The following is a 115,343-nucleotide window of genomic DNA, read 5'->3' on the forward strand; positions in this document are numbered from 1 at the left end:
TGCCGCTTAAGCAGACCTATACCCGACTTGGCGAACATGAATATGAATACCGTTCCGTCAGCGGGTATACTGCCCGGTTATCGACGGATGCTGAGGGCATTGTGCGGGAATATGAAGGCGAATGGACAGAGGGGAAGTAAAGGATAAAAAAAGGCTGGTAAGAATGAGTAAGAGGCGGTATGATATTGGAAATGAAATCCTCATATATCCAATTAAAATACTGTGAATTAATGGAGAAGCCTTGTTATGAACAAAAAAAAGCTTATTATACCGTTCATACTGCTTATCGTTTTACTGATACCTTTTGGCATGAGCTATTTCTCTTTTCAATCCCAGCAGATCAGCAACCAGGGGGAGAAGGAATTTACTACGCGACTGGAAAAGGCCATTTCCCAAGGATCTGCATTCAAATTATCCGAGATAACCCCATTCGATTGGGACAGGGTTTATGTGTTCAAGCCGTATACCACGAAAAGCGACATGGAGAAGATCACTGCAGTGTCGTGGAACACAAGACATACCTATGTTGGATACCTGCTTGACCGGACCTTTCTGGGGGAGTATCCACTGGATGATGATTCCCTGAATAAGCTTGTGTTCATGAAAGACGGGAAGGTCGTACTTGATGTGACTTTTAACCGTGCGACAGCCGATTTTACGGGAATGAAGGAAACATGGTATGACAAAGACATTTGGCTGGGTTCCGAAGAGGGGAATCATGTTGTCATCTTCAGACCTTGAGCGCGAAATGGGGTCGGGAAAAGCTCTCTTGGCGAGTATATTCGCGGAAAATCAAATATGATTTATAATTGAATGGTCAGTAAAGTACAACCGAGGAGTGAATCAAATGACACAGACAGCATCAGCACCGGCCATAGAAGTTGCGTTATATACCATGTGTCTCGTCCAGGATGGGGACAAGGTGCTGCTCCTGAACAGGCCTAGCAAGCGCGGCTTTCCCGGTTATATCGGACCAGGAGGCAAAGTGGATTTTCCGGAAAGCTTAACCGAAGGCGCCATCCGTGAAGTGCGTGAAGAGACAGGCTTAATCGTTAAGGACTTAATCTATAAAGGGCTGGATGAATTCGTGGATTCGTCCGCGAACTACAGATATATGGTATTCAATTATCTGGCGACTTCGTTTGAAGGAGAACTGCTGGAGAATCCGCCAGAAGGAGAGCTGCTGTGGGTTCCGATCAGCGAAGCTACTTCGCTTCCGATGCAGGATTGGTTCAAACGCCGTTTTCCTCTCTTTTTTGAAGATGGGACCTTCGAAATCCATGAAGCGTATGATATGGAGAGCAAAATAACGCTTAAGGAAAGTGTGAAGAAGCTTTAGCCCTCTATAATAAGGCCAACTAACCGTGCTGGATTATATTTTCTGATTATTATGCGGTCTGTCTTCTGTGAAAGTTCGTCAATATACGTTTTTCTTATTGTTTTCATATACTTTTCACACGACTTTACGATTTCTCTCACATGATTGGTCTGTAGTATTAAGACATACCCAATCGAGAGGAGTTTTACGAAATGAACAAAACATGGTCCAAAAAATTGATGATTTCTGGTCTCACATCCGTACTTTTGCTTGCCAGCGCAGGAACAGCTGTCTTTGCCGATTCCGCCAAGCCTACCACTTCCGCTGCCAAAACACCTGCAAAAGTTGAACAGAAGGTTGAGAAAAATGCCGTCAAAGCACCAGTAAAGGCTGAAAAGAAAGCCGTTCAAACATCGGCAGCTGCCAAAACAACGGCAAATACCAAAACTACTGCAAAAGCCAAAACAACTGCAAATTCCCAAACAACCGCTAAAGCCAAAAAGACATCTGCTCCAGCCAAAGCCGTTAAAACAACAAAATCAACAAAACCTGTGAAAACAACAAAAGCAGCAAAGACAACAAAATCGGCAAAACCTGCGAAACATGAAAAAGTAACCAAAAAGGCAGTGAATGCCAAACACTCCAAACATAAAGTCAAAAAACATCATGTAAAAAAACATCATGTGAAAACACATCACGTGAAAGCAACCCATGTGAAAACACATAAAACGACTGCTAAAAAAGCAGCTCAAAAACCGGCTCAACCAGTGGTGAAAAAGAATAAATAAGTTGTGAAAAATGAGAAAGGCGGGGAGACATTAGGTCTTCTCGTCTTTTTGCTTCGCGAAGGGTAAAATAAAGAAAAAAACGGGAGGGATGGAGATGGCCCATATTTTTGTCGTGGATGACGATTCCAATATACTGGAGCTCATTACGGAATACTTGCGTAAGGACGGATTTACCGTTTCGGCCTTCTCCGACGGCAGCAATCTGGTGGAGAATGTTCGAGCTGAGAAACCAGACTGTCTAATCCTAGATATTATGATGCCCGGCGTAAACGGACTTACCCTGCTGACATCCATCCGGACGTTTACGGAAATGCCCATTATCATGATTTCGGCGCGTGGTGAGGAGATGGACCGGATCATTGGCCTGGAGCTGGGCTGTAATGATTTTTTGCGTAAACCGTTTCATCCAAGAGAGCTGATCGGACGGGTCAAGGGAATGCTGCGGCTTGTGCAGATGTACCGCTCGTCAGAAGGAGAAGGCCAGGAAGCAGGCAAAGGTGTAAGCATCGGCAATATGACGCTGAATGAGGAATTCAGACTGGTACAGGTTGAAGGCCGGGAGGTGTCGTTCACTTCTCGTGAGTACGAACTGCTTGTGTTTCTGGCTAAACATCTGGAGCGGCCTTTCAGCAGGGAACAGCTCATCCAGCAAGTATGGAAATATGATTTTATGGGGGAACCGCGGGTAGTGGATGATCTGGTGAAAAGGCTGCGCAAAAAGCTGAGTGATGCGGGCGCCGGGCTGCATATCGAAACCTTGTGGGGCTTTGGCTACAAAGTGACGGTGAAGGGCTGATGCACACCATCCGGGGCAGAATTTTTACATCCCTAATCATCGTAATGATTTTCTCAGTACTTACCACCGTCTTTCTTTTCAGCCGTCTTATTGACGGGATGCTGATGGATCAGGCGAAAAATCAGCTGCGGCTGCAAATGACCAAAGCCATCGATATTATCGAAGGAGGCAATGTAGGGGATTTGAGCACGGAGGATCTGGAACTACGGTTTCGGGACCGGATGTTCTATGCGGATTTTTTTGTCGTTGACTCTTCGGATAAAATCATCGCTGCCGGTGATGACGCTATGGAAGGTAAGACCTTACAAGTTTCGATGAGCCCAAAGGATCATTTTTTTACTTTAAATGGTCAAAAGATGATGTATACCCATCAAAAGCTGGATAAAGGCCTTCGGATTATTGTATATACGCCTATGGATATTTTGAAGGAGATTTCGGGCCGCGTCCTTCGCGTGTCTCTCATTTCCATCATTATCAGCTTCTGTGTCATTTTTGTCGTAGGGCTTTGGTTCGTCTGGAAGACGACCCGCCCGCTGCAACAGCTGAAGGAAGCGGTGAGCAGGTTCAATCCCAGCTACCGGAGCAAGGGGTTACCGGAAGGGGACACCTCGGAAATCGGCCAGTTGATCAATACCTTTTCCAGCATGTCCGGACGTATTCAGAAGCAGCATCAGCAGCAAATTGAATTTCTGCAGAACGTGTCCCATGAGCTGCGGACTCCACTGATGTCCATCCAAGGATATGCCTCAGCTGTTAAGGATCAGGTCGTGTCGGTAGAACATGGACTAAACGTTGTAACGGTGGAGTCGGAGCGGTTGATCCAGATGGTTGACCGGCTGCTGCAGCTGACACGGATGGAAACGGTTCAAGAGGAATGGAAGCTAACGGAAGTGGATTTGCAGGAGATGATGGAGTATGTTTATCAGCTGATGGCACCGGCCGTGGCAGAGCGGAATATCCAGATTTCCTTGGACGCCGTTTCACTGGAAATGGCTGTGCCTGCCGAGCAAATCTTCCAGGTCGCGATGAATTTTATGCAAAATGCCATGCGGTATGCTTCACATGAAGTCAGGCTCACGCTGGAGGAGGTTCCGGACGGATTCTGCATCAGAGTTGATGACGACGGGCCCGGGGTACCTATACAGGAGAGAGACTCCGTATTTGACAGGTATTATACCGGACAGGCGGGCATAACGGGCATAGGGCTTGCGATTTGCAAACAGATTGCGGATCGGCTGGGAGCCGTGATTACCTGTACGGAATCAGTTATGGGCGGAGCTAGATTCAGTTTTGAATACAAGAAAACCTTATAAAGCCATGCCTCTAAATGACAGGAATATGATCTCTTGATTTTTATGCCGGAGATCACTATAGTCAAACATAATACATTGACGATGGTTCGAAAATACGATTAGGGAAGAGGCTGAGAGTATGGAGAAATGGATCGTCAGGAAGGCGGAAGAGAAGGATATCCATAGTTTGGCGAAGGTTCATATGGAGAGCTGGCTGACAACGTATCGCGGCATCGTACCGGATTCCTATCTCGACAATATGAAGCTGGAATCACGGATCGAATTATGGACTCGGGTGCTTAACCCTTCGAATGAGACAGTGACCTTTGTGCTCGAGAATCCGGAAGGAGTGGTGAACGGCTTCATCAATGGAGGTAAAAGCCGGGAAACGGAACTGGATATTGAGGCCGAGGTTTATTCGTTATACCTTTTGGAAGAAGCCCAAGGGAAAGGGCATGGACGTAATCTCATGAAACGGTTGATCGGATATTTTCAGAAAGAAGGCTACCGTTCCATGCTGGTGTGGGTGCTTGAAGACAATCCGGCCGTGCAATTTTACAAAAAAATGGGCGGAAAGTTTCTAAAGCGCGGTAAGGTGGAAATTGCCGGAGAGCCGCTGCAGGAGCTGTGCTTCGAATGGAGAAGTCTAGAGGGATTTGAATGAGAAATACAAAGTCGCGCTTGATAATCATCTTATTGGAGAGAGCGGTGATGAGCAGTGGATATCGGCAATCTGGTTATAGGAGTGATTGTAGGTCTGATATATTTCACAGTCGGGCTAGCGATGAAGATCAAACCTTCCCATGATATAAGCAGCCTGAACCGCCGATACGGAATATCTCGGCCAGCGGAGAGCGAGCATTTCTGGAGGGTGGCGGGCGGATATAGCGCCAATCTGATGATGCTGATCGGTGCGATCTTGATTGTTATCAGTGTTGTCTGCAGCTTATGGGTTCAGGGGACTGCCGGATTTGTTGTTATACTGGCGGCAGCGGTCGCATTGGCTGTTCTAATGATTGTTCTGGTTGAGCGCCGGTTGAGAAAAACCGCGAGAAAATAGGTGAAAATGGTAATCCGAGATCACTGCGGGCAAAAGGCGAAAGGAGCAGACTTTGGACGATTCACTGCAAAAGGAACGGGAAATTATGAAGGTTTGTCTGCTCGCAGGGCAGATTATGCTGCAAAGTGGGGCAGAAACCTACCGAGTGGAGGATACGATGATGCGTATCGCTTCATCATACGGTATTGATCATACGCACAGCTATATGACGCCTACCGGGATTATTTTCTCTCTAGAGGATCCGCAGCCGATGACAAGGCTCAACCGGATTACGGAAAGGACAACCAATTTATATAAAATCGATCGGGTGAACAGTCTTTCCCGCCGTATCAGCGAGGGGGCACTGAGCATCGCTGAAGCGTACCGCGAGCTTCGGGAAATTGACCGTACCAAGGCCATTTATCCGCTGTGGCTGAACGTGCTTATGGCTGCGGTATCCAGTGGATGCTTCCTGATCATGTTTCGCGGCACATGGCATGATTTTATACCGGCTATGCTGGCAGGGGGGATCGGCTACTACTGCTCAGTGCTGCTTCACCGCCTGGTGCCGGTGAAGTTTTTTGCTGAATTTTCCGGAGCGCTCATGATTGGATTAAGCACCATATTCTTTGTCAAATACGGTTTTGGACAGGCGCGCGACATCATCATTATCAGCTCTGTCATGCCGCTCGTTCCCGGACTCCTCATTACGAACGCAATCCGGGATTTGATGGCGGGCCATCTGGTTTCTGGTTTGTCTAAAGGAGCGGAAGCTTTTATTACATCCTTTGCCATTGGCGCGGGAATCGCGTTTATGCTGTCGGTTTAATAGGGGGTTCATGATGTACATCGAACAAATGATAACCAGCTTTATCGCTTCCGCTGCGTTTGGCATGATCTTTAATGCCCCGAAAAAAGCGCTGATCCAGTGCGGATTTGCAGGTATGGTTGGATGGCTGCTGTATATCTGGCTCCAGGACATCGGATTCCTGAGATTAACGGCAACAGTCTTAGCCTCCTATTGCGTGACGATGATCAGCTTGATTTTTGCCAAAATCTACCGTACGCCAATCATCGTCTTCAGCGTCTCGGGGATTATTCCGCTCGTTCCTGGAGGACTAGCCTATGACGCGATGCGTAATGCCGTGGAAAACCAATATGATCAGGCGGTGCAATCAGGGGCAGAAGCGTTCATGATGTCGGGAGCGATTGCGCTTGGGCTGCTGCTATCCGAGGTGACGAATCAGGTCATTCGAAAAATCCGAACCCCGAGAATCTAAGGTGGAAAACGGGCAGGAGGGATAACGTGATGGATAAACAGATAACGATCGTACTTGCGCCGGATTCCTTTAAGGAAAGCATGACCGCAAAACAGGCCTGTGAAGCCATGGAACGGGCAATACTTAAGGTGAACCCAACTGCACGGTGCATTCATGTCCCGATGGCGGATGGCGGAGAAGGAACAACGCAGTCTCTGGTGGATGCGACCGGAGGAACTATTCATTCAATCCGGGTTCAGGGTCCCATGGGCAAGGAAGTGGAAGCTGCTTACGGGATTATGGGAGACAGCAAAACAGCGGTTCTTGAAATGGCGAGTGCGAGCGGCATTGGTATTGTACCTGCGGCAGAACGGAATCCGATGGTAGCGACAACCTATGGCACAGGCCAGTTAATCCGTGCTGCCTTGGACCATGGCGTAGAGAAGCTACTGATCGGAATTGGCGGCAGTGCAACCAATGACGGCGGCGCGGGGGCTTTTCAGGCCTTGGGAGGAAGGCTGCTGGACGCGGAAGGCAAGGAGCTCGGTCCTGGCGGTGGTGAGCTCGGACGATTGGCGAGCATTGACATGAGCGGTTTTGATTCAAGAATCCAGGGTGTCCGGATTGAGGTGGCATGCGATGTTACTAACCCTCTTTGTGGACCTGAGGGAGCATCACGGGTCTTTGGGCCGCAAAAAGGAGCAACACCCGAGATGATTTCCTTGCTGGACGCTAATTTACAGCATTTTGCCGATGTGATAAAGCTGCAGCTGAACAGGGATATTGCGGACACTCCCGGAGCGGGTGCTGCAGGCGGCCTTGGTGCGGGGCTCATGGTATTTTTAAATGGAGTGCTCAAAAAGGGGATTGAACTGGTCATCGATTATACCGGTCTTGAGGAAAAAGTGATGCAGGCGGATATGGTTTGGACGGGGGAAGGCAGCATCGACTTTCAAACTCAGTTCGGCAAGACGCCTCTTGGAGTTGCAAAGGTTGCACACAAGCATCATAAGCCAGTTGTCGCGTTTGCAGGCAGGATTGGCGAGGATATCGATAGACTCTATGAACAGGGATTGGATGCAATCTTCGGTATTTTGCCAGGGGCGTGTTCGCTGGAAGAGGCACTTATGCAAGGCGAGAAAAACATGGAGCGTGCCGCAGAGAATGTGATGCGCTTGATGATGTCGCTCCAATCGAGATAAGCGTTTTTCTAATAGGAAAAGCAGGAGAGACGGCCAATTCCCTGTCCAATGGGAGACCGTCTCTTTTTTGTGAATCGTATTCTTGGTCATACTTGATCGCTTGATCCTGTTGTTTTTGGCGTTCCTCTATAGCGGTCGCCCTCTGGAATACTGTTATGCGCCGCGCTGCTCGAAGCGTTGAACGATTTCCACGATGACTTGAACGGCCTTCAGCATGTTGTCTACCGAAACGTATTCGAATTTGCCGTGGTAATTCTCGCCTCCGGTGAAGATGTTAGGAGTCGGGAGTCCCATGTATGACAGCTGGGAACCGTCGGTGCCGCCACGGATCGGTTTCACGATCGGCTTAATGCCCAGGCTTTCCATGGCCGTATAAGCGATATCCACGATTTCTATTACGGGTTCGATTTTTTCTTTCATATTGTAATACTGGTCGCGCATTTCGAGCACGATGCGCTCTTCTCCGTATTTGGCCTGCAGCTCCTTCACGATGCGCTTCAGGTTTTCTTTCTTGTTTTCAAACTCTGGTCTATCAAAATCACGAATAATATATTCCATGCGGGTGCGTTCGGTATCGCCGTTTTGGCTGAGCAGGTGGTAAAAGCCTTCATAGCCGTCCGTATGCTCAGGGGCTTGTTCAGCTGGCAGCATGCCGTTAAGCTCCATCGCAATTTTGATGGAATTGACCATTTTGTTTTTAGCCGTCCCCGGATGAACGTTGGTGCCGTGAATGGTAATGCTGGCCTTGGCAGCGTTGAAGCTCTCGTATTCTAGTTCGCCAAGCGGTCCGCCATCCATCGTGTATGCGAAAGTGGCGTCGAATGCTTTCACGTCGAACTTCTCCGGTCCCCGGCCGATTTCTTCGTCCGGCGTGAAGGCGACTCTGATTCTGCCGTGCTTGATTTCCGGATGTGTGATCAGATAAGCCATGGCGGTCATAATCTCGGCGATTCCGGCTTTGTCGTCCGCACCAAGCAGTGTGGTTCCGTCAGTAGTGATCAGCGTATGGCCTTTATATCCGGACAGTTCCGGGAATTGCTTTGGAGACAATACGATGTTCAGCCCTGAATTCAGGACGATGTCTCCGCCGTCATAATTTTCAACGATTTGCGGGTTCACGCCTGCTCCGGTGAAATCAGTTGCCGTATCCACATGGGAAAGAAAGCCGATCGTCGGCACATCCTTGTCGGTATTGGAAGGCAGCGTTCCCATGACATAACCATTCTCATCCATGGTCACATCTTGCAAGCCAATCGTTTTCATCTCTTCAACCAGCTTGCGGGCAAGGGTCAGCTGACCTGGCGTGGAAGGACAAGTAGGGCTGTCCTCGTTCGATTGTGTTTCAACTTTGGCATAGGAAATAAAGCGTTCCATGATTTCCTGTTTCAAATCGTTCAGCTCCCTTGATAAATTGTGATTTTCATATGTAGATTGCATTTATTTTCTATGATATCACGGACGGCATATAAAATCACAGGGAGGCCGGAATCCGGGAGAGAGAATGGTATAATCAAGGGAACTTCCAAGTAACCTCAAAGCCATATAGAACGTTAAGTACATATAGTTATTTTCGAAATAGATGCATTGTCCCAAAAAATTTAACTGGAGGTGCTTCGAATGAACCGAAGAGGAGTTGGATCCGTATTTCTTGTCACAGCAGCTTTCCTGTTTGCGATAAGGTATATACTGGCTGCGCTGCTTATGCCGTCGAATTCCGGGTGGAATTCGAATTATTTTGATATGGTTTTGGAGGAATCCGGTGCTCCATTACTGACATTATGCGTTTTGTTTTTGATTGCCGGGCTGATTTATTTTATTGTGGGGGATTTCCCCAAAGTAGTCCGCTGGTATACAAGCCAGGTCAAAGAAAACCGGAATGAGGAGTAGGCATGAGGATAAGTGACTTGAAAAAAATCAAAAATGCCTGTTGACTCTCACGTTACGTTATTCTCTATAGTGAAGGTGAAGGGAGGATAACATCCATGATGGTTAAGGAAGTCGCGGAGCTGGCCGGAATCAGCGTGCGTACGCTTCATCACTATGATGAAATCGGCCTGCTGCACCCTAGCGGTACGACAGAGGCGGGGTACCGGGTCTATTCGGATGAGGATCTGGCGCTGCTGCAGCAGATTTTATTTTTCCGTGAGCTCGGATTCCCACTGAAGCAAATCCGGGATATCGTCAGCCGGCCGGATTTCGACCGCAGGGAAGCGATGGAGCTTCACCACAAGCTGCTGCTGGAAAAGCGCGCCCGGCTGGAGCGGATGATCGATACCTTGGAGAAAACGATGAAGCATGAAAAAGGAGAGATCAGGATGACGAATCAGGATAAATTTGCAGGCTTTGATTTCAGCAGCAACCCTTATGAACAGGAAGCAAGAGAACGCTGGGGTGACAAGGCGGTAGACGAATCCAATGAACGATTGAATAAGATGTCCAAGGAAGAACAAACGCAGATGGGAGAAGAGATGAACGCCATTTACCGGAAGCTGGCTGAGCTACGGCATGAATCGCCTGCCACCGATGAAGCACAGCAAGCTATTGGCGAGTGGTACCAGCTGTTGAACCGGATGGGGTATTATTCGCCCGAAGCCTTTAAAGGGCTTGGACAAATGTATGTTGATGATGAACGTTTTACCCGCAATATTGATAAGTTTGGTGAAGGATTAGCCGTATTCATGCGAGATGCCATGGCTGAGTATGCGGACAGACGGAGCCAATAATGTGTAAGAACAGTTAGAGCCCTATAGCGGGCTTTAGCTGTTCTTTTTGGTATTCAACACATTCTTGGCGTTTCCAAGAAAGCTATCTACAATGGTGGAAAACTCAATCGCTGAAATTAGGGACAGCATTCAGGGATTCACCCATGAAGCTGAGTCACAGGTGTGTGGATCAGCTTTTTTTTGTTTTTAATATTTATTGAAGATTTATTTAACAATATTAACGAGATTAACCATCCGTTTACATTGTATTAATATTCGGCGAACACATCCTTTTTACAATAGATATGTGAAGATTTAATCCAATGTAAAACTGTAAAGGAGTTGTAAGCAGCATTGAATAGGAAAAAAAGAATCAAACGGAGTGTCTCCATCATTATGCTGAGCAGCATGATGTTAACTGCAGGAACTCCCTCCTTTCTCATCAATCCAGTTAATGCGGATTCATCTCCTGCAGAAGCTGTGGTGAACAACGGACAAGAAGCTTCAGGCGGTGAACAGGAGGGGATCCGGCTTCAGCATACGCCAGCCGCATGGATTCCCGAGCAGCAGAATTATACGGTTACAGCCGGCGTGTACGGTAATGGTGTGACGTGGACCGGCCAAATCCGTTACACAGTGGATGGACAGGAACAGCCGCCTGTCACGTTAATGCCTGAAGGACAGCAGCAGGATACATATACGGGAGTCATTCCGGGTGAGGCACTAAGCGGCCGTAATCTGGAATATGCAATCGAGATTTTAGATACCAAAGGAAAAGTCATTCAATCCCAGTCCTACTCGACAATATTTCAGGGAGATGCTCCCAAGTCATTATCCTCCGTTACGACAGTACCAGCCCTGCTGATTACCGAGATGGCTCCGGATACAACGGACCTTCCGGGGACGAATACGGACGCTTATGAATTTGTTGAGGTATACAATAATACCGATCTGGACGTGAATTTTAAGGACTACACCTTCTTTTACAATAATAAGGATACGTGGGCGCCTGAAGCAGGAGCGGACATCATCATACCAGCCCACCAGTCGGTCGTATTCTGGATTATGAACGGCAAGAACGATCTGGAGACTGCTGCACAGTTTAACCAAAACTATGGAACCAATCTGACGGAAGGCGTCAACCTTTTTCGCATCAAGGGTGGAGGCGGTATGGCCAACGCCAGCGCTAGAACACTAATGATTAAAGCAAAGAGCGGGGAGCCGGTCGTATCGGCATCCTATGAAGCGGCCCATGTCAAACCGAATATGGGTGTTTTCTTTAAACATCCGATTGCTGGAAGCAACTTGATGAGCGTTATGGATTCATCCGGGAAGCTGCCGGCAACACCGGGAGCCATTGATCCTGACCAGATCGTGCCACCGGTTGTGGATGGAGGAAAACAAACTGAAATCAGTCATACTCCAGCAACTGTAGTGGATGTGAAGGATCTTGAGATCAAAGCGCATGTGCTCAATCCCGGCACGAATCCAGACGGTTCTAAAGCTGCTATTAGGTTGCTTTACAAGACCCCATCACAAGCGAGATACACGGTAACCACTATGACAGACTCTGGCAATACAGGAGATTACACAGCAACGATACCGGCAGCAGCTCTTGCAGAGCCTACACTGGACTACCGGATTCAAGCAGGCCTATTGGACAAGCCATACACGTTTCAGGTCAATATGGCCCCTTTTGATTCGTCAAAAGCGCCTGCGCTGTTCGTAACCGAATTGGTTCCCAATACAACGAATGTTCAGGGAACTTCAACGGACGCATACGAATTTATCGAGGTATACAACAATTCCGATATGCCGGTAAATTTCAAAAATTACAAGATTTATTACCGTTATCCGGACAAAGGTCCTTCGGCGGACGTTGAATGGCCATCTACACAAAAGGATTTTATCATTCCATCCAAAGGGTCCGTTGTTTTCTGGATCAAGAACAGCGCCAACACGGCTTATACAGAAAGTGATTTTAACAGTTTTTATAAAACGAGCCTTGTTCCCGGACAAACCCTGCAGACGATTCAAAGCGACGGTATGGCTAACTCCGGCAGGCGGTCAGTCTTGATCAAAACGAATACAGGCCGGGAAATTTCCAGTGCCTATTATGATGCGGATCTGATGTATGAGGGCAGCTCGAAAAGCGACGAAACGAACGAAGACAAAGCTATTCTCTACAGATATCCGGTTAATGGCGGCAATGTAATGATCAAAGCCAGCTCGGGAACCGAAACACCAACCCCGGGTTCTGTATCTTCCACTCAGGTGCCTAAGGACCTGGTCCATATAAATGCAGATACCGTGCCTCCTACCATTAAAGACATGACGGGCATCATGGAAGTGGATCAATCCAAAGGGCTTGAGCTGAAAGTAGACGCGAGGGATGATCATGAGGTTACCTCTGTCGAGGTGTATGTTCGTTCAGACAAACAGACGGAATACACAAGGCATAGCCTGAAAGAAGATTTTAACGATATGATGTATCATTACAAGTTGTCTTCAGCGGATCTGATCGGGCGCAAATATATTGAATACTACTTTGTGGTTTCGGACGGCATGAACGATAAGGTATCCGATCCTGTGAAGATTTCCGTGACGGGGGGCCCAAGTGAAGCTCCGCTGCGTCTGAATGTCAAGGACGAAGATATTCTGAAGGGCACCCATATCATCAAGGGAACCTCGCAATCATCCGGGTTAACCGGGGTGAGCTTAAGTGTTGACGGGAAAAAGCTGCAGGACAGCGATATGAAGGCAGGTCTTGAACATGATGCTTACTTTGTTTTTGATGCCGTCAACGTGGATTACTATTTCAAAAATGCGGTAACGATGGGACCTCCGGAGCTGGAGGACAAAACGATTTTGTATACGTTTATGGATCCGATCGAGACGTATACAACATTGTCTTTCCCGATCAGTGCGGAACGACTGGCAGAAGGCGATAATGTCATCTATATCCGGGCCGGTTCAAAGACTTCTCCATTCGATAAACGTCCGGAAGAAAACAAGGATGATTTCGAAGTTAAAAATGTAAGACTTTTGCTCGCTGACGGAACTGAAATCTGGGATCCGGCGTATGCCGAAAAGGAAAAGCAAATCAAGATAGGTGATTCTGAAGGCAAAAGCGAATTCATTGGTTTTCATTTCGACCTGAAGCCGGAGTATCTGAAGGCCAAAACCTATTCCTGGGACACCACTTCCGTTGCGGATGGTCCTCATCAAGTTAAGGTATCGGATGGTAACCAGGAAGTGACCTCGAGTGTCATCGTTGATAATACGGCACCGGTGATTAAGCCAACCCTAGAGGAAGGCAAAGAATACCGGGGCGAGTTCGTTATTGATGCAGACGTCAAGGATGCCTATGCAGGTGTAGATAAAATCATAGTGAAGCTGGATGACAAGCCGATTGAGCTTCCGTTTACAACCTCATCCGGCCAAATGGCTGGAGGAGCGCATAAGCTGTATATCCAAGCCGTGGATAAAGCCGGAAACATTTCCGAGAAGACTGTTAACTTCAATGTGCCTGACGAGAATCCGCTTGCTCCGCAATTGATCAGTCCAAAGCAAGGACAAACCGATGTCGGCACGGATGCTAGTCTAACCGTCAAGGTGCAGGATCCGAATCAGGATCCAATGAAGGTTACATTCTATAAGGGATACAAGTATGATGGAAATCGCGCGGAAGGATTTAAGGGCTATACCAACACGTCACCGACCGAACCTCCAAAGGAGATGGATCCTGCAGGGGAAAAGGCTTTAAGCCGTGAGGATTACGAGAACATCAGCGCAGTAGACGGGAAATATCTCGTGAACGATTCCGTGGAGCAGTTCCCTTACCAGCGCTTTGAGGTCAAGCTAGACCCTTCGGTGAAAAGCACAGACCGTGTAGAAATCAACTGGAAAGGTAAATCGCTGGAAGGCCGTAAAGTGAGCCTGTATGCCTGGAGTCCGGCGCAGCAGAAATGGGTGCAGCTGGATCAAGTCATAGCGGGAGCGGATGACTTCGAGCTAAACGCTGTGGTGCATGCGGGCGAGTATGCCAATGGTCAAGTCATTGATGTCATGGTTCAGGATGAGATCGCGGTTCAGGGGGCACCTGCAGTAAACAAGTCTACTCCTGAATCGCAGGATCCGTATGATTTCTCTTTTGTCTGGATGTCGGATACCCAGTATTACTCTCAAAGTTATCCTATGATCTACCAAAATGTCGTCAATTGGATCGTGGATCAGAAGGAGAAAATGAACATCAAATACGTAATCCATACGGGTGACGTCGTCGATAAATCCTACGAGGAATATCAGTGGCAGGAAGCCGACAAGGACATGAAGGTTCTGGAGGATGCCAATATTCCATACGGCGTGCTGGCAGGCAATCATGATGTCGATCACCAGAATAACGATTACACCAAGTTCAAGGAGTATTTCGGTGAGGACCGCTTCAAAAGCAATCAGGTGTATGGCGGATCGTATGACGACAACCGTGGACATTATGATCTGGTTTCATCGAACGGGAATGATTTTATTATCGTCTATATGGGCTGGGGACTCGGCGAGAAGGAAATCGACTGGATGAACGAGATTGTGTCTAAATATCCTGAGCGCAAAGCCATTCTTTGTTTGCATGAATATTTACTAGTATCGAACAACCGGGCTCCGATCGCCGATCAGATTTTTGAGAAGGTCATCAAACCGAATAAGAACGTCATCGCCGCATTGTCTGGCCACTATCATGATGCGGAGCTGAAGGTCGATCAGCTAGACGATAACGGTGACGGCATTCCAGACCGTAACGTATATCAAATGCTGGCCGATTATCAAGGTGCTCCTGAAGGCGGGCTTGGATACATCCGTCTCATGCAGTTCGACATGAAAAATAACAAGCTGCATATCAAAACGTATTCTCCTTATTTGGATGATTACAACTACTATGATCCGCAAACGGAAGCAGGCAAAGACGAATTCAGCCTGGATCTCGGACTCGCACCAACAACCAAACGGGTGGCAACGGATTATATTGCAGTAAAAGTCTATACCGATCAGCAGATCGGAACTCAGTCCAATGTGAAGAGCGGTACGGAAGCCACTGTGGTATGGAAAGGGCTGGCTTCAAACAGCTATGATCAGTGGTATGTCCAAGCCGAGGATGGGCACAGCGGCAGCGTATTATCAGATATTTGGGGCTTTTATACAGGCAAGGAAACAGGTGAGGTGAGCCCTCCGGAAGGCGGAGGAAGCACAGGTGGAGGAGATCCATCGACGAATCCGGGCAAACCGGGAGTGCCGCCGACACCAGATCCTGAACCCGCCAACGGACAAATCACTCTAGAGCCGTCCGCAGACGGTGCATATCATGCCGATGCCAAGACACTGGAAAAAGCCATCACCAGCACAAACAATGGCAAAGTGGTCGTGGAATTAACCGGGAAAGAAGAGCAGGCGGGAGCTTCCGCTGTGTATCTACCTGCCGCGGCGTTGAAAAAGGCGAAAGACAGTCAGCTGTCGCTGATTATCTCCGCACCTGGATTGACAGTTACGCTGCCGCCAGCTTCCTTGCCGGATCATCTGGAGGATGCCGATCAGCTTCTTTTGCGGATCGATACCACCATGAACGAGACTGTTAAGCGAACGTTCAACAGCAGCATCGGTTCTTCGAAGGAGTATAATCATGTGGGCATGGTATATTCGCTGTACATGGCTAAGATCAAAGGGCAAATCGAAACGAGAGTGACTGCCTTCGGCGGACCTGTGAGTGTGCAAAGAAGTCTTACGGCGGACCAGCAAAAACAGCTCAAAAATGGATATGCGGGCGTATATCTGCTGCAAGACATGAAGCCGGTATACAAGGGCGGAAAATGGAGCGACGGCATTCTGACCTTCTCGGCAGATCAGCCGGGCATCTATGCTGTGCTGGAGTACCACAAACAGTTCAAGGATGTTAAGGGATCCTGGGCAGAGGAGTATATCGGGAAGCTTACGGCAATGCATCTCATCCAGGGCATGGACGAAGATCATTACGGACCAAGTCAAAATGTAACACGTGCCGATTTCGTAACCCTAGCAATGAGGGCAGCTGGTGTGGATCTGACCGCTGCAAGTCAGATCTTTAAAGATGTTCCTGCGGACGCTTATTACTCCGCTGCGGTTGCAGAGGCGTCTAAACTTGGCTTCATTCAAGGCAGTGAAGGGAAGTTCCGTCCTCAGGACACCATCAGCCGCGAGGAAGCAGCCGTTATTTTGATGAAGATCAGTGATTATATGTATGGTAAGGAACGTACAGGTTCAGTGAGTACAGAGTTCAAGGATATGAAGCAAGTATCTCCTTGGGCCAAAGAAGCTGTAGACCATGTGAACAAGCTCGGTCTCATGAACGGCAAAGGCAATTCCATGTTCGATCCACAGGGGGAAGTAACCCGGGTGGAACTTGCAAAAATGATCTACAACTTGATCAATCCATAACTAACCAAGCAAAAGCCGGGTGATATGACATCCGGCTTTTTGCGCGTACAGGAACTGTTTATCCATGATATACTATGACTTGTAAATGATTCCTTGGTGGAATGCTGATATGCTTATGAAATGAGCGGAGGACAACGATCACGCTATCCATGAAAATCGTGATGTATGCTCAGCTTTATATGGATATTTGACGGAGGGAATGCTTCACACTTCCCGCATAGGATGGTCGATAGAGGAGCGTTCTGCAAAATAAACTTGGATTAGGTTTAATTAATAACCTTAAGGCCAGACGAGGAGGCGCTCTGATGAAGGGTTGGTTTGAATATAATTGGCAGGTTCGTGACGAATGGTTCGAGGTATGCCGCCGTCTGCCACTTAAAGAGCTTATCGAGGAAAGAACGGGTGGCGTCGGTTCCATCCTGAAGACCCTTTTTCATATTGTGGATGTTGAGTTCAGCTGGATCAGGGCTATTGAAGGAATGGAAGATTGGGAACCCCTTTTTGAAGATTATGAAGACCTCGATGCCGTAAAAGAACTATCGGATATGTGCCGTAAACAGCTGGAAGAGATTCTTTCGAACGCTGATGCTGATAAAGAATACTCGGTAGTACACGTATCCTGGCATTCGGAGCCGCTGGTTTATGGAGAGGTCCTCCGGCATGTAATTGCCCATGAAATACATCATATCGGACAGCTGTCGGTATGGGCCAAGGAGCTTGGCATTAAGCGGGTATCTGCGAATTATATCGACCGTGGACTGGGGCAGCGAATGCTCTCAGGCAACGAAAGCCGGGTAATATTTTAACAAGGAAGAGGTGTGCAGCAGCGATGGAACGATTAAAGAGCATGAACCTTGAAGATGCGGCTGCGATCGCGTCGTGGAAGTATCCGCACCCTTATGACTTATACAGCATGGATGGAAGTGAAGAGGATATCTCCGATCTGATGAACGGGGACTATGTTTCCGTCAGGTCCGAAGAAGGGGAGATCATCGGTTTTTATTGTACGGGGAATTCGGCGCGTGTTCCAGGCGGCTATGATGCGGGAATCTATCATGATGAATCGTTGGTCGATTTTGGTCTAGGAATGAATCCGGAGCTTACCGGACAGGGACGAGGAACACGATTTGTGGAGGAAGGCATAGCATATGTAAAGCGTTCCTATCCCGAAAAAGGAATACGGCTCGTTGTTGCGACTTTTAACGGGCGCGCGATGAGGACATATGAGAAGGCCGGCTTCAAGCATTTTGGCGTATTTACTTCGCCCGTACATCATCGGCCCACCGAATTTGCTTGCATGATCAAACGTGATATTTGAATGGTTCAGAGCGTATGCCTGCATGGATTGATTTGAATCGCTGCAGCAGGTGTATTATTTTCCCATCACCGATTTCCTTGACTTTTGGCAAAAATTTGGTTTTCATCATATAGGGGAATAAAGAATATTGATGTATTGAATCTATGAAAAATCAGGTGAACAACATGCGAATTGCGCTTTTTGATTCAGGGTTAGGCGGATTAACCGTACTTTCTGAAGCTGTAAAGCAGCTGCCCGAAGAGAACTTTTTATTTTTTGCCGACAAGCTTCATGCACCTTACGGCACGAAAACGAAGGAGCAGGTGCAGGACGCTGTGCGTGAGTCGCTGGATCAAATTTTACAAGAGGATATCAAAGCACTCGTGATCGCTTGCAATACTGCAACCAGTGCCGCGGCGGAGGAGCTCCGGAGGGAATACAACTTTCCGATTATCGGAATGGAGCCTGCGGTGAAGCCGGCCGTTGAGATGAACCGTGATACTGGAAAAAGAGTTCTAGTGGCCGCAACGCCGCTGACGCTTCATCAATCGAAATATACCCAGCTGGTAGCTCGTGTGGACGACCACCGTATCGTGGACTCGCTCCCCCTGCCTGAACTGGTGACATACTGTGAAGCAATGCAGTTTGATCCTGAAGTGGTGACGGCTTATTTTAACGAAAAATTGGCCTCATACAATCTGAATGACTATGGCACGTTGGTCTTGGGCTGCACCCATTTTCCATTCTATAGGCCACTGCTCAGCCGAATTCTGCCGGAGCATATTGAGATTATTGACGGGAGCCGCGGAACCATCTGCAGACTCCGTCACGTGCTTGCTGAGAAGGGACTCCTCGGAAAACAGGGCAAAGCGGACATCCGATTTATATCCTCTAGCCAGGACCCTGCGTATACACAGAAAATGAAGCAGGCTTTCGAATGGTTTCAAGAACATGAGCATGCCAATGAAGCGATTGAAGTCAAAGTGAACGGATAAAGGAAAAGAAGCTAGATGTGTGCAAGCTCCTGCAAAGCTTGAGAGACGTTATCCTGAAATAATCCGCCATGGTAGCAGATGACGGACTGAACTTCATAGCTGGCCAGCTTTTTGACGGACTCCATCGCCTGTGGCATATTCAGGGTTTGTTCGGGCGATGGTCCGTACAGCCGGCCGTCAACGACGCGGAGAGCATCTGCTGCTATGAGTGTTTTGCTTGGAATATGATACAGACTGATATGACCCGGCGTATGTCCGGGCGTAGCAATAACTTCGATACCGCCGCACAGGGGCAGTACTTCTCCGTCTTGGATCACTCGGTTAACGGGTGATTTGGGCGGATTTTTTAATGTGGAGAGAAAAGCCTGTTTCCACTGCTCGGGAACGTTGGCCGGAATCATAGCTTCCGCTGCGGCGAGCGCTTCGGGCGTGATTTTGAGGATCATCTGGTCCCCTTCAATAAAAGGCTTCTCCTTTTCGCTTGCCAGCACCTCGATTAGATGTTCGGTTTGTTCAAGCATGGCCGGGAGGCTGCCGATATGATCGATATCCTGATGCGTCAGAATGACGTGGGACAAATCATGAATTCGAATGCCATGGGATTCCATCGCCTGTGTAAACAAAGGGGTTTGCCCGGGAAATCCTGTGTCCACCAGAATGGCATGTTTATCGTCATGAATCAGAGTGGGATGAATGGTATCGACTTTACCCATTATCATTGCGGAAATATCCAGCATGTGAATCTGACTTGCACGATCTGTTTGGTTCATATAGCACCCTCCAAAATATATTTAATGTCTCGTTGAGCAGGTACTATCATAGCGCCACACTTAGTCTATGTCAAACAAAATATTTTATTATATCATATAATTATTGAATTGTCAAGTTAAATGTTTGTGGAGGGGCAAATTGGATGGTTTAGTTCTGAAATATTTAAAAAAGAGCCGGATTTCTCAGCGTGAGAATCCGGCTTTGATATGGAAGATGAAACTGGATAGATAGATAAAACTCATCAAGAATAGATATAACCCGATAGAACGAATCGTATTATTCCGGTTTAACCAGAATTTTGACTTGATCTTTTTCCTTCATCAGCGACTCGAAGCCTTCAGACAGAACATCCTTCAGCTGGATGCGCTTGGTCACAAGCTTCTCGGCAGGGAAGTAGCCTTTATCCATTAGGCTGATGACTGCAGGGAATACGTCGCAATATCCGATAATGCCTTTGATGGTACGTTCCTGCATAACCACGTTGTTCGGATGAATTGGAGCTTCCTTTTCAAAAATGCTGACGATCATAAGCTCGCCACCCATCTTCGTAGACATGAGTGCTTGAGTTAGGACTGGCGGAACGCCGGTTACTTCATAGGCTACGTCAACGCCGCCATTAGTGAGCTTATGAATTTCCTTCACAGCGTCAAATTCCTTCGGATCGATGACAATCGCACCGAGCTCAGCTGCTTTTTGCTTGCGTTCAGGCGATAGCTCTACGGCATAAATTTCGGATGCACCGGAAGCTTTTAACGCCTCGATCACCAGCAGGCCGATTGGGCCGGCACCGAATACAGCGGCTTTATCGCCGACTTTCAGTTTGCTCTTCCGTACAGCATGAAGTGCTACTGCAGATGGTTCCACAAGCGCGCCTTGCTCGTAAGAAACGGAATCGGGAATTTTATGGACCATGATTTCATCGGCAGCCACGAAGCTGGAGAATCCGCCACCACCGCCAGAGAGGCCGAGGAAGCCCATTTTTTCGCAAAGATTATATTTACCTTGCTGGCAGGCTTCACATTCTCCGCAAGCATAGATTGGTTCCACGACAACTCGGTCGCCTACACTAACTTTGGTTACGCCTTCGCCGATTTCCACGACTTGACCGGAGAATTCATGCCCCATTACGATTGGAGCTTTTTCACCTGTGAGGGGGTGAGGAGCGTCCTGGGGAACGAAGATCGGTCCCGCAGTATATTCATGCAGATCGCTGCCGCAAATACCGCACCATTCTACTCTGATTTTTACTTTGCCTTTTGTAGCTGTTGGCTCTTCAATGTTGTCCAGACGCAAATCCTTTTGGTCATGCCATCTGAGTGCTTTCATGTCAAACGTCATCTCCAGTTCGTAAATGAAATGTAATTATGATTAGATGAGCTGTTTGAGCTCGTAATGGGAAACGTTTCCGGAAACTAATATGTCACATATACTTCTGATTGTCAAATTTAAATTTTTATCTTTTAGCCTGTGAAAAGTGAAGATTTTAAAGGATAGTAACACCTGCTTTGTTATCAAGCCCAGGTGCTGATTTATATAAAAAATCTTTAATGTTATAATATAACTATAGAGTTTGCAAATCCTAATCAACTGGAAACGATTCCATGAAAAAGGGGATTAAGTTGGGTTGTCGAATAAAGCAAAAGTAACGATAGAAGATGTGGCGGAAAAAGCCGGCGTAGGGATTGCGACGGTATCCAGAGCCATTAACAATTCAAGCGGCATCAGCGGGAAAACTAAAGCCAAAGTGCTGCAGGCGATTGAGGAGCTTGGATTCATCCCGAGTATTGCAGCGCAAAGCCTGAAAATCCGGAAAACAAACCAAATTGCACTGGCTGTTCCGGATATCCGTAACGCTTTCGTGCCGGAAATTGCCTGGTCCGTGGAGCAGGCAGCCAAGCAGCATGGATACCGCGTGGTGAATATTAATACTTCAGGCATTGGACGCATCGAAATTGAAACCATTCGTGACGTTAAAAAGCTGCATGTGGACGGGCTGATTATTCTGCCGCTGGCCTATCCGCAGAACTTTGTGGAACTGGTGAACAAATCTCCGGTGCCCATCTCGGTAATCAACTATGGCAAAAAGCTCACGCCTGACATTAAGGCTGATGTCGTCTGTTTGTCCCAGCAGGAAGGGCGCATGGCTATGGAGCATCTGATCAGCATTGGCCGGACGCGGATTGCATACGCCGGAGCACCAAGGGATATTATCGAAGAACGTTACAATGCCTATGTAAACTCATTAAGCCATGTGGATGTTTCGCTGGTGTATTTCGGCGAGGATTTTTCCCTGAACACGGGTGCTAAGGCTGCGGATTATTTCAAAAGCCTGAAAAACATGCCTGATGCGGTGTACGCCGGCAACGATATGGTGGCGATTGGCTTAATCAACCGATTCAAAGAGATTGGCGTCCGGGTTCCGGAGGATGTCGCTGTGTGCGGCATCGACAACAACATTTATACGACAATCACATCGCCGCAGATCAGCTCGGTATCCATTATGGGGGTAGAGGTATCCCGCCTGGCTACGGAACTGCTGCTCAAGCGGATTCGCGATAATGCCACCGGCGTGTATGAACGGGTACAGTTTGAACCTCGTTTGATTGTCCGGGAGTCCAGCGTGAAGATGAAACGGAGTACGACATATTTGGAGTAACGACGGCCACCAATTTGAGTTTCATACCGGGGATCTGCAGGCTCGTATGGACTATTACAGAACCGAAAAAGGCCACATGACGTTTTATTCATAATCATTTTACAGGGGGAAAGATATGACAACGATTGGCTGGGTTAGACATGGGATTACAGACTGGAATGTGGTGAGAAGGGCGCAGGGACAGACCGATGTGGCGCTGAACGATACGGGGCGTGCACAGGCTCGTGCGCTGGCTGAACGTTTTAAACACGAGGTGTGGGATTGGGTTTATACAAGTGATTTGTCGCGGGCCAAGGAAACAGCTGAAACCATTGCACAGGCGCTGAATATCCCGATATATGTGGATGAGAGCTTGCGGGAAAGGGCATTCGGAAAAGTGGAAGGGACAACGGAAGACGATAGAATTCGGATGTGGGGCGAGGACTGGCAGGAGATAGAACTTGGAATCGAGTCCGATGAATCCATGATCCGGCGCGGAACCGATTTCGTTCAAGACATTTGTAGTCAGTATCCGGGAAAAAGGGTATTGGTCGTGAGCCATGGCGCATTCATCTCGACGCTGCTGCCCATATTGGTGCCGAATATGCATGAGAGGGAGCATTTGCATAACACCTCTGTGACGCTGGTCCGTCAGGTGGAAGAAACATGGGTCTGTGATTTGTATAACTGCCGACGGCATTTAGAGGCTGTTAATTTATGATGCAAGCGATAAAGTTTTAAGAGTGGAAAGAGGATGGATATTCGCGAATAATACTCGAAGGCCAGTAAAACCAATACACGAGCAAAGGGGAAAATGCTGTGAAAATTGTCGTTATCGGCGAGCTCAACGTGGATGTGATTTTGTCAGGAACAGATTTGATACCGGAATGGAACCGGGAGAAGCTGATTGATTCCTTCGATATTGTTCTCGGCTCATCCTCGGCTATTACGGCATGTGCACTTGCAGGGATCGGTGCGGAAGTTCATTTTGTCAGCATCGTGGGAGAAGATGATTTTGGCCGGTTTTGTGTAAAAGAGCTTGAGCGTATGCAAGTAAACACCATGCATGTGATCCGGGATCCGGAAGTTAAAACCGGCGTTACACTTTCTTTTTCAACGCCAAGTGATCGCGGACTGCTCACTTATCCTGGCAGCATTCCGCTGCTAAAGCCGGAGAAAATTCCTGCAAAAGTGTTTGAAGATGCGGATCATGTGCATTTCGGCTCTTACTTCTTGCAGGACGGCATGCGTCCACATTGGGAAGATTTATTTGCCCGGCTGCGCAGCCAAGGAATCACGACTTCATTCGATACAGGCTGGGATGTTCACGGCATGTGGCACCGCGATGGAATTGACCGGCTGCTGCCGCATACGGATCTGTTTATTCCGAGTGAAGAGGAAATCATACATATTTATCAGACGGACAGTGTAGAAGAAGCGGGCCGCAGACTCCCTGTGGGTGCAAATACGGTAGCGGTCAAATGCGGCAGCAAGGGCGCGATGCTGCTAACCCCTGGTAAAGATCCGGAAATGATCCCTTCATTCAAGGTGACTCCGGTTGACACGACGGGAGCTGGGGATGCTTTTAACGCAGGTCTGATCTATGCTTTCCGTAGCGGACTACGTGGTCATGATATGGTGAGGTTCGCCAACGCGAGCGGGGCGATTTCTACGCAGGGCGTAGGTGGAACGGGCTCACTTCCGACGACCCAGAAAATAGAATCATTTTTGAAATTGGTTTAGGTATACTCTAACTTGTGATTATGCCAAAGTATGCGGCTTAGCGGCTAAAGGAAAGAACCGTTGTGCAATCCGTATAGTGCAGGTATACTTTGGGTATTGCCGGTGTGTCCATATGCCTGAGGGAGGTTCTGCCGGAGATCAGGATCGGATTTAGGGGGCATCGAGAAGACATAGCAGCTGGTGAGCACGATGAAATGAGGCCTTCCCCGGGTCACAAGCGTTAGTTGCACGCTCACTTGACAGGCTAGGGAATGGATGACAGGAGACTTATGATTACTACCGTAACATTGAATGCAGCGATTGATAAGACATACTATCTTCCATCGTTTCCGATGGGAAAGGTTTCGCGAGTTCAGCGTTTTCATGCCGCGCCGGGCGGCAAGGGGATCAATGTAGCCAAAGTGGTTGCTCAATTGGGAGTGCCTGTAACGGCAACGGGTTTTGTCGGTGGCATGAATGGGGAAATCATCAAGCAGATGCTGACCCAAATGGAGATTGCTCATGATTTTATTTCTGTTGAAGGAGAATCGAGAATTTGCCTGAACATTCTGGATGAGGCGAATGGAACTTCGACGGAGCTTCTGGAGCCAGGCCCTACCGTCAACGATGCCGCCCTGAAGGAAATGGAAGTTAGAATTGGTGAACTCGCCTCACGTTCAAAAATCGTATGCTTCAGCGGCAGCCTTCCCGCCGGCGTTCCGAAGGATTTCTATGTGAAGCTGGTCTCGATTGCGAAAGAAGCCGGAGCTTACGTCATTTTGGATGCAAGCGGAGATGCCTTGCGTTTCGGTCTGGAAGCGAAGCCCGACATGATTAAGCCAAATGAAGATGAAGTGGCAGCCCTTCTCGGCATTGAAGTAACCGACGAAGATGCACTTCAAAAAGCGGTAGAGACGCTGCTGCAAAAATATGAGATGGATCGGATCAGTGTATCATTGGGCGGAGCGGGCTCTTTGACGGCTTCGAAGGGAAGCAGTTATCGTGTGACAACACCGAAGGTGGAGGTTGTAAGCACCGTAGGATGCGGCGATTCCTTTGTCGCTGGCATGGCCGTGTCGCTAGCGAGGAACCTACCTCTCGAAGAGGGGCTTGCCATGGCATCCGCTGCAGGAACCTCCAACGCCATGACGGATCAGGCTGGACTCATTGAACTTGAAGAGTTTGAGCAGCTGCGCAAGCAGGTGCAGATCGACCGTCTGTAGTTTATACCATCATATTGATTATTGTCTGTCCGGGCGCCCAGCGTCCGGTTTTTCTTTACTTAAGCAGTACTTCAAAAGCAGGAGTCCGGCTTGGTATGGAGAATTTTTTCAAGATGTAAGAAGGTATATCTTAACAAATAACAACGATGAAAAGGTGAGCAAATTGATAAAGGCAGTGGTTTTTGATTTTGACGGGTTGATGGTGGATACGGAAACGCCTGCATATCATGCTTTTTGCAAGGTATACCGTGAATATGGTAAGGAATTGCCGCTCGAAAAGTACGCGCAGTGCGTGGGAACCTCCTTTGATGTTTTTAACCCATATACATATCTCACAGAAATCTTACAGCATTCCGTAGATCCAGAAGTAATTCGCAAACAGGTGGACGTCCAGTACAAAGAGCTGCTTCAGCATATTCAGCCGAGACCCGGCGTAGTGGGATATTTGACAGAAGCCAGAGAACTTGGGCTTAAAATAGGCCTCGCATCAAGCTCTTTTTTGGGCTGGATTGAGCCCTACCTGACAAAATTTAATTTGCACGGTTACTTTGATTCGATCAACACAGCGGACTTGGTGAAGCAAGTGAAACCGGATCCCGAGCTGTACCTATTATCCCTGCAAAAGCTTGAAGTCCAGCCGGAAGAAGCCATATCGTTTGAGGACTCTCTGAATGGCTTTACAGCGGCGAAAAGAGCTGGAATGCATACGGTGATCGTACCTAACGAGATGACAAGTACGTTTCAGTTCGAACATTACGATTTGAAAATTCCAAGCATGGATTCCATGTCCTTGAAAGAGGTTATTCAGCGGCTGGAGCAGCAAAACCGGGTAGAGGTATTGGATTAATTTCCATTAGATTACAGATAAAAAGTTTCATATTTTTTGTCGTATACCGATTGACGGATGCGGGAGTGCCCATATATTATTATGAATAACCATTTGGTGGGATGAGTTCCATTCAATGTAGTAAGTGGCACTTCTTTTTTTTACCCAAATGCTTTAGCGCTTTCGAACACAAAAGCAATATAGAGGAAAATTATGGAGGGGTCTTTTATGTTCAAGAAAAAAATGTTGTTATCGGTCGTCATGTCGGCGCTCCTGGTTACGGCGGCAGCGGGCTGCGGCAATCAGGGCGACAAGAAGTCGGAAGTAGAAGGTACGGGCGGAAGTCAAACGGAGAAGAAAACGTACAAAATCGCCATCTCTCAAATCGTGGAGCATCCTTCCTTGGATGCGACGCGTGAAGGGTTCTTGGCGGCACTCAAGGATGCGGGTATAACAGAGGGCGATAATCTGACAGTAAATTACAAAAACGCTCAGGGCGATTCTGCCAATAACCTGTCCATTGCACAGACGATTGCTTCAGAAAAAGAGGATCTGGTGCTCGCTATTGCTACTCCATCGGCTCAGGCTATTGTCCAGCAGGTTAAAGATAAGCCGGTACTGTTCGCAGCAGTTACCGATCCGCTTGATGCCAAAATTGTATCCAACCTGGATAAACCAGGCGGCAACGTGTCCGGGGTTTCCGATACGAACCCTGCGGCCGTGCAGAAGCTGATGGATTTCGTAGCCAAGAACTTCCCGAATATTAAAACGGTAGGACTTGTCATCAATGAAGGCGAACCGAATGCGGTGGTTATGGCCAAAAATGCAGAGGATGCCCTAAGCAAGCATAACATCAAGCTGGTAAAGGCGGCTGTGACCAACACCTCCGAAGTGAAGCAGGCCGCGCAATCCCTGGTTGGACGTGCCGACGCCATTTTCATTACGCTAGATAACATGGTGGTGAGCGGTGCAGATACGATTATCCAAGTGGCCAACGAAAATCACATTCCGTTCTTCTCTAGTGACCGGGATACCGTTGAGAAAGGCGCGTTTGCAACCGTAGGCTTCAAATACTACGATCACGGATATCAGGTGGGGCAAATGGCCGTCGATATTCTGAAAAATGGTAAGAATCCGGGAGATATGAAAGTAACGATGCAGGATAAGCTTGATCTGATTCTGAATTTGAAAGCCGCTGCGGCCCAAGGCATTACGGTTACGGATGAAATGAAGAACGAAGTGGAAGACAAAGAGAAAAATATTATTCAGTAGCAGTAGGGAATTGTTATAGGGAGTGGCGATATCCTTCGTCCACTCCCTTCATGTCATAAGGAGGGAATCAACATGTTAAGTTCAATCTTGGGTGCCATTGAACTCGGTATGCTCTACGCACTAATGGCGCTTGGGGTATACATTACGTTTCGGATTCTGGACTTTCCGGATTTGACTGTTGACGGCAGCTTCACAACAGGGGGCGGAATCGCAGCGGTGATGATTTCCCATGGCTATAATCCATGGCTGGCCAGCGTTGTAGCGCTTGCCGGAGGACTCACCGCCGGAGCATGTACGGGTCTTCTGCATACTAAAGGTAAAATTAACGGGCTGTTGTCCGGTATATTGATGATGATCGCCCTGTACTCCATTAACATGCGGATTATGCTCGGTAAGCCGAACATCGCCTTGATAGGTGTGGATACGGTTTTTACCTCCGTGAATCCTTGGATCCTGATTCCGGTGATCGTCATTATTGTCTTGCTGCTCATGAACTGGTTCCTTCATACCGATCTGGGGCTGGCTCTCCGGGCAACGGGTGATAACGACCGGATGATCCGCAGTTTTGGATCCAACACAGATACCACCAAAATCATCGGCGTCAGTCTGTCTAACGGTTTGGTTGCCCTGGCTGGTGCCCTTATTGCACAGATATCCGGTTTTGGAGATCTTAACATGGGGATCGGTATGATCGTCATCGGTCTGGCTTCCGTCATTATTGGCGAAGCGATCTTCGGAGCCCGAAATGTCATTCATGCTACGATTGCCGTTGTGCTTGGCTCGATCGTTTACCGTATCGTGATAGCGCTTGCCCTTCGAGTCGGATGGTTGGAAGCGTCTGATTTGAAAATCATCACAGCCGTGATTGTTATCGTAGCGCTTGTCTTCCCGACCACCAGCCGGGCGATCAAACAGAAGAAGCTGGCTAAGAAGCGTACGGCAGAGCTGACGGGATCACTCCAAAAAGGTGTCGTAGGAGGTGATCTCCATGCTTGAAATGTCACAAGTATCCAAGCTATTCAATCCGGGATCACCGGATGAGAAAATTGCCTTGAACAACATTCAACTGAACTTGAACCCCGGGGATTTCATCACCTTGATCGGGAGCAACGGAGCGGGCAAATCGACCTTGATGAATATCATTTCCGGCGTGATGAAGCCGGATGCGGGCGATGTCCTGATTGACGGGCAAATCATCAGCCATCTTCCCGAATACCGGCGCAGCAAGTGGATCGGCCGTGTATTTCAGGATCCTATGGCAGGGACCGCACCTCACATGACGATTGAAGAAAATCTGGCTATGGCCTATGCAAGAGGCAAACGCCGGGGACTCAAGATGAGCATCAAAGCGAATCGCAGACAATTTTTTCGAGAGTCGCTTGAGCGGCTCGGCATTGGTTTGGAGAGCCGTCTGCGTGCCAAAGTCGGCCTTTTGTCCGGTGGAGAACGCCAAGCGCTCAGTCTGCTCATGGCGACGTTTACGGAGCCGGAAATCCTGCTTCTTGACGAACATACGGCGGCACTCGATCCTGCCCGCGCCGAGCTGATCACACGCCTGACGGAAACGATCGTCCGCGAGATGAAGCTGACGACTCTGATGGTTACGCACAACATGGAACAGGCGATACGACTTGGCAACCGGCTGATTATGATGGATAAGGGACAGATTATTCTGGACATCGACGAGAAGCGGAAGAAAAACCTGACGGTAGATGAGCTGCTGGGTGAATTTGAACGGATCAGCGGACATAAGCTGTCAGATGATCGTATGGTACTTGCTTAACAATACAATATCGATAGAAGTATAACCTGTTCACTCCTGAACAGGTTTTTTTCTATGCTATAATGAAAGAATCCAATCAAGAAAAATATGGAATTGGGGGGCCGATATGAAGTCTATTGCCAATCTTTCATTTGAAGATGTGCTTCAGCATACAGATATGACCTTCAGTGGATGGGATTTCTCCCTATTGGAGAAAACGGGCAGGATGCAGGAATTCCCGCTGCGCTGGAATTATTATAATATCGTTGAACAAGCTTTGCGGAAGTCTACCAGCATACTGGATATGGGCACAGGCGGAGGTGAGTTCCTGTCGAGATTGTCCAATCTTCCGGCGCATACCTGTGCGACGGAAGGCTATGAACCGAACGTGGAGGTTGCCCGCCAGCGGCTTGAGCCCCTTGGAGTCGCGGTATCATTCATCACTGACGATAAACGGCTTCCGTACGCAGATCGTGAGTTTGATTTGATTATTAATCGGCATGAATCTTACAGCCCGCAGGAGGTACACCGGATTCTGAAGCCGGGAGGATGGTTTATTACCCAGCAGGTAGGTGACCACAACGATCAGGAGTTTAATGAGCTTCTGCAGGCGCCTAACGACGAATTCGCCCACTGGAATTTGGAATATGCGGTTCAGGAGCTTGAACCATTTTTTGAAATTGCGGAAAAAGATGAGGAAATCACTCGTTCGAGATTTTTTGACTTGGGAGCGATTGTATTCTATTTAAGCGTCATTCCATGGCAAATCCCGGATTTCTCCGTTAACAAATACGAAACTAAACTCCGTTTGCTTTATCAGATGTTGGAACAAAAGGGTTTCATGGATACCAGCTGCCACCGTTTTATCATTGCTGCGCGAAAAAAGATCTGACCAGAACGTTTTGACCTTTTAGTCAAGTATGACTATACTAGAAGTAGCAATAGAACCAAAGGAGTCATAGATATGGATGAACGTGAACTGCTTGTTTTGGGACTGCTTATGACTCAAAGCCAGCATGGGTATCAAATTAACGATTTTATTGAACGGAATTTAGGACAGGTTTCCGATATGAAAAAAGCGACCGCCTATTCCATTTTGAAGCGGCTGGATAAGCAAGGATGCGTGGATGTGACGGTCGAACAGGAAGGGAATCGTCCGCCCCGGCAAATTTATTCGATAACTGATAAGGGGAAGCTGCTTTTCTTCGAACTACTGCGGTCCTCATTGGCGCATGCGGAAAATGTTACGCCTCCAGGTGATATCGGGCTGATGTTTATCGATCATCTCGACCGGAAGGATGCGAAGGAGCTGCTGAAGATCAAGCTTGAAAAGGTGAATCAGCTCATAGAAGAATGTTCTTCGATTCCACCACATGAAGAGGGGATTGGCGTAAACTTGGCTTTCCGGCATCGGCTTGTTCTGCTGGAATGCAATAGGAAGTTTTTGATGGAGACCATACAGGAACTGGAGAGCCATTCCATTTCATAGATATGACAGAAAAACCGCGGAGCAGCCGCGGTTTTTTTAGTTCAATGAATCAGCTTACTCTCTTTGGCCTTCTTAACCATTCCTGCCGCAAGCTGATTAATAGTACCTTTTAAAGCGAGTCCGATAACCAGAGTGACGGCTGAGAAAATACACATGATGAGCAGATCGTTTCTGACGGTGCTCCATATGATACCGCCCACAGATTCCCGCATCAGGCTGATGCCATATGTGAACGGCAGGAAGGGGTGAATGGCTTGGAAAAAAGCTGGCGTTGTCTGTATTGGGAACGTGCCGCCCGCACCGGCAAGCTGCAGTACGAGCAGGACGATAGCCAGTGCCTTGCCGACATTTCCGAACACCGATACTAGGGTATACACAATTAGCATAAACACCGCGCTGTTAACGAGTCCGAATACGACAAACCAGGGCTTATCGACGACATAAGTTCCTAGGAGAAACATATCTCCGGTGGTTACGCAGACGGACTGGAGCAATGCAAGAGTTAAAAAGGTGAAGAATCTGCCGAAATAAACCTCGTAGTTTTTATACGGATGATCACCGTGGACTTCCGTCGTCACCAGTGATACCAATAAAGTTGCTCCAACCCAAAGGGCCAGTGTGGAAAAAAACGGCGACATGGCGGACCCGTAATTCGGAATGGGATACAGCTTATTTTCCTTTAAGACAACCGGCTCGGCAAAGAACTGGCTCTCCAGTGAAAAATTATTTTTAAGTAGGCTGATGAGTTCCTGCAGGCTGCCCTCGGTCTCAAACTCCCGCATCCGCTGTGCCAGATCGGAAATTGTGGCTTCGGCAGTGGGCAGTTCCTTTTGAATGGCGCTTACGCCTTGCGTTCCGAGAGTTAGCCCTTTAGAGGCATCATTCAAAATTTTCTTCACATCCGGTATGCTTTTTAACGCACTGTTCATAACGCTGCTTGTTTTTTTCGCGGTCTGCTGCGCTTTATTAAGTCCGCTTAGAATCGCAGGCTGGATCTCGCTATCATACCGGTTAAGGAGATCCCCGAGAATTTTCGATGTATCCCCGGAAATTTGGTTCAAGCGGTCGACCATATCGGATGCGGGCTTCTCGCCTTTTTTCACGGCGCTGCTGATGCTGCTGACCAATGCTTGCTGCTGCTTCATTTTATCCTGAACCTGCCTCAGCTTGGTACTGACGAAGCCGATTTGGTTGCCTGTCACCTTGTTCAACTGGTCAAACCAGTTGATAAGCTGAGATTGAACCTTTAATCCGCTCGTGAGCATGGACGAAATATGATCCAGTGTATCCGTCACGACGGACGGATCGATATTTGGGTCTTTCAGAACAGAAGTGAGCTGCTGAGTCGAAAGGGCCGTCTGCTGAAGCAGCAGCAGATCCTGCTTCACATTCGGTCCAATGTCTTTGGCAGCATCCGATGCAGTGGACAGAAAGGTATCGAGACCGCTAGCAAATTCTTGTCCGTACTTCGCAATATCCGCTACTAAAGCAATATTCTTCTGCGCTTCAGCAACAAGCTGATCGGTTTTGTGTATATCATCCGCAGCAACTTTAACTGCATTGTTGATGTCCGGGAAGCTTTTCTCCAGCCTGAACACTAGCGATCGTATCTTTTCAATCGTTGGCAGATGCTCCTGCAGCTGGATGCCTAGCTCGTTGAAAACTTTAAAAATGGTGCCGTTTGCGGTTTTCACAAAGTTTTTGCTAACCTCTTGGACGATGGCGCTTGCTCCAGAAGATGTAATCTTGGGGGCAACGGCGTTAATCTTTTCATTGACATAATATAAGATTTCAGCTTTGGTGGGATTGTTGGTTAGAAAAGTGGCGATGGTTGCCGAGAAGCTGTCGGGAATAATGATGCTTGCATAATAATCCCCGTGCTGTACGCCTTTGATAGCCTCCTCCTCACTGACGAAACGCCATCCCAGGTTATGGTTGTCTTTCAAAGAATTGATGATCTCATTACCCAGGTTGACGGCGTTGCCTTTCAAGGTCGTTCCTTTGTCATTGTTGGCTACGGCGATCGGAATGCCGCCTGTGTTGCTGTAGGGGTCCCAGGATCCCTTGATGTTGAACCAAGCATACAAAGAAGGCAGCAAAACCAGTCCCAGAATGAGGACCAGCGCCGCCCAATTGGTGACAATATTTCGGACGTCTTTGCCAAAAATAAGTGCAATATTCTTCATCGTTATCGCTACCTCGCTGTGAAACGGTTTTTGTTAGTATTTCATGAGGGAGTAGGGAACATACCCATTTAGGAGTATTTCCCCCGGATACCCGCATGTTAACCATTTCAGACGGTAGCGATAGCTTATTACCAATCCATCCGGCGGCTGAGCGAGGTGATGTGCGCCAGATGGTGGCGTCCATGCCAGGCGTACAGTCCAAGATGACGGTCAAGGGTTGTTTTTCCGTTTACCGGATGCACGTAGGCACGCTTCCAGTCTTCTTCCTTCAAGTTTCTCAGGAGCAGCGCCATGCGCGAATGGATGCCATCCAGCATCTTGAGAGATACCTCCGGCGTCGGAGACGTGGAATCGACGAGCTCAGCCCACAATGCCTCTTCATACGGCTTGATTACGGGTTCACTTTCTGTTAATGCTAGCTTGATGCGCAGCAGTGCATTCATATGGCTGTCAGCGAGATGATGCACCACCTGTCGCACGGTCCAGCCGCCGGGGCGGTAAGGCGTATCCAGCTGTTCATCCGATAAATTGTGTACGGCCTCCCTGATCTGACCCGGTAGAGCGCGGAGCTGATCGATCCAGTAGCTGCGGTCGGCAGGACTGATCGCTTCGCCCGCTGTGAATTCTCCGATCGGGTAACGCAAATCTGAAGTCATCATATGTACCTCCTCAATATATGAAAAATTCCATACCTAAAAAGCCTTTGTTACTACTGTATGATTGATCCCTGCATAAAACGATATTTTTCACAACTTTAACATGTGAATGGCTGGAGGCTGCAGATTTTTTCCAAGACAACCGAAAGGATAATGGATCCATAAAAATCTATACCCAGATATCCCCTGCTCCGCTATAATAATAGCACTATGGAATGAACGGAGCGCGTCATACATGAGATGGAACCGGTCGTATTGGGTATTCAGCACTTTTTTCTTTGTTCATTTTTTCGGTTTTTCTTCGGTCCTGTCGTTATTCGGCATTTGGCTGGGACAGGCGGTCGGACTGGATGGCACGGAAAAGGGAATCGTGTTTGCGATCAACTCATTGGGTACACTTTGTTTCCATCTGCTGTATGGCTATATTTCCGATAAAATCGGTCTGCGGAAGTATTTGTTGTCCGTCATCATCGGACTTCTGCTGCTTGCCGGTCCATTTTTCCAGTTTATATACGGCCCTCTGCTGCACAGCAATATTTGGATCGGTGCCATTACGGGCAGCTTATATATGGGAGCAGCGTTCAGCTCCGGCAATGCGGCGATCGAATCTTTTATCGAAAAAATCAGCAGGCTGAGATCTTTTGAATATGGCAAGGCCCGAATGTTCGGATCGCTGGGGTGGGCTGTGGCGACGTTCTTCGCGGGTCAGACGTTCAACGTCAATCCGAATTTGAATTTCTGGGTGTGCACGGGTACGGCTATGCTGCTGTCGGTACTGCTGCTGACGACCAAGCTCCCAGCCGCTGCTCCAGGGGATGGGGACAATCCCGAGGCGTCCAATACAACTGAGCCTATCCGGCTCTCGGATATTCAAAAGCTCGGTCGAAATCCTAGATTCTGGGCTTTTGTCATGTATATATTCGGGGTGATGTGTCTAGTGCCGGTTTATGACCAGCAGTTTCCTGTATATTTCTCCTCCTTGTTTGAGTCAAAGGAAACGGGCAACCGGATGTATGGCTATCTGAACAGCGTGCAGGTGTTTGCTGAAGCGCTGTGTATGTTTCTTGCTCCGGCCTTAATCAATAAAATAGGCCCCAAAAGGGGCCTGTTGCTGGGTGGGCTGCTGATGTTCATCCGGATATCCGTCTCCGGGATTGCTGATGGGCCGCTAGAGGTGGGTGCAACTAAACTGATCCAGGCTTTTGAGCTGCCAGTCATGCTCATTTCAATTTTCAAATATATCCGCATGCATTTTGAGATGCGTGTATCCTCTACCATGTACCTTGTCGGTTATCAGTTCACAGGAGCACTCGGGGGCTCTGTGATGTCACCGCTTGCAGGCAAGTTGTACGACCAAATCGGCTTCCCACAAACTTATTTGTGGATGGCTGGTTTCGTGTGCCTGTTCACGCTTATTGCGGTGTTTACGTTATCGGGCAATACACGGGAGGCCGTTCAAGGAATGTTGTACTGTATCAGATCGGAAACCGTAACGAAACGATAACCCCTTTTTTTCAGCTCCGGCAATATTTCTTTTAATGCATCAATCGTTTGAGATTTTCCTTCAACGTGATCATGCATCAGCACGATATCGCCGTTTCTGGCATTTCCCAGTACCTTTTTAACGATTTTCCCGACCCCCGGCCGATTCCAATCCCAGGTATCCTGGTGCCAAGACCACATGACTACCAGATACCCCTCTTTTTTACAGGTGTCTATCATCCGGTCGCTGTAATAGCCCCCTGGCGGACGGAATAGATAAGACTTTTTTCCCGTTGCTTTGAAAATGGCGTCCTGCGTCCGGTTAAGCTGGCTTGAGATGCTCTCCACGGAACTTCTGCGATTGAAGTAGGCATGATCATAAGTGTGGTTCCCCAGCTCATGACCCTCGGCTACGACCCTGCGCGCAAGATCCGGGTTTTTATCGACTTGTTTTCCGACAACAAAAAAGGTTGCCTTCGCGTCATATTGTTTGAGCAAATCCAGAATATATGTCGTTTCATCCGGGTCGGGACCATCATCGAAGGTCAATGCAATAACCTTTTCCTTATTTGGTATTTCCCAAATAACGTCGCCGCGCTGCTCATAATATTCCCGCCCTTGATTCCCGGAAGGGGCTGCTGCGACAGCGGGAGGGAGGACCTCCAATGACAGCATGACAGCACATAAGGCCAACAGAGCACGCCGTATGTAAATATGCATGTTTAAAGACCCCTCCTTTATAAATTGAATGCATAGGCCCGTCCGTAAAGTCCGTAGGTAGTATGTGACAGGATAGGTGAAAACATACATGGGCGCATAAGTAGCAGGCATTTTTCCCTGCTTCATGCTACAATTATCTGGAACGAAGGCCATTTTGGGAGGTCGCCCATGTCTTATAAACAGATCAAATGGATGATTTTAATTGTACCGACATTAACGGTCGGGCTATGGGAATATTTACGTCACACGTTGTTAATGCCTTATATAACGATGGAAGCAGGCAACTTTCTGACGCCGGTGTTTGTGTTTTTGATCAGCATGACGCTGCTTAACCAGCTGTTTAAACGGCTGGAGCAAGTTCAGGAGGAGCTGAACAAAGAACGTGCGGAAAATGCGGCGTTAGCCGCTAGAGACTTACTTGCGCGAGAGCTGCATGACGGAATTGCACAGTCATTGTTTCTCCTATCGGTGAAGATGGACCGGGCCGAGGCTCGGGGCAAAAATACGCAGGAGGCGTCAGATTTTGAAGAGATGCGCAAGCTGGTTCATGAGGTGAACCGGTATGTACGACAAGCGATTGCCAACCTGAGGTTCCCAGCACAAACGGACGAAAAGGAATATGAGGATTCCATCAAATCAAGGATTGAGCATACGGCCAAAGAAACGTTTATCCATCCGGACATTGCCTGGACCATCCCTGATCAATCTTTCACCGCCAAGGAGAAGGTTGAACTGCTTGCCTGCATAAGGGAAGCCCTGCTTAACATTCAAAAGCATGCACATGCGGATCGTGTATCGGTAACAGGGAGCGGCAACGAAAAGAGCTGGCTGATCCGGATCGATGATAATGGAAGAGGAACAGAGCTGGATCCATTTCAAGTGAAGGATAGATATGGAATGCGGATTATGAAGGAACGCGCACAGGAACTGAAATGGCGGGTTGATTTTATTTCCTTGCCCCAAGGGAGCCGGGTCGAAATACGAAAAGGGGAGGATAACACATGAGCCTATTCCGGGTATTAATTGCAGATGATTCTGCGCATGCGCGTGAAGCGATAAACGAAATCTTGGCCGCCGATGATTCCTTCGAGGTTGTTGGGCAGGCAGCTAGCGGAGAAGAAGCCGTTGAGATGACGGAAAATCTTATGCCTGATCTGATCTTGATGGATATTCAAATGCAGGGGATCGGCGGACTGGAAGCAACGAGACAGATTAAGCTGCAGTATCCCTACGTGAAGATTGTGATTATCACCGTTTCCGATGATGCATCGCATTTATTTGAAGCGCTCAAGCAAGGAGCGCAAGGATATTTGCTCAAAAATTTATCGCCAAGCACCTGGATCGAGTACCTTCGTGCCATTATGAGTGATGAAGCCCCTCTTAGCCGAGAGCTGGCCACACAGATTCTCAGGGAATTTCCACTTGCGGTCAAAAGCCCGGAGCATCATGAGACGTTGACCAACAGGGAACGCGAAATTTTGAACTGGGTCGCTTCGGGACTGACGAATAAAGAGATTGCCGCCGAGCTGCATATTTCAGATCAGACCGTAAAAAACCATCTCAAAAATATTCTCCAAAAGCTTCATCTTGAGAATCGGGTGCAGCTGACGCGATATGCCTTGGAGAAAGGTCTCGTCAGCCGTAAGCAGGGCTTGTTCACCAAGCTCTGGAAAGAATAACCCATTTTATGAGCCTATTGTCTTGGCTGAAGAACGAATGATGAGCTCGGAAGGTAAAATGACTTTTCTGGCTTCGGGCAAAGCGCTGCCCTGAATCCGTTCGACCAGCAGCTGAATGCCCATAGCGCCGAATTGGTATGCGGGCTGGGCAGCAACCGTCAGGAAAGGATCAAGCGCAGAGGACAGGTCCAGATCATCGAAGCAGACAACCGACATGTCCTCAGGTACGCGGATCCCGCGTTTTCTGAGAGCATTGATGACACCAACGGCCAAAAAGTTGTTTGCAGCGAAAATGGCGGTTGGTGGTGAAGGCTGCTCAAGCAAACGGCTGAGCTGGTCTTCATCATTATATTCACGATAGCTTTTATGAAGGACAAGCTCATCGTCCAGCTCAATGCCGTGAAGGCGAAGCGCTTCGGCGTACCCTTCGTAACGCAGACGGGCGGTGGATACGTCCAGCGAGCCGTTTACAAGCGCAATCCGCCTATGCCCAAGGTTTATCAGATAATCGACGAGATTTCGAGCGCCCTGCTTGCTGTCTCCAGAGACAATATCGGAATCGATACCGGGAACAGCCCGGTCCATGATCACAAACGGAATATTATGGGCACGCAGCTTCTCGAGATGCTTAAGAGAATGGTCGCCGGCAGGAGCAAATAACACGCCGTCCACACGCGTGGAGAGAATCATATCTACATAATCCTGCTCCTTGTTATAATCCTCATCGCTATTTCCAAAGAGGAGACGGTAGCCTAGCTTTTTGGCGCTATCTTCGGCTCCGCGGGCCAGACTTGTGTAGAATGGGTTGGTGATATCCGTAATCAGAAGAGATAAAATCTGGGTTTGCTGCAGCACCAGACTGCGCGCGTTGGAATTGGGGATGTAATTAAGTTCTTCCATCACCTTTTTGACTCGTTTGCGTGTTTGTTCACTAATCCTGCCTGTATTATTAATAACCTTGGAGACGGTCATAGCGGACACGTTGGCTTTTTTTGCTATATCGTAAATGGTAACCATTTAAAACCCCTTCTTGTATCTATACTGGTCTAATCTTAAAGAATATATGGATTGACAGCAACCGTTTTCATTGCTATTTTAAAGTTATCGATAACTCCATTATACAACAATCACGACAAATTAAACTACAGCAACGATGCAGCTCTCCTTTTGTGTAAACTTTGAAAAATGATCTGAACGGTTTTTTTCTTAAGCAAAATGACGACTGCTATTTTTTTAATGATAGGGTTATCGATAACCCTAAATGTAAACCATCATTCCAATCAACTTTATTTATGAGGAGGAAGAAACAGTGAAGACAGCAAATGACGCAAGATGGAAGCAGGATTTCCCTAAAATCGGTATCCGCCCGACGATCGACGGAAGAAGAAAGGGCGTTCGTGAATCACTTGAAGATATGACTATGAATTTGGCTAAGGCGGTTTCTTCACTTCTGAGTGAAAACCTCCGCTATCCGGATGGTTCGAAAGTGGAATGCGTGATCGCTGATACTTGTATCGGCGGCGTGGCTGAAGCGGCTGCATGTGCTGATAAATTCGCAAAAGCGGGAGTAGGCGTTTCGATTACAGTGACACCGTGCTGGTGTTACGGGACGGAAACGATGGATATGGACCCGTCCATTCCGAAAGCGGTATGGGGCTTTAACGGTACGGAAAGACCAGGAGCCGTATATTTGGCCGCCGTATTGTCCGCACATGCTCAAAAAGGACTTCCGGCATTCGGTATTTACGGCAGAGACGTGCAGGATTTGAATGATCCATCTATTCCTGAGGATGTACAGGAGAAGCTGCTTCGTTTTGCGAAAGCTGGAATGGCAGCTGCTCTGATGAAGGGCAAGTCCTATTTGGCTATCGGTTCTGTATCCATGGGTATTGCCGGTTCCATGATCGATCCTGATTTCTTCCAGGAATATCTGGGAATGCGTAATGAATATGTAGATATGACGGAAATTACACGCCGTGTTGAAGAGGAAATTTATGATCCAGAAGAATACAAGCTCGCCTTAGCATGGGTAAAAGAGAACTGCAAGGAAGGCGCTGACAACAATCCGGAGAGCATCCAGACCTCCCGCGAGAAAAAGGACAAGGACTGGGAAATGGTTGTCAAAATGACGCAGATCGTCCGCGATCTGATGGTAGGGAACCCGCGTCTTAAGGATCTCGGTTTCGAGGAAGAAGCGATGGGCCATCATGCGATCGTATCTGGCTTCCAGGGCCAGCGCCAATGGACGGATCATTTCCCGAACGGGGACTTCCATGAAGCGATCCTGAATAGCTCCTTTGACTGGAACGGTATTCGTGCCCCTTACCTGGTTGCAACCGAAAATGACAGTCTGAACGGGGTATCGATGCTGTTCGGTAACCTCCTCACTAATACAGCCCAAATCTTCGCGGACGTGCGCACCTATTGGAGCCCGGATGCCGTGAAGCGTGTGACGGGACATGAGCTAACGGGTCTTGGCCAAAATGGTCTTCTCCATCTGATTAATTCCGGTCCGGCGGCGCTTGATGGTACAGGAGAACAGATGAAGGACGGCAAGCCTGTAATGAAGCCTTTCTGGGAAATTACCGAAGAAGACATGGATAACTGCCTGAAAGCAACCTCCTGGCGTCCAGCTGCAGTAGAGTACTTCCGCGGCGGCGGCTTCTCCTCGGATTTCCTAACCCGCGGAGAAATGCCTGTTACGATGTCCCGCTTGAATCTGGTGAAGGGTCTTGGTCCTGTGCTCCAGATTGCCGAAGGTTATACCGTTGACCTGCCGGAAGAAGTACATGACAAGCTGGATAAGCGTACGGATCCGACATGGCCTACCACCTGGTTTGCCCCTAACCTTACCGGCGAAGGAGCATTCAAGGATGTATATTCCGTTATGGATAACTGGGGCGCCAACCACGGATCGATCAGCTACGGCCACATTGGCGCGGATTTGATCACGCTGGCGTCGATCCTTCGTATTCCGGTCAGCATGCACAACGTCAATGAAGACCAGATTTTCCGCCCTAGAGCATGGGGACTCTTTGGGACGAATGATCCTGAAGCCGCGGACTACCGTGCATGCCAGAACTTTGGCCCATTGTACAAATGAGTACACAATCATTGCAGATGATGGCGGTGGATTTTGGCGCCAGCAGCGGGAGAGCGGTAACGGGCCATTTTGACGGGGAACGGCTGTCGATTCAGGAGGTTCACCGTTTCGACAATGAACCCGTTCAGCTTGGAGGAAGACTGCATTGGGATTTTCTCAGACTGTTTCATGAGCTCAAGCAGGGGATTGTGAAGGCCAAGCAACAGCTTGGCCGGACTCCTGCATCGATCGCGGTAGATACATGGGGTGTTGATTACGGTCTGATCGATCCAAAGGGTCGATTGCTGGGTAATCCTTACCACTACCGTGATCTTCGGAGCGAATCGGCTATGCGCGAAGCGCTGCAGCTGATTTCCGAAGCGGATTTGTACGCCAAAACGGGAATCCAATCTTCGAGCATCAATACAGTGTATCAATTGCTGGCGGAAGAACATCTGCGCTTTGATCAGAATGCAAGCAACTTGCGGATGCTGTTCATGCCTGACTTGTTCCATTATTATCTGTCCGGTGTGATGGCCAGTGAATATACGATAGCTAGCACAAGCGGCTTGCTCGATCCGGTGAATAGAGAGTGGAATATCGATGTCATCGACACCCTATCTCTTCCCCAATCACTGTTTAATCCCATCATTATGCCAGGAACCCGCCTAGGTGGGCTTACCCCTGATATCTGCTCGGAGCTATCGGTTGATGCGATGCCCGTCATCGCTGCTTCGGGTCATGATACGGCCGCGGCCGTCGCTTCGATTCCGGCAACGTCGAGCCGCTATGCTTTTATTAGTAGCGGTACATGGTCACTGATGGGGATCGAACTGGATGAGCCGATCTTAACGGAGCGAAGCAGACAGCTTCTGTTCAGCAATGAGGGCGGTGCGGAAGGGGAAATCCGCATGCTCAAAAATATTATGGGGTTGTGGCTGCTGCAGGAGTGCCGTCGCACTTGGGCCGTGGAAGGTGCACAGCTTGGCTATGCTGAATTGACGGAAATGGCTGAGCATGCTCCGCGGAATTCCAGTTATGTCGACGCGGGTGATGCCGTGTTCCTTCCGCCAGGTAATATGCCGCAGCGGATTCAGGAGTACTGCAGGTCCAGTGGGCAGACCGTACCGCAGTCGCGTCCGGAAATCGTCCGCTGCATCCTGGAGAGTCTTGCTTTTAAATACAGACAGACCCTTAGTGAAATTGAAGAGCTTACGGGAGAACGTCTGGAGCATATTCACATGGTGGGCGGCGGTATTCAAAACAGACTGCTGTGCCAGCTGACAGCGAACGTAACCGGCCGAACCGTGATCGCAGGTCCAGTGGAAGCGACCTCCATTGGCAATCTCATGATACAGGCCAAGGCGCACGGCGAGGTTCACAATCTGGCGGAAATCCGCGAAGTGGTCCGTCAATCCTTCCCGCCTGAGACTTATCTTCCCCAGAACGCTGATGAATGGGAAGAGCGTTACCAGCGGTACAACCAGCTGCTTGTGCTCCAGAAAATGAAGGGCTGAAAGCGGAAGCCTTAACTAAAGCCGCTTGCAAACATACGGATAGGAGAGTGCATGGAGAGATGACTCAATCACTGGAACAAAAGGTACGGGAAGAACTGACGCTATATGCTCGGAAGATCGTTGCGAAAGGGCTTGTCGTTGGACCGGGTGGCAACATCAGTGCCAAAGCAGACGATTTGATGCTGCTGTCGCCTAGCGGCTTTGCCCTAGAGGATATCGAGCCTCATCAATGGATTCGGGTTGAGATCGAGTCTGGGAAAGTGCTGGATACAGAAGTACGCCCTTCATCGGAAGTACTGATGCATCTTTATGCGTACCGTGAAAATCCGGACATCCAAGCGATCGTACATACGCATCCTGCCTACTGCATCGCACTGACACTGGTCGCTCAGGAACTTCCTATGCTGTTCCCGGACCAGGCTGCACTAGTGGGCGAAGTAACATTCGTGCCTTACGTGCTCCCGACCACGGACCTGCTTGCGGACGCAGTAGCTGCTAAAGTGGGAGCGTATAACTCGATTTTGCTGGAAAACCATGGACTTGTGACGACAGGCAAAAATCTGCGTGAAGCCTATTACCGCACAGAGGTCGTCGAAGAGAGCGCGAAAATTTATCTGGCTGCAAAGGCGGTTCGCACGCCAAAAGTGCTGACGGACGCGGAGTACAAGGAGATCCAATCGCTTGAAAGCGAAGCTTACCGGGTTCAGCTTTTGCAGAAATTAAAATGAAATTATAATTAAACAGTGCTGAATACTTGACATTAATCTTCATCATCCTGTAATGTATGGAAAAACAAACTTGAAAGTTTACAAGTTTGCTATACACGAGATCAGTACAGGGTGGTACCACGAAACACATTCGTCCCCTTAAAGGACGGATGTGTTTTTTTCATAGGCAATCATACATAAAATTTTAGATATCATTAGAGAATCAACAAGAAATGATCCAGTTCCTGCTAAATCATATAAAAGGTTGTACGAGATTCAAACATTATAAAAGGGGTGCAGGTTCATGAAGAAAAAGAGTTTTAACAAGCTGCTTATCGGCTTATTTGCGGTAGCGGTCGTTGCGACAGGTTGCTCTAGCGTGGGGAGCGAAAGCAAGGCACCAGAGAAGAAAGTGGTCGAAGGTGTACCTGACAAAATTGCTAAGGATGATCAAGTCAAAATTATGGTTGTCCGTAAAATCGGCGGAGATGACCATACAGCGCAATTCCTGGCTGGCGCCAAGCAAGAAGGGAACTCGATGGGTTTTGTGGTTGATACGTTCTCGGCAAACGGAGATACGGCGAAGTTCCACGATGCGATCTCCCAGGCTCTCGAGAAAGATTATGACGGCTTCATTATTTCTCATGGCGATGATGCGGCAACCGTTGAAGATGTGAAGAAAATTACGGCAAAAGGCATTCCAGTCGTGGCGTTTGACTCCAATCCGGACCTGGCGAAGGTCGAAGGCGTAACACTGACATCTCAGGATGACGAGAATCTGGCCAAGCTGGCATTGACTCAAATGAATGAGGAACTTAAGGGCCAGGGCAAAATCGTATACCTGTGGGTAGACGGATTCCCTCCGATGGTACGAAGAAACGCGGTCTATAAGGAATTTTTGTCAGCCAATCCGGGAATTCAGGAAGTGGAACGTTTTGGGGTAGCTGCAGCCAATACATCCGTGCTTACCCAGAATGCCGTTGCGGCCATGCTGACTAAGCATAAAAAAGGCGAGATCAATGCGATTTTTGCTACTTGGGATGCCTTTGCGATCGGTGCAGCACGAGCGGTTAAAGAAGCAGGACGCGATGAGATCAAAATTTACGGTATCGACGTGTCTAATAGCGACCTGCAAATGATGCAGGAAGACAAAAGCCCGTGGGTTTCTACTGCGGCAGTAGATCCGAAGGTTATCGGACAAGTAGATGTTCGTATGCTTGCCAAGAAAATTGCCGGTGAAGAAGTGCCTCAAAGCTACGATCTGGCAGCATCCTTGATTACCCAAGATAAACTGAAAACTTCGGACGAAAGCGTCAACATGGTTAACCTTGGAAAAGTAATGCCGGGCTGGGGAGAAAGCGATGCTTTCGAGGAACCATGGATGAAGAGCCTGAAAGAAGCTTATGCCAAATAAAAATATCATCAAGGACTGAAATGCCGAACGTAGAAAATTGGGAAGTGCTGTTGACAGCACTTCCCATACTTGAAAAGAAATCCTTTCAAGAAGGTGAAGAGATGGGCGCAGCCAAGCAAATAAAGCTGGAAATGAAGGGCATATCTATTGAATTCCCGGGAGTTAAGGCACTGAACCAAGTTGATTTTAACACAATGACAGGGACTTCACAGGCTCTGATTGGGGCGAATGGTGCGGGCAAGTCCACATTGATGAAGGTTTTGTCCGGGGCATACGGCCATTATACGGGTGAAATTTATATTGACAATGAGCCGGTAAGTATCCGGAATCCGAAAGATGCAAAAGACTTGGGGATTCAAATCGTATATCAGGAAGTTGATACCGCCCTGGTCCCTTATTTGACAGTAGGGGAAAATATTATGTTGGATTATACCGTCAACGACATGAGCAGTAAGCAGATCGTCTCTTGGGGGCATATCCATAAACGCTCGAAGGATATCTTGGACAAGATGAATGTCAAAGTTTCTTCCAGAAAGCTTGTTAGTGAACTGACATTGGCAGAGAAGCAAATGGTGCTGATTGCCAGAGCTATTTCCAAGACATGCCGGTTTCTCATTTTTGATGAACCGACGGCGCCATTAAGCCATTCGGAGACGGAAGAACTATTTCGCATCGTTAGGGCTCTTAAACAGGAAAACGTGGGTGTGATCTTTATTTCCCACCGGCTTCCGGAGCTTTTCGAAATATGCGATGACATTACTGTGATGAGAGACGGCGAATTTGTTCTCAAAGAAAGCATTAGGGATATTACCCAAAACCAGGTTGTTGAATATATGCTGGGCCGTAAACTCGGAGATCAATTCCCCAAGATAGACATTCGGAAGGGCGAAACCGTTTTTGAAACGAGAAACTTCGGTGATGGCGAGAAGATCCACGACATCCACATCCATGTCAAAAAAGGTGAAGTTATCGGCATCGCTGGCCTAGTAGGGGCCGGGAAGACGGAGCTGTGTAAAGCGCTGTTCGGTATGGTCAAAGCGAATACAGGCGATGTCATTCTGCATGGGAAGAAGCTGCGTCTTCGCAGCCCGAATGAAGCAGTCAAGCAGGGGATTGCGCTCGTTCCAGAGGAACGACGCAAAGAGGGGATATTGGTCAGCGAATCGGTTACTGCTAATATTACCGCTGTTAACTTGAAGAAGTTCAGTATATTGAACACATTTTTAAGTTTCAAGAAAGAGAAAGAGGCGGCCCGGGAGATTATTCGGAACTTGGGAATCAAGACGCCGAGCGAGAACACCAGAGTTCAGAATCTGTCCGGAGGTAACCAGCAGAAGGTAGCCATCGGAAAATGGCTCATCACGGATGCCGAGGTATATATTTTCGATGAACCGACGAAAGGTGTCGATGTGGGAGCCAAGAAGGATATCTTTGAACTGATCTTCCAGCTGGCGAAACGGGGGAAATGCATAATCTATGCATCCTGCGAGCTGTCCGAGATGATGGGAATTACAGACCGGATGTATGTGCTCTATGACGGCATGATTGCCAAGGAACTGCAGACGAGTAAGACTAATGAAGAAGAAATATTGTTTTATTCAACGGGAGGAAAGTAAGCATGAATACAGCCAAAACCATCCAAACTGCTAGAGCTCCCAAGTCATTTGAACTTTTTGATTTCTTATATAAATACGGCACGCTGATCACGATCGGTCTTCTCATCATTGTGTTCGGGGCGATGTCCGACAGCTTCCTGCAGCCATCCAATATCATCAATATCCTGCGATCCATATCGATCGTTACCATTATTGCCATCGGGATTACGATTTCTTTGTCCGTTGGCGGATTTGACCTTTCAGTCGGCTCCGTCGCATCGCTTGCCAATGCACTTGTCATTTCCATGTTCGTATGGCATGGCCAAGGCGTGTGGACGAGCATTATTCTGACGATTCTGATTTGCTTGTCCGCCGGCGTTATCAATTCCTTCATGATCGTCAAACTGAAAATACAGGATATGCTGCTTACGTTGGCGATGATGTTCGTTTTTCAGGGCATTGCACAAACCTATACCAAAGGCGCAACCTTGTCCCAAAACATGATCATGCCGGACGGCTCTTTCTCCACAGGCATCATCAGTCCTGCCTTTGCGAAGATCGGTCAAGTCCCGTGGATTATTATCATCATGCTTGTTGTGGTTGCTATCGTTCATGTATTCCTCACCTACACCAAGCACGGGCGTTATATGTACGTGATCGGCGGCAACATGGAGGCTGCCAAGCTTTCCGGGATTCCCGTGAATAAATATCGGATTGCGGCTTATCTCATGTCTGCTGTTTTTGCCGCAATCGGCGGTATTATGCTGGGCGCCCGCGTCATGACGGCTGAAGTGAATTCAGGAGCCCCTTACCTGATGGATTCCGTAGCCGCGGCTTATATTGGTTTTGCTGTGCTGGGCGCAGGAAAGCCGAATGCAATCGGCACATTTGTAGGGGCTGTGTTGATCGGAATTTTGCAGAATGGGCTGGTTATGCTGAGCGTTCCGTATTATGCTATGGACATTGTTAAAGGTACGGTCCTCGCTTTTGCGCTTGCCATCACTTATTACAAAACAAAATAGAATAGGGGAGTAGTATGCATGCATCAGTATAATGAATATTTCACAATGAATGAAACCGATGTTTTGGATTACGCCGTGACCCAATTGGATGTTTTTGATAAGGATGCCAAGCTCACATGTACAGAAATCGGGGACGGTAACCTGAACTATGTGTTCCGCGTCGTCGATTCTGCGAGCGGCAAGTCGCTGATCATCAAACAGGCAGGACCTGTTGCGCGGATATCAGCAGATATTAAAGTATCGACGGACCGCAACCGAATCGAAAGTGAAATTCTGAAGCTCCAATATGAGCTTGCTCCTGGATTTGTACCGCAAATCTATCATTATGATCCGGTGATGAATTGCTGCGTTATAGAAGATTTGTCCGATTATGAGATTATGAGAAAAGCGATGCTGCAGTACAAGCAGTTCCCGTTATTTGCAGACCACATCTCTACATTTCTGGTGAATACGCTGCTGCTGACCTCCGATGTGGTCATGAACCATAAAGAGAAGAAGGATCTGGTCAAGAGCTTTATTAATCCAGATCTTTGCGAGATCTCAGAGGATCTTGTTTATACCGAACCATTTTATGATTGCCCGCGGAATGATATATTTGAAGCGACCCGCGATTTTGCGAAATCCTATTTATGGGAAGATGAGGCGCTGCTGCTAGAGACTGCCAAGCTGAAGTTCGAATTTATGAATCATGCACAGTCACTTCTGCATGGTGATCTTCATTCGGGTTCTATTTTTATCAAAGAAGACTCTACGAAAATCATTGATCCGGAGTTCGCCTTCTATGGCCCAGCGGGTTATGATATCGGCAATGTGATTGCTCATTTACTGTTTGCATATGTAAACGCTGACAGCGTTATGGTAGATTCATCTGCGCGTGATGCACAAAAGGCATGGCTGCTCTCCAGCGTACGTGACGTTATCGATCTGTTCAGTGAAAAGTTCCTGACCCTGTTCCAGGAAAAAGCGACTGATCATTCGGCGCGGGTTCCCGGTTTTGACTTGTATTATTTGAATCAGATGATCCAGGATACAGCGGCGGTTACGGGGCTGGAGCTGTGCCGCAGAATACTGGGTCTGGCTCACGTCAAGGATATTACAAGCATTCAGAGTGCAGCTGCTAGAGTCCATGCGGAAAAACTGTGCCTTATCATGGGGAAAACGTTCATTATGGAACGTTCCGGTATGGAGACTGGCGAAGACTTCGTTCGGGTCGTGACCGAATGCATTGCCGCAACAGAAATACACATCTAAGGAGGGCATCAGGAGATGGAGAACCACCTGACGGAGTTTAAGATGATTCAATCCGTAGTACTGGATGATGCAAATGATACGTTAATTATACTTGATCAAACGCTTTTGCCGAATGAGAAGGTTTACCTGCATTTGAAAGAAATGAAAGATATATGGGATGCGATCTACAAGCTTAAAGTACGCGGTGCTCCGGCCATCGGAATCGCAGCGGCCTATGGTCTGTATTTGGGAACAAAAGCATCCCAGGCGGACACGTATGCGGAGCTGCAAAAGGATTTTGCCGAGGTGAAGACATATCTGGCCTCATCAAGACCGACAGCGGTGAACCTATTCTGGGCATTAAACCGTATGGAGGATCGCTTTGTACAGGCCGCGGGTAAACCTTTAGCTGAAGTAAAGGATGCGCTCCGCCAGGAATCGGAACGGATCCGCGAGGAAGACGAGCAGGTATGTGAGAGTATCGGGAAGCACGCGCTCTCTCTGCTGAAAGAGAACTCAGGAATTCTCACCCATTGCAATGCGGGGACGATTGCCACAGCCAAGTATGGCACGGCGCTGGCTCCGATTTATTTGGGGCAAGAGCAGGGCTACAACTTCAAGGTCTATGCAGATGAGACCCGTCCTCTATTGCAAGGGGCTCGCTTGACGGCCTGGGAGCTGAAGGAAGCCGGAGTAGATGTCACTTTGATCTGTGACAATATGTCCTCAATTGTGATGAAGGAAGGTAAGATCCAGGCTGTGCTGGTAGGCTGCGACCGTGTGGCTGCCAACGGCGACACTGCCAATAAGATCGGAACCTCGGGTGTTGCTATTTTGGCGAAGCACTACGGGATCCCGTTCTATGTCTGTTCACCGCTCTCAACGATTGATCTGGAGTGCAAAACGGGTGATGATATCCACATCGAGCTGCGTCCGGATGAGGAAGTGACCAGTCAATGGTATGAGAAGCGGATGGCTCCTGAGGATGTACAGGTATATAATCCGGCCTTCGATGTGACGGATCACTCCCTGATTACGGCGATCGTGACGCAGAACGGAATCGCATACGCACCGTTTGAAGAAAGTTTGCCGAAGATGTTTGCTCAGAAGTAACGGATATGAATAAAAATCCCGCTTTTTCCGAAAGCCTGCTGCGGTAAAAAATCGGAGGGTAAGAACATTTATGCATATGAAGTCGCCAAATAGGCGGCTTTTTAGGCTATTATACTTTACATATGATCACTATTATGCTAGATTACTTAATAATAAATTTGACAAAGGGAGGTGCAAGCAATGTTAACTGTTTTTAGAATTCTGTATGGTAAAAATGTAAAAATCGGTAATGATTTAGCGGACAAAGGGAGTAGTCTGTCCTTTTTTATACGATACAACCATACAAAAACAGTTATCGGAGCTTTACCTCTATGGCAAATAAATTACAAAGCAATGACTTAGAGTCCTTGTTTATTTATTTGTGCATATTTTAAAGTTCAGCACCGATAATTCTATCGGTGCTTTTTTTGCGTTTATTTTATTAAGGGATAGACAACTCCTTTCTATTTACTCCTATAAAACTAGAGAGTCATATGGAAGGATGAGAAAGATGCAATTAAAACAAAGCAATAAGTATATAAGAATAAAAGAATTCTTAAGGGAACATAATTACCCTAATTTTAGAATGAAACAAATATTGAATGCCATTTTTAAAGAAAGAATAGATAATTTCAACGAAATGAATGTACTTCCAAAATCGTTAAGAGAAATTTTAGATAAGGAATTTGGAGAGTCTATTTTAGATGTTGTTCCTTTAAAGGAACAACATTCTGAGCAAGTCACTAAAGTCTTATTTAAAATTTCAGGAAATGAAAAAATAGAAACAGTAAATATGAAATATAAAGCTGGGTGGGAATCATTTTGTATATCTTCTCAGTGCGGATGTCATTTTGGATGTAAATTTTGTGCAACAGGTGACATTGGATTAAAAAGAAATTTGACTTCAGATGAAATAACTGACCAAATCCTCCATTTTTACTTACAAGGTCATTCGATTGATAGTATTTCTTTTATGGGGATGGGAGAAGCTTTAGCCAATGTACAAATTTTTGATGCCTTAGATGTACTTACTGATCCTACGCTGTTTGCTCTGAGCCCACGTAGGTTATCTATTTCAACTATTGGTATTATTCCGAGTATAAAAAAAATGACGCTGAATTATCCGCAAGTCAATTTGACGTTTTCGTTACATTCTCCTTTTAATGAACAACGAAGTAAGTTGATGCCGATTAATGATAGGTACCCATTATTAGATGTAATGGACACATTAGATGAGCATATACGAATAACATCAAGAAAAGTATATATTGCTTATATTATGTTACCTGGTGTGAATGATTCTATTGACCATGCTAAAGAAGTAGTAAGTCTATTAAAAGATCGATATAATAAAGGACGTTTATATCATGTAAATTTAATCAGATATAACCCAACCGTCAGTTCTCCTTTAATGTTCCGCGAAGTTGATGAAGGTCATGTTGTTAATTTTTACAATGAATTAAAATCATCAGGTATTCATGTGACCATTAGAAGTCAATTTGGAATTGATATAGATGCTGCTTGTGGTCAATTGTATGGAAATTATCAAAAGACCAACAAGCAGTAATTTGAGAAGAGATGATGCTGATATTGTATTCTATAAAGAAAATTGTTAATATAAAAATACAATGATGAGAGGACTGATGGATGAACAATGATTAACTAATCTATATTTTTATTTGAAATGAATAACTTCAAACTACAAAATATAGGGTTAGTCTATCCATTTTTATTAATCAGTTTAACACTTGAATGCCATGATTCTAATGGTGACAACGAACTTATTTGAGTTAAGTGAAAGACTAATCCTTCCAATTAAAAATTGGGGGGGTTTTTTATTCTCTCATAGAAAGATTGATATTTTTTATCTGTAAAATAAGGGGGAGAAAGAAATGAGTAATTCAGACACCATCGTTACACATGTAATGCTCCGTATAAGTCGCTAATATCTATCAAACTTATACGGAGGAATTAACATGTCAATGATACAAGTGCAAGACTTAACTTTTTCTTATCCAAGCAGCTTTGACAATATTTTTGAAGGTGTAAACTTTCAGATAGATACGGATTGGAAACTTGGATTTATAGGTAGAAATGGACGAGGTAAAACAACATTCTTTAATCTGTTATTAGGGAATTATGAGTATAGCGGGAAAATCACGTCTTCGGTAGAATTTAATTATTTCCCTTATCCAGTTTCGGATAAAAACAAGTATACCTATGAAATCCTTGAAGAAATTTGCCCCCAAGCAGAAGATTGGGAATTTCTTCGTGAAATATCCTACCTAAATGTTGATGCCGAGGTCATGTACCGACCATTTAAAACATTATCAAATGGAGAACAAACAAAAGTATTGCTTGCCGCACTATTTTTGAATGAAGGCCAATTCCTATTAATCGATGAGCCTACCAATCATTTAGACACTGATGCACGTAAGATTGTCTCTAGTTATTTAAAGAAGAAAAAAGGATTTATTTTAATTTCACATGACAGAATCTTTTTAGATGGATGCGTTGACCATATCCTCTCGATCAATAGAGCGAATATTGAAGTTCAAAGTGGTAACTATTCTTCATGGAAGTTAAATTTTGATAGACAGCAGGAACATGAAGAGGCAACGAATGAGCGTCTACAAAAAGACATCGGGAGATTAAAAGATTCCTCAAAACGTTCAGCAGGTTGGTCTAATCAAGTGGAAGCTTCAAAAAATGGGACAACGAATTCAGGTTCGAAGTTGGACAAGGGATTTGTAGGACATAAAGCGGCAAAGATGATGAAGAGAGCAAAGAATATTGAATCAAGGCAACAAAAAGCTATTGAAGAAAAGTCAAAACTGCTAAAAAATGTGGAAAAAACCGAGTCATTAAAATTAGAACCATTGGAATTTCAGTCAAATGAATTGATTGTTTTGGCTGATGTGTCTGTAAAGTACGATGACCAAATAGTGAATAAGCCAATTAGCTTTATAGTTGAACAAGGTGACCGAATTGTACTTGATGGAAAAAATGGAAGCGGAAAAAGTAGTATCCTAAAATTAATATTAGGAAATCCGATACAGTATATAGGCTCAATGAATTTAGGTTCCGGCCTCATCATTTCCTATGTCCAGCAAGATACTTCTCATTTGAAGGGACTTTTATCGGACTTTATTGAAGAGCATGAGATTGATGAAACATTATTTAAATCCATCCTACGTAAGATGGATTTTGACCGAATTCAATTTGAGAAAGATATATCTCATTATTCTGGTGGACAAAAGAAAAAGCTGCTTATAGCCAAAAGTTTATGTGAAAAAGCTCATTTATATATTTGGGATGAACCTTTAAATTTTATTGATATTTATTCGCGCATGCAGATTGAAGAACTTATTCAAAGATTTAATCCCACAATGGTTATTGTTGAGCATGATCAGGCATTTCAACAATCAGTTGCAACAAAAACGATATCTATGTAGTTGAATATGAATAATTAAGGAAATGATCAGTAATATCGTAGTAATGCAAATGGAGTCGCCAAAATGGCGGCTTTTTTGTTTTAACGATTTAAGATCTTGTCACGCCCCGTTGTGCATAATATACCATACCTGCTTATAATAGAGATAACGTTGCATTGTGAAAATAGAGAATTTGATAGAAATGGGAGCTTTCGAACATGACGCAAATCATGATCATTGAAGACGATCAAAATATCCAGCAGCTGCTCCAGAATGCCATATATGAATTAAGGACGGATATCGAGCTCGCCTGTTCAGCCAGTGCCGGAGAGGCTTTGGACATGGCTCGGCAAAAACATTTTGATGCTTTTATTGTAGACATCCAATTAACCGATTATAAAGGGACGGATTTGGTTCAGCAGCTTCGCTCCATATCGGAGTATAGATTCACGCCCATCATTTTCGAGACCGCAATAATAACGGAGGAGTTAAGGGCATACCGGGAGCTAAAATGTTATCACTATCTGATGAAACCCTACACCAAACAGGAAGTTCAACAAGTTGTTTCGGAAGTATTGGAGTATTTGGGGCAGCCAAAAGCTGAGGGAAGAACCTTGAGAATTGAACAAAAGGGCTTTATTTTTGAGTATCGCCTGCAAGATATTCTGTTTATTGAATCCTTCGGCAAAAATATGGTCATTCATCTGCTGACAGAGCAGGGGGAACAGAAGGAAGAGAGGATTGCGGGCTATTCATTGAAATCCATATTGGAATCATTAGGCGAGGGGTCTTTTATCCAGTGCCATAAAAGTTATATTGTGAACACGTCGTATATCGAAGAAATAAGAAAGACAGATCAACAGGTCAAGCTTCGTCACTGTGACCAACTTCTGCCTATTGGGCTCAAGTACCGGGATCAAGTCATACGAGGTGAATAAATGGGACAACTGATATGGGAAACGGCTCTGGATGTGTTGTCCATTTTGCTCCTGATGCAGCTTGCAGGACGTACGACAGCAGGCTTTTCCAGTAAAGTCTTCGGGTGGGGAGCTGTTATCTTTTTGTTCTGCCTGTTTGATCAAACCCAGCCTTATCTGTCGGGTGGGAGCTCAAACGGCATCCAGTTCAGTTATAATGAGATTTTACCGGTTGCGACGATTCCGGGCCTGATCGGTTTATTGTTTCTGACATTGTTAATCAACAGCTTTGTGTTCAAAAGAACGCATGTGGAGATCATTTTTATCACCATGCTGGGTTTTAGTATGTATTTGCTCCTGCGGTTATTTGTTGCTGCAGCCGTTGATTTATTTGCTGTCTCCACAGTGATTGTCTCCCCGCTGACTTTGCTGCTAACGGCTGGATTTTACGGATTGGTAAAATTCAAGTTTTCAGCTTATCTAAGCCAAAATCTAAATCAATTTATGAAGCTTTTGATCACCGCAATATTTATTTTTTTATTGTATATGATTCTGTCTTCGGCGAATCCGGATAGCCCTGGCATTCATCCATTTCTGATGGAATTTATGGTTGTCATGGTGTCGGCGATCCTTGGCTGGCTGTTCTATGAACAGAGGAGAGCTCAAGTGACGGAAAACCGTATAAAAGCCATCGAAAAATATATCCCGATTATTGATGAGCTAGTTGCTGAAGTAAGAGCTAGGCAACACGAATTCTCGAATAAGCTGCTGGCCATTTCAAGCATTTTGCAATCGGCGGAGGACATGGAAACGGCACGGGAGCAAGTCTCCATGTACGTCGACAATGTAAAGCTGACGGATGGTCAGCATGAGCTTCTGAATATGGATCATAAAGTTATCGCGGGATTTCTCTATACGAAGATGAAACGAGCCGAGCAGCTAAAAATGAATCTGTGTATTGAACGTTCGGTGCCGGTTTCGGATTTTCCTTGCGAAGACCATGATTTGATTGAGGTGCTCGGAATTCTTATCGATAATGCCATGGAAGCCTGCTATGGAGGCGATACCATCACGGTTAACATGCTCCGGTATCACGACAGGTATGAGCTGACGGTCAGCAATCCGGCCGAGTATATGGATAACACCCGGATGATGCAGCTTTTTAAGCTTGGTTATTCCACCAAATCCACGCATTCGAAGGACCGGGGCTACGGTTTATATAACGTGCAGCAAATCGCTAAGCAGTATAACGGAAAAATCATTGCTCGAAACGATCAAAAGCATGGGAACAAACTGACGATCGGCATACAGTTTTAGCCGCATAAACAGGGGTTTTAGAGGAATGAAATTCGTTGATTCCGCTAAAACCCCTGTTTGTTTCTAGCGTATTGTCCTGGATAAACCCGTTCGTTATAGTGGACACAGAGATCGAAGGAAAGGAATGAAATACGGTGAGTAAATTAATCATGCTGGAATGGCGAAAGTTACGCTTTCCGGTTTTGCTGATGACTGGTGTCGGGATATTGCTGTCGGTTTTTTTATGCAGCACCCTATACAAGAGCTATGCTTTGGAGAGTCAGCTTGAGGTATGGGAAGTGGGATTTGAGTTCATTAATTTTATTTTTCCGCTGATTGCCGTGCTGCCCACTTGTTGGCTGATGTACTTTGAACGCAAAAGCGGCTTTCTGAAATATACACTGCCTAGAGTGGGCAAAAAACAATACCTGCTCTCCAAGTGGATGGTTGTTGGAGGCAGTGCGTTTCTGATGATGTTCATCATTTCTTTTGCAGGAGTGATTACGGCTCTCTATGTCGTTCCGCCGATTGATGTGACCTATACCCTGGTTTCACCCCTGACGGGAGAACCCGGACCGAGTTTACTGGAAACCCATTTTGCAGGGGAGCTGTTTACGGAATTCCCTCTGATTTATGGACTGCTGTTCAGTATCTGGAAGGGCCTGATCTGTGTCATCATGGCAACGATGGGATTTGTATTCAGCCTGTACAGCTTGAATCTGTTCGTCATTCTCACGGGACCGTTCGTTTATACGATTCTGGAAAACTTCATTCTGTCGATACTGCATGCCGAGCACTTACGCCTGGTTACGGCTTTCGAGCCGACCAACATCTCTGTTGAGGCGGTGAGTCTGGCGACCTTCTTATTCGGCCCTTTGCTGGCCATCACGACCATGATCGTGTACATCACGTATATGAAGTTTAAATCGAAAGAATTAGTCTACGCCATATAGGAGGTAACGCATGCCGGCCATCTTGAAACACAATATACGAAAATATGTCGGAATGCCCTTAGCCCTGCTGGCTGTCATTTCTATGTTATTCTCTGCCGTGGAACGGCAGGGGACTACGGAATCCTACGAGATGTTTGTTTTGCGCATGTTGACAGACCATTATCTATTGATCTACGCTATGACGCCGATTTTCATTTTTTCGGTGTTCAGAACGCTGGAGGAAGATACGCCATTTCTGCTCGTTCGTTCTCGGAAGTTTGTACGATATTTCTACACCAAATATTTGGCTGGTTCGATCTTTGCTATCCTGTTTGTCCTGCTGCAGGTTCTCGTTGTCATGATCACGGGAATCGGCCTGCCGCTGGACAATGCATTTCTAGTATCTAACGAAGAACCGCTGTTTACTCATCTGGAGGCTGTATTTGGCACACCGGTTCTAGCTGCGGTTTGCAGCTGCCTGTATATGATGGTGGGCTTGGCCTTTCTATGTATGTCCATCTTGACGATCTATCATTTTTTCGGCCACCGGATTGTGACGGGAGTCGTCCTGGCAGCTTACGGAATTATGGCCCTAAGCATCAAAATACCTGCGCTTGGCGCTTTGCCCTTTATTACATTGAACCGTTATGTTATTCTCCATCACAATTTTACGGTTCCTAATGGTGTCTGGTGGTCTATCGCAGGGATGGTCGTACTTTTGCTGGTTCAATGGCTATGGATCCGGTATGCATGGTATTGTCCGTTTTCACGGTCTTGGAAATGGAGTCCAAAAGGGCTGCTCTTTTATTACGCGCATGCTTTGTGGACGAGGAGGAATTTTCTCTGGCTCGTTATGGTGACAGGTGGTCTGACCTTATGGATGGCGATCATCGGAGGAGAAGAGTCCGTGCAGGACTACATGCTTCGCTTTTTTTACGGTCAGGAGCTAGGTACCTTTCATCTGTTAACCTTTTTGCAGCAGCTGATTTTTTACGGAACACCTCTGTATGTGTTGGCTTTGTTTATGGAAAAATGGAGCTCGGAGGATCATCTGTCTGTTTTTATTCGGATCAAACATAAGAAGAAGTGGCCTGCGGCCGTCATTTTGAACGGCATCGGGATTCATGCGGTATATACGGCTTTGACGTTCGGGTTTCTTATCATGTGGAGTTTATTGATGAACAAATCCTGGACTGCCGGAACTCTGCCTGTGCCGGATACGATGGGGGCCGGGATGTGGCCGGTATTTGCTCTGCTAAAAATGATGGAGTTCAGCTTGCTGTTTTTGGCTTTATTTCTACTGTTCCTGTGGCTGAAAAATATCACGGCTGCATATTTACTGGTGATGGGTGCCCATGCCTTAAATCTAATAGCTGGTCCGGCACTGGCTTATAATCCGGCAGGCTTGGTAACCGTTTCGAGGCTTCTGCTTCTTGAAGGTCAGACCGTTTCCTCCCTGATTCAGGTTTTTACAGTTCTCGTCATGGGCCTTATCTTGCTGCTGTTTCTGGTTCGTCGTTCATACCCAAGATTCTTTCAATAGGAGGTATATCCATGATTTATATCATCGAAGTAAGCAATGTGAGTAAGGCATTTTCAGGACAACCTGTATTACAGAACGTTCATTTGCAGATTCCTCAAGGGCAGACCGTTGGTATCGTCGGAGGAAATGGCAGCGGCAAATCCGTATTGTTCAAAGTAATATGCGGTTTTATCCGCCCGGATGAAGGAACGGTGAAAATTCGGGGGGACGCGTTAGGGGGAAAACTCGATTTTCCGGAAAATGTGGGGGTATTCATTAACTCGCCCGGTTTTATCGAGATCTACAGTGGCTTTAAAAATCTTCAATATCTGGCAGCCATCAATCGGAAAATATCAGATGCTCAAATCAGGCACACCATGCAAATGGTTGGATTAAATCCCGATAATAAAACGAAAGTGAAGGATTACTCTCTCGGCATGAAGCAAAAGCTCGGTATCGCGCAGGCGATGATGGAAAATCAGGATATTCTGATTCTGGATGAGCCGTTCAACGCACTGGATTATAAAACCTACGGGGATATTAAGGACATCATCAAATCGCTTCAGGCGGCGGACCGGACGATCCTACTGACAAGTCACCACTTTGAAGATATAGAAGAGCTGTGTGATGTCGTATATTTCATCGCTGACGGGAAGCTGCAGCCTTTAACAGAAGACGTCAAATCAATGTATTTCAGACGTTCCTAAGCAGGTTTATCCTTGACATTATTCTTCACTATCCTGTAATGTATGGAAAACAACCTAGGTTGGTAATACAAAGTTTAAAAGCTGTGATCAAGACCAATAGTTCATGAAGCACGCTGTGCAAAGAGAAGAAACCCCCGGCTGAAAGGTTTCGCACGCGTCATGAATTTTCCTATCTTGTGAGCTGCCGGAGGAGAGAATCTGCAGGTTCTTCGTATTCCAGGCCGGGTAAACCCCGTTATGTTGCCATGAGGATGGCTTTGAGCTGCCAATTAAGAGCAGACGGAGCTATTAAATAAAGGGTGGTACCACGAACGCATTCGTCCCTGACCGGACGGATGTGTTTTTTTGCATTCTTATAAAACCGAACCGATACAAGGAGATGATCGTCATGAGACAAAAGCATATGCTGCTTCCCACGCTTCGGGAAGCTCCTGCGGAGGCCGAGGCTCTCAGCCATCAGCTGCTGCTTAGAGGAGGTTATATCCGGCAGCTGGCCGCGGGAATATACAGCTATTTACCGCTCGGAACCCGCGTACTGCATAAGCTGGAGCGTGTGATCCGGGAAGAAATGGAGGCTTCCGGCTTCGATGAACTGCTGATGCCTGCGATGCAGCCGTCGGAGCTGTGGGAGAAGTCCGGAAGATACAGTGAATACGGACCGGAGCTGATCCGGCTTGATGACCGCCATGGTCGTGGCTTCGTACTTGGACCGACGCATGAAGAGGTCATCACTTCGCTGGTGGCGGCGGAAGTGAACACCTACCGCAAGCTGCCGCTGCGTTTATACCAGATCCAGACCAAATTCCGCGATGAACGAAGACCTCGCTTTGGCCTTCTGCGAGGCAGGGAATTCCTGATGAAGGATGCTTACTCGTTTGATACGGATTGGAGTGGACTGGATGAATCCTATCAATTCATGGTCCAGGCATACCACCGGATCTTTGCAAGATGCGGCCTCCACTTTAAGGCGGTCGAGGCTGAGGCAGGTTCGATCGGCGGCGAAGGCGAAACGCTTGAATTTATGGCGCTTGCCGAGATCGGGGAGGATACGATCGTATCTTGCCCGTCCTGTCAGTATGCTGCGAATCTGGAAAAGGCGGTTTTTCGCCAGCAAGAAGGTGTGACGCTACTGGAAGAGACAATCCCGGAAATGGAGGAAATCTATACGCCGGACACGAGAACGATTGAAGAGTTAAACGTCTTCTTGGGTGAGAAGCCAGAGTCTTTCCTGAAGACCATGATATATATGGTGGATGATCAGCCGGTTGCCGTCGTGGTCCGCGGAGATCATGAGGTGAATGAGTTTAAGCTGAAAAACGCGCTAGGAGCCTCGAGTGTAGAGCTGGCTGAACTGAATAAAGTAGAAGAACTGACGGGTGCGCCCCATGGTTTTGCAGGTCCAACTGGTCTGGATATTCCCGTTTACCTGGATCTGGCGGCTGCAGCGGTTGCGGACGGCATTGCTGGAGCGAATCGTAAGGACTATCATGTTCGCCACTTGAAGAAGGGCCGGGATTATGATCCTGTGGCAACAGGCGATTACCGGAATGCTACTACCGGTGATTGCTGCCCGCATTGCGGTGACAACTTGGTGTTCAGCCGCGGCATCGAGGTTGGGCATGTCTTCAAGCTCGGGACCAAGTACAGCAAGTCGCTCGGTGCGACGTTTACCAATATGGAAGGCAAAGAAGAGCTTATGATTATGGGCTGCTACGGAATTGGTGTCTCGCGGCTGATGTCGGCGGTAGCAGAACAGTATCAATCTGAAGCCGGGATTCGCTGGCCGCTTCCGCTATCGCCTTTTCAGGTTCATATCATTCCGGTATCCATCAAGGATGAGGCTCAGGCCGGATTGGCGGAGGAGCTTTATCGAACACTCCAGCAAGCTGGCATGGACGTTCTGCTGGATGATCGCGATGAACGTCCCGGAGTAAAATTCAAGGATGCCGATTTAATTGGAGCTCCACTGCGAATAATAGTGGGGAAAGCGGCTTCCGAGCGAAAGGTCGAGTGGCTGAACCGAATGGCAGAGAGTGAAAAGGAAATGATTAACGCTGATGAAGCGCTGGCTAGGATACATGAAATTTGTTCCTCTTCCAAAGGTGGACTATAATAAAGGGATAGACATAAGTAAGAGCATTGGAGGAGAAACAACATGACAATCAGACCAGCAGTACGTGAAGATGCAGAACAAGCAGCAAGACTGCTGTATGATGCACTGCATGATGTCGCCCATCAGCTGACAGGGGAAGAAAGCGAGCAAGATGCGGTTCGGGTGCTCGAAGAGTATTTTGCCGCAGAAGAAGGACGTCTTTCTTACCATCAGGCGATTGTAAAAGAAGTGGAAGGCGTAGTCGCAGGCATTATTATCGTCTACGGCGGTGATCAAATCGGAGAATTGGATCAACCCATTTTGGAGCGTCTACGTAAGATGAAAAATGACCCCGATCTTAGGCTCGATAAAGAGTCGGACGAAGACGAGTACTATATCGATACCTTATCGGTTTCTCCGGCATTCAGCGGACAGGGGATTGCCACCAAGCTGATTCATAAGGCCGAAGAAAGAGCCAAGGAACTCGGTTATGAGAAAATTGCAATGGTCGTTGTTACGGATAACAGCAGAGCCTATTCTTTGTATCTTCATCTCGGATATGAAGTGGATAAGGAAATCATGATTAACGGCCATGTATATTACCATATGGTTAAGCATCTATATGAGATGGCAAAATGATTCTAAAGAAGCAAAAACCGGTCCATAACGGGCCGGTTTTTGCTTGTCTTCAATCACTTTTCCCATTCTTCGCTTGTTACAGCAAACAGCTGGTGATCCTCCCAAACTCCATTGATGCGCAAATACCGCTTGGCGAGTCCCTCGCACCGGAAACCTACCTTTTCAATCACCCGCTGCGATGGCGTATTTCGAGGCATCACGCCCGCCTGAATGCGGTGGAGCCCGAGCTCGTTAAAGGCGTAACGGGCAGCGAGTTTGACAGCCTCCGTCATGTAACCTTTACCCTGCTGTTCCTGAGCAATAAAATAACCGAGATTTGCGTTTTGAAACGGTCCGCGCGCAATACCGGTTAATGCGACTCTGCCGATCAGTTCATCCGTAACAGACAGAAAGATGCCAAATAATTGGGATGATGCCTCGCCGATGTCGCCAAGACCAGACAGTATATCCTTCTCTTGAATTTCCACCGTAAAATACGAAGGATCGCGGATCGGTTCGAAAGGCTGCAGGTAATCATGATTGCGCAGTCTGAGATCAAGCAAGGCCTGAGCGTGCTCCGTACGTAAATGCTGTAAATAAATGTTTTTGTTTTTACTGATAATCAGATCCATTCCCCTCCGATTCTGTGAATATATGCTGCTTTCCATGATTTGGACGTCTACCAAAGCGAGCCTTTTTGATAGGATAGAAGAAGCGATTATATTAGTTATTCTTCTATCTTATATAAAAAAGCGAGGCTTCACCTTGAAAAAATTTCATAAAGTTATAAATATATGTATGGCGTCAGTAGTTATGTTTGGAGCATTTAACAGTGTATCTCTTGCCGCTCAATCAACCACACTGCCTTTTGACGATATTAAAGGCAACTTTGCCGAAAAGAACATTGTGGATTTGGTAAAAGAAGGGGTAGTAGATGGAACTGGCAACCGCAAATTCGAGCCAAACAAGTATGTCACACGCGCTGAGTTTGTAACCATGACGGACCGGCTGTTTAAGCTGCAGCCTGTTAATGCGGATATGCCATCCTTCCACGACGTTTCCCCCAAGAGCTGGTATTACGGTTGGGTAGAGGCGGCAATCCAGCTTGGAATCGTGGAAGGGAAAAGCAAAACCCAGTTTATGCCCGCTGCCCATATCACGAGACAGGAAGCGGCCGTTCTGATTGTACGTGCATTAAAGGTCGATCCGGGAAGCGATAGTGGCGACAGACTCCCTTACGCGGATGCGGATCAAGTTGCACCATGGGCGGCTCCTTATGTTCTTGCGGCGCAAACGCTCGGACTTATGGGTGGAGCAGATGGCAAATTCAGGCCAACAGACCCTATGACTCGGGCGGAAACGGCTGCAGTGCTGGACAGAGTACTGCAGGATAAGGTCTGGAATAAAGCGATACACAAAGCAACAGATTTTGGACTCCAGATTGGCTGGCAGAACGGATTAACGACCTCTCAGTTTGAGGAGGAAATTAAAGGCACCAATGTCAATACACTGGTTCCACGTTGGTTTTTCCTAGAGAACAATCAGGCTTCTCTATCCAATTATGCGGACCCCAGTCTATCGGTATGGGCCAAGCAAAATCATAAAAAGATATGGGCGATGCTCGGAAATCACTCTGACCCGGTCTTAACGCATCAGTTTCTTTCAAACGAAGCGAAGCGAAAAACGGTTGTCCAGCAGCTCACCGGCTATGTAAAGACTTATGGCTTATCCGGCATCAACGTTGACTTTGAAAATGTCAGTCCGGACGACCGACTGTACCTAACGGCCTTTATTTCCGAGCTTAGCACAAGTCTGCACGGAGTGGGAGCCGTATCATCCATCGATGTATCCCCGGATTTGGGAACGGACTGGACCGAGGCCTTTGATTATGAAGCACTTGGCCGTTATGCGGATTATGTGGTGCTGATGGGATATGATGAGCACTGGGCAGGTGATCCTGTAGCAGGCTCCGTATCATCTTTGCCATGGGTCGAGTCGGCACTGAACCGTTTGCTGTCGGTTGTCCCGGCTTCGAAGACCGTATTGGCTCTTCCGTTTTATACGCGGGACTGGACCTTAAAACCCGGTGGTGCGGTATCCGAAGAGCTGTCCTTGATCCAGCAGGGCCACCGTATACGATCCGTTAATTATAACCGGACTTGGGATGCTGATCTAGGACAGAATGTACTCAGCTATACCCGCCAAGGCAGCCAGCACCGGATATGGGTGGAAGACGGCCGGTCTCTGAGTCTGAAGACGATGATGGCCGAGAAGCGCGGCGTTGCAGGTTTTGCTTATTGGTATATTGGTGCGGAAACACCCGACATTTGGACCAGCTTGACCAATGCCACACGGTATGCGTCATACTGAAACGTGTGATCTTGCCATCAGATGATCCATCTCGTATATATGATTCAAGCCCCGTCTTTGTGGACGGGGTTTTTTGATAGGTAAACAAATGAATACGAAAAGTAAATGTTTATCTCTTTAAAAGAAGCTCTAAAGTACATACAGTAATACTATGAAAGTGCTTTCAATGGCTATATGGGGTGCTTTGAATTCGGAAAGGGGGGATCGGCAACCAGGGTTTAACCTGAACATAACGCTGCTTCACAGGTTACTAGCAGTTGTACTTGAATATCAGAAAAGGAGCTGACTTTGATGAGATGGCAAAAAAAATGGGGATCCGTCCTGATGGCATCAGTCTTGCTGATGGCACCAGTTTCTGCGGTACAGGCGAAATCGCTTGTTCCGGCCGTGACGATCGCGCAGGCGGGAGATGCAGACCAGACGCAATTCCGCAATCTCGCGGCAGGCCTTTCATATGAATGGTCCGAAGCGCCGGAGGCGTCGCATCCCGACGACGGGCACAAGCTAACGGATGGAAATTACGGCAAATTGGATATGAATGACCCGGCATGGGTAGGACATCTGCACGGAAAAACGCGCGAAGTCGTGTTCGATCTGGGTGAAGAAAAGTCGATCGGAAAGATTACAGCTCATTTTCTCCAAGATTATCCTACTAACTCGATTCTCGTGCCGCTGACGGTATCGATGTATGTCTCCGACGATAAGGAGAATTGGGGACTGCTTTCCCATAACGCCACCCAGCTGCTCTGGGGGGAAGGACCGCCTAGACAGGAGACCTTTGCATGGGACGGCAGTCGGGACGGAATTAAAGGCGGGAATACGGATGGCAAGCTGGCTTATGCCCGTTATGTTAAAGTAACCTTTACGATGCATCAATCGCTATGGGAATACATTGACGAAATCGAAATTATGGGTACGGACGGGAAGGTCGATGGGGCAGTAAAGGTTCCTGCCGAGACGCCTCATTTTTTGGAGCCAGGGGAAGCTACAGGCGGTATCCGGAATCTGAATCTGCTGTATAACGGACAGTATGCAGATGGTTTGGGTGATTGGAAGAAGGAACGGATCATCCCTAACATCAGTTATGTGAATAAGGATGGTGAGCCTACCGATTGGCTTTTTGACGGCGTTTTATATCTCGGGCTGTCTTCACCTGCCGGTCGTGATTTCGGCGTTGGACAAACGAACCTGGAGGACTGGAAATGGTATTTGAATAAAACATTTGCAGCCACGGGGGATATGCAGCAGTTGAATGAGGCTACCAAGGAAGTCGGAGCCAAGCTGAACCAGCCTGATCATAAAGAAAAGGTTGTGTTAATGATTCCGAATCCAGGGGAATACTTAAATCATTTTGGTGATGTTGACGGTGACGGGGTATCCGAAAGCTTTAACGATTCCGTCGTCGGCAAAGAGAAAGCACTCGAAAACAGGGAGAAAGCGGTGCAGTGGTGGCTGGATCAGGTCCAGCAAAGATGGCAGGCGGCGAATTATTCCAATCTTGAGCTTGTTGGCATGTACTGGCTGGAAGAGCAAATCAGTACAAGCGATTCGGGACCGGATTTGATTAAAGCCGTAAGCGGCAAAGTCCATGCTATGAACCTGAAATTTTTCTGGATTCCTCACTCTTTAGCTTACAAAGCCTTTATGTGGAAGGATGTCGGATTTGATGCAGCCGCTTTCCAGCCGAACTATTTCTTCGAGGAAATGGGCTATGACCGTCTGGAAGATGCCGCGAACCTGGCAAAACAGTACGGTATGTCGAATGAAGTCGAGTTTGATGACCGGATGCTGACTGACAACGTATTCCGTGAGCGTTATATCGATTATTTGAACAGCGGCGTTGAAACAGGCTTGATGCAAAAGGGCTTTAGAGCTTATTACCAAGGCAATAATGCCGTTTACAACTTAGGAGTAAGCAAGGATCCAAGTTTGCGTTTAATGTATGACTGGCTGTACCAATATTTGAACGGAACGTACGTCATCAATAATAGCCTGCCACCAGAGGCAGATGTATTCATCAACGGACAAACGTTAAATAGCGATGCGGTCGTACCGGATACGGAAACCATTCAATTTACATGGGAACTCAAAGACGATGACGGAAGCGGACTGACGAAGGTAACGGCCTTGTTTGACGGCAAGCCTTACACCTCGGGAACGCCGATTGATCTAACAGCAAAACCGGGTAAGCATGAGCTAGTGATCACAGTAGCTGCTGCCAAGTCTAAAACCACTTCTTATATCATCAAAGCGGGGGCGACCGCCGATACCATGAAAGCTCACGTGAACCGATTCGCCGAAGAGAAGCAGTTCACGACAGCCGAAGCACCTCGTTCGCTGAACAATTATGTGGAACTAATGAAGCGTTTTGAAGGAACGAATGCTGCACAGTTTGACAAGTACTTAAAAGGCTTCAATGCGAAGCTGGAACAATTGGCTGCAGACCATATCATTTTGGATACGGCGTACGCCGCGCTGAAAGAAGAGGTTTATAACCTTGTCGGGAACCTGGCGGAAAACAAAGCGGCAACAGCTTCTTCCGTTGAAGGCTCCAGCCCGAAATTAGCACCGGAAAAAGCAGTTGACGGATTCCCTACGACAAGATGGGCCAGTAACTACGTCAACGACAGCTGGTTCCAGGTTGATCTTGGCGAAGCCAAAGAATTCGATACGGTTAGAATCGACTGGGAATTCGCACGCGCCAAAACCTATAAACTCCTTGTTTCCGACGACAAGCAGAACTGGACCAGCGTGATCAAGGACAATAACGGAATCATTACGGCACGTGATGGAAAAGAAACGGTTCATTTTGAACCTGTAAAAGCCAGATACATTAAATTCCAGGGCATTGAGAGAAATACGGATTACGGATATTCCTTCTATGAGTTTGGCGTATACAACCTCGCGGGAGGCGGTACAGTAACACCGATCGACGGCACAAGAGCCGTGGTGGATACCAATGCGAAGAAATTGACGATCGACGGTCTGGTAATGAACGGCATACAGTCCAAAGTAAATTTGAAAGTGCTCGATTCGAAAGGGAAAGTTCGGTACGAAGGCCAGACGACAAGCACGGAAACGGGAAGATTCCAATTCACGATCAAGCTTACCGACAATCTAAAGGGAACCTGTAATGCCTATCTTTCTATGGATGGAATGCCTGCACCCGTGAAGTTTTCATTCGAATACAACCCAAAGGACTGATGTTTATTTCCTGGGCGAGCGCAGAATTCGATGGCAAACGGCCTGATTTCGATGATTTCGACTTTGGATAAGGGCATTCCTTGACAAATTCTGTCGCGGCGTGATGCATGATAACTTTTGTTTCGTAAAATAAAGCCATGGACGCAGCGTTATTTCCACGCTGTGATCCATGGCTTTTGAATTTATCTGACGAACAACCAAAAACGAAGGATGACGGGCTGAGCTGGACCGTGCTACAATAAGCTGTTGTCAGTATTGTACCGGAAAGGAAGAATCATGAAAAAAGTTGCCTCGATTCCTACTGCAATTCCTTTAATCATCGGCATCATTGCCGTTTCGTTTTCATCGATTTTTGTAAAATGGTCCTCGGCTCCTGCATCGATTCAAGGGATGTACCGGCTATTCTTCACGGCCCTACTGATGCTCCCGTTTATCCGGCCGCATCTCGCGGAGCTGAAGTCGCTGTCTCTGAAAAAAACATTCATGCTGTTCGCCTCGGGTTTTTTTCTGGCGCTGCATTTTTTGTTGTGGATGGGATCCCTCAAGCTGACGACGGTCTCAAGCTCGACGATTATCCTGGCACTGGAGCCTGTGTTTATCGTGATCGGCGCATTTTTTATCTATAAAGAACGCACGTCAGCCTTTGCGATGTTCGGTATGGGAGTCGCGATTATCGGAGCGGTTCTGATCGGATGGGGGGATATCGGCGTCTCGCGGACCAATTTGATCGGAGATTTGCTATCCGTATTCGGTACATTGGCGGTATCCGTCCATATGCTCATCGGTCAGAAAATGGTGAAGCAAGTATCGTCGTATGTATACAGCTTTGTTGTATTTCTATCGGCTACCATTGTATTCGCGCTGTATAACCTGATCGACGGCGTATCATTTACGGGGTATTCAGGAAAGGACTGGGGGATATTTCTGCTGCTCGCGGTCGTCCCGACGGTTTTTGGACATCTGTTGTTTAATTGGCTGCTGCAGTACGTTTCGGCAACGACCATTTCCATGAGCATTTTAGGAGAACCCGTTGGGGCCAGCCTGCTGGCATTTGTACTTCTGGGCGAGCAAATGACTTGGTTTCAGATCATCGGCGGCCTGCTGGCCATTTCCGGACTCATTTTGTTTCTGAATGCGGATCGCATGAAATGGACATCGAAAAGAAAACGGGATGTGGAACCATTAAAATCTGTAAGCTGATTGAGGCCAAAAAGCCTTACACAAACATTTCATCCCTCTCAATATGGGATCGAAACACGTGTAAGGCGTTTTTTTGCGCTTCAGTAGACTGATGCCGTTGAACCCCCGATAAATCATAATACTTCAATAAAGATGGATTCCCACGGGCCGCGTTTATTTCTATTTGCAATGACAAGATCGTTGCCACCTTGATCGAAGCATACATATTGTCCATTGCTGGCCTGAAGGGAAATGAGATTATTCGCAAAATTGTCAAGCTTAAACAGTTCCCAGGGGCCGACCTGATTCTGGTTAGCCACTACCAGATCCCCGCCACCGTATTTCGCAGTCAGGACATGCTGATTATCAAATGTTCTTAAGTATACAATATTGTTCCAGAGGTCAGCAAAATGCAGCCAGAACGTTTCCCAGGGACCTACACTCCTTCGATTGGCCACAATCTCCCGTCCGCCGCCTCCTTCCGCACACATGTAATACTGACCATCCACCGAACGCAATGCAACTTTAATAGCCATACATACCCTCCCAGAAGTTATTTCTTGGCCTACAATTTTGAAATATAGAATAACTGATTTAACCCGACATCTGCCGCTCTGGGCAGAAGTGAGCACTGCCCCTCCAGGTCTACCGTTACAAATTTATCGTTAGCCATGGATTTAAAGGCAGACCGGCCTTCACCAAAGTCCAAGTGCAGAAAAGTCTCCCAGGGACCGATGTGATCACGATTTGCGATCAGCTCGCCCTCACCCCCGAGTTCTGCAGTGACATATTTCTGATTGGCTAGAGACTGAAGGGCAATTTTGTCGCCATCCAGATAAATCAACCTGAAATTCTCCCAGGGACCAATAGAATACCGGTTCGCACACAACGGAAGAACCCCTTGATTTTCTGCGGCGACCCATAACTGGTTGACAAGCGCCTGCAGGGCGACGACATCATCTGAAAACAGGCTGTGACTCGATCCCTTGAAAGGATCCGGCAATCTGAAGGCAAGTCCCGGGTTTGACCTCACCTCGTTCCTGATTGACTCAACCGTTTCTCCATTATCAAAATAATTGTAGCTCCATGGTGTTTTGCTTAACGCATACTGGCCCAGTTCAATCGATTCGAGCAGATAACCGGAAACCATTTGATAGAGCGGCGATCCCGGATCCGGGTTGCTCTGAAAAAAATAATGAAAGACTGAGTTTGAATAATGGAAAAAGCAAAGGGGCAGCCCATTGGTAAGGTACACTCCATCCTGAATAACAAGGTTACGCTCATGGATGTTCCAAAAGGCCATATTATAACCAGGGTGCTGAAAAGAATACACATCAAAGAAACCGGGTGCAAGATCCAACCACTTTTGATTGGCAAAATGGATGTGATCAAAAAATCCTAGATCATAGCTTCGTTCCCCCCACCACTGTACAAATCGATGGGCTTCATCCGAACGACGAATGGCCGAGAATCCGGCATTATAGACACCGAAGAAGAGCGTGTCAAATTTTAAAAACTCACTGTTGGTGAAATGAGGCGTAAGTACAATTGGCTTCTCATCCAGCGCCCGTATCAGGTCATCAAAGCGGTTCATGACCTGCACGTCAGAATCCAGATGGATAAAGTATTTTTCTGAAGGAAAACGATTCAACAAGAAAGAGTAAAAAAGAGTGACGACCGCGCAAATAGCTTCGAGGACATTATATTTGAGCATAAGCTGCGGAAAATGGGGAATGCCAAGATCCTTCGCTAAAATGACTTCATCAAACCATGGCACATTCATCGCTTCCTGAATCATATCCTTCTCTATAAGACAGACCACAACTTTAGCGTCCGGCATATGCCGCTTGACTGAGCGGGCCATAACCTTTGCCCTGTGGAGATAGTTGGCTGCCGTTACTGTCGAGATAATCATTCTGCTACCTTCCTTTCTAATCCGACCAATCAACCGGACTTCATTTGCTGCAAGGCATTCGAGTACTTTGCCCACAGTTGATGAATGGACGCTTCATGTGGGAAGAGAGCCCCCATCATATTCGTCAAACTGGAGTTATCGTTATTGAAATTGAAGCAGCGAAGACGTTCTGATCCTGCAGTATATCTCTTTCTATTCAAGTATATAAATCTAGACTGTTCGTGAATATTCCAGAACCCGACATTGTAACCGGGATGCCGAAGGATGCCCGTCTGGAAATAACCTGGGACCAAATTCAAACATTTCTGATCGTGCAGACTGCCACCAAATACATGCTGACCATCGAACTCCCGGATTGCCCGAATCCACCAGTTTAACAGACGGCCAAGCTCCTGCGTTCTTGTCATGCCAATCATACCCATATGGAAAGTGCCATCCGTCAGCACTTGAATCTCCCGTGAGCAATCTGTTCGGGAAAAGGGCTCCACAAAGTGCGGAGTCAGCACAATCGTGGATGATGACATCATCGACCTGAATTCTTTCAAAGGACTGACCACCAGCATCCGCGCATCTAGATAGATAAATTCATTCTCTCCGCTATAAACATCCGCCAAAAAACGGAATAGATATCCCCTGAGCACAGACACATGCTGAAACCCCTGAAAGCGGGACATATAGGCATCAAAATCGGGGATCCCCAAATCTCTTGCCAATACGAAATGCTTGACCCATGGATATCTTTCAGATTCAGGTAGAGAATTCTCTATCAGACAAACAATTACTGAAGCTTTGGGATGATGCTCTTTAACCGATTCCGCCATAAGCAGAGCTTCCGCGAACTCATTCCATGTCGCTATGGTTGTAACAAGCATGCGTTTCTCTCCCTTTATTTGCAGTATCATGCTTTCTTGTATATGCAATATATGCCAACCTCTACAGGATGAAATAAGTATTTTACCTAATCTCTAAATTTCTATGGTATTCACACCTGAAAAATAGACTTTCCTTCTGGTATAAATAACGGTGTCCCAATATTCAACTTCAGAATCTGATACATATACGGATCATTTTATTGGAGGCGAGTGACACCAATGTCTATTGAGGATAAGCCGTTTCTTACGTTCGGTGCTCCTGATATTCGGAAACAGGAAATGCTGGAAGTGATGCGATGTCTTGAATCTGGCTGGATCGGAACTGGCAGCAAGGTGGCAAGTTTTGTGGATGATTTTAAAAAATATAAGGGTGTGGATCATGCCGCTGCTTTGAATTCCTGTACAGCCGCGCTCCACCTTTCCCTTCTCACTGCCGGGATTGGGCCGGGAGATGAAGTCATTACAACGCCTATGACCTTTTGTGCTACGATCAACACGATCATTCACTGCGGAGCTACACCCGTCCTGGCCGATATCGATCCGGGTACCATGAATATTGATCCGGAGCGGATCAAAGAGAAAATAACAGAACGTACGAAAGCGATCCTGCCGGTACATTTTGCGGGAAGACCTTGTGAGATGGATGAAATAATAGCCATTTCACGGAAGCATGGACTAAAAGTAATCGAGGACTGCGCACACGCGGTAGAGAGCGAATATCATGGACAGAAGGCAGGAACCATTGGTGACTTTGGCTGTTTTAGCTTTTATGTCACCAAAAATATCACCACCGGAGAAGGCGGAATGGTTCTCGCTAGAAGCGAAGAAGATATCAGGAAAATTCAAATGCTGGGACTGCATGGGTTGTCCAAGGATGCGTGGAAACGCTTCTCGGATTCAGGCTTCCAGCATTACTCTGTTCTGGCACCAGGATATAAATATAATATGATAGACCTTCAAGCGGCTTTGGGCATCCATCAACTAGCTCGAGTGGAAGAAAGCTGGTTGAAACGCCAGCACATCTGGAACAGATATAATCAGGAATTGGGTGACCTCCCGGTTATCCTTCCAGCTTCAACAACGCCCAATACCCGTCATGCGTATCATCTGTATACCCTGCTGATCGATAAAACCTTGTGCGGCCTTGCGCGGAATGAATTTCTGGAGCAAATGAATGCTCGTGGAATCGGCATGGGCGTTCATTACCTAAGTCTGCCCGAACATCCTTTTTATCAAAATGCTTTTGGCTGGAGACCAGTAGATTACCCGCACGCACTGCGGATCGGACAACAAACAGTCAGCCTCCCGTTGTCCTCCAAATTGACGGATGAGGATGTTGACCGTGTCGTCGAAACGACACACCAAATCCTTCGCGCATAACTGCTATAACAGACAACAGCTTTGCTCTGGTATCTAGCCGGACCAAGGCTGTTGTTCGTTTATATGATATTTACATAAAAAGGCGATTCAACAAATTGTCGAAACCCAACTGATGTAGCAGCTCCCGCCAGCGATTCACATGCTCCCATTCGGTTATTTTGGGTTCGTATCCGAGCTTCAAATATATTTTAATAGCTGATAACCGATGATCTTCCGTCTCCAGGATTGCCCTTGCCCTGTTATCTGCAATCATTTGCTGCATCGCAGCCAAAGACACAGCGAAGCCAAGCCCCATTCCCCTATAATCGGGATCAGTCGCCACCATATGAAGATAACCGGCGTCATCACCCCAAGTCTCTTGCCAGAATGCCGATGCAGTCGATACTGGAATGCCTTCAGGCGAAATTACAAATAATACTCGGTTGGGGTGGAAGGAGGGGTCGTCCGTCATCATGGAAAAATCGAAAAATTGCCCAAACGACTGCTGGATGATATTCTCCCAATCTTTCTCATAGTCCTGTTGATAGTTATGCAGCGTAAAACCCGAAGGAAGCTCAATGTTACCTAAATTCAAAAGATGGCTTCTTTCCATCACCAAATGCGTACTCATCTGAACATCCCACCTTTATTCATTTTTGAACACAGAATACACATGATGAACCTGTCCTGTTCCGGCCAATTGACATGGTCAAACGCCAATTATACCGAATAGTAGGTGTTTAACTATGCTGCTCCCTTACCCGTGGCATATGATGGGTAAGGAATTGGAGGGAGGTGTTAAAGTTGAAGAGACAACGCCTGCGAATCCATCCGCATCCTAAAGCTACTTCAATTAAAAAACGTCAATCGCGAAAGAAAATAACCGTTCGGATATACCGAGATTTGATACGGAAACGACGAAAAAAAAGAATTTCAAGAAAAAAGAGGCTGCGATATCCAATCAGGAAAAGAAAGCTTAGGCGCACCAATTCCCGCCGTACTAGCAGAAACCACAGGAACACGCAGACTGTAGAGTTGCATAGTAAACGACCAGAAGGGCTATATAAAACTACATCGGAATGGGCCCAGCATAGCCGTCTTCGTGGAGATGATCCCGTCTTTATGGAATTCCATACGAACGAGGCCTTCCATTTCACAGCTTCGAAGGGTCTTGAATCCCCTTTGTTTACAGAGAATATCAAACCCTTGCCGTCAGCCTTTGTTGCAGTGATCCCGGAAGGGCGGGTGCTGGGAGAAGAAGGATCTGTGATTACACCTGATAACCGCCTTTTATGGGATGTATCATTGCAGCTGCTCCCTGAAGATCAGCATCCCGTATTCAAACCAGAACCTCTGGGGCCTTTAATCGAGACCCAAGGGACATTGGCAGTCCTTAGCTTTTTCAGCAGTGAAACCTATTTCCACTGGCTATACGATGTCCTAGCACGTATCCATCTGATTCGCATGAGTGGAATCATAGTGGACAAATATGTCATGAATCGAAATATCCAAGCCCCATTCCAGGATGAGACCCTTGCCATGCTTGGCATTCCATCGGATAAGATTCTGTTCACCTATCCCAATATGAATCTGAAGGCAAAGCAACTGGTTGTTACATCGATTTCCATGCACTCTTTTCTGGAATACGGCAGTTGGCCTTTTCAATTCATAAGACAGGAATTGTACGAGAAACAGGATTTTAGGCATACAGGCTGTGACAGAATTTATATTAGTCGCGCCAAATCTGACAAACGTAAAATTTTGAATGAGGATCAAGTCACAGGTCTGCTGGATAATTACGGATTTACCACAGTAGTGCTGGAGGATCTGTCGGTTGCACAGCAGATTGAGACCTTTTCCTCCGCTTCAGTAATCGTTGCGCCACACGGTTCAGGGTTAGCTAATCTGGCCTTCTGCCATCCGGGAACCAAAATTATAGAATTATTCGCACGTGGCTATACGCCGGTATGTTACTGGGAAATGAGTAATTATTTACAGCTGGACTACTATAGCATGGTGGAAAGTGGATATCTCGAACCCAATCAGCAGCATTTATTCGAACAGAACATCATGCTCCCTCTTGACCGTTTGGAACAGCTGCTTTGCCTGGCTGGCATTTCTCGCATATGAAGTTATCCAATCAAAGGAGGAAAAGCGGTGAACGCCCGATTGAAACGAAAAAGAGCTGCTAATGCAAAAAAAAGAACCCGGCAATCTCTTGATTCTGGTCTTCGCCTTTTAGCGCTTATCTTACTAACTCAAAGGAAGCTTAGACTGGAACGAAAGAAGCGACAAAAGAGAAAGCGCCTTAGACGGAGAATAATGCGACTAAAGAGAATACAGCGACGTAGACGGAGAAAGATGAGATTAATAAGGGAAATGAGATTAAGACGAAGAAGAGAAAGGGTTAATCATTCAGCTCCTCCCGTTCATTCTCATGATGTTCAGCATATAACGGATCATAAGCCGCCGAGCGAAAACAGGAACTCTTCCCATTCATCTTTGCCACATTGGGTAGGCGAAGAAGCCGACGGAATAATCGCTCCCATTAGCTATGATAACACCCCAGCCTGGATCAGCCAGTCCGCTGAAAAGGGAAGCCTGATTGCACCAGTATTCAAAGAGCTTTATCCTGGCTTTACCGATATTTATCCAGAAGCCCGAGATATTAATGGTAATATCCGATTTGATAACACCCAAGTGACCTCGCCCAGCTGCTTTGTTGCCGTTATTCCATCGGGGAGAATCTGGGGCGTCAACGGATCTGTGATTACACCTGACAATGTTGTGCTTGAAGATGTGTCGATGGAATTCTCCATAGGTTTAAACTTTGGGATTCACCCGGCTATCAGCAGATGGGCTCCACATCAGTTATCTTTTACATCGGAAACGGTTGCCTCCCTGGGATTTTCGGACAGCCAAAATTATTTCCACTGGTTGTATGATGTTTTGGGTAGGCTGCATTTACTTCAGCTTAGCGGTATAAAAGTGGATAAATACGTGATTAACCGGAGAAGCAGAATCTGGTGGGATATTGATGATCTTAATGGCCCAAGGCCATTTCAGGAAGAATCTTTACGGATGCTGGGCATTGATTCAAAACAAATTATCGAGACTCATGAGGAATTCAACTTGAAGGCCGGCCAGGTAGTCGTAATGTCACACACCGAGCGGCGTGGTTATCCAAAATGGGCGTCAGAGTTCTTAAGGAAGGTCTTTTTGTTTGACCGCGGCTTGGACGTCAATGGCCAAGGAAGTGAGTACATTTATATCAGCCGATTGAAAGCGAAACGACGCAGAATCTTAAATGAAACAGACGTTATTGATCTGTTGACAGCTCATGGATTCAAAATCTATTCATTAGAAGAAATGAGCATGGACGAGCAAATCCGTCTATTTAACAATGCCAAAGTCGTTGTTTCGCCCCACGGCGCAGGAATGTCGAATATCACTTTCTGTAAACCAGGGACATCTATTGTTGAAATTTTCACGCCTAACTGGATAAAGGATTGCTACTATAGAATCAGCAACCATTGTAATTTGGATTATCATTGTTTGGTAGGTGAAGGCGTAGCCTGGGAAGGGATGAGATGGGATGGTGAGGAGGATCTGATTGTAGATATGGATCAATTAAAGCAGGTGCTGTCCCAAATTAAAATATAGAGATCATGGAATAAGGAAAATCCCCTCCGGCTAACCACAGCAGTCCATCTGAACAGATGCGCTTACTCGTTGTCGACCATGAGGGGATCTTTTACAGTTCAGGAGGTGCCAAGGCCCTCTACTTGAAATCCGATATGGATTAATTCAGGGCGAGGAAGTACATTTCTGGTATCCAATATATATGGATTGCTCATTCGTTTGTACATTTCTTTCCAGTCCAACTGGAGATACTGATCCCAGTGAGTCAAGAGTACAATTGCGTCGGCATATTGAGCCGTCTCTTCCGGATTCTCGCAATACGTAATCTGCAACTCTGAATTTATTGCCTGGAACATTTCCATCCCTTTTGGATCATGGACCTTTACATTAGCCCCCAGCTCGAGGAGCCTCGCGATAATGACCTGAGCCTGGCTTTTTCTAGCATCATCCGTGTTTGGCTTAAACGTAAGCCCCAGAATCCCTACAGTTTTGCCGTTCAGGGACTTGAGTCGATCTCTGATTTTATCTACGCAATATTTGTGCATAGCGAGATTCGAATCGATCGCTGCTTTGACGACCGTGAGCTCTCTGCCGTATTTTTGGCTTGTTGATAGCAGTTCAATGGTGTCCTTGGGAAAGCAGCTGCCCCCCCAACCGCTGGAAACCTGAAGAAATTTGCTGCCGATCCGACCATCAAGTCCCATGCCTTTTGCAACTTGTTGCACCTGAGCTCCTAAGGCATCGCACAGCCGAGCAATTTCATTGATATAACTGATTTTTACGGATAAAAAGGCATTCGAGGCATACTTGATCATCTCAGCGCTCTTCGAATCTGTCTCAAAATATATAGCCGGCGGTTTGTCTAGTTGGTTAAGGAATGAAAAAGTCTCACTCCACTGTTTATATTTGTGACGTTCCAGAAGACGGCCATACAGTTCCCGCATCTTGGTTTTTGCTGTATCGCTCTCCGAGCCGATGACGATACGGTCTGGAAAGAACACATCTTCCAAGGCGCATCCTTCTCTCAAAAATTCGGGATTGCTGACAACGGAGAAGTGTACTCCTGCCTGCAGTCCTGATTTCTGCCTTACTCTGCCTGTAACTCTGTCGGCTGTCCCTACAGGTACTGTCGATTTGTTAACAATGACGGTAAACGATTCCGGATTCAGGCGGGAAGCAATTTGCTCAGCAACCTGAGTCACATAAGTCATATCCACCGTTCCATCAGCTTTGGAAGGTGTGCCCACACAGATAAAAATGATATCTGCATGGTTCACGCTGTCATATTTGGTCTCCGCGTGAAGCGTTTTTCCAATCGTCATAGAAATAAGCTGATCCAATTCCGGCTCATAAATGGGACTCTTCCCTGACTGAATCAGTTTGATTTTATTCGGATCGATATCAATTACTGTCGTATCATGGCCCAAAAATGCAAAGGCGGCTGCCGTAACAGATCCCACGTACCCAGATCCTACGCAAACAACCTTCATCATCGATCCTCCTCTCTGTTCGCTGACCGATAGACCTGGATCATTCGTCGCAGACCTTCATCTAAATTAATAACCGGTTCCCAGCCAAGAAGGTTTTTGGCTTTGTCAATGATTGGACGGCGCTGCTTGGGATCATCAACCGGCAAGGGGTGGAACGTAATCCGGCAGTTCCCTCCTGTAATTTGATTGACACGCTCGGCTAATTCCAAAATAGTGTATTCGGTAGGATTGCCTATATTAATAATCTCACCGCTAGCCGACTCTTTCTCCATCATTAATTTCAGGCCCCGAATTGTATCGTCTGCATAACAAAAAGAACGGGTTTGCATGCCATTCCCATATACAGTTAGATCCTTCCCTGTAAGTGCCTGTTCAACAAAGTTGGAGATGACCCTGCCATCGTCGCTTCTCAGACCTGCTGAATAGGTGTTGAAGATACGGGCTACTCTTACATCCACTTGGAACTTATGGAAATACTCGTAGCAGAACACTTCACCGAGCCGTTTGGCCTCATCATAGCAGGCACGTGGCCCCCAGGTGTTAACATTCCCTCTATAATGCTCCGGTTGGGGATGTACGTCGGGATCTCCGTATGCTTCACTTGTGCTTGTAAAGAGCATTTTGGCCCCTGTCCGTCTTGCCAATTCAAGCATATGCATGGTGCCTATGGTGTTGATGGCTATAGTTTCGAGAGGAGCGGATTGATAATATTTAGGTGAAGCAGGCGACGCCAAATGATAAATCTCCCTCACATCGGATAGAGAATTTAGAAGCAACCATTCTTCTGAGGAAGCATTCTCCTGGATAAAAACAAAGTTATCATTCTTCAACAGGCCCTCGATGTTGGACATTTTGCCTGTGGATAAATTATCTACACCAATAACACGATGTCCTTCCGAGATCAGATCTTTCGTTAGATGACTACCCAGAAATCCCGCTGCCCCAGTTATAAGGATGGTTTTCACGCTTCTTCACCTTCTTTCTCTGGTTTAAGGATACCTTGCAAGTATCCATGCATTTCTTTTTTTAGGAGTTCATGTCGCTGAGCGTACTCCACATTAGCCTTAATCAGCCCCATTAGATTGCCTATGTCGTAGGAGATGCCTTCACATTCCAAGGCATAGCATGTGGTCTTCTCAGATAAGTTCCGCAAAGCATCCGTAAGCTGTATTTCTTCCCCAAGCTTCGGTGGAGGAAGAATCGCCAGCTCATCCATAATTTGTGGCTCAAGGATATATCTGCCCATAATCGCCAGATTGGAAGGCGGATTGCCCTTGGGCTTTTCTACGAGTGACTTAATCCGGTACAGCCTGTCGTTCACTTTCTCTCCATCTAGAATTCCGTACTTTTCAATATCAGGGGGAGCTACCGGTTGAACGCCGATGACAGTCGCAGGCTGCTGATGGTAACTCTCTATCAATTGCTGCAGACAAGGCTTTTGACTGTGAAATATCATGTCTCCGAGCATAACAGCGAAGGTCTCTTGGCCTACAGCTTTGCGGGCAGTCCAAACGGCATGGCCGAGTCCAAGTGGTTTGTTTTGTCTGATGTATTGAAAATTTGCCATATTCGAGATTTCGTCCATCCATTGGAGTACCCGAATGTCACCTTTTTTCTTCAACACTTGCTCGATCTGGGGCTGATGGTCAAAATAGTCTTCAATGGCACGTTTATCTCGACCAGTTATGATGATGACATCTTCAATGCCGGATGCAACAGCTTCTTCGACGATGTAATGAATTGCAGGTTTATTAATAATCGGCAGAAGTTCTTTGGGAACTGCCTTTGTGATAGGCAAAAAGCGTGTCCCTAGGCCGGCAGCAGGGATTACCGCTTTCCGAACCGTCTTCATGAGATACCTCCTTTGCTATTCCATATCAATGTTCAGTGTATGTCCGGCGAAATTTAATGCCTTAGTCGTATAAACTATTTTTAATAAAATAGACAGGAGCAGCAAAAGAGGGGCTCGAAAGGCAGGCAGGGGAGAGTGGAATAGAGACTAAGCAGGTATTCATAGAACAGTTGGCGGCACTGTACGAGCTGCAACAACCCGGATTCGCAAGGCAGATAGGGAAGATCGATACTCGCGATGAAATGAATGAGTCCGGTTATCTTGCGATTTTGAGATGGTCAATTTTTTTGCAAGATAAGTAAAATATGTGCCTATTTAAGATGCGCAGAACACGGTTAAATAGAAGAACAATGAATGAAATGCATGAGAGAAAGAAGAGGGATGGAAATGGATCAAGCAAAAAATTATGTTGATCAATTACATAACGAGGCATACGAAGATCTCTTTTTAGCCAAGTGTGTTACATATGAATCGATGATTACGGATTATGGTCGCAATAAAGAATCGCTTAACGGTTTTTGGAATTTTGGCGTCGATCAGTACGATACTTGCCTTCGTGCCAAATGGTACGAGGAAAATTACGTGGATAACGATGGTTTGCGCAACCCAATGGACTTTAGCTTCGATGAATGGGAACGAATGCCGATCCCTTCATGTTGGAATGTGCAGCGAGAGAAATATTTTTATTATGAAGGAAGCATGGTGTTTACAAGAACTTTCTACTATGAGAAGCACGGAGAGGAACGCGTTTTCCTCAAATTTGGTGCTGTCAATTACGATGCTAAAGTTTTTCTTAACAAGCAATTTCTTGGGTGCCATAAAGGCGGATCAACCCCATTTTATATCGAAGTAACACAAGAATTGAAAGCTAACAACCGTATTATGGTCGTTGCGAACAATATGCGTAAAGCCAGCAACGTCCCTTGCAAAAATACAGATTGGTTTAACTACGGGGGCATCTATCGTAATGTAGAAATCATTCGCTTGCCTGGAACCTTTATTAAACAATACGCTGTATCGCTCAAGCCCGATGGAACATTCTCCAATATTCAAGTCTCCGTGGAAATCGATGGAGCAGTTCTTGACGGTCAGGCTAACATCGACATTCCCGAGCTAAACATTCATGAAACCATCCAAATCCGTCAAGGCAAAGGTCAATGTACGATTGGGGCGAAGCCGGAGCTATGGTCTCCAGAGAATCCCAAGCTCTATGACGTGATCATCACGTATATGGAAGATACCGTTCGTGAACGAATAGGCTTCCGGGAAATCAGTGTCCAAGGTCATGACATTATCCTTAACGGCCAGCCCATCTATTTAAAGGGGATCGCCGCTCATGAAGAAAGCGTCCTCAACGGAAAAGCAGTCACAGATGCTGAAATTATCGAGAATTTCAAGCTTGCTAAGGAAATGAACTGCAATTACATGCGTCTTGCTCATTATCCACATACAGAACAAGCTGCACGGATCGCAGATGAAATGGGGATTATGCTTTGGGAGGAAATTCCGGTATATTGGGCGATTGAGTTCAATAACCCCGAAACCTATCGGGATGCAGCAAATCAACTGTCGGAGCTTATTATCAGAGACTATAATCGTGCGAGCGTCATAATATGGTCCGTGGGCAACGAAAATGCAGATTCAGAGGAACGATTGCAATTTATGAGTTCGCTTGCCAAACGGGCCAAGGCTTTAGACGAGACAAGACTTGTCTCTGCAGCATGCTTGCTCGATCACACGAATCATTTGATCAAAGACCGATTGGCTGAACATTTAGACATCATCGGTGCGAATCAATATTACGGCTGGTATCAGACCGATTTCAACAATCTCATCAAACTGTTCGAGAATAGTAAACCCAAGAAGCCTGTGGTCATTACCGAATTTGGAGCTGATGCCAAAGCAGGTCATCGAGGCAGTGTAGATGATAAAGGAACAGAAGATTGCCAAGCGCATATTTACAAAAAGCAAGTGCAGGTGCTCGGACAAATCTCATATGTCAAAGGACTAAGCCCATGGATATTATACGACTTCCGTTGTCCTCGCAGACTTCATCCGGTAACGCAAAATTACTATAATACGAAAGGTCTTCTGTCTGAAGATAAGTCTTATAAGAAACCTGCGTTTTATATTATGCAGCAATTCTATCAAGATAGATGAGGTGATAAGCATGCTGTTCAAAAGAAACCAAGAGAATAAAACGCGTCGTCTTATGTTGAAGGAAAAAAGAGAGAATTTCGCGGGATATATATTTGTAGGTCCGATGCTGATTGGATTGACCGTCCTCACCGTTATTCCTGCCATCCTATCTTTAATATTCAGCTTTACAGAATGGAGCTTTATCGCAGGACTCAATAAAATGAAATTTGTCGGATTTAAGAACTATGTTCAGTTATTGCATGATCCTGTCTTTATCACTTCATTCAAAAATAACCTTATCCTATTGCTGGTTGTCCCGATTCAATTGATCATTTCGTTGGTCTTGGCCGTCATCATTAATAAAAGTGTATATTTCAAAAGTTTCTTCAAAGTTGTTTTCTTTATGCCTTATATCTCCAGTATTGTTGCGGTTTCTATCGTATTTCAATTATTGTTCCAGCCTTCGTATGGACCGATCAATCAATTTTTAAGAGCCATTGGCATGGACAATCCACCGAAATGGTTAGCAGATATTCATTATGCATTGCCATCCGTCATGATCATTTTGACTTGGGTTGGTATCGGTTTCTGTCTCATCGTCTATATGGCTGCGCTACAATCGATTCCGAAGGATCTCTATGAATCTGCTGATATCGATGGTGCTAGTCCATGGACAAGATTTAGAAGAATCACACTACCGCTTGTATCGCCAACGACGTTCTTCTTGCTTGTCACAGGTCTCATTAGTTCGTTTAAATCCTTTGATATCATCAAAGTTTTAACTGAAGGGGGTCCATCCTATTCGACCTCCGTTGTCACCTATTATCTGTACACGACAGCATTTGAAAACTTAAAAACCGGTTACGCTTCATCGATGGCTTGGGCATTGTTCGGTTGCGTCCTCCTCATTACCGTTTTTCAACTGTATGGTCAGAAAAAATGGGTGAATTATTGATTTGGGAGGGGAACAGTATGGAAAATTCAAATAAGTTATGGAAAACCATCATAACGATCCTTTTGCTTATTCTTGGAGTTGCTTTCCTACTACCGTTTATATGGATGTTATCCACTTCCTTTAAACCGGAGATTGATGTATTCAAATATCCCATTGAATGGATACCAAGGCATTGGCAAGGAGCTCAGAACTATCAAGAGGTCTGGTTTGGTGAATATCCTTTTGCAACATATTATTGGAACTCGATTAAGGTCAGCGTGCTGACGACGATCATTTCCGTTTCGGTATCCAGCATGGCGGCTTATGCTTTTGCTAAAATAGAATTCATAGGCAAGAACGCACTGTTCGTGCTCGTGCTGATGACCTTTATGATCCCTAGTTCTTCGATTATCGTACCTCAATTTCTCATTTTTAAGTGGTTTCATTTATTTGATACTCATCTTGGACTTATTCTTGTTGGATCGTTTAGTGCGTTAGGTACCTTTATGCTGCGACAGTTTTTTATGGGGCTTCATCATGAATTCCTCGATGCGGCAAGAATGGACGGTGCTGGACAGCGTATTTTATTTACAAAAGTCGCTCTTCCTCTAGTTCGTCCTGCGATCGCTACCTATGCCATTTTACGTTTTATCTGGACATGGAACGACTATCAAAATCCGCTCATTTTCTTAAGAAGTGATTATCTTTCTACGATTCAAATCGGTATACAAAAATTTGCTGCCGAGAGTGGAGCTTTTTATTCCTTAATCATGGCCGGTGCGGTTTCAGCCATTATCCCTCTACTCCTTATTTTTATCCTTGGTCAAAAGCAAGTAATGGAAGGAATTGCAATGGGTGGGGTGAAAGGGTAAAAATATTATCGTAAACGGTAAAAATTGAAACTTTGTTGCTCTAACCTGGAGTGTTATTGTGATTATGAAATGAAAACGCTTATAATTAGGGGAGGTTAAACAAATGAAGAAAAAAATTCTAGGCATAACCACAACCGTAGTTATGCTGGCAAGCCTGCTAGCAGGATGCTCTGGTAGTAGTAACAGCAGTACAGCTTCTGGCAAGAATACAGGCAGTACAGATCAGAGCAAGCCTGTTACAATTAAGTTTCTCAATTGGGAAAAACCATCGGTTTATCAACCGGCGATCGATGCATTTGAGAAGAAATATCCGAACATCAAAGTCGAATATATTCCCCTCGTAGAAAATGACTCGAACGAAACGCTGAAAAAAATTGATATTATGTATGCTTCAGGTGAAGATTTTGACGTCTTCTCTCTCAACTCATTACCTAACTTAAGTCAACGAGCTTCGAATGGGATGCTGGAACCTCTGGATGATTATATAAATGCTGAGGGGATTAAATATGAGGATGAATATAAAGCGGAACAAATGAAATTAGACAACAAGCGGTATTCCCTTCCCGGTAAATTTGGACCATGGTTCATACTCATGAATAAAGATCGGCTTGATGAAGCCGGCTTGAGTGTTCCGACAAGCTGGACATGGGATGAGTTCCGTGATTATTCCAAACAATTAACAAAGGGTGAAGGTGCTACCAAAAGTTACGGTACATTCTTCCATACATGGAAAGACTACTTCCTGCTTCGTCTATATAGTTCTCCTGAGAATCAAGGTATAATGACAGATGATGGTAAGAAACTGAATGATGAGAATCCATTAATGAAGGAATCGTTAGAACTGCGCTATAACATGGAGTATGTTGACCATTCTGCAATGCCGTATCAAGATGTTGTATCGCAAAAAATTCCATATCGCGATGCGTATTTCCAAGGTAAAGCAAGTATGCTTCCAACAGGACCGTGGATGATTTCTGAAGCAGGTGGAACAGACAAGATCCCAGCGACATTCCATTCAGCATTTGCTCCTTGGCCTAAAAATAATGCATCTGATGAGAATTATTCATTTGGTGGAGCTGATTCACTTGTTATCTCTTCTAATTCAAAACATAAGCAAGAATCCTATGAATTTATTCGTTTCCTATCAACTGAAGGCATGTCATTAACGAAACAGCTTTCTGCATGGAAAAAAGCTGACTTGAACCAAGAAGTGGACGCGATCATTTCTGCAACGATGTCTCCTGATATGATTGATAAAAATTCTCTCATAAACACACTTTCTGTAATGAAGCTTCCAACTCCCCCAGTTGCCGTTCCTTATAGCGCTGATTTGGAGAAAGGATATATTGCAGAAGCTGAGAAATATATGCTAGGCGAGACAGACATCGATACAACGATGAAAAATATTAAAGTGAATTTGCAAAAAATCATTGACGCTAACCAATAATTCGTATCACAGTAGTAATTATCAAGAGGATGCCAATAGGTCATCCTCTTTTCCCATAATCTCATATGAATGTAAACATAGGAGGATGTGATGAATAGAACATCAACGAACTGGAGAAAAAAGTTAATCGCTACCGCTTTGTTATGTCTCTTGATTCCCTCTGCAATTAGCCTAGGATTAACCGGTGTTTATACAAATAACATGTTAATGAAAAACGCGTCTATGAAGTCAGAACAGTCATTGGATGTTGCTAAACTATATGTATCTAATATCATCGATAATATGAATCATGCATTTAACTCGATACAATACGATAGTGAAATGATATCCAACCTTCGATTAGCTTGGAATAAATACAATCATGATGAACATAAAACTGATTTTTTTGCTAATAAGGTCGTTACCGAAAAGTTAAATGAATTAATGTATTTCAGCGGCAAATGCTATGTAACCATATTTCTGCCGGGTGGGCTTTATTTTTCCAATTATTCCGTATATCCGAGCGATTTGTCCTATATGTATCAAGAACCTTGGCTCGTAACCATGTCAAAGAAACCGACCAATACAACAAGTTGGATTGGGGTGTTAGACAACTATGTTCCAGCGGATACCGATCGGTATCCACATCTGATTACCATTGCGCATACGTTCAAACTTTATGCCAATGCACCAAACGCGATTATCGTGATAAGCAAACCTGAAAGCGAATTCCATGAAATTTTCGATAAATACGCATCCGATCAAACCATGATGCTGCTTGATCGTGAAGGAACGATTCAATCTCAGACTGATGAACGTTTAATCGGTACTACCGTTCCGTTCACGTACTTGTCGGATCATAAGGACCGGGTAGTCTGGAATGATAAAGAATATATTTCGGTTACGACACCGCTCAGCTTTGCAGGGTTAAGCATACTAAGTTTGACGCCTTATCAAGCCGTAACGGGGAATTACGGAAAGTTTTTTAATCAAATTGTTAGCTTTCAGTTTCTCTCTTTTATTGTGTTTTCCGTCGTCATGTACTTTTTACTGCGTTACTACATAAGACCGATTATTACACTAGCAAAAACAGCTAAATCCGTCGAATCTGGAAATTTAGATGTCCGTTCGGGGGTTTCAGGGAATGATGAGATTGGCTATTTAGGGCTATCCTTTGACCGAATGTTAGATCGAATCAATGAAATGATTCATGAAATTCAAATAGAGCAGACCCGTAAAAGAAAAGCAGAGCTGGAATTGCTGCAGGCTCAGGTGAACCCGCATTTTCTCTTTAATACGTTAAACTCGATTCGGCTAAAGACCATCATGAGAGGAGATAACGAAATTGGCGGTGTCATCGGTTCGTTATCTACCTTATTAAGAATGACAATCAATCGGAATAACGAATTTTTAACACTTCACGAAGAGATCGATATCGCTACACAGTATGTGAAGTTAATGAAATTCAGGCACGTAGTGGATGTTCAATTAATTACTAATCTTGCATCAGATACCCTGTTCGCGTCCATTCCCAGACTTACGCTTCAACCCTTAATCGAGAATGCTTTTATTCATGGACTCAAGCAAAAACAAGGCACGATAACGATATCTTCATGGCGAAAAGATCATTTGCTGTATATTTCAATAGAAGATGATGGGGTAGGCATCGAACCGGAGAAGTTAGTTTCGCTTACTCGCATGTTATCTGCAACAAGTATGCGGGGAGATCAGGGCACTTCATCCTCGATGAATGGCATTGGTTTAAAGAATGTAAATGAACGTCTTTCCATGATCTACGGGGATGAATTTACGATCCAATTGATTAGTTCTAAAGATAAGGGACTACAAATAGCTTTATCTTTCCCATTTTCAAAGTATGAGGGGATGAAGGATGATGTACAAGGTATTGTTAGTGGATGACGATGTAGCCGTATTAGATTTTTTAAATATAATGATTCCTTGGCATACATTTGGTTATGCTGTGCCACATCGAAGTACCAATGGAGAAGAGGCTTTGATGTACTGTCAGCAGGAGCTGCCTGATCTGATTGTGACCGACATCGGAATGCCTGGAATGAACGGGATCGAACTAATTAAATCCATTAAGAAAATCAGTCAGCACCAACCTCAGTTCGTGATTTTATCCTGTCATGACGACTTTAACTATGCCAAACAGGCGGTTCAAATCGGTGTACAAGACTATATTCTGAAAGAATCGCTGGATATACCTGATATTACAGATCTTCTCTCAAAATTAAAACAAAAGATGGATCAAGAACAACAACATCAAGCTGAAATTCAGAAGCTGAATTTTCAAGTGCATCAAAATAAATCCCTCATCAAAGAAAAATGGATTCATGATGTGCTGTCAGCGCCCGTTTCAAAGGGTTATCAATGGAAGGAACAATTGGCGGAATTCGGCTTATCTCGATGTCTCTCGTTTTTTATTCCTGCTGTTGCTTGCATTCATCGAACGAGTGATGCATTCCATCGATATGAAGATGAGCATACCTTGAAATTTATTATAGAAAATGCGATGGAAGAGCTGCTGCAGGACATACCTGATCTATTGTTCTTAAGTTACATATCCAATCAATTCTTTCTTTTATATAATTGTGAGAATACATTAAAAATCAATCCTTGTGAATATGTTGTCAATCTATGCAAAGAAATACAATACAAGTTAATGAAACTGCTCAAGCTCCCCGTATCGATTCTTGTGGGGGATTTAGAGCGTGATTATGCAGGGATCAAACAACAGTTTCATCGTCTGCAGCAAGATACAGATAAAATGTTTTACTATCCAGAACCTCAAATCTTAAAAATGACAGAACTCACGGGTTACCATTTTCACAAAGAAGATTTGCTGAATCATTATGATGAATTATCGGAGCAGTTGCACCGCGTGATCTTAGAGGGGAATGCCGATGTCGAGAAAGCCTTGAATCCCTTTATTCAATTTATTACCGGTCAGAAGTTTCCTCCTAATAAAGTCAAGCAATTCGTGAACAAGCTGGTACTCGATATCATGCTCAAATTGAAAATCAATCAACAATATGCCAATGAAAAAATACAACAACAGCTGGTTCAAATCAGTAATATTGGCGAACTGCAAAGGTGGCTTGTTCACTTCGTTAAAGAAGCCGTCCGTATGATGGAGGACATTTCGAAACAAAGTAAAAAAATCGAAATTATTAACGCCCAAAAATATGTATTGCTCCAATTAGATCGAAAAATAACGCTAGATGAGGTCGCCAATCATTTACACTTAAATCCGAGCTATTTTAGCCGCTTGTACAAGAAAGAAACCAATGAAAATTTCATTGAATATGTCACAAGAATGAAAATGGAGAGAGCCAAGGAGCTGCTAAATACTTCCGAAAAAACGATCGATTCGATTTCCCATCAGCTCGGATATGACAATCGCAGTTATTTTGTGAAGCTGTTCAAACAGCATTTCGGCGTTCTTCCTAGTAAATTCGTCAAATCATAAACCGAGCAAAAACGAGCAATCTAGAACAAGTCCATCTATTCAACACCATGACTTGGTTTATTAGGAGTCGCTTCCGTCAGGAATACGGATCAGCTCAATATAAAATGTAAAGTGCCCGTTCTGATGGTTCATTCCGATCCGTCCTCCGTGCAGCTCAACGATGTTTTTGGCAATCGACAGCCCCATGCCGGCGCCAAGAGACCCATGAAAGTCGTTTCGAGACGGATCGGCCTTATAAAACCGGTCGAACAGCAGCTTTTCCTGCTCTTCCGATATCGGTTTACCGACATTTTCGACTGCAAAATAAATATGCTGCTCTCCTGCGACCAGCCGTACCGTAATTTCACCAGGTTTTATCGAAAACTTGAGCGCATTCATCAACAGGTTATCGATCGCGCGGACCATTTTTTCCGTATCGATAGAGCTGTAAACCAGCGTCTGATCCCGAATAATACGAATTGTAAGCGAATTTTCCTGCGCAATCGGTTCGAATTCGTTCATGATCTGCGTAAGTAAACCGCTCAAGTCTATCTTCGTAAAAGAAAGATTGGCCGATCCGCTTGTTAAGCGCGTGTATTCAAACAAGTCGTCAATCAGCTTTTTCAGCTGCTGCGATTTGTTGTAGGCGTTGTTGATATAGCGCTTATGTTCTTCGAGATTTTCGTAGTTGTCATTTTTGAGCAAATTCAAATAACCGATGATACTGGTGAGCGGCGTACGCAGATCATGAGAAACATTCGTAATCAGTTCCATTTTCGAATTTTCGATCTGGCGTTCCCGGTTTATTTTGTCCTGCAGCTGCTCGGCCATAAAGTTGATGCTTTTAGCAACTTCCCCCAGCTCGTCTTCATTAGAAGTCGGCAAACGATAATCCAAATTTCCGCCTGCGATGGTCAGGAGACCATCAGCAAGCGTCCGCAAATAACGTACGATAGGCCTTGTAATTAGGAAAAAGAAGAATAAAAACGAGACGATCATGAAAATTAAATCTCCGATCGCCCCAAATAAACTGGAATCGAGCGACAAATAAGTGAGTAGCCATGTTGAAGCCATCATACCGAAAAAACTTAGCAAAGCTGCCCAGAACATTCGGATCCGAATATTCTTTTTTCCGATTAGTAGGGTAAGGAACTTTCTATTCAGCTTCCTATTCAACTTTATATCCCACTCCCCAGACGGTTTTGAGATACCTAGGCTCCCGCGGGTTATCTTCGATTTTTTCGCGAATGTTACGGATATGAACCATAATGGTGTTATCGGATAAAAATTTGTCCTCTTTCCACACGCTTTGGTATATTTTTTCCACATTAAACACATGCCCGCGGTGGCTCGCCATCAGCACCAGGATGGAAAATTCGAGCGGAGTGAGTAATACTTCTTTGTCGCGCACTGTCACTATATGACGATTTTTATCGATGATCAAATCGTTAATTTCGATGATCGCGCCATCAGGCACGGATTTGCCGCTGCTTCCTCCAGTGAGCTTCTGTCTTCGAAGCTGCGCCTTAACCCGGGCGATTAGCTCCAGCGGATTAAACGGCTTGGCGACATAATCGTCGGCTCCGGTCGTAAGTCCTGTGATTTTATCGATATCCTCGCCCTTTGCAGAAAGCATAATGATCGGGATGTTCGACGTTTCACGGATTTTGAAGCACGCTTTAATCCCGTCGAGATTAGGCATCATCACATCCAATATGATCAGATCGACCGCTTCACGGTTCAATATAGTTAGGGCCTGCAAGCCGTCCTCGGCCTCGAATACGTGATACCCTTCATTTCGTAAAAAAATATGAACCACGTCGCGAATTTCCGGATCATCATCAACGACAAGCACTTTGTGGGTCATGCTTTATCTCTCCCTTGCAATTTTTGCCGATCCCGTTATGAAGGAGAACAGTGCGTAACGTCTGAATGTCATTTTGTTAAGGCCAACCTCGTAAGGCATGACGTGACGAATAATCGGGAAGAAATAACTTATACATAATGCAAAACTACCATATTTATGCACGAGCGTCTCTGAAAAAACAATATATTTGTTCATTTTTTTCCGTCGACGCAGCCGGTCAAGCACCGATGTACCGAACATACGGCCCAACATAAATCCCAGCGATAACCCGGACACTACAAAGCGTATCATAATTCACGGGCGACAGACTCCTTTCCATGCTGCGTGAATATGTTGCGCCCGATCAAGTAGTAGAGCATTTCCGATAGCAAAATACCTCCCGCAACATCCATCAATACATGCTGTTTGACAAGCAATGTGGATATGATGATCATCCAGGAGGTTACAGAAGCCGCCGTTAGTGCACGTTTGTTCAGCTTGCATTGATAGGCCGCCTTCAGGACGATATGGCTAGTCAGCACATGGATGCTTGGGAAGCAATTATAAGGCGCATCCGTCGAATAAACGAAGCTGACAAGCCAGTTCAATATACCCACGTGGCCGATTTCTGGCCGCTGCATCGTCGTTTGGAACACAAAATAAATAAGATAGCATATGACGAGCCCAATGCAGGTCAGCGTCAAGCTGCGATAATAAACCATTCGGTCCTTCCGGAAAAAAACGACGAACATAAGGAAGATGTACGGGTACCAGATCAGGTATGGAATAATAAAAGCAGGGACGAAAGGAATAAGATGATCCCATGCGGTGATCAATGAAGCAGCGTGAGGGCCGCCGTGATTGAGAATGCCGTAGAATACATTCAAAACAGGAATGGCAAGAAGCCATACTAACGGGGAATACGCAATAAGCTTATTTTTCATGCTGCATCAAACTCTTTTGCAGCAGACGTATACGAATGCTGGAGGTATATTTAGTGGAACGTAATAGACATGTTCAATATCGAACAAACTGCTGAGCTGTTTTTTCATCTGCTGTGAGTATTGGAAAGCGATCAACAAACCGCCCGGCTTCAGCGAGGTTGTGATTTGTTCCATCAGTTGATCGCGCAGCTGCTGCGGGAAGTTGAAGAACGGCAGTCCGCTCAAAATGCAGTCCAGTTGCTCGATTCCTTCGTCCTGCAGCGCTTCCTGGAGCTTGCACGCATCGGCGTAGCAGGAATAAGCAGGGAACCGTCTTGCTAATTGACCGCGGAGAAGTGCATCTTTTTCGAAAAGCATTACATTTGCACGCTGCAGATTTACGGCATCGATATATCTGGTTATGGCACCCGTACCTGCTCCAAGCTCGGCGATATGCTGAACCTGATTCCATTCTACCTGTTCGAGCATTTTTTTGGCCAAAAACACCGAGCTTGGTGTAATGCTGCCGATTTGTTTCGGTGCGCGTGAAAATTTATACAGAAACAACATCTTCTCTTGGATATTTTTCATCATCACTCGATTTCTCTCCCTCCTATATTTCCAGCATCCTAATACTAAGAAATATTTCTTCGGAACGAGCGAAGGAAATTCTGAATAATTTCTGAAGTTGAGCGGAATAAAAAAACACGCCCCATTCGGCGTGTTCATCATGATCACACAACATCGCAATCGAAAAGAAATCAGTTCCTGTGATCTATGCTATGATGGTGGAAAAAGGAGGTAAATATTATGCTGCTAGCAAACAAGAATGCTGTAATCTATGGAGGGGGCGGGGCGATTGGTAGTGCGGTGGCCCATGCTTTCGCGCGCGAAGGGGCAAATGTGTTCCTCGCCGGCCGTACATTGGCCAAACTTGACAACGTTGCGAGCAAAATCGCTGCCGCAGGAGGCAAAGTTGACATCAGCCAAGTAGATGCGCTTGATGAACAATCGGTTGAGAATCATGCAAGTGAAGTAGCTGCGAGGGCAGGTGGTATTGATATCTGTCTGAATGCTGTCGGGATCGACCACATTCAAGGTACGCCTTCTATGGAACTGTCCCTCGAAGACTACGAATATCCGGTTCAGGTCTATACGCGGACACACTTCATCACTTCGAAAGCTGCAGCTCGGCATATGGCGGAGAAAGGTTCTGGCGTCATTCTGATGCTCTCAACTCCCGCGTCGCGCATGCCAGGACCTGGGTTCATAGGACACAGCGTCGCCTGTGCAGGAATTGAAGCCATGACCCGCCATTTGGCAGGTGAGCTCGGTCTTCTCGGCATCCGTGTGAACTGCATACGGCCCCATATGATCCCCGAAGCGGTGGCCATCGGTTCCCATAGTCGCGATGTCTTCGGGCGTGTCGCCGATCGTGCTGGCATTACACTCGAGCAGATGCTCCAGGGTGCAGCAGCAGGTACACTGCTCAAACATCTTCCGACCCTAACGGAAGTCGCGAACACCGCAGTCTTCCTTGCTTCGGATCATGCTGCTTCTATAACAGGCACCGTGATGAACCTCAATAGTGGCGTGATATTGGATTCATAGACGTTTCTTTTTCCCCAGTAAATTACAAACCCAGTACCGGCATGGTACTGGGTTGCTTTGTCCTCAATAGCCCAAAAAAAACGCCGTATCGGACTTGTTTTTTCCATTGGAGAATGACTCAGGTGCATGAGGTCTTTTTTTTATATTCATTTAATAGTAATAATTACGAATAACTTGCAAATCAGGACAATCTGTGATTTAATGTTAAACGTAATTGTTACGAATAAGGAACGCGATTACGGCATATAACCGTACAGACATGTGCGTATACGATAGAGATATTTTTTTTGTCTATTTTAAATCGTAATTATTACTATTAACGATGAGGAGGATACATATGATTCTTTGCTCTTTACGCAATATCGTTTTTGGATATGAACATGAGCCCGTGATCCGGAATGTGTCCGTGGATATTCATGCCGGAGAATTTATTGCTGTCAGCGGCCCCAATGGCGCTGCCAAAACGACGCTTCTGAAGCTGATGCTGGGACTCATGAAGCCATGGAGCGGCACGATTCAGTACTCGTCGGAATTCACAAAGGGCTCGGTTGCCTATGTCCCTCAGCAGGCATCGTCGTTTAATCCCGGTTTTCCAAGCAAGGTCATCGAACTGGTGAGGTCGGGTTGTTATCCGGAATTGGGTCTATTTCGGCGGTTTATCAAAGAACAGCACGCCCTGGTGGAAGACACGCTGCGAGCCGTCGGCTTGTGGGAACTGCGAAGCCGCAAGATCGGGGAGTTGTCTGGTGGGCAAAAGCAACGGGCCTGTATCGCACGCGCCATGGTCCAGCAGCCTGACCTGCTTGTACTCGACGAGCCCGTAACCGGGATGGACACGGCCTCCCGAATCCGTTTCTATGAATGGATGCGAAGCATCGTCAAGACGCAGGGCAAGACGGTCATCATGGTGACACATGGATTGGATGAAGCCAGGGAGTATCTTGATCGTGTAATTTACCTGGAAGGGAAGGAAGAGAACTACAATGCTCCAGTATGAATTTATGCAGCGTGCTTTTTTGGCTGGATGGCTGATCTCTCTGATTGCTCCGATTCTCGGAGTATATCTCGTGCTGAGAAGACAGTCCCTGATGTCTGATACGCTGTCGCATGTGTCGATGGCCGGTGTTGCTCTCGGTTCCGTGCTTCATGGGAATCCGGCATTGTACGGATTTTTGTTCGCGATATTGGGAGGGATAACGATTGAACAGCTGCGCAGAACCTACAAAACGTACAGTGAAGTTCCGGTGGCGATCATCATGACCTCAGGTCTAGCGCTTGCGATGGTGCTGATGAGTTTGAAAACGAGCCTGAACAAAAGCTTCAGTTCTTATTTGTTCGGCTCGATCGTTGCCGTTAGCCCATCACAGCTTATTATTATCGCGGCGGTTACGGTGATCGGACTGATTTTCTTCCTGGTGCTCCGTCGTCCGCTCTACAGCCTGACGTTCGAAGAAGAAACCGCGGCGGTCAGCGGGGTGCGGGTAAAGCTGCTGTCTTTTGCTTTTGCGGTGATGACAGGCATGATTGTTGCGGCTGCCATGCCGATTGTAGGCGTTCTGCTGGTATCTTCCTTGATCGTACTCCCTTCGGCTTTCGCTCTGCGTTTTGCAGGAGGCTTCATATCCGCTTGCGTGCTAGCTATCGTCACAGGCATGACGGGCATGTTCAGCGGGCTGGCTGCATCTTACTATACGAATACGCCGCCAGGAGGAACCATCGCTCTGATCTTGGTGATGATTCTTCTCTGTGGTATCGGAGTGCAGCGTGTATTACGACTGGCGAAGAAGCGCCGGACTGGTAAAGCTCAAACGATTTTACATCAACAAAAACATATCCAGTTAAGAGAAGGAGTTTTCAAATGATAAAAAAATGGATTCCTGTCGTATCAGCACTCACTCTGGCTGTATTCGCCACTTCATTGACAGGATGCGGACAGAAAACAGAGGAGAACACGCAGATTTCCAAGCCTGCGGCGGCTTCTACATCAAGCAAGCTTCAGGTGGAAGCCAGTTTCTATCCTATGTATGAATTCGCCAGCCAGGTAGCAGGTGATTTGGCGGATGTGCATCTATTGATCCCGGCCGGGATGGAACCTCATGACTGGGAGCCGACGCCTCAGGATATTGCGAAAATGCAGAACGCGGATGTTCTTATCTATAACGGTGCAGGACTGGAGGGCTGGGTGGATCAGGTCGTGTCCAGCATGGATAACAAAAATTTGAGCATTGTCGAAGCGAGCAAAGGAATTGAACTTCTTGAAGGCAGTGGGGAAGAAGAGGACGGAAAGGAAGCGGTACATGACCATGGAGGTATGGATCCGCATGTGTGGTTGTCTCCGAAGCTGGCCATTCAGGAGGTTCGCAACATTGAAGCAGCTTTGATTGCAAAAGCGCCTGAGCATAAGGAAGAGTTCACCAAGAATGCGGATGCTTACGTAACCAAGCTGGAGCATCTGGATGCGGATTATGAAAAAGAACTCAGCAGCACCAAACGCAAGGATTTTATCACGCAGCATGCCGCATTTAGTTACCTGGCGAAAACGTATGGTCTGACGCAGGTTCCCATTGCCGGTCTGTCGCCGGAGCAGGAGCCTTCAGCTTCCGCCATGGCGGATGTCGTTCAATTTGCCAAAGAGCATCAGGTAAAGACGATTTTCTTCGAAACGCTGGTATCCTCCCAGGTTGCGGATACGATCGCTAATGAGATTGGAGCACAAACGGCTGTCCTGAATCCGCTCGAAGGACTCACGGAGGAAGAGCAGGCGAACAATCTCGATTATATCGCGGTGATGCGTTCGAATCTGGAGGCGCTGACGAAAGCGTTGAATGAGTAAGCTGCTGTAAAATAGGTTGCTGCCAATAGGAAATCGTTATTTTATATGAAGAAAGGAACGTGAAGAAATGAAAGAGAAAAAAATACCGGTTACCGTTCTAAGCGGATATCTTGGTGCGGGAAAAACGACGGTACTTAATCATGTTTTGAACAACCGTGAGGGGCTGAAAGTAGCTGTCATCGTTAACGATATGAGCGAAATCAACGTGGACGCTGCTCTTGTGCAGTCGGGTTCAAGTCTTTCCCGGACGGAAGAGAGGCTTGTAGAAATGTCCAACGGGTGTATCTGCTGCACCCTGCGGGATGATCTTCTGAATGAAGTGAAGAAGCTGGCAGAGGAAGACCGGTTCGATTATATCCTGATTGAATCCACAGGCATTTCTGAACCGATTCCGGTCGCCCAAACCTTCAGTTACATTGATGAAGAATCCGGCATCGATCTGACGAAGTTTGCTCGCCTGGATTGCATGGTTACCGTTGTGGATGCTTACCGTTTCTGGAAGGATTTTGCTTCAGGTGATACTCTTCTGGACCGGGCGGAGGCCGCGGGAGAAAACGATAACCGAGACGTAGTGGATCTGCTTATCGATCAAATTGAAACCTGTGACGTTCTACTGCTGAATAAATGCGATCTTGTGGAGGGAGAGGAGCTGGAGCAATTGGAGGGACTGCTTCGAAAACTGCAGCCTTCCGCCAAGATCATCCGCATCGTAAACGGACAAGTCAGCCCTTCCATGATTATGAATACAGGCTTGTTCGATTTCGAAAAAGCGAGCATGTCTGCGGGATGGATCCAGGAGCTGGAGAAGGAAAGCCACACGCCAGAAACGGAGGAGTACGGTATCAGCTCTTTTGTATATCGGAAGCGAGCTCCCTTCCATCCAGAACGTTTAGCGGGATTGATGTCGGCATGGCCGGAAGAGGTTGTACGGGCCAAAGGCCTCGTATGGCTCGCAGTCAAGGATGATGTGGCTGCAAGCTTTAGTCAGGCAGGGCCATCGATCCAATTTGGACCAGCAGGTTACTGGCTGGCGGCGATGCCGGAAGCGGAGCAAAAGGAGATATTGGAGGCGGAGCCAAGCCTACTGCAGAAATGGGATCATACGTGGGGTGACCGGATGAACGAAATCGTCCTGATTGGCATTGATATGGATAGGGAAGCCATTGAACAGCAACTTAACGCTTGCATTCTGACACCGGACGAAATGCGTATGGACTGGTCCAAGCTTCGGAATCCGCTGCCTTGGGCTGAGATTTAGTTTTTAACATTCCTCTCTCTAGACAGAATATGGAAAACTGGACATGGAGGAAAGCGGCATGAAAGCTGTAACGTATCAGGGACGTAAAAAGGTGGAAGTTAAGGAAGTGTTCACTTCCTGATAACGACTAAAAAGCTCTGTCGTGAACTTCCCGCCACGAATACGCGGAACGTTAAGGTAATGGTTCCAATCCGTCAGATTCGAGCAGCTTCGCAACACCCGTATCCGGGTAATCATTCCTTTCAACGTAGCCTGCGGTCAGTGCTTCTACTGTCAGAACCAGATGGAGAGCCAGTGCGACAAATCTAACGATGTCAAGGATACCGGCGGATATTTGGGCTATTCGGATACATACGGGGGTTATATGGGGGGACAGGCCGAGCTGCTTCGTGTTCCGTATGGAAATTTTGTCCCCTTTGTCGTGCCCGAAGATGCGGAGCTTGAAGACGAGCAGATTCTCTTCTTATCCGATATTATGCCTACAGCTTACTGGGGAGTAGACAATGGCGGCGTGAAAAAAGGTGACACGGTGGTAGTTCTTGGCTGTGGCCCTGTGGGTCTGCTTGCGCAAAAGTTTGCCTGGAAAAAAGGGGCCAAACGCGTCATCGCTATCGATCATGTGGACTATAGACTAAAGCATGCCAAAAAATGTAATCATGTGGAAACCTACAATTTTGAAGCTGTGGATGATCTCGATCAATACCTGCTCGAACTTACCAAAGGCGGGGCCGATGTTGTCATCGACTGTGTAGGACTTGAAGCTAAACGCACTCCGATCGAAAAGGTCGAGACTACTTTGAAGCTGCAAGGCGGCTCGCTTGGGGCGTTCAATATGGCAGCTAATATTGTCCGGAAGTTTGGTACGATCTCAGTCGTTGGTGTATATGGATTGACGTACAACATGTTCCCCTTCGGGCATTTGTTTGAACGCAATATTACACTTAAAATGGGACTTGCTCCCGTTATCCATTACATGCCGAAGCTGTTCGAGTGGATTCAATCGGGTGAAATGGACGCGACGGATATTATTACGCACCGGCTTCCGATTACAGAAGTGGCGCACGCGTATCAAATATTCGACAACAAGGATGACCAATGTATTAAAGTGGTGTTGAAGCCTTAAGGAACATAAACGCATTCCCGTAAAAACGGATGACCGTCCCCAAACGAGTATCCGTTTTATTGCGTTTTTTGCAAGGAAGCAGATCATACGACTTTTTTAAAGAGATTATTCCATATTCGTCATTACGGCATCCCGGTAAAATGAAGCTACGAATATGAAAACGCTTCCCGCGCTCATTGAAACAGCAGAAACAGGGGGAATACAAGTGAATGCTTTACTGAGTCTGGAAGGAATAAAAAAGAGCTTTCCGGGTGTGCACGCTTTGAAGCAGTGCCAGCTTGAGCTGATGCCGGGCGAGGTGCATGCGCTGGTCGGAGAGAACGGTGCCGGCAAATCCACGCTGATGAAGATCGGACCGGCGTGTGCACCAAGGATGTGGGACGGATTGTCTATAAAGGCGAGGAAATCGAACTGCCAAATACCCGTGCGGCAAGAGACCGCGGGATCAGCATGATTCATCAGGAGCTGACTTCTACGTCATCACTCTTACTCTTATCTTTTAACACGCTAATTGCTCTCTTAAACTGCTCAGGCATTTGAAGTCCAAGACGACCGTAGTTTTCAGCCAAACTAATTAACTCATTGCTTATATAAAAGTATGTAGCTCCAACGGCAAGACTTAATGTTCCACTAAGACCCAGAAAAGAGCCAATTCTATAAAGAATAGCAATCACGGTATCGGATTCCTTCACGCAAGGATGCTCCAACACCTGTGAGCCAATCCATTACAACTAATATAGCTAGTAAAGCTAGGGCTTCGTTCCAGCCGCTAAATACGTATGTAGTAATCACTCCAAATGAAGCAATATTCGCATTTGAAATTTTGTCAAACACGATCTTTCCTCCGTTTTGTTTAAAATAGAATAGTGAAGAATAAAAAAATAATAAAGATAGAGGTAAAAATCCTTATAAACAAAGGGATTTTTAACTCTCTTTTTACAGTAGGGCATAGGAAAATTACTTCCAATGTGTCATATAAACTTAAAGTATCTAGCGAAAAGTCAAAATGCGCCAGTCAACTTGCTGGCGCTTTTTTCATAAATTGATGGTCTAAACGGATAAATCATAGATAAAAATTAACGGCAATTATCTAGTTTCCAAAAAAAATCATGTCTATCTTTTCCCATTTTTTGATAAAGATCATTAAGATCCTTTGGCCTGCTTGGACTGCAATAATGCTTAATAACCGTTTGTTCTGATATAGAAGAGCCGCAACTATTCCATATAATATCTAGATAGCCAATTTGACTACTCAAAGGGGTAGGGTTAAATGGGATATTATTAGGATCTTGACTGTCACTAAGTTGATAACCCATAAGATCTAAAAGTGCTGCTTGTTCCCACCATGGGTTATCAATAAACTTTTTATTATTCCAGACAGCTTGCAATATATCTTTGCTTTGCTGAGTTGATCTAACCACCCAAACCCCTGTGTTTGGTATTCCTCCCCACTGCTGTCTGGTCAGATACATCGGATAATTGTAATCGAGAATCGTACGAATATCCGGCCATGGATTATAAAAGATGCAGTCGCAGTCAATCCACATTACGATTTCATAGAAATCTAGCATATGATTAATCATAATAATTTTGTCCCACGCACTTGGACGGGAGGATTGCAGTTGCTTATTATGCAAAGGAAGCATGAGGTGGTCTATTTTATAAATATCTGCATACGCCCAGACGGTAGGACTCATGATGTGTAACATATTGATGAATTGGTCCTTGTTTGCCATAGAACAAATTAGCATATCATTTTTCTTGTTCCAGGTATTTAATAATTCTTTTGGAATGTTAGGTATCATTAGATCACTCCCTCCTTAAATAATGTATAATAGAAAAAATTCTCTCCGCTCAATTTAGTCATTGTACAAGATCAATATATTCTCATTTTCATATTCATGTTTGGACGATGAAATTTATTTTGTCATTCGCGTTTGTAGTACGTCTGTAGCACGTCGGCACAACGTCTGTGAAACGGAGCAAAAGGAAATACTGGAGGCGGAGCCAAACCTGCTACAGAAATGGGATCAGACGTGGGGAGACCGGATGAACGAAATCGTTCTTATGGGTATCGATATGGATCGAGAGGCCATCGAAAAGCAGCTCGACGCTTGCATTCTGACACCGGACGAAATGCACATGGACTGGTCCAAACTTAGTAATCCGCTGCCTTGGGCTGAGATATAGTTATTCGTGCAGTTTCTTTCTACCTGTGAAAAGGCTTCGATGCATGCGAGGAAGCGGGGCATGACCATGGAGGAATGGATCTACATAAAAGAATAGTCCCAATGAAAAGAAGGCCCAGCTTATTACTAGGGCCTTCTTAAAAATTGTTTTCACTGATAGAATATATTGCAAATCATCTCGGGATATTTAGCAGTTTCATTTCATAAAACCATTTTAATTACCGTTTTGTCGTTAAATTAAAAATAAAAAACCAAGTGTTGCTAATGAGAGGCCTAAACCAGCTCGAGAACCAGGGAAAAATCGGGAAATAGAAACAGATTTTAGTCTAGTTTTTGGTTTTGTTATTTTTGAGCTACATGTTGTTGCAATTTGAGTATTATTACCACCTAAAAATATATGGCCATCTCTCACATCCGTCATTGTGCCGTAATAATATCTGCCATCACATAAAACAGCACAAACGCGTTTACCCACATGCGGTCGTATTCCATCTTCTGAAATTGGATAAATTAGTTGCAAAATGGTTTCACCTTCCTTATGACTGGGGATTTATTCTTATTATATTGGACCCAGAGGTATTTATCTTGGACGATTTTGCTATATTACCAAAAATTAGGCAATCAAACAGATTGCTATGAACATTTTATTTCTCTCTGGACAGAATATGGAAAACTGGACATGGAGGCAAGTAGCATGAAAGCAGTAACGTATCAGGGACGCAAAAAGGTGAAAGTAAAGGAAGTCCGGGATGCGGGGCTTGAGAAAAAGGATGATATCTTGATCAGGGTCACGGAAACCGCGATTTGCGGTTCGGATCTCCATATTTACCATGGTCTGATTCCGGGCATGCATGATAATGATGTAATTGGTCATGAGCCGATGGGAATCGTCGAAGAGGTTGGTCCAGAGGTGACCCGCGTGAAAAAAGGAGACCGGGTAATCATTCCATTCAATGTCTCCTGCGGCCAGTGTTTCTATTGCCAAAACCAGATGGAGAGCCAGTGCGATAACTCGAGCGACGCAAAGGATACCGGTGGGGTGGATATTTGGGTATTCGGATACATACGGCGGTTATATGGGAGGACAGGCCGAGCTGCTTCGTGTTCCGTACGGAAATTTCGTACCCTTTGTTGTGCCCGAGGATGCGGAGCTTGAAGACGAGCAGATCCTCTTTTTGTCTGATATTATGCCTACGGCTTTTTGGGGAGTAGACAATGCCGGCGTAAAAAAAGGTGACACGGTAGTGGTGCTGGGTTGCGGCCCCGTGGGTCTGCTTACGCAAAATTTGCATGGAAAAAAGGGGCCAAACGTATCATCGCCATCGATCATGTAGACTACAGACTGAAGCATGCCAAGGAATTTAATCATGTGGAAACCTACAATTTTGAAGCTGTGGATGATCTCGATCAATACCTGATCGAGCTTACCAAAGGCGGGGCCGATGTGGTCATCGACTGTGTAGGACTGGATGCCAAACGCACTCCGGTCGAAAAGGTCGAGACCACTCTGATGCTGCAGGGAGGCTCGCTTGGGGCGTTCCATATGGCCGCTAACATGGTCCGGAAGTTTGGTACGATCTCGGTCGTTGGTGTATATGGATTAACGTATAACATGTTTCCCTTCGGGCATTTGTTTGAACGTAATATCACGCTTAAAATGGGACTGGCTCCCGTCATCCATTACATGCCGGACCTGTTCAAGTGGGTTCAATCGGGTGAAATGGACGCCAGGGACATAATTACGCACCGGCTCCCACTATCAGAAGTAGAGCACGCGTATCGAATTTTTGACAACAAGGATGATCAATGCATCAAAGTGGTGCTGAAGCCTTAAGCAACATAAACACAAAAAAACGGATGAACGTCGCCAAACGAGCATCCGTTTTTTTGTGTTTTTTAACTGAGTATTTTGCATAATTCCGTGGTTGAAAATCAGATAGGGAAATTCAAGAGGGGTGAGTTGCTTCTTAATTCCTTGGCAAGGGAGTTCTTTATTTATTCTAATTTCCATATTTGGATGTAAATTACTGATTTGTGGTGTATAATTTGGAAATACACTCAGGAATCGGGTTGATCCATAATATTTAACCTAAATTTCGAAAGCGTTCTTCCCCCTCCCCATCGAAAAGGCTTCATGGTTTCCATGTAAAATTGAGTGAGAAATCATTCCAGCATGCGGATCCTGGCTTCCATTCGCTTCCAGACATATCGATTAGCAAAATCTTTAACCAATTTTAGAATCACACTGCGGCGAATCAGCGTTGCGGCGCAGTGAAAGAATTCCAGCCGGAAACGGGCAATCGTGTAAACCCGATGTTCTGGCTCCCGGGCTTGTTCAGGTTCTTGCCTTTCGCAGCGCCAGCTTGATTCGCCGTAGACGGTTTTCACCGCCAAGTTCATATCAAGAATAAGATTTGGAGCCCTATTCATGTTTTAAAAAGCTTTACTTTCGAAATTCAGATTTAATTACTTGATTGATCAATGGGATTAAAAAATACAGCAAAGGGTGGAGAGTTATTGATGAAAAGTTCGATAGTAGGAACAATTGCTGTATTATTGTCGTTTCCTTGCTGATTGGCTGTAATAATGCGAAAAAAACGGAAGCTGAAGAGTTGAAATTAGAGGGGAACTGGAAGCTTGTCGACGGTTCCCAATCATCAGGTTGTTTTTCCGAGATGAGATTTTTCGAATATCCCGAGTCCAATATTCGGGTTATATTTCATGAGCCCAAAGCGGAGCCTTTCATGATGTCCACCGACCTTAACGGAAACGAATTAAAGCATCAATACGAATGGAAATCGGAAAACCTTGCCTGCTCGTATCAGACTGAATAACAGGTATTTTTCCCGGAAGCAGTGAATATCCAATGAAATACGGCTGGATAGATAATAGTTTGATTGAATTTAACGAGAATATTAATTGGAGGTACGTTAATGATTCGAAGGTACATCTTCATTTTTGTAACTTTAATCGTATTTCTAGCGGGCTGTAGTCATGAACCTGATAAGAACACTTCAAAAATTCAGGACTCACCGGATTCCTCGCTAAGTGTCGAACCAGAAAAGAACACCTCGAAAGTTCAGACCCCAGCAGAATCAGATCAAAGCGAACCCCGATCAGAAAATCAAAGCCCTTCGGACTCTAATCAGAATAAACCCCAGGCTACTTTAACAGATGAAGAAATAGAAGAAATATTAATGAAACCACCAGGACGCTTTGCCGGTTCAAATTATGATGAACAGAAAGTTAAGGCAGCTTTGGATCAATTGCCGAATGACTTGACTGCTGATCAATATACTGAAGAACTCCTCCTCCTATTGGCTGAAGATTATCGCTCTTATATAACCACTTTCAAAAAATATGACACAGAAGTTAAAGTGAATAATGAACGACCTGATGGCAACATCACATTACCCGAAAGTAGGAAGTTACACATTTCGATCCTACTTGATGCCAGTGGCAGCATGAAAGCGCAGATCAATGGCAAATCAAAAATGGACTCTGCCAAAGAAGCTATACAGATCTTCGCAGATAAATTACCTGAAAATGCAGAGGTATCTTTGCGGGTATATGGACATAAAGGAACTGGAAGTCAGAAAGATAAACAAGTTTCATGTAACAGTACAGAAGAAATATTTCATGGTCAAGGTAACCAGACTGATCAAATGAAAACGGCGCTTCAAAGCGTAAAACCAGCCGGATGGACTCCCATTGCAAATGCTCTGAAATCTGTAAAACAGGATATAGATCCTGAGACAACCGATTCGGTCGTGTATGTGGTAAGTGATGGAATTGAAACTTGTGGAGGTAATCCAGTTCAGATTGCTAAAGAGCTCAACCAATCCAAAGTGAAGACTGTTGTAAATATTATTGGCTTTAATGTGGATAACGAAGGACAGAAATTGCTTCGACAAGTTGCTACATCTGGTGGTGGAGAGTTCACTTTTGTAGATAATGACGAATCACTAAAAAATGTTCTCAATAAAGCGTATATCAAATTACTAGGCGAGTGGAAGACGTGGCAAATGAAAGGAGAAGGAGAGGCAAATACACAAGTAATACAGAAGCAGGGAGATATCAATACTACGGAAATGGATATGCAGATTCTAGCGAACAAAGAATATTATCAACTACTACCAGCCCTTCAGGTTCTAGAAAATAAATATGGAAATGCTATCCCGCACGGTGAGATCTGGATGCAGATTACTAATCGGAAGAATTTCGCATGGAATTATGCTCGTGATACAGGGAGACGTTTATATGACGAAGTCACTAAAAATGGAAAACAGGTTTATGACGATATCAAGAATGAAGGCGATAAGAATATCGAAGATCTGGAGAATAAGCAAAATAATTAGCGGCTGAGACAATGTGATTCATGTGCCTCGTGTTAGCCCCGCTCGCACGAGGTCGGCATCCAAAGGAGGCGTCCGCAATGAATACGATCTGGTCCATCCGAACCGGAATTCGGGATTTTCTTGAGGCTATCATTCGAACTTGCCGATCATGGGTTGCGAAGTACCCGTTTATTAAAACAGTGTACACGATTTTTTCCTGGTTATCGCTGATCATGTTTGTTTTAAGTTTGTTTTTCGTTAAAGAATCGCGCACCATGCTGGTTCAATATTTATGGTCGTTTTATGTGCTGCTGCAATTTTGGGTTCTGTGCCGAAGCAAAACGATGCAGTGGAAGCCGATCGTTCTGTTCGTACTGTCAGGCGTTTTTCTGGTCGTGCCGTTTACGACGCTTACGGTCAATGCTCTCCACGTACTTTTCGGCGGAAAAACATCCGATACCTGGTCCATTGCCGTGATCACGCCAATTTTCGAAGAATTGTGGAAGCTCCTTCCGCTAGGCATATTTCTGTTGTTCTCGCGTCGAGCTTCCGCCTTGAGTTTAAGCGATTACACGCTCATCGGGGCGGCGACCGGCGTCGGCTTCCAACTCATGGAGGAACTTTCTCGGAGATGGCAGAGTTCCGGCGCCTTCGGCTACAGTTATACATGGCTGGGTGGAAAAACGATCCATTGGGACTTGTTTTCACTATTTCCCGGGCGTTTCGAAGAAAGCTTTTTTCCAACGCTAATGACTGTCGGTCATCCCGTACATACCGCCATGATCGCGCTTGCATGCGGAATCGCCTATCGGCTGCGGACAAAATTGACGAAATGGGTTTTTCTGTTCCCGGTAATCATTTTGCTTTGGGCCATACTGGATCACGCGGCTTATAACGGTCAGCACCAGCTGCCGGGTTGGGTGTTGCGGATTCATCACTGGACCGGCAGCGGTTATAAAACTCAGCCTGCTTTCCTGCTGATGCTGGCCGCATCGATTTTTACCGACTACTGGTCGCTGAACAAGGTACGAAACCGCCTTCCGTCACTGCCGAACGAACCGCTTCTTAATCCGTTTACCGAGCTGTGGAATATGATCCGCTCATTTTGTCTGGAGCGGGGAAAGTTCATCTATTGGCTCGGATTTTACCGGGAGCGCAGGGAGCTTGGATTTCATATGCTTTATGGAAATGAAGAAGCGGCCGGCAGACAGGAACCTATCGATGCCAGGGTAAAAGCTCTTTGTCAGGCGTTAACCGGACTCGCTATAATTCTATTAGTGGCTGGTCTGTTCGCAGGCATCGGGGCTCAAACGTTTGGAAGTGAACCGGCATGTTTCGCCTGTATGTTCGATTCGCTGCAGAATTGGTGGGATCACCTTCATTGGTATGAACAGGTCGCAATCTTGCTCGGAGCCCTTGCCTTGTCAATGATGTTCGTCGGATTCGGGTCAGCTTTGAGCATCGCAATGACGGGAATGTGGCTCGCTGGGAGCGGACATGAGATTGCCGGTTATATCCGTGATCCGAAGAAGCTGCTGACTCCCGAAAGAGCTCTTTCTTTCGGAATAAACTTTGCACTAAACCGAATCCCATTCGGCAAAGCGCTAGGATGGGCGGGAGCGAAAGGGAGCCGCTTTGGGCGCAAGCTTCTGGATAAGCTCGGTTTCCGCAAGCCAAAAGTCGAGGTCCCGGTTCATCCGAAACCCCCGAAGAGCCATAGTGAAGGGCCGGGAAAGCATTCGGACGATCCCAAGAATCAGCATGACGATCCCAAGAAGTCGGATGACGATACCTCGAATCAGGATAAAGCCGATGAGGGGCCGGGTAAAGTCGATAATGGCTTACCTAACTTTGGAAATGCGCAGATAAACCCAAGAAAACTTACAGATTATGCTCTAAATCCAGATCATCCAGTTGGGGGCAACAAAGCTAAAGTGTTTGAAAGTGCTTTAGGTTACAATAAATCTAACGCCGATGACTTGATAAAACAAGTTAAAGAGAAATTGCCTCAAAGTGAAGCTGTTTTAGGTAAAGCTGATAAATATGGACAACGGTACACTGTGGATATGCAAATTAAAGGTCCAAATGGTAATACGACAACAGTTAGAACCGGCTGGATTATAAAACCAGATTCGGATGTTCCACAAATGACAACAATTTATGTGAAGTAGGTGATTAAATGAGATTTAATGAACTCGATACTGTCGTGATATTGAATGATTACCCAAATGAAGGATTAAAAAAAGGTGACATCGGGGTGATTGTCTCTGTACATGAAATTCCGAACGAAGCTTATGAGGTTGAATTTGTAGATGATGATGGCGCAACTAAATCGATGATGGTACTACAACTCGATGAGATTGAGAAGTATTAGCCGGCTCGTTAACATCATCTACGATAGGATGAAGAACAAGACCCCGTACGAAGCAGAATGTGTCTACACCTCATGTCAATGGTAAGTCAATTCCATTTAAGATGGCTTCAAGATTGGTATTTTCAAAACTGTAACGGTGATTGGGAACATAGCTTTGGAGTGACAGGGATGGAGTATTTCATGGTGCAGGTGGAGCAAGGAATTTAGAAGAAATATTGACTTGTTTTAGACAGTGGGCTTCAAGCCTAGACAGAAACTAGATCTATTTTCGCATTAACTAAGGAAACTTTGATAGGCGTAAGCCTTTTAAGGTTTCTTTTTTTTGTGGGGTTACCCAGTGCCGGATGACCGTCGCCAAACGAGCATCCGTTTTTTTTGTGATTTGTTTTTTTGCAAAGAAGCAGATCATAAATTTTTCAACTTTTTTGAAGAGATTATTCCATATTCGTCTTTTCGACATCCCGGTACAATGAAGCTAAATAATTGAAAACGCTTCCCATACATATCGAAACCGCAGAAACGGGGGGAATACAAGTGAATGCTTTACTGAAACTGGAAGGAATCGAAAAGAGCTTTCCGGGTGTGCACGCTTTGAAGCAGTGCCAGTTTGAGCTGATGCCAGGCGAGGTGCATGCCCTAGTTGGAGAGAACGGTGCCGGCAAATCCACACTGATGAAGATCACGACCGGCGTGTACACCAAGGATGCGGGACGGATTGTCTATAAAGGAGAGGAAATCGAACTGCCAAATACCCGTGCGGCAAGAGACCGCGGGATCAGCATGATTCATCAGGAGCTGAACCTGCTGCCCCATCTGACGATTGCCCAAAATATCTATCTCGGCCGCGAACCAAGAAAGATTGGTTTTCTGGTCGATGATCATGAGATGAATCTAAGAGCCAGCAGGCAGTTTGAAGAGATGAATCTGAAGCTGGATCCCAGAATTCTCGTCTCAGAACTAAGCGTGGCGATGCAGCAGATGGTGGAGATCGCCAAGGCTTTATCTTTTCAATCGGAAGTGCTGATTATGGATGAACCGACGGCTGCCCTGACGGAAACCGAAATCCAGGACTTGTTTCGGATCATTGCCCAGCTGAAACAGCAGGGAGTTGGCATTATTTATATTTCACACCGCATGGAGGAGCTTCAGCAAATCGCTGACCGGATTACCGTGATGCGGGACGGAGCATATGTAGATACAGTACCAGCGAGGAATATGGATGTTGACCAGATTATCCGTATGATGGTTGGCCGGCAATTGTATGAAACGGAGTCACTGGCTCCGGTTCCTCCCGATTCGGAAACCGTGCTTGACGTCAAGGGACTATCCCGGGGCAGGGAACTGCAAGATATTCATTTCAGCTTGAAAAAGGGCGAGATTCTAGGCTTCGCCGGATTGATGGGAGCAGGCCGGACCGAGGTTGCAAGGGCGATTTTCGGAGCGGATCCCGTGGACCAAGGCGACATTTTCATTCGCGGCAAAAAAGTAAAAATTAAAAATCCGCATGATGCCGTGCGCCTCGGGATCGGCTATTTATCCGAGGACAGAAAACGATATGGCGTCCTGGTCGATATGGACGTGGCCAGCAATATCGCGATTGCGTCCTACAAGCGATACCGGAACTCAGCAGGCTGGATGAAAGAGGCGCATATCAACCGAACAGCAGAGCATTATGTGAAATCACTCTCCATTAAAACGCCGGGGATCGGACAAAAGGTCAAGTTCCTGTCCGGGGGCAATCAGCAGAAGGTGGTTATCGGCAAATGGCTGACCCGGGACTGCGATATCCTGATCTTCGATGAACCGACAAGAGGAATCGATATCGGAGCGAAAAGCGAAATCTATAAGCTGCTGGAAACACTCGCGGCTGAAGGAAAGTCCATTATCATGATATCCTCCGAGCTGCCGGAAATTTTGCGGATGAGCCACCGGATTATCGTGATGTGCGAAGGCCGGATCACAGGAGAACTCAGCGCTGAAGAAGCGACGCAGGAGTCGATCATGAAATACGCGACCATGCGGTCGCGGGTTATGTAAAGAAAGAATTCGAATTGGGGGGATTACGCGTGAAGCTTCAATCAACACAGACAACAGCAGGCGGGCAGAAGGCCAGGAGTACGGGAACCAAAGGAGCTGCGAGGCAGAAGGTGCTGGCGTTTGCGAGCCTGATCATATTGATTCTGGTTTTCAGCGTATTGTCAAGCAACTTTTTCAGGTTCGATAATTTGGTCGGTATTATGCTGTCGACTGCCGTGATCGGCGTCCTGGCTTTGGGTTCTACCTTCGTTATCATCACCGGCGGCATTGATCTTTCGGTGGGAACGGTGATGACTTTTTCCTCAGTCATGGCAGGGGTATTCATTACCTACTGGAATGGACCAGTAGCACTTGGCGTGATCGGCGGAATCCTAGCGGGTTCCCTGTGCGGGCTTGTCAGCGGTCTAATGATTGCCAAAATGAAAATACCGCCGTTTATCGCCACTTTGGCCGTCATGATGGTGACCAAAGGGCTGTCACTGATCATCTCGGGCACTAAGCCGATTTATTTTACCGATAAACCGGTATTCAACAAGCTTACGATGGGTTCCATTCCTGGGCTCGAAATTCCGAACGCGGTATGGATTTTCCTGATTTCTTCCATTGTCGCGAGCTTTATTTTGACTAAAACCATTATCGGCCGTTATAACTTCGCGCTTGGCAGCAATGAGGAAGCGGCGCGTTTGTCGGGCGTCAACACGGTATTCTGGAAAGTCGTCATTTATGTCATTACAGGCACGTTCAGCGGAATTGCAGGCATCATGATGGCATCACGGCTGAACTCGGCCCAGCCCGCGCTTGGCAGCGGTTATGAGCTGGAAGCGATCGCTGCGGTAGTCATTGGCGGCACATCGCTGAGCGGCGGCATGGGCTCCATTCTCGGTACAGTCATCGGTGCACTGATTATGAGCGTATTGACCAACGGCTTGCGGATTTTGTCCGTGGCTCAGGAATGGCAGACCGTCATTGTGGGGCTTGTCATCATCCTTGCGGTGTATATGGATATTTTGCGCCGGAGAAAAAACTCGGCATAGCAACGAGCAGTATCAGCTCCCTTCAGGGAGTTTGCATACAAATAAAAGCTTTCATATTGGCCGTAAAATCCGATGGAAAACAAGGGGGAAAACCATGAAGAAGAAGCACACGAAAATGATCTTTTGGAGCGGAATTATGGCCGCCGTTATGATGCTCAGCGCATGCAGCAGCGGCAGTGGAGGAGATAAGGCGGCAAGCTCAGGCAAGCCTTACATTCCGGTCATTTCCAAGGGGTTCCAGCATCAGTTCTGGCAGGCCGTTAAATCTGGCGCTGAGAAAGCGGCCAAGGAATTCGACGTGGAAATCACGTTTGAAGGACCGGAAACAGAAACGCAGGTCGATAAACAAATCGAAATGCTTCAGACAGCCCTGGACAAAAAGCCAAGCGCTATCGCCTTAGCGGCACTAGACAGCAAAGCTGCTGTACCTTTACTGGAGAAAGCCAAAGCGGGTAATATTCCGGTCATCGGCTTTGACTCGGGCGTGGACAGCGATATCCCAGTAGCAACGGCGGCGACGAACAACAAAGCGGCAGCTGCTCTTGCAGCCGACAAAATGGCGGAGCTCATCGGTGGATCCGGTGAAATTGCGCTTGTTGTACATGACCAGACCAGCCGTACAGGCGCAGACCGCCGCGACGGATTCAAGGAAGAGATTGAAAACAAATATCCAAATATTAAAATTGTCGACATCCAATATGGCGGCGGGGATCAGCTGAAATCCACCGACCTGGCCAAAGCGATCATGCAGGCCCATCCGAATCTGAAAGGCTTCTTCGGTGCCAATGAAGGCTCGGCGATCGGTGTTGCGAACGCGGTCAGCGAGATGAAAAAGACCGGTCAAATCGTCGTTGTCGGTTTTGACTCCGGTAAGCAGCAGACGGATGCCATCCGGAACGGAACGATGGCTGGCGCGGTCACTCAAGATCCGATCGGTATCGGATATCAGGCGGTAAAAGCAGCGGTTATGGCTATAAAGGGCGAAAAGGTCGAGAAGGACATCGATACCGGATTCCACTGGTATGATAAGTCCAACATCGATTCGGACGAAATCAAGCCGCTGCTGTATGAATAAACTTGAAAAATCAAGCTAAATAGCGGAAAAAATAAGCATAATAGAGGCTGCGCAAAAGAGGCAGTCTCTGTTATGCTATTTACAGTTTATGTCATAACAGCAGCTGCAGGTCTGAACCGAGGGGGAGCGCAGGTGTACAAGGTTATATTGATTGATGATGAGGATGAAGTACGCGAAGGGATCCGCAATAAGATCTCCTGGAATGAGTGCGGGTTTGAGCTCATTGGAGAATATGACAATGGGCGGGATGCACTCGAAGCCATTGACATCGAACGGCCCGATCTGATCATCACCGATATCTGCATGGCGTTTATGGATGGGCTGGATCTGGCCCGCATTATCAGTGAGCGGTACCGGGACATGAAGGTCGTCATTATTACCGGTTACGAGGATTTCGATTATGCGAAGCAGGCGATTACATACCGTGTACAGGAATATCTGCTGAAGCCGATCAATGCCCGCGAATTTACTTCACTCATGCTTCAAATGAAAGCCGAATTGGATGCGGAATGGCAGCAGCGGCGGAATTTAAGCCAGCTTCGGATCCAGCTGAACGAGAGTTTACCTTTATTGCGTGAACGGTTCATGGAAAGGCTGGTTTTCACACGGATCAGCAGAGAAATGCTGCAGCGGAAGCTGGACTATTTTCAAATTCGATTAAAGGGACCGTCCTATATCGCGCTGGTGATGGATCTGGGTCAGGCACGGGGGAAAAGGGAGCTGCGCGATGAGCAGGAACTGCTGCAGTACGCAGCCTATAATATCGTACAGGAGCAGCTGGAGCAGGAGGGAAGCGGTATTGCTTTTCGGACCCGGGATGACCGATTGGCCGTTATTCTTCAAGGCACTCCGGAGCATCTGGAGATGAAGGCACAGTGGGCAGCTGATCAGGCACGAAGCAGTTTGGATAAATACCTCAGACTACCCTCGTCGGTTGGAATCGGCAGGAGATGTGATGCGCTGGAGGATATTTCATCATCCTATCAGGAAGCGCTCTCATCTTTGGACTATACATTTTTGCTCGGTGAAGGAAGAGTCATTTCCATACAGGATGTGGAGTTCGGACATGGAATACCCGCAAACTCTGCGGACTTTGAACAGCAGCTCATCAGTTCATTGAAATCAGGCAACATAGGCCAGGTGTCGAGCGTCATTCAAGGTTGGTTCCATGAGCTGAAGACGGTAGGGATCTCGGTCATCAGATGCCGCAGCATTCTGTACCAAATTTTGATCGCGATGATGAAGCACACGGAAGAGACAGGACTCGGCGATACCAACCTGATTCCGGCGGATGCTTTTTCCAAGGTAGGCTCTTTCCGTACCCTTGATGAGGCACAGTCGTGGATCGAAGACATCAGCCGCAGTATCCTGGTGAGCTTGACGGAACACCGCTCTAGCCATATCCTTTCCCAAATGGACTCAGCAGAGGCATATATTCGGGCCAACTATCATGATGAAGGGCTGTCGCTTCAGCAGGTATGTAATCATCTGTTCATGAGTACCAGCTACTTCAGTTCGTTATTCAAGCAGCATACAGGCGGTACTTTCGTGGAATACGTGACGAGAATCCGGATGGAAAAAGCCAAGGAACTCCTCTGCACAACACGCATGAAAAGCTATGAGATCGCCGAAAAAGTCGGCTACAGCGACCCCCAGTATTTCAGTGTTTTGTTTAAACGCAATAATGGCAAAACGCCGAAAGAATACCGTCAGCATCAGCAGGAGAGCGTTCAGTTATGAAATTGATGAAATTGTTTAGGCGGCGCAGCATCCACATGAATATTGCTATCGCTTTTTCCTGTCTGATTGTGTGCACGACGGCGATTTTGACTTTTTCATCATACCGTTTGTCTTCGAACGCCGTAACGAGCAGTTCCATCCAGAAAACTTCCCAGCTGGTTCAGCAGGTTAAGTTGAACATTCAGACCTACATCGGGAACATGGAGAGCATCGCTTCGCTTGTGATCTCAAGCCGTGATCTCATGCGCTATGTAGAAGCCACGCAGGCTGAACGGGATGCGGATGAATCAATGAAGCGAGGTGCCAGCCAATATCTGCGATCCGTGGTTGAGTCCCGGGAAGATATTGCTTCTATTCTATATGTGAACAAGGACGGGGATTTTGTTTCGGATCAGTCCCATGCGGTCATGAAATCAAGGTCGGAATGGATGCAGCAGGATTGGTACCGACTCGCGCTGGTGTCTTCACAAGAGGTCGTATCCCCTTCGCATGTGCAGCATATTTTCGAGGATCAGTACCGCTGGGTGGTATCCATCAGCCGGAAGCTGCCGGCAAGCGGCCGCTCCCAGGAAGGCGTGCTGCTTGTTGATCTCAACTACAACGTCATTAATGACTTGTGCAGGCAGATTGAGCTTGGACAACGCGGGTATGTTTTTATCGTCTCCCCGTCGGGCGATCTGGTGTATCATCCGCAGCAGCAGCTGATTCATTCCGAGCTCAAATCCGAGCAGATGCAGACCGTGCTGGATATGGAGTCGGGCAGCATCAAGCTGGGAAAAGCCGATGAAAGCAAAATTTATACGGTGGCTACGACATCCTTTGGCTGGAAGATCGTTGCGGTGACCTATCCCGATGAATTAATCGAGAATAAACATCAAATGCAAACCTCTGCAGTCCTTTGGGGCGTTATCTGCCTGATCGTTGCACTGACCCTATCCATCATTTTGTCGTATGCTCTGACCAAGCCGCTGAAGAATCTAGAGATGCATATGAAAAAAGCGGAGCGCGGGAATTTCGACATTCGCGTGGATATTGAAGGAACCCATGAAATCGGAAAGCTGGCCCGAACCTTCAATCTGATGATCTCCCGCATCAAAGAGCTGATGAACCAAATCGTGGAGGAACAGGAGATGAAAAGACGGAGTGAGCTAAAGGCGCTGCAGTCGCAGATCCAGCCTCATTTTCTCTACAACACGCTGGACTCGATCATTTGGATGGCGGAATCCGGAAAAGTGGATGACGTGGTCGAAATGACGACAGCGCTTTCAAGACTGCTGCGATTGAGCATCAACAAGGGGGAGGAGCTTGTGCCAGTTTCAGTTGAGCTGGATCACATCCTCAGCTATCTGACGATTCAGAGCAGGCGCTATCGGAGGAAATTTACTTATTCCATTGATGTCGACGAACATATTCTTGACGCTCCTATTCTGAAATTGGTAATGCAGCCGATCGTAGAAAATGCCATATACCATGGAATCAAACCGAAGCCGGATCAAGGGCATATCCAAATCAACGGATGGAAGGAAAATGATTCGATTGTGCTTACGATTACCGACGATGGGGAAGGGATGGATCCGGAAAAGCTGCGTACAATTTTGATGGATAAACCGCGTGCCAGCGGCGGCAGCGGAGTGGGTGTCGCCAACGTAAATCAACGGATTCAGCTTTATTTCGGACATGATTATGGCTTGCACTATGAAAGCGAACGTGAAGAGGGTACGGTTGTCACGCTGCGGATTCCATTTATTCAAGTGGAGGTGAAGGGAAATGAGGAAATTGGCCAAATGGACGCTGGTTAGCCTTCTGTTAGTTTCGCTGACAATTGCAGGCTGGAGCGGCTACTGGGCGATGTCGCAATCCCTTCATTCCAAAAAGCCTTTGATCATCTATATTCCCAAAACCGTTGATCCCACCATCGAGTTCTGGGTGGTGCTGCAGCAAGGGGTGATGACGGCCGCTAAGGAGTTTGGCGCAGACATCAAGATTATGGGTACCCAAACCGAGCTTGATGTGGACGGTCAAATCCGTATGCTGGAAGAAGCTGTTGCAAGCAAGCCGGACGCCATTATGCTGGCCGCCAGCGATTATATCAAGCTCGTCCCTGCTGCGAAGAAGGTAGTGGAGTCAGGCATCCCGCTGATCATGGTGGATTCCGACGTTCAAGGAGATCTATCTAGAAGCTTCATAGCCACGGATAATTATGAAGCTGGGCGGACATCGGCCGGTCTCCTGAAGGAGCATGTCGAACCGGACGAGAAGATTGCCATTGTTAGCTATATTCAGGGAACGGGAACGTCTCTGGACCGCGAAAAAGGAGTCAGGGACGAGCTTGAAGCGAGCGGATACCACAATATCCTTACTACGATTTTCAGTGAAGGGCAGGTTCAGAAATCCTATGAGCTGACACGTGATCTGCTGCTGAAGCAGCCGGATGTTCGCGGCATTGTCGCCTTGAATGAGCCTTCCACGGTGGGGGCTGGCAAAGCCATTCTGAATCTCGGTCTTCAGACCAAGGTGAGCCTAATCGGCTTTGACAATTCCAACAGCGAGATCAGGCTGATCGACCGGGACGTCATTCAGGCGACGGTTATCCAGCGGCCTTTTAATATGGGATATCTCGCAGTCAAGACAGCTGTCAGCGTCACCAAAGGACAGAAGGTCGATAAAATGCTGGATACCGGCTCCAAAGTGATTACCAAATACAATATGTACACCAATGAAAACCAAAAGCTGCTGTTCCCGTTCGAAGACGAGCTGCCGAGTAAATAAAACAGAAGTTATATGCATGGCCGTCGATTGCAGGAAGAATAAATCTGTCATTTGGGAGGACTTTAGCGTGATCAAACTTGAATATTTTGAAAGACAAGACTTTAAAGAATTAATAGAATGGAGCGGGGATGAAGCGTTTCTACTTCAATGGGCAGGGACGCATTTTACATTTCCGTTAGATGATTGGCAGCTGGAAAAATATATCGAAGACGCAAATGACATACATCGTTCAGAGATCATGATATATAAAGCGGTAGACGATACCGGAACGGCAGTCGGGCATATCACCATTGGCAGAATTGAGCGCGACAACAGATCGGGGAGGGTTGGAAGAGTGCTTCTCAGCCCATTGGCGCGAGGGAAAGGGATTGGAACAGAGATGGTGAAATGCGTCTTAAGAGTCGGATTTGAAGAACTTCAATTGCATCGAATCAGCTTGGGAGTTTTTGATTTTAACCACTCTGCCGTGCAATGTTACTGCAAAGTCGGATTCAAGCAGGAAGGATTGTTGAGAGATGCAAGAAAATATAGGGATCAATACTGGAATCTAATCGAAATGAGCATTCTAGAGGATGAATGGAAAAACATGCGCTAATGATGGTTTTAAAGTCCAATAGATTCTTGTAATCGACACTTTGGAATCTTGTTTCATATGATATATAGAAATCAACGTGAAGGTTGGTTGGTGGGATATTCAAACAACAAGGAGGTGACTTCA

At 46.4% G+C, this 115,343-nt stretch carries 98 protein-coding genes and 6 pseudogenes (1 of these 104 cut by a window edge); 79 read left to right on the forward strand and 25 right to left on the reverse strand.

Features of this window, described 5'->3' with window-relative positions; genetic code table 11:
• The 11 genes from MUG84_RS03940 to MUG84_RS03990 all read left to right on the forward strand — a co-directional run.
• Positions 1-140, forward strand: partial view of a putative glycolipid-binding domain-containing protein gene (locus tag MUG84_RS03940; protein WP_244720396.1) — the 3' end only. It extends 406 nt beyond the left edge of the window; only the last 140 of its 546 coding nucleotides appear in the window; its start codon lies off the left edge, out of view; its stop codon occupies positions 138-140.
• A gap of 106 nt (positions 141-246) precedes the next feature.
• Complete coding sequence (locus tag MUG84_RS03945; protein ID WP_244720399.1) at positions 247-741, forward strand: hypothetical protein; 495 nt, start codon at positions 247-249, stop codon at positions 739-741.
• A gap of 106 nt (positions 742-847) precedes the next feature.
• The gene (locus MUG84_RS03950; RefSeq protein ID WP_244720402.1) at positions 848-1,339 is read left to right on the forward strand and encodes an 8-oxo-dGTP diphosphatase; all 492 of its coding nucleotides are present in this window, start codon (positions 848-850) and stop codon (positions 1,337-1,339) included.
• Positions 1,340-1,530: 191 nt separating this feature from the next.
• Complete coding sequence (locus tag MUG84_RS03955) at positions 1,531-2,106, forward strand: hypothetical protein (protein ID WP_244720406.1); 576 nt, start codon at positions 1,531-1,533, stop codon at positions 2,104-2,106.
• 94 nt (positions 2,107-2,200) lie between these two features.
• Entirely contained in the window at positions 2,201-2,902 is a 702-nt protein-coding gene (locus tag MUG84_RS03960) for a response regulator transcription factor (protein WP_244720410.1), read from the forward strand.
• The gene (locus MUG84_RS03965; RefSeq protein ID WP_244720413.1) at positions 2,902-4,215 is read left to right on the forward strand and encodes a sensor histidine kinase; all 1,314 of its coding nucleotides are present in this window, start codon (positions 2,902-2,904) and stop codon (positions 4,213-4,215) included. The genes MUG84_RS03960 and MUG84_RS03965 overlap by 1 nt, the downstream gene beginning before the upstream one ends.
• Before the next feature lie 118 nt (positions 4,216-4,333).
• Positions 4,334-4,858 (forward strand): GNAT family N-acetyltransferase, encoded by a 525-nt coding sequence (locus tag MUG84_RS03970; protein WP_244720416.1) that lies wholly within the window; start codon positions 4,334-4,336, stop codon positions 4,856-4,858.
• A gap of 54 nt (positions 4,859-4,912) precedes the next feature.
• Entirely contained in the window at positions 4,913-5,254 is a 342-nt protein-coding gene (locus tag MUG84_RS03975) for an SdpI family protein (protein ID WP_244720423.1), read from the forward strand.
• A 52-nt stretch (positions 5,255-5,306) separates the two neighbouring features.
• Positions 5,307-6,062: a threonine/serine exporter family protein gene (locus MUG84_RS03980; protein ID WP_425313126.1), complete on the forward strand. Its 756-nt coding sequence runs from the start codon at positions 5,307-5,309 to the stop codon at positions 6,060-6,062.
• Positions 6,063-6,072: 10 nt separating this feature from the next.
• Positions 6,073-6,513, forward strand: coding sequence for a threonine/serine exporter family protein (locus MUG84_RS03985; protein ID WP_425313127.1), 441 nt, complete (start codon positions 6,073-6,075; stop codon positions 6,511-6,513).
• A gap of 29 nt (positions 6,514-6,542) precedes the next feature.
• On the forward strand, positions 6,543-7,694 hold the full coding sequence (locus tag MUG84_RS03990) for a glycerate kinase family protein (protein WP_244720426.1): 1,152 nt from the start codon (positions 6,543-6,545) through the stop codon (positions 7,692-7,694).
• Positions 7,695-7,847: 153 nt separating this feature from the next.
• Here MUG84_RS03990 and pepT read toward each other — a convergent pair whose 3' ends face one another.
• Positions 7,848-9,083, reverse strand: coding sequence for a peptidase T (pepT, locus tag MUG84_RS03995; protein ID WP_244720429.1), 1,236 nt, complete (start codon positions 9,081-9,083; stop codon positions 7,848-7,850).
• A gap of 228 nt (positions 9,084-9,311) precedes the next feature.
• On the opposite strand from pepT, the gene MUG84_RS04000 reads away from it, so the two are divergent.
• From MUG84_RS04000 to murI, 6 genes are all read left to right on the forward strand, one after another.
• The gene (locus MUG84_RS04000) at positions 9,312-9,581 is read left to right on the forward strand and encodes a hypothetical protein (RefSeq protein WP_244720432.1); all 270 of its coding nucleotides are present in this window, start codon (positions 9,312-9,314) and stop codon (positions 9,579-9,581) included.
• Between the two features lie 95 nt (positions 9,582-9,676).
• On the forward strand, positions 9,677-10,417 hold the full coding sequence (locus MUG84_RS04005) for a MerR family transcriptional regulator (protein ID WP_244720435.1): 741 nt from the start codon (positions 9,677-9,679) through the stop codon (positions 10,415-10,417).
• A gap of 333 nt (positions 10,418-10,750) precedes the next feature.
• Positions 10,751-16,858 (forward strand): S-layer homology domain-containing protein, encoded by a 6,108-nt coding sequence (locus MUG84_RS04010; protein ID WP_244720438.1) that lies wholly within the window; start codon positions 10,751-10,753, stop codon positions 16,856-16,858.
• 305 nt (positions 16,859-17,163) lie between these two features.
• Entirely contained in the window at positions 17,164-17,664 is a 501-nt protein-coding gene (locus MUG84_RS04015) for a DinB family protein (RefSeq protein WP_244720442.1), read from the forward strand.
• A gap of 23 nt (positions 17,665-17,687) precedes the next feature.
• On the forward strand, positions 17,688-18,176 hold the full coding sequence (locus MUG84_RS04020; protein ID WP_244720447.1) for a GNAT family N-acetyltransferase: 489 nt from the start codon (positions 17,688-17,690) through the stop codon (positions 18,174-18,176).
• Between the two features lie 164 nt (positions 18,177-18,340).
• Positions 18,341-19,150 carry a glutamate racemase gene (murI, locus tag MUG84_RS04025; RefSeq protein WP_244720452.1) on the forward strand — a complete coding sequence of 270 codons (810 nt, stop codon included), beginning with the start codon at positions 18,341-18,343 and terminating at the stop codon, positions 19,148-19,150.
• Between the two features lie 11 nt (positions 19,151-19,161).
• Here murI and MUG84_RS04030 read toward each other — a convergent pair whose 3' ends face one another.
• Together MUG84_RS04030 and MUG84_RS04035 are read right to left on the reverse strand one after the other, a co-directional pair.
• A complete protein-coding gene (locus tag MUG84_RS04030; RefSeq protein ID WP_244720455.1) occupies positions 19,162-19,920 on the reverse strand; it encodes an MBL fold metallo-hydrolase in 759 nt (252 codons plus the stop codon).
• A gap of 277 nt (positions 19,921-20,197) precedes the next feature.
• Positions 20,198-21,247, reverse strand: a complete 1,050-nt coding sequence (locus MUG84_RS04035; protein WP_244720458.1) for a 2,3-butanediol dehydrogenase — start codon at positions 21,245-21,247, stop codon at positions 20,198-20,200.
• Positions 21,248-21,545: 298 nt separating this feature from the next.
• Here MUG84_RS04035 and MUG84_RS04040 point away from each other — a divergent pair, with 298 nt between their 5' ends.
• From MUG84_RS04040 to MUG84_RS04090, 10 genes are all read left to right on the forward strand, one after another.
• Complete coding sequence (locus tag MUG84_RS04040) at positions 21,546-22,577, forward strand: LacI family DNA-binding transcriptional regulator (protein WP_425313128.1); 1,032 nt, start codon at positions 21,546-21,548, stop codon at positions 22,575-22,577.
• A gap of 115 nt (positions 22,578-22,692) precedes the next feature.
• Complete coding sequence (locus tag MUG84_RS04050) at positions 22,693-23,277, forward strand: histidine phosphatase family protein (RefSeq protein WP_244720474.1); 585 nt, start codon at positions 22,693-22,695, stop codon at positions 23,275-23,277.
• Between the two features lie 98 nt (positions 23,278-23,375).
• Positions 23,376-24,299 carry a carbohydrate kinase family protein gene (locus tag MUG84_RS04055; RefSeq protein ID WP_244720476.1) on the forward strand — a complete coding sequence of 308 codons (924 nt, stop codon included), beginning with the start codon at positions 23,376-23,378 and terminating at the stop codon, positions 24,297-24,299.
• Positions 24,300-24,568: 269 nt separating this feature from the next.
• Positions 24,569-25,501 (forward strand): 1-phosphofructokinase, encoded by a 933-nt coding sequence (gene pfkB / locus MUG84_RS04060; protein WP_244720479.1) that lies wholly within the window; start codon positions 24,569-24,571, stop codon positions 25,499-25,501.
• Between the two features lie 154 nt (positions 25,502-25,655).
• Positions 25,656-26,348, forward strand: a complete 693-nt coding sequence (locus tag MUG84_RS04065; RefSeq protein WP_244720482.1) for an HAD family hydrolase — start codon at positions 25,656-25,658, stop codon at positions 26,346-26,348.
• A gap of 207 nt (positions 26,349-26,555) precedes the next feature.
• The gene (locus tag MUG84_RS04070; RefSeq protein ID WP_244720484.1) at positions 26,556-27,599 is read left to right on the forward strand and encodes an ABC transporter substrate-binding protein; all 1,044 of its coding nucleotides are present in this window, start codon (positions 26,556-26,558) and stop codon (positions 27,597-27,599) included.
• 72 nt (positions 27,600-27,671) lie between these two features.
• Positions 27,672-28,595, forward strand: coding sequence for an ABC transporter permease (locus MUG84_RS04075; RefSeq protein ID WP_244720487.1), 924 nt, complete (start codon positions 27,672-27,674; stop codon positions 28,593-28,595).
• Complete coding sequence (locus tag MUG84_RS04080) at positions 28,588-29,382, forward strand: ABC transporter ATP-binding protein (protein ID WP_244720490.1); 795 nt, start codon at positions 28,588-28,590, stop codon at positions 29,380-29,382. Before MUG84_RS04075 ends, MUG84_RS04080 begins: the two co-directional genes overlap by 8 nt.
• A gap of 106 nt (positions 29,383-29,488) precedes the next feature.
• On the forward strand, positions 29,489-30,253 hold the full coding sequence (locus MUG84_RS04085; RefSeq protein WP_244720494.1) for a class I SAM-dependent methyltransferase: 765 nt from the start codon (positions 29,489-29,491) through the stop codon (positions 30,251-30,253).
• Between the two features lie 72 nt (positions 30,254-30,325).
• The gene (locus MUG84_RS04090) at positions 30,326-30,850 is read left to right on the forward strand and encodes a PadR family transcriptional regulator (RefSeq protein ID WP_244720497.1); all 525 of its coding nucleotides are present in this window, start codon (positions 30,326-30,328) and stop codon (positions 30,848-30,850) included.
• Between the two features lie 41 nt (positions 30,851-30,891).
• Here the strand turns inward: MUG84_RS04090 and MUG84_RS04095 are convergent, their stop codons facing one another.
• Together MUG84_RS04095 and MUG84_RS04100 are read right to left on the reverse strand one after the other, a co-directional pair.
• Positions 30,892-33,036 carry a YhgE/Pip domain-containing protein gene (locus MUG84_RS04095; RefSeq protein WP_244720500.1) on the reverse strand — a complete coding sequence of 715 codons (2,145 nt, stop codon included), beginning with the start codon at positions 33,034-33,036 and terminating at the stop codon, positions 30,892-30,894.
• Between the two features lie 128 nt (positions 33,037-33,164).
• The gene (locus MUG84_RS04100; RefSeq protein ID WP_280521185.1) at positions 33,165-33,692 is read right to left on the reverse strand and encodes a YfiT family bacillithiol transferase; all 528 of its coding nucleotides are present in this window, start codon (positions 33,690-33,692) and stop codon (positions 33,165-33,167) included.
• Between the two features lie 235 nt (positions 33,693-33,927).
• Here MUG84_RS04100 and MUG84_RS04105 point away from each other — a divergent pair, with 235 nt between their 5' ends.
• Positions 33,928-35,196 carry an oligosaccharide MFS transporter gene (locus MUG84_RS04105; RefSeq protein WP_244720506.1) on the forward strand — a complete coding sequence of 423 codons (1,269 nt, stop codon included), beginning with the start codon at positions 33,928-33,930 and terminating at the stop codon, positions 35,194-35,196.
• Here MUG84_RS04105 and MUG84_RS04110 read toward each other — a convergent pair.
• The gene (locus MUG84_RS04110; RefSeq protein WP_425313129.1) at positions 35,148-35,894 is read right to left on the reverse strand and encodes a polysaccharide deacetylase family protein; all 747 of its coding nucleotides are present in this window, start codon (positions 35,892-35,894) and stop codon (positions 35,148-35,150) included. The genes MUG84_RS04105 and MUG84_RS04110 overlap by 49 nt on opposite strands.
• A 168-nt stretch (positions 35,895-36,062) precedes the next feature.
• Between MUG84_RS04110 and MUG84_RS04115 the strand changes: the two genes are divergently transcribed.
• Both MUG84_RS04115 and MUG84_RS04120 read left to right on the forward strand, forming a co-directional pair.
• A complete protein-coding gene (locus MUG84_RS04115) occupies positions 36,063-36,899 on the forward strand; it encodes a sensor histidine kinase (protein ID WP_244720510.1) in 837 nt (278 codons plus the stop codon).
• Positions 36,896-37,573, forward strand: a complete 678-nt coding sequence (locus MUG84_RS04120; protein ID WP_244720512.1) for a response regulator — start codon at positions 36,896-36,898, stop codon at positions 37,571-37,573. The genes MUG84_RS04115 and MUG84_RS04120 overlap by 4 nt, the downstream gene beginning before the upstream one ends.
• Before the next feature lie 6 nt (positions 37,574-37,579).
• Here the strand turns inward: MUG84_RS04120 and MUG84_RS04125 are convergent, their stop codons facing one another.
• A complete protein-coding gene (locus MUG84_RS04125; protein WP_244720515.1) occupies positions 37,580-38,590 on the reverse strand; it encodes a LacI family DNA-binding transcriptional regulator in 1,011 nt (336 codons plus the stop codon).
• Between the two features lie 292 nt (positions 38,591-38,882).
• Here MUG84_RS04125 and MUG84_RS04130 point away from each other — a divergent pair, with 292 nt between their 5' ends.
• The 17 genes from MUG84_RS04130 to MUG84_RS04210 all read left to right on the forward strand — a co-directional run bounded on the left by MUG84_RS04130 (position 38,883) and on the right by MUG84_RS04210 (position 60,771).
• Positions 38,883-40,676, forward strand: coding sequence for an L-fucose isomerase (locus MUG84_RS04130; protein WP_244720533.1), 1,794 nt, complete (start codon positions 38,883-38,885; stop codon positions 40,674-40,676).
• Positions 40,677-40,693: 17 nt separating this feature from the next.
• Positions 40,694-42,172 (forward strand): rhamnulokinase, encoded by a 1,479-nt coding sequence (locus tag MUG84_RS04135; RefSeq protein ID WP_244720972.1) that lies wholly within the window; start codon positions 40,694-40,696, stop codon positions 42,170-42,172.
• A gap of 59 nt (positions 42,173-42,231) precedes the next feature.
• A complete protein-coding gene (locus MUG84_RS04140) occupies positions 42,232-42,900 on the forward strand; it encodes a class II aldolase/adducin family protein (protein WP_244720535.1) in 669 nt (222 codons plus the stop codon).
• Positions 42,901-43,183: 283 nt separating this feature from the next.
• On the forward strand, positions 43,184-44,293 hold the full coding sequence (locus MUG84_RS04145; RefSeq protein WP_244720537.1) for a sugar ABC transporter substrate-binding protein: 1,110 nt from the start codon (positions 43,184-43,186) through the stop codon (positions 44,291-44,293).
• A gap of 101 nt (positions 44,294-44,394) precedes the next feature.
• Entirely contained in the window at positions 44,395-45,909 is a 1,515-nt protein-coding gene (locus MUG84_RS04150; protein ID WP_244720974.1) for a sugar ABC transporter ATP-binding protein, read from the forward strand.
• Between the two features lie 2 nt (positions 45,910-45,911).
• A complete protein-coding gene (locus tag MUG84_RS04155) occupies positions 45,912-46,910 on the forward strand; it encodes an ABC transporter permease (RefSeq protein WP_244720540.1) in 999 nt (332 codons plus the stop codon).
• Between the two features lie 18 nt (positions 46,911-46,928).
• Positions 46,929-48,161 carry an S-methyl-5-thioribose kinase gene (mtnK, locus tag MUG84_RS04160; protein WP_244720543.1) on the forward strand — a complete coding sequence of 411 codons (1,233 nt, stop codon included), beginning with the start codon at positions 46,929-46,931 and terminating at the stop codon, positions 48,159-48,161.
• Positions 48,162-48,176: 15 nt separating this feature from the next.
• Positions 48,177-49,253 (forward strand): S-methyl-5-thioribose-1-phosphate isomerase, encoded by a 1,077-nt coding sequence (mtnA, locus tag MUG84_RS04165; RefSeq protein ID WP_244720559.1) that lies wholly within the window; start codon positions 48,177-48,179, stop codon positions 49,251-49,253.
• A gap of 490 nt (positions 49,254-49,743) precedes the next feature.
• Positions 49,744-50,799, forward strand: coding sequence for a Cfr family 23S rRNA (adenine(2503)-C(8))-methyltransferase (locus MUG84_RS04170; RefSeq protein WP_244720562.1), 1,056 nt, complete (start codon positions 49,744-49,746; stop codon positions 50,797-50,799).
• Between the two features lie 409 nt (positions 50,800-51,208).
• Complete coding sequence (locus tag MUG84_RS04175; protein ID WP_244720566.1) at positions 51,209-52,687, forward strand: Lsa family ABC-F type ribosomal protection protein; 1,479 nt, start codon at positions 51,209-51,211, stop codon at positions 52,685-52,687.
• Between the two features lie 197 nt (positions 52,688-52,884).
• Positions 52,885-53,604, forward strand: coding sequence for a LytR/AlgR family response regulator transcription factor (locus tag MUG84_RS04180; RefSeq protein ID WP_244720569.1), 720 nt, complete (start codon positions 52,885-52,887; stop codon positions 53,602-53,604).
• Positions 53,605-54,900: a sensor histidine kinase gene (locus tag MUG84_RS04185; RefSeq protein WP_244720572.1), complete on the forward strand. Its 1,296-nt coding sequence runs from the start codon at positions 53,605-53,607 to the stop codon at positions 54,898-54,900.
• A 134-nt stretch (positions 54,901-55,034) separates the two neighbouring features.
• On the forward strand, positions 55,035-55,832 hold the full coding sequence (locus MUG84_RS04190; protein WP_244720575.1) for a hypothetical protein: 798 nt from the start codon (positions 55,035-55,037) through the stop codon (positions 55,830-55,832).
• 10 nt (positions 55,833-55,842) lie between these two features.
• Entirely contained in the window at positions 55,843-57,354 is a 1,512-nt protein-coding gene (locus tag MUG84_RS04195) for a hypothetical protein (RefSeq protein WP_244720578.1), read from the forward strand.
• Positions 57,355-57,365: 11 nt separating this feature from the next.
• Positions 57,366-58,040 carry an ABC transporter ATP-binding protein gene (locus MUG84_RS04200; RefSeq protein WP_244720581.1) on the forward strand — a complete coding sequence of 225 codons (675 nt, stop codon included), beginning with the start codon at positions 57,366-57,368 and terminating at the stop codon, positions 58,038-58,040.
• Between the two features lie 388 nt (positions 58,041-58,428).
• Positions 58,429-60,153, forward strand: coding sequence for a proline--tRNA ligase (locus tag MUG84_RS04205; protein ID WP_244720584.1), 1,725 nt, complete (start codon positions 58,429-58,431; stop codon positions 60,151-60,153).
• A 42-nt stretch (positions 60,154-60,195) separates the two neighbouring features.
• Positions 60,196-60,771, forward strand: a complete 576-nt coding sequence (locus MUG84_RS04210) for a GNAT family N-acetyltransferase (RefSeq protein ID WP_244720587.1) — start codon at positions 60,196-60,198, stop codon at positions 60,769-60,771.
• A 53-nt stretch (positions 60,772-60,824) separates the two neighbouring features.
• On the opposite strand, the gene MUG84_RS04215 is transcribed toward MUG84_RS04210, so the two are convergent.
• Positions 60,825-61,382 (reverse strand): GNAT family N-acetyltransferase, encoded by a 558-nt coding sequence (locus MUG84_RS04215; protein WP_244720589.1) that lies wholly within the window; start codon positions 61,380-61,382, stop codon positions 60,825-60,827.
• Positions 61,383-61,563: 181 nt separating this feature from the next.
• Here MUG84_RS04215 and MUG84_RS04220 point away from each other — a divergent pair, with 181 nt between their 5' ends.
• From MUG84_RS04220 to MUG84_RS04230, 3 genes are all read left to right on the forward strand, one after another.
• Complete coding sequence (locus tag MUG84_RS04220) at positions 61,564-63,120, forward strand: S-layer homology domain-containing protein (RefSeq protein WP_244720605.1); 1,557 nt, start codon at positions 61,564-61,566, stop codon at positions 63,118-63,120.
• Positions 63,121-63,411: 291 nt separating this feature from the next.
• Positions 63,412-66,324: a DUF4855 domain-containing protein gene (locus MUG84_RS04225; RefSeq protein ID WP_244720609.1), complete on the forward strand. Its 2,913-nt coding sequence runs from the start codon at positions 63,412-63,414 to the stop codon at positions 66,322-66,324.
• A 276-nt stretch (positions 66,325-66,600) separates the two neighbouring features.
• Positions 66,601-67,524, forward strand: coding sequence for a DMT family transporter (locus tag MUG84_RS04230; RefSeq protein ID WP_244720612.1), 924 nt, complete (start codon positions 66,601-66,603; stop codon positions 67,522-67,524).
• 113 nt (positions 67,525-67,637) lie between these two features.
• On the opposite strand, the gene MUG84_RS04235 is transcribed toward MUG84_RS04230, so the two are convergent.
• From MUG84_RS04235 to MUG84_RS04245, 3 genes are read right to left on the reverse strand one after another with little or no spacing between them, the layout of a single operon-like run.
• Complete coding sequence (locus MUG84_RS04235) at positions 67,638-68,039, reverse strand: fascin domain-containing protein (RefSeq protein WP_244720614.1); 402 nt, start codon at positions 68,037-68,039, stop codon at positions 67,638-67,640.
• Positions 68,040-68,068: 29 nt separating this feature from the next.
• Positions 68,069-69,418, reverse strand: coding sequence for a fascin domain-containing protein (locus tag MUG84_RS04240; protein WP_244720616.1), 1,350 nt, complete (start codon positions 69,416-69,418; stop codon positions 68,069-68,071).
• Between the two features lie 29 nt (positions 69,419-69,447).
• Positions 69,448-70,290 carry a hypothetical protein gene (locus MUG84_RS04245; RefSeq protein ID WP_244720619.1) on the reverse strand — a complete coding sequence of 281 codons (843 nt, stop codon included), beginning with the start codon at positions 70,288-70,290 and terminating at the stop codon, positions 69,448-69,450.
• A gap of 219 nt (positions 70,291-70,509) precedes the next feature.
• Between MUG84_RS04245 and MUG84_RS04250 the strand changes: the two genes are divergently transcribed.
• The gene (locus MUG84_RS04250) at positions 70,510-71,670 is read left to right on the forward strand and encodes a DegT/DnrJ/EryC1/StrS family aminotransferase (protein ID WP_244720622.1); all 1,161 of its coding nucleotides are present in this window, start codon (positions 70,510-70,512) and stop codon (positions 71,668-71,670) included.
• Positions 71,671-71,740: 70 nt separating this feature from the next.
• On the opposite strand, the gene MUG84_RS04255 is transcribed toward MUG84_RS04250, so the two are convergent.
• Positions 71,741-72,280 (reverse strand): GNAT family N-acetyltransferase, encoded by a 540-nt coding sequence (locus MUG84_RS04255; RefSeq protein ID WP_244720625.1) that lies wholly within the window; start codon positions 72,278-72,280, stop codon positions 71,741-71,743.
• 491 nt (positions 72,281-72,771) lie between these two features.
• On the opposite strand from MUG84_RS04255, the gene MUG84_RS04260 reads away from it, so the two are divergent.
• Both MUG84_RS04260 and MUG84_RS27435 read left to right on the forward strand, forming a co-directional pair.
• The gene (locus MUG84_RS04260; protein ID WP_244720628.1) at positions 72,772-73,779 is read left to right on the forward strand and encodes a glycosyltransferase family 61 protein; all 1,008 of its coding nucleotides are present in this window, start codon (positions 72,772-72,774) and stop codon (positions 73,777-73,779) included.
• A gap of 27 nt (positions 73,780-73,806) precedes the next feature.
• On the forward strand, positions 73,807-75,312 hold the full coding sequence (locus tag MUG84_RS27435) for a glycosyltransferase family 61 protein (protein WP_244720631.1): 1,506 nt from the start codon (positions 73,807-73,809) through the stop codon (positions 75,310-75,312).
• Positions 75,313-75,410: 98 nt separating this feature from the next.
• Here the strand turns inward: MUG84_RS27435 and MUG84_RS04270 are convergent, their stop codons facing one another.
• Genes MUG84_RS04270 through galU form a run of 3 tightly spaced genes read right to left on the reverse strand, consistent with a single transcriptional unit; the run spans position 75,411 to position 78,633 of the window.
• The gene (locus tag MUG84_RS04270) at positions 75,411-76,784 is read right to left on the reverse strand and encodes a UDP-glucose dehydrogenase family protein (protein ID WP_244720634.1); all 1,374 of its coding nucleotides are present in this window, start codon (positions 76,782-76,784) and stop codon (positions 75,411-75,413) included.
• Positions 76,781-77,746, reverse strand: coding sequence for a GDP-mannose 4,6-dehydratase (locus MUG84_RS04275; RefSeq protein WP_244720636.1), 966 nt, complete (start codon positions 77,744-77,746; stop codon positions 76,781-76,783). Before MUG84_RS04275 ends, MUG84_RS04270 begins: the two co-directional genes overlap by 4 nt.
• Positions 77,743-78,633 carry a UTP--glucose-1-phosphate uridylyltransferase GalU gene (gene galU, locus MUG84_RS04280; RefSeq protein ID WP_244720638.1) on the reverse strand — a complete coding sequence of 297 codons (891 nt, stop codon included), beginning with the start codon at positions 78,631-78,633 and terminating at the stop codon, positions 77,743-77,745. Before galU ends, MUG84_RS04275 begins: the two co-directional genes overlap by 4 nt.
• Before the next feature lie 387 nt (positions 78,634-79,020).
• Between galU and MUG84_RS04285 the strand changes: the two genes are divergently transcribed.
• From MUG84_RS04285 to MUG84_RS04310, 6 genes are all read left to right on the forward strand, one after another.
• Positions 79,021-80,793 (forward strand): glycoside hydrolase family 2 protein, encoded by a 1,773-nt coding sequence (locus tag MUG84_RS04285; RefSeq protein ID WP_244720640.1) that lies wholly within the window; start codon positions 79,021-79,023, stop codon positions 80,791-80,793.
• A 10-nt stretch (positions 80,794-80,803) separates the two neighbouring features.
• Positions 80,804-81,727, forward strand: coding sequence for a carbohydrate ABC transporter permease (locus MUG84_RS04290; protein WP_244720653.1), 924 nt, complete (start codon positions 80,804-80,806; stop codon positions 81,725-81,727).
• Between the two features lie 17 nt (positions 81,728-81,744).
• Complete coding sequence (locus MUG84_RS04295) at positions 81,745-82,578, forward strand: carbohydrate ABC transporter permease (protein ID WP_244720657.1); 834 nt, start codon at positions 81,745-81,747, stop codon at positions 82,576-82,578.
• Positions 82,579-82,681: 103 nt separating this feature from the next.
• On the forward strand, positions 82,682-84,025 hold the full coding sequence (locus tag MUG84_RS04300) for an ABC transporter substrate-binding protein (protein WP_244720660.1): 1,344 nt from the start codon (positions 82,682-82,684) through the stop codon (positions 84,023-84,025).
• 90 nt (positions 84,026-84,115) lie between these two features.
• Entirely contained in the window at positions 84,116-85,924 is a 1,809-nt protein-coding gene (locus MUG84_RS04305) for a sensor histidine kinase (protein WP_244720663.1), read from the forward strand.
• On the forward strand, positions 85,917-87,497 hold the full coding sequence (locus tag MUG84_RS04310) for a response regulator transcription factor (protein WP_244720667.1): 1,581 nt from the start codon (positions 85,917-85,919) through the stop codon (positions 87,495-87,497). Before MUG84_RS04305 ends, MUG84_RS04310 begins: the two co-directional genes overlap by 8 nt.
• Positions 87,498-87,557: 60 nt before the next feature.
• Here the strand turns inward: MUG84_RS04310 and MUG84_RS04315 are convergent, their stop codons facing one another.
• The 5 genes and pseudogenes from MUG84_RS04315 to MUG84_RS04335 all read right to left on the reverse strand — a co-directional run bounded on the left by MUG84_RS04315 (position 87,558) and on the right by MUG84_RS04335 (position 90,836).
• On the reverse strand, positions 87,558-88,475 hold the full coding sequence (locus MUG84_RS04315; RefSeq protein ID WP_244720670.1) for a HAMP domain-containing sensor histidine kinase: 918 nt from the start codon (positions 88,473-88,475) through the stop codon (positions 87,558-87,560).
• A 169-nt stretch (positions 88,476-88,644) separates the two neighbouring features.
• A complete protein-coding gene (locus MUG84_RS04320; protein ID WP_244720673.1) occupies positions 88,645-89,343 on the reverse strand; it encodes a response regulator transcription factor in 699 nt (232 codons plus the stop codon).
• Between the two features lie 30 nt (positions 89,344-89,373).
• Positions 89,374-89,622, reverse strand: a pseudogene (locus MUG84_RS04325) (DedA family protein); the annotation flags it as partial.
• 8 nt (positions 89,623-89,630) lie between these two features.
• On the reverse strand, positions 89,631-90,266 hold the full coding sequence (locus MUG84_RS04330) for a phosphatase PAP2 family protein (RefSeq protein WP_244720676.1): 636 nt from the start codon (positions 90,264-90,266) through the stop codon (positions 89,631-89,633).
• Positions 90,267-90,272: 6 nt separating this feature from the next.
• Positions 90,273-90,836 carry a class I SAM-dependent methyltransferase gene (locus tag MUG84_RS04335; protein ID WP_425313148.1) on the reverse strand — a complete coding sequence of 188 codons (564 nt, stop codon included), beginning with the start codon at positions 90,834-90,836 and terminating at the stop codon, positions 90,273-90,275.
• Positions 90,837-91,055: 219 nt separating this feature from the next.
• Here MUG84_RS04335 and MUG84_RS04340 point away from each other — a divergent pair, with 219 nt between their 5' ends.
• The 5 genes from MUG84_RS04340 (at position 91,056) to MUG84_RS04360 (ending at position 95,947) form a co-directional block, all read left to right on the forward strand.
• The gene (locus MUG84_RS04340) at positions 91,056-91,856 is read left to right on the forward strand and encodes an SDR family NAD(P)-dependent oxidoreductase (protein ID WP_244720690.1); all 801 of its coding nucleotides are present in this window, start codon (positions 91,056-91,058) and stop codon (positions 91,854-91,856) included.
• A gap of 337 nt (positions 91,857-92,193) precedes the next feature.
• Positions 92,194-92,853, forward strand: a complete 660-nt coding sequence (locus tag MUG84_RS04345) for a metal ABC transporter ATP-binding protein (RefSeq protein ID WP_244720693.1) — start codon at positions 92,194-92,196, stop codon at positions 92,851-92,853.
• The gene (locus MUG84_RS04350; RefSeq protein WP_244720696.1) at positions 92,840-93,718 is read left to right on the forward strand and encodes a metal ABC transporter permease; all 879 of its coding nucleotides are present in this window, start codon (positions 92,840-92,842) and stop codon (positions 93,716-93,718) included. The genes MUG84_RS04345 and MUG84_RS04350 overlap by 14 nt, the downstream gene beginning before the upstream one ends.
• Positions 93,715-94,689 (forward strand): metal ABC transporter substrate-binding protein, encoded by a 975-nt coding sequence (locus MUG84_RS04355; protein ID WP_244720699.1) that lies wholly within the window; start codon positions 93,715-93,717, stop codon positions 94,687-94,689. The genes MUG84_RS04350 and MUG84_RS04355 overlap by 4 nt, the downstream gene beginning before the upstream one ends.
• 67 nt (positions 94,690-94,756) lie before the next feature.
• On the forward strand, positions 94,757-95,947 hold the full coding sequence (locus MUG84_RS04360; RefSeq protein ID WP_244720702.1) for a GTP-binding protein: 1,191 nt from the start codon (positions 94,757-94,759) through the stop codon (positions 95,945-95,947).
• A gap of 99 nt (positions 95,948-96,046) precedes the next feature.
• On the opposite strand, the pseudogene MUG84_RS27590 reads toward MUG84_RS04360, so the two are convergent.
• A pseudogene (locus tag MUG84_RS27590) lies at positions 96,047-96,141 on the reverse strand (transposase); the annotation flags it as partial.
• 32 nt (positions 96,142-96,173) lie between these two features.
• On the opposite strand from MUG84_RS27590, the pseudogene MUG84_RS04365 reads away from it, so the two are divergent.
• Positions 96,174-97,070 (forward strand): annotated as a pseudogene (locus MUG84_RS04365) (zinc-binding dehydrogenase); the annotation flags it as partial.
• A 154-nt stretch (positions 97,071-97,224) separates the two neighbouring features.
• Positions 97,225-97,538 (forward strand): annotated as a pseudogene (locus MUG84_RS04370) (ATP-binding cassette domain-containing protein); the annotation flags it as partial.
• Here MUG84_RS04370 and MUG84_RS04375 read toward each other — a convergent pair.
• Both MUG84_RS04375 and MUG84_RS04385 read right to left on the reverse strand, forming a co-directional pair.
• Positions 97,529-97,780 carry a phage holin family protein gene (locus MUG84_RS04375; protein WP_342346090.1) on the reverse strand — a complete coding sequence of 84 codons (252 nt, stop codon included), beginning with the start codon at positions 97,778-97,780 and terminating at the stop codon, positions 97,529-97,531. The pseudogene MUG84_RS04370 and the gene MUG84_RS04375 sit on opposite strands and share 10 nt — an antisense overlap.
• A gap of 366 nt (positions 97,781-98,146) precedes the next feature.
• Positions 98,147-98,875: a putative nucleotide-diphospho-sugar transferase gene (locus MUG84_RS04385; protein ID WP_244720710.1), complete on the reverse strand. Its 729-nt coding sequence runs from the start codon at positions 98,873-98,875 to the stop codon at positions 98,147-98,149.
• Between the two features lie 100 nt (positions 98,876-98,975).
• On the opposite strand from MUG84_RS04385, the gene MUG84_RS27210 reads away from it, so the two are divergent.
• Positions 98,976-99,260 (forward strand): GTP-binding protein, encoded by a 285-nt coding sequence (locus MUG84_RS27210; RefSeq protein ID WP_280521130.1) that lies wholly within the window; start codon positions 98,976-98,978, stop codon positions 99,258-99,260.
• A 231-nt stretch (positions 99,261-99,491) separates the two neighbouring features.
• Here the strand turns inward: MUG84_RS27210 and MUG84_RS04395 are convergent, their stop codons facing one another.
• Positions 99,492-99,779 (reverse strand): hypothetical protein, encoded by a 288-nt coding sequence (locus MUG84_RS04395; protein WP_244720744.1) that lies wholly within the window; start codon positions 99,777-99,779, stop codon positions 99,492-99,494.
• 174 nt (positions 99,780-99,953) lie between these two features.
• Between MUG84_RS04395 and MUG84_RS27600 the strand changes: the two are divergent.
• Positions 99,954-101,093: pseudogene (locus tag MUG84_RS27600) on the forward strand (zinc-dependent alcohol dehydrogenase).
• Between the two features lie 329 nt (positions 101,094-101,422).
• Here MUG84_RS27600 and MUG84_RS27440 read toward each other — a convergent pair.
• A pseudogene (locus MUG84_RS27440) lies at positions 101,423-101,584 on the reverse strand (IS1380 family transposase); the annotation flags it as partial.
• 608 nt (positions 101,585-102,192) lie between these two features.
• On the opposite strand from MUG84_RS27440, the gene MUG84_RS04410 reads away from it, so the two are divergent.
• From MUG84_RS04410 to MUG84_RS04460, 11 genes are all read left to right on the forward strand, one after another.
• Positions 102,193-103,617 (forward strand): VWA domain-containing protein, encoded by a 1,425-nt coding sequence (locus MUG84_RS04410; RefSeq protein ID WP_244720751.1) that lies wholly within the window; start codon positions 102,193-102,195, stop codon positions 103,615-103,617.
• 77 nt (positions 103,618-103,694) lie between these two features.
• Entirely contained in the window at positions 103,695-105,767 is a 2,073-nt protein-coding gene (locus MUG84_RS04415) for a DUF6883 domain-containing protein (protein ID WP_244720754.1), read from the forward strand.
• Positions 105,768-105,775: 8 nt separating this feature from the next.
• The gene (locus MUG84_RS04420) at positions 105,776-105,970 is read left to right on the forward strand and encodes a DUF4926 domain-containing protein (RefSeq protein WP_244720758.1); all 195 of its coding nucleotides are present in this window, start codon (positions 105,776-105,778) and stop codon (positions 105,968-105,970) included.
• 78 nt (positions 105,971-106,048) lie between these two features.
• The gene (locus tag MUG84_RS04425) at positions 106,049-106,177 is read left to right on the forward strand and encodes an Imm53 family immunity protein (protein ID WP_244720978.1); all 129 of its coding nucleotides are present in this window, start codon (positions 106,049-106,051) and stop codon (positions 106,175-106,177) included.
• Between the two features lie 327 nt (positions 106,178-106,504).
• On the forward strand, positions 106,505-108,007 hold the full coding sequence (locus tag MUG84_RS04430; protein WP_244720761.1) for a sugar ABC transporter ATP-binding protein: 1,503 nt from the start codon (positions 106,505-106,507) through the stop codon (positions 108,005-108,007).
• Positions 108,008-108,117: 110 nt separating this feature from the next.
• A complete protein-coding gene (locus tag MUG84_RS04435) occupies positions 108,118-109,041 on the forward strand; it encodes an ABC transporter permease (RefSeq protein WP_244720981.1) in 924 nt (307 codons plus the stop codon).
• Positions 109,042-109,135: 94 nt separating this feature from the next.
• Positions 109,136-110,116, forward strand: coding sequence for an ABC transporter substrate-binding protein (locus MUG84_RS04440; RefSeq protein WP_425313131.1), 981 nt, complete (start codon positions 109,136-109,138; stop codon positions 110,114-110,116).
• Positions 110,117-110,188: 72 nt separating this feature from the next.
• Positions 110,189-111,856, forward strand: coding sequence for a response regulator (locus MUG84_RS04445; protein WP_244720764.1), 1,668 nt, complete (start codon positions 110,189-110,191; stop codon positions 111,854-111,856).
• The gene (locus MUG84_RS04450) at positions 111,853-113,655 is read left to right on the forward strand and encodes a cache domain-containing sensor histidine kinase (RefSeq protein ID WP_244720767.1); all 1,803 of its coding nucleotides are present in this window, start codon (positions 111,853-111,855) and stop codon (positions 113,653-113,655) included. The genes MUG84_RS04445 and MUG84_RS04450 overlap by 4 nt, the downstream gene beginning before the upstream one ends.
• Complete coding sequence (locus tag MUG84_RS04455; protein ID WP_244720770.1) at positions 113,624-114,625, forward strand: substrate-binding domain-containing protein; 1,002 nt, start codon at positions 113,624-113,626, stop codon at positions 114,623-114,625. Before MUG84_RS04450 ends, MUG84_RS04455 begins: the two co-directional genes overlap by 32 nt.
• A gap of 67 nt (positions 114,626-114,692) precedes the next feature.
• Positions 114,693-115,220, forward strand: coding sequence for a GNAT family N-acetyltransferase (locus tag MUG84_RS04460; protein WP_244720773.1), 528 nt, complete (start codon positions 114,693-114,695; stop codon positions 115,218-115,220).
• Positions 115,221-115,343 lie beyond the last annotated feature (123 nt).

The organism is Paenibacillus mangrovi (genome assembly GCF_022898935.1).
GTDB classification, from domain to species: Bacteria; Bacillota; Bacilli; order Paenibacillales; family Paenibacillaceae; genus Paenibacillus_AQ; species Paenibacillus_AQ mangrovi.

Bases quoted from the DNA above. Each gene is read 5' to 3' on its own strand.
- MUG84_RS03945 (WP_244720399.1), top strand. From the start codon at position 247: ATGAACAAAAAAAAGCTTATTATACCGTTCATACTGCTTATCGTTTTA.
- MUG84_RS03950 (WP_244720402.1), top strand. From the start codon at position 848: ATGACACAGACAGCATCAGCACCGGCCATAGAAGTTGCGTTATATACC.
- MUG84_RS03955 (WP_244720406.1), top strand. From the start codon at position 1,531: ATGAACAAAACATGGTCCAAAAAATTGATGATTTCTGGTCTCACATCC.
- MUG84_RS03960 (WP_244720410.1), top strand. From the start codon at position 2,201: ATGGCCCATATTTTTGTCGTGGATGACGATTCCAATATACTGGAGCTC.
- MUG84_RS03965 (WP_244720413.1), top strand. From the start codon at position 2,902: ATGCACACCATCCGGGGCAGAATTTTTACATCCCTAATCATCGTAATG.
- MUG84_RS03970 (WP_244720416.1), top strand. From the start codon at position 4,334: ATGGAGAAATGGATCGTCAGGAAGGCGGAAGAGAAGGATATCCATAGT.
- MUG84_RS03985 (WP_425313127.1), top strand. From the start codon at position 6,073: ATGATGTACATCGAACAAATGATAACCAGCTTTATCGCTTCCGCTGCG.
- MUG84_RS03990 (WP_244720426.1), top strand. From the start codon at position 6,543: ATGGATAAACAGATAACGATCGTACTTGCGCCGGATTCCTTTAAGGAA.
- MUG84_RS04000 (WP_244720432.1), top strand. From the start codon at position 9,312: ATGAACCGAAGAGGAGTTGGATCCGTATTTCTTGTCACAGCAGCTTTC.
- MUG84_RS04005 (WP_244720435.1), top strand. From the start codon at position 9,677: ATGATGGTTAAGGAAGTCGCGGAGCTGGCCGGAATCAGCGTGCGTACG.
- MUG84_RS04015 (WP_244720442.1), top strand. From the start codon at position 17,164: ATGAAGGGTTGGTTTGAATATAATTGGCAGGTTCGTGACGAATGGTTC.
- MUG84_RS04020 (WP_244720447.1), top strand. From the start codon at position 17,688: ATGGAACGATTAAAGAGCATGAACCTTGAAGATGCGGCTGCGATCGCG.
- murI (WP_244720452.1), top strand. From the start codon at position 18,341: ATGCGAATTGCGCTTTTTGATTCAGGGTTAGGCGGATTAACCGTACTT.
- MUG84_RS04030 (WP_244720455.1), bottom strand. From the start codon at position 19,920: ATGAACCAAACAGATCGTGCAAGTCAGATTCACATGCTGGATATTTCC.
- MUG84_RS04035 (WP_244720458.1), bottom strand. From the start codon at position 21,247: ATGAAAGCACTCAGATGGCATGACCAAAAGGATTTGCGTCTGGACAAC.
- MUG84_RS04050 (WP_244720474.1), top strand. From the start codon at position 22,693: ATGACAACGATTGGCTGGGTTAGACATGGGATTACAGACTGGAATGTG.
- pfkB (WP_244720479.1), top strand. From the start codon at position 24,569: ATGATTACTACCGTAACATTGAATGCAGCGATTGATAAGACATACTAT.
- MUG84_RS04070 (WP_244720484.1), top strand. From the start codon at position 26,556: ATGTTCAAGAAAAAAATGTTGTTATCGGTCGTCATGTCGGCGCTCCTG.
- MUG84_RS04075 (WP_244720487.1), top strand. From the start codon at position 27,672: ATGTTAAGTTCAATCTTGGGTGCCATTGAACTCGGTATGCTCTACGCA.
- MUG84_RS04080 (WP_244720490.1), top strand. From the start codon at position 28,588: ATGCTTGAAATGTCACAAGTATCCAAGCTATTCAATCCGGGATCACCG.
- MUG84_RS04085 (WP_244720494.1), top strand. From the start codon at position 29,489: ATGAAGTCTATTGCCAATCTTTCATTTGAAGATGTGCTTCAGCATACA.
- MUG84_RS04090 (WP_244720497.1), top strand. From the start codon at position 30,326: ATGGATGAACGTGAACTGCTTGTTTTGGGACTGCTTATGACTCAAAGC.
- MUG84_RS04095 (WP_244720500.1), bottom strand. From the start codon at position 33,036: ATGAAGAATATTGCACTTATTTTTGGCAAAGACGTCCGAAATATTGTC.
- MUG84_RS04100 (WP_280521185.1), bottom strand. From the start codon at position 33,692: ATGACTTCAGATTTGCGTTACCCGATCGGAGAATTCACAGCGGGCGAA.
- MUG84_RS04105 (WP_244720506.1), top strand. From the start codon at position 33,928: ATGAGATGGAACCGGTCGTATTGGGTATTCAGCACTTTTTTCTTTGTT.
- MUG84_RS04110 (WP_425313129.1), bottom strand. From the start codon at position 35,894: ATGCATATTTACATACGGCGTGCTCTGTTGGCCTTATGTGCTGTCATG.
- MUG84_RS04115 (WP_244720510.1), top strand. From the start codon at position 36,063: ATGTCTTATAAACAGATCAAATGGATGATTTTAATTGTACCGACATTA.
- MUG84_RS04120 (WP_244720512.1), top strand. From the start codon at position 36,896: ATGAGCCTATTCCGGGTATTAATTGCAGATGATTCTGCGCATGCGCGT.
- MUG84_RS04125 (WP_244720515.1), bottom strand. From the start codon at position 38,590: ATGGTTACCATTTACGATATAGCAAAAAAAGCCAACGTGTCCGCTATG.
- MUG84_RS04135 (WP_244720972.1), top strand. From the start codon at position 40,694: ATGATGGCGGTGGATTTTGGCGCCAGCAGCGGGAGAGCGGTAACGGGC.
- MUG84_RS04140 (WP_244720535.1), top strand. From the start codon at position 42,232: ATGACTCAATCACTGGAACAAAAGGTACGGGAAGAACTGACGCTATAT.
- MUG84_RS04145 (WP_244720537.1), top strand. From the start codon at position 43,184: ATGAAGAAAAAGAGTTTTAACAAGCTGCTTATCGGCTTATTTGCGGTA.
- MUG84_RS04150 (WP_244720974.1), top strand. From the start codon at position 44,395: ATGGGCGCAGCCAAGCAAATAAAGCTGGAAATGAAGGGCATATCTATT.
- MUG84_RS04155 (WP_244720540.1), top strand. From the start codon at position 45,912: ATGAATACAGCCAAAACCATCCAAACTGCTAGAGCTCCCAAGTCATTT.
- mtnK (WP_244720543.1), top strand. From the start codon at position 46,929: ATGCATCAGTATAATGAATATTTCACAATGAATGAAACCGATGTTTTG.
- mtnA (WP_244720559.1), top strand. From the start codon at position 48,177: ATGGAGAACCACCTGACGGAGTTTAAGATGATTCAATCCGTAGTACTG.
- MUG84_RS04170 (WP_244720562.1), top strand. From the start codon at position 49,744: ATGCAATTAAAACAAAGCAATAAGTATATAAGAATAAAAGAATTCTTA.
- MUG84_RS04175 (WP_244720566.1), top strand. From the start codon at position 51,209: ATGTCAATGATACAAGTGCAAGACTTAACTTTTTCTTATCCAAGCAGC.
- MUG84_RS04180 (WP_244720569.1), top strand. From the start codon at position 52,885: ATGACGCAAATCATGATCATTGAAGACGATCAAAATATCCAGCAGCTG.
- MUG84_RS04185 (WP_244720572.1), top strand. From the start codon at position 53,605: ATGGGACAACTGATATGGGAAACGGCTCTGGATGTGTTGTCCATTTTG.
- MUG84_RS04195 (WP_244720578.1), top strand. From the start codon at position 55,843: ATGCCGGCCATCTTGAAACACAATATACGAAAATATGTCGGAATGCCC.
- MUG84_RS04200 (WP_244720581.1), top strand. From the start codon at position 57,366: ATGATTTATATCATCGAAGTAAGCAATGTGAGTAAGGCATTTTCAGGA.
- MUG84_RS04205 (WP_244720584.1), top strand. From the start codon at position 58,429: ATGAGACAAAAGCATATGCTGCTTCCCACGCTTCGGGAAGCTCCTGCG.
- MUG84_RS04210 (WP_244720587.1), top strand. From the start codon at position 60,196: ATGACAATCAGACCAGCAGTACGTGAAGATGCAGAACAAGCAGCAAGA.
- MUG84_RS04215 (WP_244720589.1), bottom strand. From the start codon at position 61,382: ATGGATCTGATTATCAGTAAAAACAAAAACATTTATTTACAGCATTTA.
- MUG84_RS04220 (WP_244720605.1), top strand. From the start codon at position 61,564: ATGTTTGGAGCATTTAACAGTGTATCTCTTGCCGCTCAATCAACCACA.
- MUG84_RS04225 (WP_244720609.1), top strand. From the start codon at position 63,412: ATGAGATGGCAAAAAAAATGGGGATCCGTCCTGATGGCATCAGTCTTG.
- MUG84_RS04230 (WP_244720612.1), top strand. From the start codon at position 66,601: ATGAAAAAAGTTGCCTCGATTCCTACTGCAATTCCTTTAATCATCGGC.
- MUG84_RS04235 (WP_244720614.1), bottom strand. From the start codon at position 68,039: ATGGCTATTAAAGTTGCATTGCGTTCGGTGGATGGTCAGTATTACATG.
- MUG84_RS04240 (WP_244720616.1), bottom strand. From the start codon at position 69,418: ATGATTATCTCGACAGTAACGGCAGCCAACTATCTCCACAGGGCAAAG.
- MUG84_RS04245 (WP_244720619.1), bottom strand. From the start codon at position 70,290: ATGCTTGTTACAACCATAGCGACATGGAATGAGTTCGCGGAAGCTCTG.
- MUG84_RS04250 (WP_244720622.1), top strand. From the start codon at position 70,510: ATGTCTATTGAGGATAAGCCGTTTCTTACGTTCGGTGCTCCTGATATT.
- MUG84_RS04255 (WP_244720625.1), bottom strand. From the start codon at position 72,280: ATGAGTACGCATTTGGTGATGGAAAGAAGCCATCTTTTGAATTTAGGT.
- MUG84_RS04260 (WP_244720628.1), top strand. From the start codon at position 72,772: ATGGAATTCCATACGAACGAGGCCTTCCATTTCACAGCTTCGAAGGGT.
- MUG84_RS04270 (WP_244720634.1), bottom strand. From the start codon at position 76,784: ATGATGAAGGTTGTTTGCGTAGGATCTGGGTACGTGGGATCTGTTACG.
- galU (WP_244720638.1), bottom strand. From the start codon at position 78,633: ATGAAGACGGTTCGGAAAGCGGTAATCCCTGCTGCCGGCCTAGGGACA.
- MUG84_RS04285 (WP_244720640.1), top strand. From the start codon at position 79,021: ATGGATCAAGCAAAAAATTATGTTGATCAATTACATAACGAGGCATAC.
- MUG84_RS04290 (WP_244720653.1), top strand. From the start codon at position 80,804: ATGCTGTTCAAAAGAAACCAAGAGAATAAAACGCGTCGTCTTATGTTG.
- MUG84_RS04295 (WP_244720657.1), top strand. From the start codon at position 81,745: ATGGAAAATTCAAATAAGTTATGGAAAACCATCATAACGATCCTTTTG.
- MUG84_RS04300 (WP_244720660.1), top strand. From the start codon at position 82,682: ATGAAGAAAAAAATTCTAGGCATAACCACAACCGTAGTTATGCTGGCA.
- MUG84_RS04305 (WP_244720663.1), top strand. From the start codon at position 84,116: ATGAATAGAACATCAACGAACTGGAGAAAAAAGTTAATCGCTACCGCT.
- MUG84_RS04315 (WP_244720670.1), bottom strand. From the start codon at position 88,475: ATGATCGTCTCGTTTTTATTCTTCTTTTTCCTAATTACAAGGCCTATC.
- MUG84_RS04320 (WP_244720673.1), bottom strand. From the start codon at position 89,343: ATGACCCACAAAGTGCTTGTCGTTGATGATGATCCGGAAATTCGCGAC.
- MUG84_RS04330 (WP_244720676.1), bottom strand. From the start codon at position 90,266: ATGAAAAATAAGCTTATTGCGTATTCCCCGTTAGTATGGCTTCTTGCC.
- MUG84_RS04335 (WP_425313148.1), bottom strand. From the start codon at position 90,836: ATGAAAAATATCCAAGAGAAGATGTTGTTTCTGTATAAATTTTCACGC.
- MUG84_RS04340 (WP_244720690.1), top strand. From the start codon at position 91,056: ATGCTGCTAGCAAACAAGAATGCTGTAATCTATGGAGGGGGCGGGGCG.
- MUG84_RS04345 (WP_244720693.1), top strand. From the start codon at position 92,194: ATGATTCTTTGCTCTTTACGCAATATCGTTTTTGGATATGAACATGAG.
- MUG84_RS04350 (WP_244720696.1), top strand. From the start codon at position 92,840: ATGCTCCAGTATGAATTTATGCAGCGTGCTTTTTTGGCTGGATGGCTG.
- MUG84_RS04355 (WP_244720699.1), top strand. From the start codon at position 93,715: ATGATAAAAAAATGGATTCCTGTCGTATCAGCACTCACTCTGGCTGTA.
- MUG84_RS04360 (WP_244720702.1), top strand. From the start codon at position 94,757: ATGAAAGAGAAAAAAATACCGGTTACCGTTCTAAGCGGATATCTTGGT.
- MUG84_RS04385 (WP_244720710.1), bottom strand. From the start codon at position 98,875: ATGATACCTAACATTCCAAAAGAATTATTAAATACCTGGAACAAGAAA.
- MUG84_RS04410 (WP_244720751.1), top strand. From the start codon at position 102,193: ATGATTCGAAGGTACATCTTCATTTTTGTAACTTTAATCGTATTTCTA.
- MUG84_RS04415 (WP_244720754.1), top strand. From the start codon at position 103,695: ATGAATACGATCTGGTCCATCCGAACCGGAATTCGGGATTTTCTTGAG.
- MUG84_RS04420 (WP_244720758.1), top strand. From the start codon at position 105,776: ATGAGATTTAATGAACTCGATACTGTCGTGATATTGAATGATTACCCA.
- MUG84_RS04425 (WP_244720978.1), top strand. From the start codon at position 106,049: ATGGTAAGTCAATTCCATTTAAGATGGCTTCAAGATTGGTATTTTCAA.
- MUG84_RS04440 (WP_425313131.1), top strand. From the start codon at position 109,136: ATGAAGAAGAAGCACACGAAAATGATCTTTTGGAGCGGAATTATGGCC.
- MUG84_RS04445 (WP_244720764.1), top strand. From the start codon at position 110,189: ATGCTATTTACAGTTTATGTCATAACAGCAGCTGCAGGTCTGAACCGA.
- MUG84_RS04450 (WP_244720767.1), top strand. From the start codon at position 111,853: ATGAAATTGATGAAATTGTTTAGGCGGCGCAGCATCCACATGAATATT.
- MUG84_RS04455 (WP_244720770.1), top strand. From the start codon at position 113,624: ATGAGGAAATTGGCCAAATGGACGCTGGTTAGCCTTCTGTTAGTTTCG.